Below are 115,343 nucleotides of genomic sequence, written 5' to 3'. Positions count from 1 at the left end.
AACGCGGCAACCTGATTGTTTTCACAACCCAGACCAATGACCAACACTGCGCCTGCGTTCGGATGACGCACCATGTTTTGCAGCATGGTGCGGGTATTAATGTGATCGTCGCCCAGCTGCGAGCAGCCGTAGGTGTGGCTGAAGAGGAACACGCCGTCAGTACCTTCAGCGTTGTTCGTCTCTTTTAGAAAACGATTCTGGATCTGTCGCGCGATGCCGTTGACGCAGCCCACGGTCGGCAGGATCCACAACTCGTTACGCACCCCAACATCGCCATTCGCGCGACGATAGATCTGCACTTCACGATCTGCCGCTTGCGCAGGCAGATCGTGAAAATCAGGTTGATAGCGATACTGATCCAGATCGCTCAGATTCGTGCGCGTATTGTGGGCATGAACGTGTTCACCTGCGGCAATATCCGCCAATGCATAACCAATCGGCAGGCCATATTTAATGACGTTGGCCCCTTTTTCGATATCCGTTAACGCAAATTTATGTCCACGAGCGACATCCTGGCGCAGCGTAACGGTCTGGTTATCGACACTGATTTCTGTGCCTTCAGCCAAATCCGCTAAAGCGACCGCGACGTTATCCAGCGCATGGATCTTGATGTATTGCATATCAACCCCAGACCTTAGTTCAGTTCAATGGCGAAGTAGTCACGCGCATTGTTAAAGCAAATATTTTTCACCATCTCGCCCAGCAGGTTGATATCCGCCGGTGCTTCGCCCGCTTCCACCCAGCGACCGATCATCTGGCACAGAATGCGGCGGAAGTATTCGTGACGGGTGTATGACAGGAAGCTACGGCTGTCAGTCAGCATACCGACAAAACGACTCAACAGACCAAGCTGTGCCAGTTGGGTCATCTGACGCTCCATACCGTCTTTCTGATCGTTAAACCACCAGCCGGAACCGAACTGCATTTTGCCTGGCATACCTTCGCCCTGGAAGTTGCCGATCATGGTACCCAGCACTTCGTTATCGCGTGGGTTCAGGCAGTAGAGAATGGTTTTCGGCAGCAGGTTTTCTTCGTTCTGTTTGCTCAGAAGCTTAGACAGTTCTTCCGCCATCGGACGGTCGTTGATGGAGTCAAAACCTACATCCGGCCCCAGCAGTTTGAACTGGCGCAGGTTGTTATTACGCAGCGCGCCGATATGGTACTGCTGTACCCAGCCGCGGCGTGCGTATTCGGCGCCCAGGAATACCAGCACCGCAGTTTTGAACTGTGCTACTTCATGCTCGCTCAGAGTTTCACCTGCCAGACGACGTGCCAGGATGCTGTCCAGTTCTGCTTCGTTTGCTTCAGCAAACATCACCACATCCAGCGCGTGGTCAGACACTTTACAACCGTGAGCGGCGAAGTGATCCAGACGTTTGGTCAGCGCAGTTTGCAGATCAGCAAAGCGGCGAATGTCGGTATCGGAGACTTCACCCAGCTTCGCCATATAGTCGTTAAAGGTCGCCTGTTCAATGTTGAAGGCTTTATCCGGACGCCAGCTCGGCAGCACTTTAATGGTGAAAGAGCCGTCTTTGGCGATCTCAGCGTGATGCTCCAGAGAATCGATCGGGTCATCGGTGGTGCCGACCATTTTCACGTTCATCTGCTGCATGATGCCGCGCGCAGAGAAGTTATCCTGCGCCAGCAGTTCGTTACATTCGTTCCAGATTTCATCCGCAGTTGACGGAGACAGCAGTTTGCCAGTGATACCGAATGGACGACGCAGTTCGAGGTGCGTCCAGTGATATAACGGGTTGCCGATAGTGTGCGGAACGGTCGCCGCCCATGCGTCAAATTTTTCGCGGTCAGAGGCATCACCGGTACACAGGCGTTCAGCTACGCCATTGGTGCGCATTGCACGCCATTTGTAGTGATCGCCTTTTAGCCAGATGTCATACAAATTCTTAAAGCGATAGTCTTCTGCGATCTGCTGCGGCGGCAAATGGCAGTGGTAGTCGAAAATCGGCTGGTCTTTTGCGTAGTCGTGATACAGACGGCGGGCAAATTCAGTATCTAACAGGAAATCTTCAGTCATAAACGGAGTCATTATCGTCTTCCTCTCAACGAGTGAGCTAGCTTGCTTAAGGTGCGATGCTGACAAAGTTATCACACCAATTTCCAGAGCCAGAGGATATTTTCGTGAGTTAGATCAATAAACGTAGTTAAAAAAATTACTCTCAAAGTGGTAAATCCCTCTGCAAGCCGCGCCAGTTCTGGCTTCGCTCTCATCCAGTAATGCCCCTACAAATATTCCCACATTTGTGATGGCTCTCACCTTTTAAAGTTGTATGACAAGTTATCTTTCTGCCGTCGCGAATCATAAGTCGACGGAATGCAAATTACCGATTCATTCATTTGTTAGATGAATTGGGTTGACCGGTACGGAAGCCGAATTAGCACGAAACTTTCATGGCAGCGTTCGGGGTGTACCGGTTTTTTTTTCGGTCATCCGGTCGTAATTAGCATCCTCTGCCCCAGGCAGGATGATGACCGCGCTTATTGCGGATATAACAAAACGATGAGGTTTTACATGCGTAAAATTAAAGGGTTACGTTGGTACATGATCGCACTGGTGACGCTCGGTACCGTGCTCGGTTACCTGACGCGTAACACTGTGGCGGCAGCTGCGCCAACTCTGATGGAAGAGTTAAACATCTCCACCCAACAGTATTCCTACATCATCGCAGCCTATTCTGCTGCATATACGGTCATGCAACCTGTAGCGGGTTATGTACTGGATGTTCTGGGGACGAAAATCGGTTACGCAATGTTTGCCGTGTTGTGGGCAGTATTCTGTGGCGCAACCGCACTGGCTGGTAGCTGGGGCGGTCTGGCGATTGCCCGTGGTGCGGTAGGTGCAGCGGAAGCAGCGATGATCCCGGCGGGTCTGAAAGCCAGCTCCGAATGGTTCCCGGCGAAAGAGCGTTCCATCGCGGTAGGTTACTTTAACGTAGGTTCTTCTATTGGTGCGATGATTGCGCCGCCGCTGGTGGTATGGGCAATCGTGATGCACAGCTGGCAGATGGCATTTATCATCTCCGGTGCACTGAGCTTTATCTGGGCGATGGCATGGCTGATTTTCTATAAACATCCACGCGACCAGAAGCATCTGACCGATGAAGAACGCGACTACATTATTAATGGTCAGGAAGCCCAGCACCAGGTTGGCACGGCGAAGAAAATGTCCGTTGGTCAGATCCTGCGTAACCGTCAGTTCTGGGGTATCGCGCTGCCGCGTTTCCTGGCAGAACCGGCCTGGGGTACTTTCAACGCGTGGATCCCGCTGTTCATGTTTAAAGTTTACGGCTTTAACCTGAAAGAGATCGCGATGTTCGCCTGGATGCCAATGCTGTTTGCTGACCTTGGTTGTATCCTCGGTGGTTACCTGCCGCCGCTGTTCCAGCGTTGGTTTGGTGTGAACCTGATCGTTTCCCGTAAGATGGTGGTAACACTGGGTGCGGTACTGATGATTGGCCCGGGTATGATCGGTCTGTTCACCAACCCGTATGTCGCGATTATGCTGCTGTGTATCGGTGGTTTTGCTCACCAGGCACTGTCTGGCGCACTGATTACGCTCTCTTCTGACGTGTTCGGTCGTAACGAAGTGGCAACGGCAAACGGTCTGACCGGGATGTCAGCATGGCTGGCAAGTACGCTGTTTGCGCTGGTTGTTGGTGCTCTGGCTGACACCATCGGCTTCAGCCCGCTGTTCGCAGTACTGGCAGTGTTCGACCTGCTGGGCGCACTGGTTATCTGGACTGTATTGCAGAACAAACCGGCGATTGAGGTGGCGCAGGAAACACATAACGATCCCGCCCCGCAACATTAACGCTTAGTGTAAGTTTTAGTTTCCCTTCAAAGCCGCCTTCTCAGGCGGCTTTTTCACCACTGCGAGTAGAGCTAAACTCGCAAAAGTGGTATAACAAATATAGTCTGCCGTATCATGCCTGGAGCGCATATGGAAATCACTGAACCACGCCGTTTGTACCAACAGCTCGCCGCTGACCTGAAAGAGCGCATTGAGCAGGGCGTCTATCTGGTGGGTGATAAACTGCCCGCCGAACGTTTTATTTCTGATGAAAAAAACGTCAGCCGTACTGTGGTTCGTGAAGCCATCATCATGCTTGAAGTCGAGGGCTATGTAGAAGTGCGCAAAGGCTCGGGAATTCATGTGGTTTCCAACCAGCCTCGCCATCAGCAGGCGGCGGACGCGAATATGGAATTTGCTAATTACGGTCCGTTTGAACTGCTACAGGCACGTCAACTTATCGAAAGCAATATTGCCGAGTTTGCTGCAACCCAGGTAACGAAACAGGACATCATGAAACTGATGGCCATCCAGGAACAGGCACGCGGCGAACAATGCTTCCGTGATTCCGAGTGGGATTTGCAGTTTCATATTCAGGTCGCATTAGCGACGCAAAACTCAGCACTGGCTGCCATCGTTGAGAAAATGTGGACTCAGCGTAGTCATAACCCGTACTGGAAAAAATTGCACGAGCACATTGATTCCCGCACCGTCGATAACTGGTGCGACGACCACGATCAGATTCTCAAAGCGTTGATACGTAAAGATCCTCATGCCGCCAAACTTGCAATGTGGCAGCATCTGGAAAATACCAAAATTATGTTGTTTAACGAAACCAGTGACGATTTCGAGTTCAATGCCGACCGCTATTTGTTCGCCGAGAATCCTGTCGTACATCTGGATACTGTGGCCAACAGCAGCAAATAAACTTCCGCTTCTGACAGGCGCAGCAACGCGCCTGTTCGCTTCATCGGTAAGCAAAAAGTATAAAGTGTCAGCCTGTGTAAATCCTCTCGCCACCCTCCTCCGCAATCAGCAAAATCAGACTCCACGGACATGTAATTTTGATAACGAACAACGTTGACCTTTGTTACAATTAGATTCAATTTGAATTTATGCTATTAGATGTTTTCTTATCTCACGTTTTAACAGGGAATAGTTCAGGCCGTATTGGTGTCTCGACCCGCAATACATACAACAACAGCAATAACCTGACGGGTGTGCATCATTTAAAACCGGCGTGGCGTTAACCGATTCACCAGGAATAATGAATGGAACTTTTGACCCAATTGCTGCAAGCCCTGTGGGCGCAGGATTTTGAAACCCTGGCCAATCCATCGATGATTGGCATGTTGTATTTTGTCTTGTTTGTGATTTTGTTCCTCGAAAACGGCTTGCTTCCAGCGGCCTTTTTACCAGGCGACAGCTTGCTGGTGTTGGTCGGTGTATTGATTGCCAAAGGCGCAATGGGTTACCCGCAAACCATTATGCTGCTAACTGTTGCTGCCAGCCTCGGTTGTTGGGTCAGCTACATACAGGGGCGATGGCTGGGCAATACCCGCACCGTACAAAACTGGCTATCCCATTTACCCGCGCACTACCACCAACGCGCGCACCATCTTTTTCATAAACACGGTTTATCTGCGCTGTTAATTGGTCGCTTTATCGCATTTGTCAGAACATTACTGCCGACCATTGCCGGACTGTCAGGGCTGAATAACGCCCGTTTTCAGTTCTTCAACTGGATGAGCGGTTTGCTGTGGGTATTGATCCTGACAACCTTAGGTTACATGCTCGGCAAGACGCCGGTATTTTTGAAGTATGAGGACCAGCTGATGTCATGCCTGATGCTGCTCCCGGTGGTGCTGCTGGTGTTCGGCCTGGCAGGTTCTCTGGTTGTGTTATGGAAAAAGAAATATGGAAATCGGGGGTAAAGGATGCAAATACCTCGCATGTCGCTTCGCCAGCTAACCTGGTTCGGCGCTGCTATACTGCTGGCTGGCACGCTGCTGCTGGCCTGGTCTGCGGTTCGTCAACAAGAATCCACGCTGGCGATCCGTGCCGTTCATCAAGGAACGACGATGCCGGACGGCTTTTCCATCTGGCATCACCTTGACGCTCATGGCATTCCTTTCAAAAGCATCACCCCTAAGAATGACACTCTGTTGATTACGTTTGATTCCAGCGATCAAAGTGCCGCCGCCAAAGCGGTCCTCGACAGAACATTGCCTCATGGCTACATCATTGCGCAGCAGGACGATAATAATCAGGCCATGCAATGGCTGACCCGGCTGCGAGACAACTCTCATCGTTTCGGATAACTTCCTGTTATCCGAAACATATCACTCACTTTGGTGATTTCACTGTTACTGTCTATGATTAATAAGGCGGTGGTTAATACCACCGCCTCGTTGTCTGGACAATCGTTCCTCTGTAATGGGTCCGAGTCACAATGGAAGGTTCAAGAATGAAATACCGCATCGCTTTAGCTGTTTCTCTTTTTGCTCTTAGTGTCAGTAGTTATGCCACTACCCTTTGTCAGGAAAAGGAGCAAAATATCCTTAAGGAGATCAGCTATGCCGAAAAACATCAAAACCAGAATCGTATCAACGGCCTGAACAAAGCCCTTAGTGAAGTGCGGGCGAATTGTTCAGATAACCAGTTGCGTGCCGATCATCAAAAGAAAATCGCGAAGCAGAAAGATGAAGTGGCGGAACGCAAACATGATTTAGCCGAGGCGAAACAAAAAGGCGATGCGGATAAGATTGCTAAACGCGAACAGAAACTGGCAGAAGCGCAGGAAGAGCTGAAAAAGCTGGAAGCGCGCGACTACTAACTCACAATAGTCACTACTTACTCACCTGGAGAAAACTATGTCGAAAGAACACACTACGGAACATCTGCGTGCTGAGTTGAAATCCCTGTCCGATACGCTGGAAGAGGTGCTCAGTTCATCTGGCGAGAAGTCGAAAGAAGAGTTGAGTAAGATTCGTAGTAAAGCGGAGCAAGCACTGAAACAGAGTCGCTATCGTCTGGGTGAAACCGGTGATGCGATTGCCAAACAAACCCGTGTAGCGGCGGCGCGTGCCGATGAGTATGTGCGTGAAAATCCGTGGGCGGGGGTTGGTATTGGCGCAGCCATCGGCGTGGTGCTGGGCGTTCTGCTGTCGCGTCGTTAATTATGGCGGACACTCATCACGCACAAGGGCCCGGTAAAAGCGTTCTGGGCATCGGGCAGCGAATTGTCACCATCATAGTCGAAATGGTGGAGACGCGTCTGCGGCTGGCGGTGGTTGAGCTGGAAGAAGAAAAAGCCAATATCTTTCAGCTTTTACTGATGCTCGGCCTGACGATGCTTTTCGCTGCATTTGGTCTTATGAGCCTGATGGTGCTGATTATCTGGGCAGTTGATCCGCAATATCGTCTGAATGCAATGATTGCCACCACTGTGGTGTTGCTGCTTCTGGCACTCATCGGCGGTATCTGGACGTTACGCAAGTCGCGCAAATCCACCTTGCTGCGCCACACGCGCCATGAGCTGGCAAACGATCGACAACTTCTCGAGGAGGAGTCCCGTGAGCGGTAAAGTCGAACGTGAACGACGTAAGGCGCAACTGCTTAGTCAGATCCAGCAACAGCGGCTGAATCTTTCCGCCAGCCGTCGTGACTGGCTGGAGGCAACTGGTGCCTATGATCGCCGCTGGAATATACTGTTAAGCCTGCGCTCCTGGGCGCTGGTTGGCAGCAGCGTGATGGCTATCTGGACTATTCGTCATCCGAATATGCTGGTTCGCTGGGCCAGGCGCGGTTTTGGTGTATGGAGTGCATGGCGTCTGGTTAAAACCACCATCAATCAGCAACAGCTTCGCGGTTAACTTCCTCTCTGGCCGGAACTCTTCCGGCCTTATCTCTCAAATTTTTTGAAGATTTTTGACAGTTTTCCTTGCTAACAATCACCACTCACCACGTTTATCATTCTCTCCATCGACAGCAATGACGCTAATACCGCGCTCTTGCAGAAAAAAACAATCAGCAGCCTGAGTGGCGCAGTGGAGAGTAAGATGAAAAAATTAGAAGATGTTGGTGTACTGGTAGCGCGTATTTTAATGCCGATTCTGTTTATTTCTGCAGGCTGGGGAAAAATTACTGGCTATGCAGGAACTCAACAATATATGGAAGCAATGGGCGTCCCGGGCTTTATGCTGCCGCTGGTGATTCTACTTGAGTTTGGTGGTGGCCTGGCAATTCTGTTTGGTTTCCTGACTCGCACCACGGCGCTGTTTACCGCAGGCTTTACACTGCTGACGGCGTTTTTATTTCACAGCAACTTTGCCGAAGGCATGAACTCACTGATGTTTATGAAAAACCTGACCATTTCAGGAGGATTCCTGCTGCTGGCAATTACCGGACCGGGCGCGTATAGCATCGACCGTCTGCTGAATAAAAAGTGGTAAGCACACGCTATACTTAACAATTAACAAACGAGGGGGAAACTCCTCGTTTGACTGATGGCAAACGTGGAATTGCCCGATGCGCAAGCTTATCGGGCCTACATTTTGAGCGCGACTGGCTGTATCTGTATTGTTTTGTAGGTCGGGTAAGATGCGTCAGCATCGCGTCCGACAATCAAAAATATGCACTTTGCCAGCAATCTGAAACGAGGAGAAACACTCCTCGTTTTTGCTATTGGAGGAGAGAAAAATGGGTCAACTGATTGACGGCGTCTGGCATGACACCTGGTACGACACCAAATCCACTGGCGGTAAATTTCAACGTTCAGCTTCCGCATTTCGTAACTGGCTGACTGCCGATGGCGCGCCAGGCCCAACCGGCAAAGGTGGTTTTGCCGCAGAGAAAGATCGCTATCATCTCTATGTTTCACTCGCCTGCCCGTGGGCGCACCGCACTCTGATCATGCGTAAACTCAAAGGACTGGAACCGTTTATTTCCGTATCCGTGGTGAACCCGCTGATGCTGGAAAACGGCTGGACCTTTGATGACAGTTTCCCAGGGGCAACCGGCGATACGCTCTACCAACATGAATTCCTGTACCAGCTTTATCTCCATGCCGATCCACACTACAGCGGGCGTGTTACTGTCCCCGTGCTATGGGACAAAAAGAATCACACCATTGTCAGCAACGAATCAGCGGAAATCATCCGCATGTTCAATACCGCGTTTGATGCGCTGGGCGCAAAAGCGGGGGACTATTACCCTCCAACTCTGCAAACTAAAATTGACGAACTTAACGGCTGGATATACGACACCGTAAATAATGGCGTCTATAAAGCTGGTTTTGCCACCAGCCAGGAAGCCTACGACGAGGCGGTGGTAAAAGTGTTTGAATCGCTGGCGCGACTGGAACAGATTTTAGGGCAGCATCGTTATCTGACAGGTAACCAGCTAACCGAAGCCGATATTCGCCTTTGGACCACACTGGTCCGTTTTGATCCGGTGTATGTCACCCACTTCAAGTGCGATAAGCACCGTATCAGCGATTACCTGAACCTGTATGGCTTCCTGCGCGATATCTATCAGATGCCGGGAATTGCCGAAACCGTCAATTTCGACCACATCCGTAATCACTACTTCCGCAGCCATAAGACCATCAACCCAACGGGAATTATTTCGATTGGTCCGTGGCAGGATCTCGATGAACCACACGGGCGAGATGTTCGCTTCGGTTAAACAAAGGCACCCTACGTGGTGCCTCTGGTTGTTGGCTATGTGCGTGTTGTTATGTCGGATGTAGCGTAAACGCCTTATCCGTTCCTCAAAACATAGTATATTCAATATATTGCAGAGGCTGCGTAGGTCAGAGAAGCGTAGCGCATCTGGCGATTTTGCGCTTGCCATCAGTCTGAAGTTCCGTTCATTGCGCCTTATTAATTCACCACAGTGATATTTACTGTAATTTCATTCATGTCTATTCTTAATTTGCTGCTTTAAAAACAAGTGATTGAGCAAAATTGAGGCAAAAATGGACTGGTATCTGAAAGTACTAAAAAATTATGTCGGTTTCCGGGGGCGTGCGCGGCGCAAAGAGTACTGGATGTTTATTCTGGTCAACATCATCTTTACGTTCGTGCTGGGACTACTGGATAAAATGTTAGGCTGGCAACGCGCCGGTGGCGAAGGCATCCTGACGACTATCTATGGCATTCTGGTGTTTTTACCGTGGTGGGCAGTTCAGTTTCGTCGCCTGCACGACACCGACCGTTCGGCGTGGTGGGTGCTACTGTTCTTAATTCCGTTTATCGGTTGGCTGATTATCATCATCTTTAACTGCCAGCCGGGGACGCCAGGCGAAAACCGCTTTGGACCCGATCCAAAACTGGAACAGGAATAATAATTAAGCACCTTGTATAAAGGTGCTTCAGATTGTTGACAAAGTGCGCTTTGTTTATGCCGGATGCGGCGTAAACGCCTTATCCGGCCTACAAAATCGTCCAAATTCAATATATTGCAGTGACTGCGTAGGCCTGATAAGCGTAGCGCATCAGGCAGTTTTGCGTTTGTCTGCAGCCAGAAGTACCTTGTAAAAGGTGCTTAATCGTTTATTTTCCGGCGAATAATTTTGGAATTTCCCGCAAACACCAGGATTTCGCTTCCCCCATACTGTCGCGACGCCAGGCCATAATAATATCGATTTCGCTGGTCGATTCCGGACTGACGACACGCAACCGCCCTTCAGCAATATCTTTTTCGACCATCGGGTACGGCATTGTCGCGACACCAAGCCCCGCCAGTAACGCCTGGCGTTTATCTTCAATAGTGCTCACCGTTAAGCGTGGCTGTTTGTCCAGTAGCTGTACGGTCAATACCGGGCGCTCACGAGCGGTATCCGCCACCGCAATACCACGATATTTCACGCGCGTCACTTCAGAGAGCGGTTCCGGCTCCTGATGAATCGGGTGATCCGGCGCAGCCACGTAGACGTTCATCAAGGTGTAAAGCTTACGAGAGTTGATTTCCGACGAAGAACGAAAATGCATATCCGGCGCGATAACAATATCTGCTCGCCCCTGTTCCAGCCGCTCCCACGCCCCCGCCAGCACCTCAGTAATGATTGCCAGTTGGGTATTGGCTTTCGCCGCCAGTTTGTCGATCAACGGGAAAAAGGCAGGCGTAGGCACCAGCGCCTCGGTCACAATAGTAAGATGTGTTTCCCAACCACGCGCGAGGGCTTCGGCGTCGGTGGTCAGTTTATCTGCCGCCTCCAGCAGAACGCGTCCCCGCTCCAGCAACATTCTCCCGACATTAGTGAATTTGGTGCGATGGCCCGAGCGGTCAAACAGCACCACATCCAGCTCTTCTTCCAGTTTTTGCATGGTGTAACTAAGCGCAGAAGGCACGCGTCCCAGCTCATCGGCCGCCGCCGCAAAACTACCGCGGCGATCAATAGCATCCATAACCCTTAGTGCTTCCAGCGTTAACGCCCTTTCTTTGGCCATTTCGTTCTCATTCAGGAAATTTGAACATACCGGGCAGAATATCTGGCTAACAATGTAGCGTCCAGCCCCTTACCATAAAAGGAAGTAAAGAGAGGTCAAGAATTATGATTACTACCCGAACTGCCAGGCAGTGTGGACAAGCAGACTACGGATGGTTGCAGGCCCGGTATACTTTTTCCTTTGGACACTACTTCGACCCTACATTGTTAGGCTATGCCTCCCTGCGTGTACTTAACCAGGAAGTGCTGGCTCCAGGTGCCGCCTTTCAGCCGCGAACCTACCCAAAAGTCGATATTTTGAATGTGATTCTGGATGGAGAAGCGGAATACCGCGACAGTGAAGGCAATCATGTTCATGCCCGCGCCGGTGAAGCCTTATTGCTTTCTACTCAGCCGGGCGTGAGTTATAGCGAACATAATATCAGCAAGGACAAGCCGTTAACGCGGATGCAGCTTTGGCTGGATGCCTGCCCGCAACAGGAGAATCCGCTGATTCAAAAAGTGGCGCTTAATATGGGCAAGCAGCAATTAATCGCCTCGCCGGATGGCGCGAACGGTAGTCTGCAACTGCGCCAGCAGGTGTGGCTGCATCATATTGAGCTCGACAAAGGCGAAAGTGCGAATTTCCAGTTGCATGGGCCACGCGCGTATTTGCAGTCTATTCACGGTCAATTTCATGCGATTACGCATCACGAAGAGAAAGCAGCGCTGACCTGCGGTGATGGGGCGTTTATTCGTGACGAGGCTAACATTACGCTGGTTGCTGATTCCCCACTGCGCGCTTTGCTGATAGATTTACCTGTCTAGTTTTTTTACAGGGAGAAGATGATGAGTAAAAAATCGGCGAAGAAACGTCAACCAGTGAAGTCCGTTGCAGCGAAAGAAACCACCCGCGCTACCAAAAATTTTGGTTATGAAGAGATGTTGAGTGAGCTGGAGGCGATAGTAGCCGACGCCGAAATACGGTTAGCCGAGGATGAAGCTACCGCGTAAAAACAGGTTGCCGGATGCGGCGTAAACGCCTTATCCGGCCTACAAAACCCAGCAACATCAACAAATTGCACAACCCGTAGGCCGGATAAGATGCGCCAGCATCGCATCCGGCATCAGGTACAAAACCCAACAACATCAACAAATTGCACAATTCGTAGGCCGGATAAGATGCGCCAGCATCGCATCCGGCATCAGGTACGATATCCGAAACCCAGCGCTTACCTGGCCTTGCTCGCCATAATCTCGATAATCTGCCGATCCGTTTGCTGCATTGAATGACTTGCCAGCGCGCACAAGTTGGCAATCGACTGCTCAACATCATGCGCCACAATCCCTTCATTGCCGGTCACGGCGGTATCATCCAGCGCCATTAACACTGCTTTCCACGCTGCCGAGGCACTGGTCGAAACCTTCATCGCGCAACTGTTCGACGCGCCATCGCAAATCATACCGCTAACATCACCAATCATACTGCTGATCGCCATCGAGATCGTTTCATAACGACCATCCACCAGCCATGCCATCCCGGCCGCTGCCCCCATTGCTGCCGTTGTTGCAGCACACAGCGCAGACAAACGCGGCAACTGGTTATGGATGTAAATCGCGCTCAAATGCGAAAGCATCAGCGCACGCGCCAGCCGTTCATCATCCGCCCCGAAGTGTTCTGCGACCACCACCACGGGCATTGTTGCGGTGATCCCCTGGTTGCCAGAACCGGAGTTACTCATCGCCGGAAGCGTTGCGCCGCCCATACGCGCATCAGATGCCGCGCTGGTACGAATCACAATTGATGAGGAGAGATCTTTCGCCAGCAAACCGCGTGCACACTGTTTTTCCAGCGTCGCGCCAATATGCAGCCCCCAGTTTCCATTCAAGCCTTCCTGCGATAATGCGCAGTTTAGCTTCGCAGAATCGAGAATAAAGCGGATCGCCTCAAACGGGACTTCATTGACGAACTTCAGGATCTCGGCGAGCGTTGTTCTGGAGAGCACCGCCAGCGGTGACTCTTTCTCACCCTCTGCCACGCACGCCTGCTGGGTAAACACCACGCCATTGTGCGTCTCAATATGCACAATGTTGGTATGCCCACCGACGATGGTGACGCACGCCCACTGCTCGCCGTTCCAGACTTTAGCGCGGGAGAAGAGAATTTCATCGCAAGGTTCCTGGATCTTGACCGAGACTTTTCCCGCCGCCAACAACGCTTTAGCATCGTCAATCGCCTGCGCTGTTGCGTCTTTCAGCACTTCCAGCCCAGCGTTGGCATTCCCACCTAGCGCGCCCAGTGCTGCCGCAATCGGCAGCCCCACCATTCCCGTACCGGGAACGGTGACGCCCAGACCGTTCTTCATCAGATTTGGCGAAACCCAGGCTTCTACACGTTCAACCGGACCTTCCAGTTCTGCCGCAGCAACCGCCGCCGCCAGCGCCAGTGAAATCGGTTCAGTACATCCCAGCGCCGGTTTTACTTCCTCCTGAACTGCAAGGATGTAACGCTGCCATAACGGATTTAAAGTCGAATCAAACATAATAAAAACCTTAAAATTTCAGGTAAATCATGAAAATGCCAGGAACGGAGAAACGCAAAGCAACAAACCGGTGACGATAATCAGGTACAGAGAGGCACCTTTGTATTTGTGCAACGCAGGGACTTTGTAAACCAACCACGCTGGGATCAAGCATCCTACCATGCCGAAAATCGGGCTACAGATAGAGGTAAAGCTCAACACTGGCGCATTCAGTACGATGGCGCTCCAGGCCAGTAAAATGGCGAAAATCATGATGCCGCGCTGAACGAGAGTCTCGTTAATCTTCTCGGCTGGCATCTTGCGGCGCAGGATGTTCATTACGATCCCTTGCGTTGCTTCGCGAAAGCCTAAATAGACGCCAAAGAACGCTGTCATTACGGCAAAGATATTGAGGATGACGCTGACCACTTTTACCCATGCTGCACCGTCGCCGCTAATAAACTGAGCCGCAATCGCCAGCGCAGAAATATTCTGCTCGTAGGCTTTTACTGCTTCGTCATGTCCCATCGCCAGAGTGAACGACACAGCGTAGAAAAAGACGGTGACAAACAGGATCCCAAACGCAATGTTCATCGCCCGCAACGCTTTATGTCGCGCTACTTCGATCGATTTTTCTCGCGAGCGGTAGGAAATCACCATCGGACTTAACGTCTGGATAAACAGAATCGAGGTCAGTGTAAACGGCAGCGTGATAATGGCGTTTTTCACCAGCAGCCCCAGCGGCGGCAGTGAACCGACGTTATACAGATGCCACATCCCGACCATCGATACCCCCAGCGCCGCGACCACCAGCAGTTTGGTCAGCACCATGCCGGTCGAAATTTTGAATAACAGTTTCTCGCCGCGTGAAGAGATCGCAACCAGAATACAAATCAGTACCAGGCCATAAAACGGACTATCAGACAGCAATCCTTCCGTCACGCCAAAAGTATGTAAATAGGAGGCGCTATCGTTAGTGATGGCGGTGGAGTAAACAAACATCCAAATAACCAGCATCACAAAGTAAAGTGCACCTAACAAAATGCCCCAGTTTTTACCCAAATAACCACTAATGACACTCGGGTAATCTTTACACTCTGGAGATTCCGCCAGCGTATTAATAAACAATCGCTGAAACAGATACATTGCCGGGTAGCCAATCACTGATGAGAGCAAAAATACCCACAATCCCATCAATCCGACCTGCACCGGGAGAAAAACAATCCCCGCGCCAATCGCCATCCCGATACTCATAATCACCCAGCCGGTGTCAGTACTGTCGAATTTGATTGCTTCACGCCATTCACTTTCGCTCATTCCAGCACGACCCGCCGGGGTCGAAGCGTCTACAATGACACCTTTATTCGTTGCAATTTCCATAATTTCTCGCTCAATATTTTGTAGGGCTTTTTATTTTTTTCGAGCCGCATCAAGGCGATACGCGGTCTACGTTTTTTGCAGGCGAGTTATTAGAATAAAGAAATAATACGCGTGAGGTCAGAGAAAATCTTCACAATCAAGACTTTGAAATAGCAGTTATGGATAATAATTTTCTATAAAATCCACAAAATAGAAATAGTTATTCTCTATTTGCGGCAGATCACAATAAAAAAGGGTGCACATTTTGTGCACCCAAGGATGAAAGCTGACAGCAATGTCAGCCGCAGACCACTTTAATAGCCAGTCCTCCGCGTGAAGTTTCGCGGTATTTATCGTTCATATCTTTGCCGGTTTCATACATCGTCTCGATCACTTTATCGAGCGAAACACGCGGTGCAGAGGTACGCCGCATCGCCATCCGCGCAGCGTTCACGGCTTTAACAGCATTAATAGCATTGCGTTCAATACACGGAATTTGCACCTGCCCGGCAACCGGATCGCAGGTCAATCCCAGGTTGTGTTCCATAGCGATTTCCGCCGCATTACACACCTGCGCCGGGCTGCCACCCAGCAGTTCGGTTAACCCTGCCGCCGCCATTGAACAGGCCACGCCAATTTCACCCTGACAGCCCACTTCCGCACCGGAAATGGAGGCATTCATTTTATACAGTGCGCCGATAGCACCAGCCGCCAGCAAAAAACGGGCGATGGAGCGCTCATTGAGCGGGCGGCGGAATTTATCGTAATAGGCCAGCACCGCAGGAATAATGCCGCAAGCGCCGTTAGTTGGCGCGGTCACAACACGTCCGCCAGCGGCGTTTTCTTCGCTGACTGCCAGAGCAAACATATTGATCCAGTCGATGACGTTCATCGGATCGTTAGAGATATTGTCGCTGGAAACCAGTAAACGCCGCAGCGCCACCGCCCGCCGTGGCACATTGAGCGGGCCTGGCAGCACACCTTCGGTATTCATACCGCGTTCAATACCGTCATGCATCACCTGCCAGATCTGCGAAAAACCAGCATCAATTTCGGCTTTGCTACGTAGCGCCAACTCGTTTTGCAGCATCAAACCGGAAATAGATAACCCATTGTAATCACACATTTTTAGCAGTTCGCCTGCCGAATGGAAATCGTAAGGGACGAGCGTTTCAACATCCAGTGACAGGCCAAATTGTTCTTCTTCGACAATAAACCCGCCACCGACTGAATAATAGGTTTTGCTTAACAGTTCTTCCTGCTCTTTCCACGCGGTAATACGCATCCCATTCTCATGACGGGGCAACATTTCCGCATGGAAAATAATGTTCTTTGCCACAGGGAAATCAACGACATGCGCGCCCGATGCCACCGGCAACCTTCCACTGCGCGTCACTAATTCAATGAATGCAGGAATCTCATCAATAACAACGTTCTGCGGACTATTTCCTGCCAGTCCCATGATGATAGCGATATCCGTGGCGTGACCTTTGCCCGTCAGTGACAACGATCCATAAAGATCGACCACAATGTGGCTCGTCGCGGTTAATAAGCCGCTCTTCTCCAGTCGATCAATAAAACTTTTTCCGGCATTCATTGGCCCCACGGTATGAGAACTGGAGGGACCAATCCCAATTTTGAAAATATCGAATGCACTAATCATATCCACACCCTCGGATTGCCGTTCGTGAAGAGGAGCGGAGCGACCCTGCGATCGCCCCGCTCAGGAGCTTTATGCGTTGCGTACCGCAATAGCTTCAATTTCCAGCTTCACATCTTTCGGCAAACGCGCTACCTGCACGCAGCTGCGTGTCGGGTAGGTCGCCTGATGCTCGTCAAAAAACTGCTTGTAGACTTCATTGATGGTGCCAAAGTCATTAAGGTCGGTAATGAACACCGTCATCTTCACGATATCGCCAACGGTCAGCCCGGCAGCAACCACAATCGCTTTGACGTTTTCCAGACTTAAACGCGCCTGATCTTTTACGTCCGCAGGGATCTCCCCGGTCTGCGGGCAAACCGGAATTTGTCCGGAGGTGAAGACCATGCTGCCTAAATCAACGCCCTGAACATACGGGCCGATTGCGCCTGGCGCACGTTGCGTTTCGATAATCTTTTTCATACATCCTCCGGCATCAAAGCGCCTGGGTAAAGGTACGTGAAATCACATCCTGCTGCTGTTCACGGGTTAGTGCGTTGAAGCGCACGGCGTAGCCAGAGACACGGATTGTCAGGTTGGGGTATTTTTCCGGGTGCTCAATGGCATCCAGCAACATTTCCCGATTCATAACGTTAACGTTGAGATGTTGACCGCCTTCGATATCCGCTTCGTGATGGAAATATCCATCCAGCAGACCAACAAGGTTGGTTTTGCGTACCGGATCTTCTTTACCCAGCGCCGCCGGGACGATCGAGAAAGTGTACGAAATACCGTCTTTGGCGTAGGTGAACGGTAACTTAGCAACGGAGGTCAGCGAAGCTACGGCCCCTTTGCGGTCACGACCGTGCATTGGGTTAGCGCCCGGCGCAAACGGCATACCCGCGCGGCGACCGTCCGGTGTGTTCCCGGTTTTCTGACCGTACACCACGTTAGAGGTGATAGTCAGGATCGACTGAGTAGGCACGGCGTTACGATAGGTTGGCAGGGCTTTAATTTTCTTCATAAAGCGTTCAACCAGGTCGCAGGCAATGCTGTCGACGCGTTCGTCGTTGTTGCCGTACTGCGGATATTCGCCGTCGATTTCAAAGTCGACCGCCAGGCCGTTTTCGTCACGAATCGGTTTCACGCGAGCATATTTAATTGCCGAAAGTGAATCCGTCGCCACCGACAGGCCCGCAATACCACATGCCATCGTGCGATAAACATCACGATCGTGCAGCGCCATCAGTGAGGCTTCGTAGCTGTACTTGTCATGCATGTAGTGGATGATGTTCAGCGCGCTGATGTACTGCACTGCCAGCCAGTCCATGAAATGGTCGAGGCTGTTCATGACTTTGTCGTAGTCCAGAACGTCGTCCATCAGTGGTGCTGTTTTCGGGCCGACCTGAATCTTCAGCTTCTCATCCACCCCGCCGTTGATTGCGTACAGCAATGTTTTCGCCAGGTTGGCACGCGCGCCGAAGAACTGCATCTGCTTACCAATCACCATTGGGCTGACGCAGCAGGCAATCGCGTAATCGTCGCTGTTGAAGTCAGTACGCATCAGATCGTCGTTTTCATACTGCAATGAAGAAGTGACGATGGAGACTTGTGCCGCATATTTTTTGAAGGCAATCGGCAATGCTTCCGACCACAGAATGGTCAGGTTAGGTTCCGGTGCTGGCCCCATAGTGTGCAGTGTATGCAGATAGCGGAAGGAGTTTTTGGTCACCAATGTACGACCGTCCAGCCCCATCCCGCCGATGACTTCTGTTGCCCAGATAGGGTCGCCGGAGAACAGCGAATCAAATTCCGGCGTACGCAGGAAGCGCACCATGCGGATCTTCATGATGAAGTGGTCGATCAGTTCCTGCGCCTGCTGCTCGTTGAGCACACCGGCTTTGAAGTCACGTTCAATGTAGATATCGAGGAACGATGCCGTACGGCCCAGCGACATCGCGCCGCCGTTTTGCGATTTCACCGCCGCCAGGTAAGCGAAGTAGAGCCACTGCACCGCTTCCTGCGCATTCTGTGCCGGACGAGAGATGTCGAAGCCGTATTTCGCCGCCATCTCCTGAATCTGCAACAGCGCATGACGATGTTCTGCCAGCTCTTCACGCAGACGGATGGTGGCTTCCAGATCTTGCCCTTTTTCCAGACGAGACTGGAGATCGGCAAATTGCAGTTCGCGTTCGCGGACCAGATAACTGATGCCGTACAACGCCACGCGGCGATAGTCACCGATAATACGTCCACGACCATAACCGTCAGGCAGACCAGTCAGTACGCCAGATTTACGGCAGCGCAGCATATCCGGTGAGTAAACATCAAATACGCCCTGGTTATGGGTTTTACGCAGATCGGTAAAGATGTACTCAAATTCGCTGTCCATTTCACGGCCATAGGCGTGGAATGAACTTTTGATCATGTTGACGCCGCCGAACGGATGCAGCGCACGCTTCAGTGGCGCATCTGTTTGCAGGCCAACGATTTTTTCCAGCGGCTGGTTGATATAACCTGCATCATGGGCAGTAATAGTGGTGGCAATATTGGTATCGAAATCAACCGGCGCGTGGGTCGCATTTTCGATACGAATACCTTCCATCACCTTTTCCCACAATGCCGTGGTGGCTGGCGTGGCTTCGGCAAGGAAAGATTCATCCCCTTCATACGGTGTATAGTTATGTTGAATAAAATCGCGGACATTAATTTCGTTTTTCCAGTCCGTACCTTTAAAGCCAAGCCATGCGTCGGCGTACAGCTTATCGCTGGTATCAATATCTACCTTCATGAAAAATAATCTCTCTACAATACTTCAACTAAATTATGCAAATTCTGCGGGTGCTTTAACTTTGCCTAAATGAATCGCATCTAGCGCAATCATTTTTTCTTCATTAGTCGGAATAACGGCGCAAATTACACGCGCATTTTCACTGGACACAATTCTTTCACCGTAAGAGTTAGAGCGATTATTCATTTCTGCATCAATCTCTACGCCTAATACAGTCAAATGCTCCATGACCAGACGACGAATTAAACTTGAATTTTCACCTATTCCGCCGGTGAATATAATTCCATCCAGGCGATGTAATGAGGCAGCGTGTCCGGCAATATGACGGGCAATTCGGTGAACAAAGGTTTTAATTGCCAGTTGCGCTCGTTCATGACCTTCATGCCAGGCTTTTTCCAGTACACGCAGGTCGGAAGAAAGACCGGAAATCCCCAATAATCCCGATTCTTTATTCACCACACGTTCCAGATCACCAAGACTCTGGTTGGTTTGACTGGCCACCCAGGACATCGCGCCAAAGTCGACATCGCCACTGCGCGTCCCCATCATTAGCCCTTCCAGCGGCGTCATCCCCATTGAGGTGTCCACGCTCTGGCCATTACGAACCGCGCAAATAGACGCGCCATTGCCAAGATGCGCCACCACCAGGCCTGAGTCATCTTCCGCAAGATTAAGCAGAGAATGCGCACGCTGGGAAACATAGCGGTGAGACGTGCCGTGGAAACCATAGCGGCGCACGCCAAGCTCTTCGTAATATTTCCACGGCAGGCCGTATAAAAACGCTTCCGGGGCCATTGTCTGGTGGAAACTGGTATCAAATACCGCTACCTGAGTTACGCCAGGAAATAATTGCTGGGCAGATTCTATACCACTTAAATTGGCGTAATTATGCAGCGGCGCCAGTGGAGAAACGCGACGGATATTATCAATGACTTCATCGGTAATAATAGCAGACTCGGTAAAAATACTGCCGCCGTGGGCGATGCGGTGGCCAATTAAGGCCACGCTGTCATTTAAATTCCGTTTTTCCAGTTCAAATGCAATTGCCTTCAATGCACCTTCGTAGCTGTGGTGAGCCAGCGGTGCTGGCTCTCCTCCATTTACGGATAAGAATGCATTTTCCGAATTAATACCGTCGGCAATACCTGACATTAATACTTCACAGTTCGAGGCATCCAACACGGAAAACTTAATTGAAGACGAACCGCAGTTAATAACCAAAACAACCGGAAACTCATTCATCTCTTTTCTCATCCTGAGTTACGGATTAAAACAGTTTGTATACGATGTTCAGGATGGTCAGCAGACCAATCACGGTAACAAACACGTTATCCAGACGACCACGGTATTTCGCCAGCGACGGCGCTTTACGGATGGCATACATCGGCAACAGGCACAGCAGTGAAGCGATAATCGGCGCGCCCATGGCTTCAATCAGGTCCAGAATGTTCGGGTTGGCGTAAGCAACTACCCAGGTGGAACCCATGATGAAGATCATGCTGATGGTGTTCAGTTTGCCCAAAGAAACTTTCGTCTTATCGCCTTTGTAGCCGAACTTCAGTACCAGACCGTTCAGACCTTCTAGCGTCCCCAGATAGTGACCGAAGAAAGATTTGAAGATAGCAACCAGTGCGATGATAGAAGCGGAATATTCCAGTACGGTGGCGAAAGTCGATTTCTCACCGGACATGGAAGCAAAGTGGTTAGCCAGATAAGAAAGCACCGGAATGTTCTGCGCTTTTGCTTCCGCCATGTTTGCCGGAGACAGCGTAAACAGGCAGCTGAAGGCAAAGAACATGACCACGGCAACCATCAGCATACTGGCACGGGAGATGATCTGTGAGCATTTCTGCTCAGTGAAGTCGCGTCCGAAGTCTTTCTCATACTCTTCACGCTTAGAAACCACAAAGGAAGAGACGATTGGCGAGAAGTTAAAGGAGAAGACCATGATAGAAATCCCCAGCCAGACGGTGATCAAGATACCGTCATGACCGGTTAACGTCAGCGCACTGAGGTCAACTTGATCAATAACAGCAGAGTTCCAGTAAGGGATCAGCGACAGAGAAATCAGTACCAGGCTGGCGATAAATGGCCATACCAGGTAGCTCATCACTTTAACCATCAGATCCTTACCAAACCAAATGACGAACGCCATCAACAGCAGCAGGAACAGCGCCACGAAGCCGCGGTTCAACGCCGCAAAGCCAAGCTGGTTTTCCCAGAACGTCATAAAGGTATTGGTAATAGTGACGCCATAAATCCACAACAGTGGGCAAATCGCGAAGAAGTACAGGAACGTGATGACCACGCCACCTGTTTTACCAAAATGCTCTTCCACCGTTTCCGTAATGTTGCCGGAAGGGTTAGAGCCAGAAAGACACAGACGCGCCAGCGCCCGGTGGCAATAAAACGCGATTGGGTATGCCAATACCAACATCAGAAGAATCGGGATCAGTCCGCCAAAACCTGCGCGGATAGGGAAGAACAGCACGCCGGCACCAATGGCAGTACCGAACAAACCCAACGTCCATGTGGTATCTGATTTACGCCAGGACGATTGTTTTGTCTGGCTGGATACAATGCTATCTGAAGTACTCATATCCTATCCTCAACGAGATGATTAAGCGTCAACGAAACCGGTAATTTGAGAGACGCGAGAAAGATCGATATTACCGCCGGAAATAATGCTAACGGTTTTTCTGTTTTGAATATATTGGTCTAATTTACCGCTTAACAAAGCAGCACATGCCAGAGCGCCTGCGCCTTCGGTGACGACTTTATTGCGCTGAATTAAGGCAATCATGCTATTTCTGATTTCGTCTTCGCTAACCAGCACGATGTCATCGACTAATTCACGAACGATTTCATAAGTTAAATTACCCGGGCGGGCGACATCACAACCATCCGCCAGGGTGCCGGTAGTTCGGTGCGTGGTTATTTCTCCCGAGTGGAAAGAAGCCGCCATGCCGTGAACGTTTTCTGATTGCACACCAATAACACGAATTGTCGGGTTAATAGATTTAATCGCTACCGCAATACCAGCAATTAAACCGCCTCCGCCAATTGGCACAATCACATTATCGACATCATAGAGATCTTCCATAATTTCCAGGCCAATCGTTCCCTGACCGGCAATAACTTTCGGATCATCATAAGGTGGGATAAAAATACGGCCTTCAGTTTCGACAATTTCGCTAACTTTGGCGATGGTGTCGTTAAAGTTGTCGCCGTGCAGAACAACTTCAGCGGAGTAGTCACATGTCGCCGCGACTTTAGATTTTGGCGCGCCTTTCGGCATGACCACTTTCCCGTCGATACCCAGCATTGCGCAGGAGAGCGAAACCCCTTGCGCATGGTTGCCCGCAGAACAGGCCACCACACCTTTGCGTCTTTCAGCATCGGTTAAGGAGCTTAATTTATTAAATGCGCCACGAATTTTAAATGAACCAGTACGCTGCATGTTTTCAAACTTAAGGAATATTTCACCTTTGCAACGCTCACTAAAATAATTGGATCGAGGCATGCCTGTTTTATAAATTCGCCCAGCCAGTCGTTGTTTTGCTTCGATAATGTCATTAATAGCAACCGGGAGATCGTATGTAATATGCATTATAAACCTCTTAACCTGAATTAAATATGTAGGTAACCGTAACCGACACCCGCAAAAAGACAGGTGGATTATTTATGTTTGAGAAAAAACAAATAACTAACCAACTTCTATTAATTGCCTTCGTCTACACCCATTATAAGATGAATACTCTTTGGCTAATTCCACCAAAACCGATGCTGCTTTTTTAATACGATAATTTTTTGACCATACCGCGGCATATCGCGCCACGGGCAACGTTTCTTCAACCGGAATAGTAATAAATTGATTAGAACCAAAAGGTGAAGTCATATCACAAGGAATCACGGTTAAGAAATCAGCATTGAGAACAAGATTATAAATTGTCACGACTGAGTCGGTTTTAACGATGTTTTCAATACTGATGCCATTTCTTTGTAACGTGGTGAGAAGTTCGCTGTAGTATCCCATATTAGTTTGCGGCAACACCCACTGTTCGTTTTTCAACGACTCCAGCGTGGTAGTGCCGGTGCATGTTCGGGACTTGCTGGCCACCAGCACAAACTCGGACTCGAACAGCGGCTCAACATGCAAATCCTGAAGCTTCATTTCTGCGCTTAACGTACCAATCGCAAAATCAAGTCGTCCGTCGCGGATAGCAGGTAAGAACGAGGACAACTGTGCTTCATACATTGAGACTTGCGCTCTCGGGAACACCTCTTTGAACTTGTTGATCATCCCGGACATAAAGGTAAAGCCAATTAGTGAAGGAAAACCAAATGAGACTTCCACAACAGCTTCAGAGGACATACCGCTTATCTCATTAACCATATTTTTCATTTCACGGGTAATGGATTCGGAACGTGAGAGCAACAATTGACCGGCAGGCGTCAGCGTTACACCGGTATTTTTCCGTACCACTAATTCCACGCCAAAATAATCTTCAATATCGTTAATGATTTTACTTACAGCAGGTTGAGTCAAACCTAATTCTTTTGCAGCCGAGCCAATAGAGCCACTTCTGATGACTTCCTGAAAGACTACCAGGTGCTGCGTTTTAGGAAGAAGAATAGTACTCATATCAGCCTGCATTAATTACCTCATTGACGGTATGAAGTGTATCAAAATGGACTGAATGGGATATGTGCGACCACTCACAAATTAACTTCCAATTGCTTTCCAGGCATCTACTTAAACCAATATAAACCTTTAATATCAATGAGTTAACATAATAAAATCAGCATAAAGCCTGACTTTTATCAAAAAACAAAGGGGGGGATAACCATATTTTATGGCGATAACAACACGCTTTATATGGCTTATTAAAAAATGTCCTGCGACGATATTTCAAGCAAATATCGTGTATTTCTCAGGCGAATTTTAAGTTAAATTTAATGAGCAAGTTATCAAATTTTATTATAAACAAATCATATTTACAGGTAAAAAATGCGCCGCGTCACATTTTTTCGCGGAGTTTGTTGGTTGCAAAACATTTATTTTATCAATATTTTAAAAAATCGAATACAGATATTGATCATCTCGAACAATTGATTAACGTAAATTTTTACCATCATAACAGGACGTCATTTTGTGAATGCAATCGTTTCCCATGATTTCTGCTGGCCTCATAATGCACGGATAGCATTTTGTGTTGATGATCACAAAACTAATAATTCATATTTGAAGGTAAGTAATCTGGGGAGAAAACAAGGCTGACGAAAAAAGAGTATTTATACTGAAAAAAGGAAACTGACCGATGAGCCGCTTTCTTTTGGGTATAGCGTCGTGGACAGTCATTCATCTTACCGCTCGCTCCAAAAGCAAAAACCTGCCAATTTGCACTGGTGGGTTTTCGTTAAATCAGGTGAAACTGACCGATAAGCCGCTTTCTTTTGGGTATAGCGTCGTGGACAGTCATTCATCTTACTGCTCGCTCCAAAAGCAAAAACCTGCCAATTTGCACTGGCAGGTTTCTGTTAAATCAGGTGAAACTGACCGATAAGCCGGGTTCTGTCGTGGACAGTCATTCATCTAGGCCAGCAATCGCTCACTGGCTCAAGCAGCCTACCCGGGTTCAGTACGGGCCGTACCTTATGAACCCCTATTTGGCCTTGCTCCGGGTGGAGTTTACCGTGCCACGGACTGTTACCAGCCGCGCGGTGCGCTCTTACCGCACCCTTTCACCCTTACCTGATCCCACTCGCGTGGGCCATCGGCGGTTTGCTCTCTGTTGCACTGGTCGTGGGTTTCCCCCCCAGGCGTTACCTGGCACCCTGCCCTATGGAGCCCGGACTTTCCTCCCCTCCGCCCGTCTCCCCCGAAGAGGACGACGACGAAGCGGCGACTGTCTGGTCAGCTTCGGCGCGCAGTATAGAGGGTTTACACGCCCTTGTCACCCCGAGTTGCGCATTCCAATCGCCAGTGTTGCAGCAATATTGCGCGAAGCTCGGTAAATATTGTCATAAGCCCCGCGGAAAGCTTCATCCAGCGTAACAATACTGTTTAACACGCTGAATACGGCATCGATACCATGCTGGTGCACAACGCCGACATCCTTCGTAAGGCTACCCGCAATACCAATTACCGGTTTATTGTATTTCTTCGCCACATTAGCCACCCCAATCGGTACTTTGCCATGGATGCTCTGGCTATCAATACGCCCTTCGCCGGTGATAACCAGCGTGCAATCATGAATATGTTCTTCCAGATTGAGCGCCGTAGTCACAATCTCAATGCCGCTCTTTAGCTCCGCGCCAAGAAAAGCCATCAGCGCCGCGCCCATTCCGCCCGCCGCACCAGCACCGGGGACGTCTTTCACATCAACATGCAGCGATTTTTTGATGACATCAGCATAGTGAGAGAGATTCTTGTCCAGCTCGGCAATCGTGGCTTCATTCGCCCCTTTTTGCGGGCCAAAGATCCGCGAAGCGCCACTGTCGCCCACCAGCGGATTGGTGACATCGCAGGCAACGCGAATCGTACAATTCTTTAAACGTGGATCGAGTCCAGTGATATCAATGGTATTCAGCGTATTAAGACTGCCGCCACCAAAGCCGATTTCATTGCCATTGGCATCGCTTAACTTCGCTCCCAGCGCCTGCATCATCCCTGCACCACCATCGTTGGTGGCGCTGCCGCCAATACCGATAATGATACTTGTTGCACCGCTCTCCAGCGCCTGCAGAATTAACTCCCCTGTGCCGCGTGAAGTGGTTACCAGCGGATCACGCTTTTCCGGTGACACCAGCGCCAGCCCACTGGCTGCTGCCATTTCGATAAACGCGGTTTTGCCGTCGCCGGAGATCCCCCAACTGGCATTCACTTTCTCGCCCAGCGGCCCTGTGACCAGGGCGTGACGTTCAGCCCCCTGGGTGGCAGCAATCATTGCTTCCACCGTTCCTTCGCCACCGTCGGCAACAGGAACAGAAACGTACTGTGCATCAGGAAAAATTTCCCGAAATCCTTTTTCTATCGCCTGCGCAACCTCGCTGGCTGATAAACTTTCTTTATAAGAGTCTGGGGCGATTACGATTTTCATACCTTTGCCTGTTACCACATGACGCCGGGGGGCGTTTCTCTTATTCGGCCTGGATTCCAGGCCCGGATAACAATAAGCCATCCGGGCACGACGTCATTAGCGAGTAACTTCGACTTTCGCCAGTTTTTCGTAGTAGCACGCAAGGGCGCTATGGTCTGCTGTTCCCAGACCATCGGCACGCAGCGCTTGCATCATCTCCATAACCGCAGCAGTCAGCGGCAGTTGCGCACCAACGCCGTGGGAGGTATCCAGTGCATTTGCCAGATCCTTAATATGCAGATCAATACGGAAACCTGGCTTGAAGTTGCGGTCCATCACCATTGGTGCTTTCGCGTCCAGTACGGTACTGCCCGCCAGTCCACCACGAATTGCCTGATAAACCAGATCCGGGTTAACGCCCGCTTTGGTTGCCAGCGTCAACGCTTCTGACATCGCGGCAATATTCAGCGCCACAATGACCTGATTTGCCAGTTTGGTGACATTGCCTGCGCCGATCTCCCCGGTATGTACCACAGACCCCGCCATCGCTTTCATTAAGTCATAGTATTTGTCGAAAATAGCCTTATCGCCACCCACCATCACTGACAGAGTGCCATCAATCGCTTTCGGCTCACCACCGCTAACCGGAGCATCCAGCATATCAATGCCTTTCGCTTTCAGCGCTTCGCTGATTTCACGGCTTGCCAACGGTGCGATAGAACTCATATCGATCAATACCGTGCCTGGCTTCGCGCCTTCAATAATGCCATTTTCACCCAGCGCCACCTCTTTCACATGAGGAGAGTTTGGCAGCATGGTGATGATGACGTCGCACTGTTCAGCGATCGCTTTAGCCGTAGAAGCTGTTTCTGCACCTGCAGCAATCACGTCAGCAATAGCTTCTGGGTTACGGTCAGCAACCACCAGCGAGTAACCTGCTTTCAGAAGGTTTTTACTCATTGGTTTACCCATAATCCCCAGGCCAATAAAACCAACTTTCATAGTCATATCAATCATCTCTCTTGTTGCGGTGGTGGTTATTTTTTAAAGGTATCGGCCAGTTTCTGGGTGGCAGAGCGGAACACGCCGAGATCGCTACCAACGGCCACAAACGTAGCGCCCCATTCCAGATAACGACGCGCATCGGCTTCGACCGGTGCGAGGATACCGCTGGGTTTGCCGTGCGCTTTGGCACGGTTAAAAATATGCTGAATCGCTTTTTGTACATCCGGGTGCGAGGCATTGCCGAGATGGCCTAATGCCGCAGCCAGATCGCTGGGGCCGACGAAGATGCCGTCTACGCCTTCGGTAGCGGCAATGGCATCGACGTTATCTACGCCCTGCTGACTTTCAATCTGGACCAGAATGGTGATGTTCTTGTTCGACTGAGCGAAATAATCCGCCACGGTGCCAAACATATTGGCACGGTGAGAAACGGAGACGCCGCGAATACCTTCTGGTGGATAACGAGTAGATACCACCGCCTGCACCGCTTCCTCTTCTGTTTCGACAAACGGGATCAGGAAGTTATAGAAACCGATATCCAGAAGACGCTTAATAATCACAGGCTCGTTGGTCGGCACTCGCACCACTGGCGCACTGGCACTGCCTTTCAGGGCCATTAACTGCGGAATGAACGTGGAAATATCGTTTGGCGCATGTTCGCCATCCAGCACCAGCCAGTCAAACCCAGCCAAACCAAGAACTTCAGTGCTAATCGGGTTAGAGAGTGCTGACCAGCAACCAATTTGTACCTGTTTCGCGGCCAAAGCGGCTTTGAACTTATTGGGGAAAATATCGTTATTCATCGCTTATACCTTTGCTTATTTCTGCAATTCCATACGTTTAATGTCGCCAACCACGAAGAGGTAGCAGACCATCGCCATCAGCGCCGAACATCCCACGAAGACCAGTGCCGCATTGAAGGAGTGCAGTTCACTTACCAGGTAGCCAATCACCAGTGGAGTAACAATGGAGGCAACATTGCCAAAGACGTTAAATACGCCGCCGCAGAGGCCAACAATCTCTTTCGGCGCAGTGTCAGAAATCACCGGCCAGCCCAGCGCGCCAAATCCTTTGCCAAAGAAGGCCAGCGCCATCAGCATGACCACCAGCGTGGTGTTGTTGGTGTAGTTACATAAGATGATGGTGGAAGCCAGCAACATTCCGAGCACAATCGGTAACTTACGTGCCAGGGTCAGTGACAAACCGCGTTTGATCAGATAATCCGAGAAGACGCCACCGAGCACGCCGCCAGCAAAACCACACAGTGCCGGAATCGAGGCGACCAGGCCCACTTTCAGAATCGACATGCCTTTTTCCTGCACCAGATAAATCGGGAACCAGGTAAGGAAGAACCAGGTGATGGTGTTGATAAAATATTGTCCGAAAAATACACCCAGCATCATGCGGCTGGAGAGCAATTGCTTGATGTAATGCAGTTTGGGACCGCTTGCCACCGCACTGCCCGGCTTTTTGTGGTCCATATCAACCACCGCGCCATTTTCCGAGATAAACTTCAGCTCTTCCGCAGACATACGTGGATGGTCTGTCGGGTTATGAATCAACTTGATCCACAGCGCCGTCAGCACAAAACCAATCACCCCCATAACGGTAAAGACATGCTCCCAGCCCCAGGCGAACGTCAGCCAGCCAAGTAGCGGCGAAAAGAGCGCCAGCGAGAAATATTGCGCCGAATTAAAGATGGCGGAGGCAGTGCCACGTTCTTTCGTCGGGAACCAGGCAGCGACAATACGGGCGTTCGCCGGGAATGACGGCGCTTCCGAAAACCCCAGCATAAAGCGCATAAAGAACATGGAGATCCCTGCCCAGGCCAGCGGAAACATATCGACAAAGCCTTGCAGGAAGGTGAACAGCGACCAGAAAAAGAGGCTGTATGTGTAAACTTTCTTCGAGCCAAACTTATCAAGCAGCCAGCCGCCGGGGATTTGCATCAGCAGGTAGGCCCAGCCAAAAGCGGAGAAGATGTACCCCATCGAAACCGCACTCAATTGCAACTCTTTTGCCACTTCAGTACCAGCAATCGACAGCGTTGCACGATCGGCGTAGTTAACGGCGGTAACAATAAAAATAATCAGTAATATTAAATAGCGGGTATGCACGCCTTTCTTTTTTTCGTCAACGGTGTCCAGAATCATTTTATTAACCTCGGGTACTTATGCTGATTTTTATTATTATGCGGAAGGTATTATTTATGAGTTTCATTTATGCCGTAATGACAATGAACTCGGGAATCAGTATAAGCAGCGCGAGAATAATAATCATTGTGCAAATGCTAATTTAATTAATTCAATTTAAATATTATTTTGAGCATATGCACATAAGGCTGCGCGCTAAAGCACAGATTTACGCTTTGCCTTACCGGGCGGCACTGCAATCCCTGAAATGATTGACATTGATCACATTTCTGCATTTAAACTCCTGACATCTTTATTTCACCCAATGAAGTCATTTATTTTTAAATGAGATTGAATTCTCATTTTTATATCCCCCTGGCTGGAGAATATTGCACAATGGCCAACATCGAAATCAGACAAGAAACGCCGACTGCGTTTTATATAAAAGTACACAACACAGATAATGTGGCAATTATTGTTAATGATAATGGCCTGAAAGCAGGAACGCGTTTTCCGGACGGACTGGAATTAATTGAACATATTCCCCAGGGGCATAAAGTTGCATTGGTGGACATCCCCGCTCATGGTGAAATTATCCGTTATGGCGAAGTGATTGGTTACGCCGTGCGCGCGATCCCTCGCGGAAGCTGGATCGACGAATCAATGGTAGTACTGCCGGAAGCACCGCCGTTACATACTCTGCCCCTGGCAACCAAAGTCCCAGCCCCCTTACCGCCGCTGGAAGGTTATACCTTTGAAGGCTATCGCAATGCCGATGGCAGTGTGGGTACCAAAAACCTGCTCGGCATTACCACCAGCGTCCACTGTGTGGCAGGCGTGGTGGATTACGTAGTAAAAATCATTGAGCGCGACCTGCTACCGAGATACCCGAACGTCGATGGCGTAGTGGGGCTGAATCACCTGTACGGTTGTGGCGTGGCGATTAACGCACCGGCGGCTGTGGTGCCAATACGTACCATTCACAATATTTCGCTCAATCCGAATTTTGGCGGCGAGGTGATGGTAATTGGCCTGGGCTGTGAAAAGTTACAGCCTGAACGTTTACTGACTGGAACGGATGATGTGCAAGCTATTCCAGTAGAAAGCGCCAGCGTTGTCAGCTTGCAGGATGAAAAACATGTCGGCTTTCAATCAATGGTCGAGGATATATTGCAGGTCGCCGAACGCCATCTAAAAAAACTGAATCAACGTCAGCGAGAAACCTGTCCGGCTTCAGAACTGGTTGTCGGCATGCAATGCGGCGGCAGCGATGCATTTTCTGGCGTAACGGCAAACCCGGCAGTTGGATATGCGTCGGATCTACTGGTACGCTGCGGTGCAACGGTGATGTTCTCGGAAGTAACGGAAGTGCGTGACGCGATCCATCTGCTAACACCACGCGCCGTTAACGAAGAGGTCGGCAAACGACTGCTGGAAGAAATGGAGTGGTACGATAACTATCTCAATATGGGGAAAACCGACCGCAGCGCCAACCCTTCTCCCGGCAATAAAAAAGGCGGTCTGGCAAATGTGGTGGAAAAAGCGCTCGGCTCCATTGCGAAATCAGGTAAAAGCGCAATTGTTGAAGTATTGTCACCCGGCCAACGCCCAACAAAACGTGGATTAATTTACGCCGCTACGCCTGCCAGCGATTTTGTCTGCGGCACGCAGCAGGTGGCTTCAGGTATTACCGTGCAAGTGTTTACGACAGGTCGCGGTACGCCGTACGGTCTGATGGCGGTACCGGTCATTAAGATGGCGACGCGTACCGAACTGGCGAATCGCTGGTACGACTTAATGGATATCAACGCAGGCACTATTGCCACTGGCGAAGAAACCATTGAAGAGGTGGGCTGGAAGCTGTTCCAGTTTATTCTCGACGTCGCCAGCGGGAAGAAGAAGACATTCTCGGATCAGTGGGGGCTGCATAATCAACTGGCGGTGTTTAACCCGGCACCAGTGACTTGATATACTCGTCATACTTCAGGTTGTACTATGCCCGATAACGCTTGTTTATCGGGCATAGTGAATCACAGCGAAGACGCGTGCTCCCCGACCAGAATCACTTCAACCCCAGCTTTTCGCAGCCCTTCCAGACTATCCGCAGGAATGCCTTCATCGACAATGATCATGTCGATCCGCTGAGTATCAATGATCTTATGCAAGCTGGAGCGGTTGAACTTACTGGAATCAGTGACCACGATGATCCGCTCCGCAACTTCGCACATCCGACGATTTAAACGAGCTTCATCTTCATTATGCGTGCTGACGCCGCGCTCCAGATCAATAGCATCTACGCCGAGAAACAGCATGTCGAAGTGGTAATTTTGCAGTGATTGTTCAGCCTGATCGCCGTAAAAAGATTGCGACTGGCGGCGCAGATGCCCGCCGGTCATCAGGAGTTCAACGCCTTCCGCTTCCAGCAAGGCATTGGCCACGTTCATACCGTTGGTCATTGCAATCACGTCGGTGTGCTTGCGCATCAGACGGGCAATCTCAAAGGTGGTGGTTCCGGAGTCGAGGATCACGCGATGTCCCGGCTGAATCAACTCAACGGCAGCTTTCGCAACGCTTCGCTTCATCGCCGTGTTGAGCGCACTTTTATCTTCCACCGATGGTTCGACTGACGGCGTCGTACTATCGCAGATCAATGCGCCACCATAGGCACGCACAGCGATCCCCTGTTTTTCAAGAAACGCCAGATCGTTGCGGATGGTCACAGTAGATACACCATATAATGCCGATAGATCATTAACTTGCACACTTCCTTGTTGGCGCAGGCGTTGAATGATCTGCTCTCGTCGCTCACTGGTGCCTGTCACTCGCTTCTCGCCTGAAGCGTCGGTATTACTCATAGTAAGTCCTTTCGTAAAACTTTCGTTTCATTTCGTTTTGCCTATTAACGCCTTTCTATTAAGCAAATGCAAGCCCACATTGCCCCCTGTCGCAAGCTACTCTCGCTCCAGAACCTTTCATTATGTTTCTTTTGTGAATCAGATCAGAAAACCATTATCTTTCGTTTTATTTTTATCTCACCATGTCGCAGTATCAATTGAAACAAAACGAAAGATTAAAGTTGCAGTAATCTGAACTGGAGAGGAAAGTGAAACATCTGACAGAAATGGTGAGACAGCACAAAGAGGGCAAAACAAATGGGATTTATGCCGTTTGTTCCGCGCATCCGCTGGTGTTGGAAGCCGCAATCCGCTACGCCTGCGCTAACCAAACGCCATTATTGATTGAAGCAACGTCCAATCAGGTGGACCAGTTCGGCGGTTATACCGGAATGACGCCCGCCGATTTTCGCGGCTTTGTTTGCCGGCTTGCCGACTCGTTGAATTTCCCGCAGGACGCGTTGATTCTGGGTGGCGACCATCTGGGGCCAAACCGCTGGCAAAACCTGCCTGCCGTTCGGGCGATGGCCAATGCTGATGATTTGATTAAAAGCTACGTCGCTGCAGGATTCAAAAAAATACATCTCGATTGCAGCATGTCCTGTCAGGACGATCCGGTTCCCTTAACCGATGGCATTGTTGCCGAACGCGCCGCCCGCCTGGCGAAAGTGGCGGAAGAAACCTGTCGTGAACATTTTGGCGAGGCTGATCTGGTGTATGTCATTGGCACCGAAGTTCCGGTGCCTGGCGGCGCACATGAAACCTTAAGCGAACTGGCGGTTACCACGCCGGATGCCGCCCGCGCCACGCTGGAAGCCCATCGTCACGCCTTTGAAAAACAAGGTCTGAACGCCATCTGGCCGCGCATTATTGCGCTGGTAGTTCAGCCAGGCGTCGAATTCGATCACACCAACGTTATTGATTATCAGCCCGCCAAAGCGACCGCCTTAAGCCAGATGGTCGAAAGCTACGAAACGCTGATTTTCGAAGCTCACTCTACGGATTATCAAACGCCGCAATCGTTACGTCAGTTGGTTATTGACCACTTTGCCATTCTGAAAGTCGGCCCGGCGCTGACCTTCGCCCTGCGTGAAGCCCTGTTCTCTCTGGCAGCGATTGAAGAAGAACTGGTGCCAGCGAAAGCCTGTTCCGGTCTACGTCAGGTACTGGAAAACGTGATGCTCGACCGCCCGGAATACTGGCAAAGCCACTACCACGGTGACGGCAACGCGCGGCGCCTGGCACGTGGTTACAGCTACTCGGATCGCGTGCGCTACTACTGGCCGGACAGCCAGATTGATGACGCTTTCGCCCATCTGGTCCGGAACCTGGCGGACGCGCCAATTCCGCTGCCGCTCATCAGCCAGTATCTGCCGCTGCAGTACGTGAAAGTTCGCTCCGGTGAGTTACAGCCCACGCCACGGGCGTTAATTATCAACCACATTCAGGACATCCTGGCGCAGTACCACGCAGCCTGTGAAGGCCAATAACCAAAACAAAGAGGATCACGCTATGCCAAATATTGTTTTAAGCCGGATTGATGAACGCTTGATTCACGGTCAGGTCGGCGTTCAGTGGGTGGGATTTGCGGGGGCAAATCTGGTGCTGGTAGCCAATGCTGAAGTTGCCGAAGATCCAGTACAACAAAACCTGATGGAAATGGTGCTGGCAGAAGGGATCGCCGTACGTTTCTGGTCGCTGCAAAAAGTCATCGACAACATCCACCGCGCCGCCGATCGGCAGAAAATCCTGCTGGTTTGTAAAACACCTGCCGATTTCCTGACGCTGGTTAAAGGTGGCGTCCCGGTTAGCCGCATTAACGTTGGCAATATGCACTATGTCAATGGCAAGCAGCAAATCGCCAAAACAGTTTCTGTAGATGCAGGCGATATCGCAGCATTTAACGACCTGAAAGCCGCTGGGGTGGAATGCTTCGTTCAGGGCGTCCCGACAGAACCTGCTGTGGACCTCTTTAAATTACTTTGAGGGATTCATCATGGAAATCAGTCTGTTGCAGGCATTCGCGTTGGGCATTATCGCCTTTATCGCTGGCCTGGATATGTTTAACGGCTTAACTCATATGCACCGCCCGGTCGTTCTCGGCCCGTTGGTTGGGCTGGTACTTGGCGATTTGCATACCGGTATTTTAACCGGCGGTACTCTGGAACTGGTGTGGATGGGACTGGCTCCGCTGGCGGGCGCACAGCCGCCTAACGTGATTATCGGTACTATCGTCGGCACGGCGTTTGCTATTACCACCGGTGTGAAACCCGATGTCGCGGTCGGCGTCGCCGTACCTTTCGCGGTTGCGGTACAGATGGGGATTACGTTCCTGTTCTCAGTGATGTCTGGCGTGATGTCGCGATGCGATCGAATGGCGGAGAACGCCGATACGCGCGGCATTGAGCGCGTGAACTATCTGGCGCTGTTGGCGCTCGGCATCTTCTATTTTCTCTGCGCTTTCCTGCCTATCTACTTCGGCGCGGAACATGCAAAAACCATCATTGATGTCCTGCCACAACGGTTAATCGACGGCCTCGGCGTCGCGGGCGGCATCATGCCAGCAATCGGTTTTGCCGTGCTGCTGAAAATCATGATGAAAAACGTCTACATCCCCTACTTCATCCTGGGTTTCGTTGCCGCCGCCTGGCTCAAGCTGCCGGTGCTGGCTATTGCTGCCGCCGCGCTGGCAATGGCGCTGATCGACCTGCTGCGTAAATCTCCTGAACCGACTCAACCTGCGGCACAGAAAGAGGAATTTGAAGATGGCATCTAATCAAACGACCCTGCCGAACGTCAGTGAAAACGAAGAAACATTGCTGACGGGCGTCAATGAAAACGTATATGAAGATCAGAGCATTGGCGCAGAGCTGACGAAAAAAGATATCAACCGCGTCGCCTGGCGTTCCATGCTGTTACAGGCTTCTTTCAACTACGAACGTATGCAGGCTTCCGGCTGGCTGTACGGTCTGCTGCCTGCACTGAAAAAGATCCATACCAATAAACGCGACCTGGCGCGCGCCATGAAAGGCCATATGGGCTTCTTCAATACCCATCCGTTTCTGGTGACGTTTGTTATCGGCATTATCCTCGCGATGGAACGCTCAAAACAGGACGTGAACAGTATTCAGAGCACCAAGATTGCCGTTGGTGCGCCGCTCGGCGGGATTGGCGATGCGATGTTCTGGCTGACGCTGCTGCCGATTTGTGGCGGGATTGGCGCAAGCCTCGCGCTACAAGGCTCTATTCTCGGCGCAGTCGTATTTATTGTTTTGTTCAACGTGGTGCATCTCGGTCTGCGTTTTGGTCTTGCGCATTACGCGTATCGAATGGGCGTCGCAGCAATTCCGTTGATTAAAGCGAATACCAAAAAAGTCGGTCATGCGGCGTCTATCGTTGGGATGACGGTGATCGGCGCGCTGGTGGCAACCTATGTTCGCTTAAGCACCACGCTGGAAATCACGGCGGGCGACGCAGTGGTTAAGCTACAGACTGACGTTATCGACAAACTGATGCCTGCCTTCTTACCGCTGGTCTATACCCTGACCATGTTCTGGTTAGTTCGTCGCGGCTGGAGTCCGCTGCGCCTGATAGCGGTTACCGTGGTTCTCGGCATCGTCGGTAAATTCTGCCATTTCCTTTAAATACAATGAGGTATTAGATGTTAAGTATTATTTTGACAGGGCATGGCGGATTTGCCAGCGGCATGGAAAAAGCAATGAAGCAAATCCTCGGTGAGCAATCGCAGTTTATCGCCATCGATTTTCCAGAAACCTCAAGCACCGCACTGCTTACATCGCAGCTTGAAGAGGCCATCGCCCAACTGGATTGTGAAGACGGCATTGTTTTTCTGACGGATTTGCTGGGCGGTACACCGTTTCGCGTGGCCTCAACGCTGGCAATGCAAAAACCGGGCTGTGAAGTGATCACGGGGACTAATTTGCAACTGTTACTGGAGATGGTGCTGGAGCGCGAAGGGTTGAGTAGCGAAGAATTCCGTGTGCAGGCGCTGGAGTGCGGGCATCGCGGGCTGACCAGTCTGGTGGACGAGCTGGGCCGCTGCCATGAAGAATGCCCGGTCGAGGAAGGAATATGACGCAAGTTCTGCGCGCCAGAAGGCTGCTGACCGAAGAGGGCTGGCTGGACGACCACCAGTTGCGCATGACTGATGGGGTGATCACGGCAATCGAACCGATTCCACCAGGCGTGACTGAACGCGATGCGGAACTGCTCTGCCCCGCTTACATCGACGCCCATGTGCACGGTGGCGCAGGCGTTGATGTGATGGATGACGCGCCAGATGCGCTCGACAAGCTGGCAATGTACAAAGCACGTGAAGGTGTCGGCAGTTGGTTGCCGACCACCGTAACTGCGCCGCTTAATGCCATTCATGCGGCACTGGCGCGCATTGCTCAACGTTGCCAACGCGGCGAACCTGGTGCGCAGGTGCTGGGGAGTTATCTCGAAGGACCGTACTTCACGCCGCAGAATAAAGGCGCACATCCGCCGGATCTGTTCCGAGAACTGGAAATTGCCGAGCTGGATCAATTGATTGCCGTTTCACAACACACCTTGCGCGTGGTAGCGCTGGCACCGGAAAAAGCGGGTGCGTTACCGGCCATTCGTCATCTTAAACAGCAGAACGTACGGGTAATGCTGGGACATAGCGCTGCAACCTGGCAACAAACCTGCGCCGCGTTTGATGCTGGAGCAGACGGCCTGGTGCATTGCTATAACGGGATGACAGGTTTACATCACCGCGAACCGGGAATGGTTGGCGCAGGATTAACGGACAAGCGCGCCTGGCTGGAACTGATAGCCGATGGTCATCATGTTCATCCGGCGGCGATGTCGCTGTGTTGTTGCTGTGCAAAAGAGAGAATCGTGCTGATAACTGACGCTATGCAGGCTGCCGGGATGCCGGATGGTCGCTATACGTTATGTGGTGAAGAAGTGCAGATGCACGGCGGTATTGTGCGTACCGCGTCCGGTGGGCTGGCGGGCAGTACACTGTCTGTCGATGCAGCAGTGCGTAATATGGTCGAGCTGACGGGCGTTTTGCCAGAAGAGGCGATTCATATGGCATCGCTGCATCCGGCGCGAATGCTGGGGATAGATGATGTTTTAGGCTCGCTTAAAGCGGGGAAACGCGCCAGCGTGCTGGCGCTGGATAGTGGGCTACATGTGCAACAAGTTTGGGTTCAGGGTCAATTAGCTTCGTTTTGATGGTTTGCTCCTTTATTGGGCCTTCACTTCCCCCGTAAGGCCTTTCTTTTTCTTTCGTTTTGATCTGTGCAGCGGTGTCGGATGCGACGCTAACGCGTCTTATCCGACCTACGGTACGCCGCATCCGGCAATCGGTGCACATAGCGACGTCATCACGCAATCCTTTAATCTTCCCTTATCTTTTCTTTCAACGATCGCAAATTTCGTTTTATTTCTTTTTTCTCCATTGAACTTTCAGTTTCTTTTCTATAAATTTTAATCAACGAAACAAATCATCAAATGAAATGAAACGAAAGGCAAGAGAAAGCTACCACGCCAGACGTCAAGTTCATCAGACTAAGGATTGAGTCATGTCAGAAAATTACACCCCTGCTGCCGCGAACACCGGCACATGGACTGAAGAAGAGATCCGTCATCAGCCTCGCGCGTGGATCCGTTCGCTTACCAACATCGACGCGTTACGTTCCGCTCTCGATAACTTTCTTGAACCGTTACTGCGCAAAGAGAATCTGCAGCTCATCCTGACCGGAGCTGGAACCTCGGCATTTATCGGTGACATCATCGCGTCGTGGCTTGCCAGCCATACCGGCAAAAACTTCAGCGCCGTACCAACCACCGATCTGGTCACCAATCCGATGGACTACCTGAATCCAGCCCATCCTCTACTGCTGATCTCCTTCGGGCGTTCCGGCAACAGTCCGGAGAGCGTTGCCGCCGTGGAACTGGCGAATCAGTTTGTACCAGAGTGCTATCACCTGCCGATCACCTGCAACGAAGCGGGCGCTCTCTATCAAAACGCGATCAACAGCGACAACGCGTTTGCCCTGCTGATGCCCGCAGAAACGCACGATCGCGGCTTTGCGATGACCAGCAGTATTACTACCATGATGGCCAGCTGCCTCGCGGTTTTCGCACCTGAGACGATCAACAGCCAGAGCTTCCGCGATGTGGCGGATCGTTGCCAGGCGATCCTGACCTCGCTGGGCGATTTCAGTGAAGATGTGTTTGGTTACGCGCCGTGGAAACGGATCGTTTATCTCGGCAGCGGTGGCTTACAGGGCGCGGCACGCGAGTCGGCGCTGAAAGTGCTGGAACTGACGGCAGGTAAACTGGCCGCCTTTTATGATTCCCCGACCGGATTCCGTCATGGCCCGAAATCGCTGGTCGACGACGAAACGCTGGTAGTGGTGTTTGTCTCCAGCCACCCTTACACCCGTCAGTACGATCTTGACCTGCTGGCAGAACTCCGCCGTGACAACCAGGCAATGCGCGTAATCGCCATCGCTGCGGAAAGCAACGACGTTATCGCCGCTGGCCCACATATTATCCTGCCGCCGTCCCGTCACTTTATCGACGTTGAACAGGCATTTTGCTTCCTGATGTACGCCCAGACGTTCGCACTGATGCAGTCGCTGCACCTGGGCAATACGCCGGACTCCCCATCCGCCAGCGGCACGGTTAACCGCGTGGTGCAAGGCGTTGTTATTCACCCGTGGCAGGCATAAGAGGATCGCACAATGAGCATTATCTCCACCAAATATCTGTTACTGGACGCCCAGGCCAATGGCTACGCGGTACCTGCATTTAACATCCATAACGCTGAGACTATCCAGGCGATCCTCGAAGTGTGCAGTGAAATGCGATCGCCGGTGATCCTCGCCGGGACGCCGGGGACTTTTAAACATATCGCCCTGGAAGAGATCTACGCCCTGTGTAGCGCCTATTCCACGACCTACAACATGCCGCTGGCGCTACATCTCGACCATCACGAATCACTCGATGATATTCGCCGTAAAGTACACGCAGGTGTGCGCAGTGCGATGATCGACGGCAGCCACTTCCCGTTTGCTGAAAATGTGAAGCTGGTGAAATCGGTTGTCGACTTCTGCCACTCGCAGGATTGCAGCGTGGAAGCGGAACTGGGCCGTCTGGGCGGCGTGGAAGATGACATGAGCGTTGACGCCGAAAGCGCGTTCCTGACCGATCCACAAGAAGCCAGACGCTTTGTTGAACTAACCGGCGTCGACAGCCTGGCAGTGGCGATTGGAACGGCGCACGGGTTATACAGCAAAACGCCGAAGATTGATTTTCAACGGCTGGCGGAAATTCGTGAAGTGGTGGATGTTCCTCTGGTGCTGCATGGTGCCAGCGATGTTCCTGATGAATTTGTCCGCCGCACTATTGAGCTTGGTGTAACAAAAGTGAACGTTGCCACGGAATTAAAAATAGCTTTCGCTGGCGCGGTTAAAACCTGGTTTGTGGAAAATCCGCAGGGTAATGATCCTCGTTATTATATGCGCGTCGGTATGGACGCCATGAAAGAAGTTGTCAGAAATAAAATTAATGTCTGTGGTTCAGCGAATCGAATTTCCGCGTAATCATTAATTTTATACGATTTTTCAGAATGCACTGCCCAATTAATATTGGGTTGTGCCTTAATGGCAAAGGAGATAACTAAACATTAATAAATACATCAGTACAATGTCTCAACAATAATATATTTAAAAAAATTATATTATTCAACTTTTATGGTGAGGATTACACAATGAGCAGTCCAAATATTCTCTTAACCCGTATTGATAACCGTCTGGTTCACGGCCAGGTTGGCGTGACCTGGACATCTACTATTGGCGCGAACCTGCTGGTGGTCGTGGACGATGTTGTCGCTAATGATGATATTCAACAAAAATTGATGGGCATTACTGCGGAAACTTACGGCTTTGGCATTCGTTTCTTTACTATCGAAAAAACCATTAACGTCATCGCCAAAGCTGCGCCACACCAGAAAATCTTCCTGATTTGCCGTACGCCGCAAACGGTACGTAAATTGGTAGAAGGTGGCATTGACCTTAAAGAGGTTAACGTCGGCAATATGCATTTCTCGGATGGGAAAAAGCAAATCAGCAGTAAAGTTTATGTCGACGATCAGGATCTCGCGGACTTACGTTTTATTAAACAACGCGGCGTAAATGTTTTTATTCAGGACGTCCCCGGCGATCAAAAAGAACAAATCCCTGACTAAATCTAAAATCGCCTTAATATTGGTTTGAGGTAATAAAAATGCATGAAATAACCCTAATTCAGGGGCTATCCCTGGCGGCGTTAGTTTTCGTTCTGGGGATTGATTTTTGGCTGGAAGCCTTATTTTTATTCCGCCCGATAATCGTTTGTACCCTTACTGGCGCTATTCTCGGTGATATTCAGACTGGCTTAATTACCGGTGGTCTGACTGAGCTGGCTTTCGCCGGATTAACCCCTGCCGGTGGCGTTCAGCCGCCTAACCCTATTATGGCAGGCCTGATGACTACCGTCATTGCGTGGTCTACCGGTGTGGATGCCAAAACGGCGATTGGTCTGGGCCTGCCGTTTAGTTTGTTAATGCAGTACGTCATTCTGTTCTTCTATTCGGCATTCTCATTATTTATGACCAAAGCCGATAAATGCGCGAAAGAGGCGGATACGGCGGCGTTTTCCCGACTTAACTGGACAACGATGCTAATTGTCGCTTTAGCGTATGCGGTGATTGCTTTCCTCTGTACTTACCTGGCGCAAGGCGCGATGCAGACGCTGGTGAAAGCGATGCCCACCTGGTTGACCCACGGCTTTGAAGTGGCTGGCGGGATTCTGCCTGCCGTCGGTTTTGGCTTGCTGCTGCGCGTGATGTTCAAAGCGCAATATATCCCTTATCTGATCGCCGGTTTCCTGTTTGTTTGCTACATCCAGGTTAGCAACCTGTTGCCGGTTGCCGTACTGGGCGCAGGCTTTGCGGTTTATGAGTTTTTCAATGCGAAATCCCGGCAGCAAGCGCAACCACAGCCCGTTGCCAGTAAAAATGAAGAAGAGGACTACAGCAATGGGATCTGAAATCAGTAAAAAAGATATCACCCGTCTGGGCTTTCGTTCGTCGCTGCTACAAGCGAGCTTTAACTACGAAAGGATGCAGGCGGGCGGCTTTACCTGGGCAATGCTGCCGCTCCTGAAAAAGATTTATAAGGACGACAAACCGGGCTTAAGCGCGGCGATGAAAGATAACCTCGAATTTATTAACACTCACCCAAATCTGGTCGGATTCCTGATGGGATTGTTAATTTCGATGGAGGAGAAAGGCGAAAACCGCGACACCATTAAAGGTCTGAAAGTGGCTCTGTTTGGCCCAATCGCCGGGATTGGCGATGCGATTTTCTGGTTTACCTTGTTGCCGATTATGGCGGGGATCTGTTCTTCATTCGCCAGTCAGGGGAATTTGCTGGGGCCGATTCTGTTCTTCGCCGTTTATCTGCTTATCTTTTTCCTGCGCGTCGGCTGGACCCACGTCGGTTATTCGGTCGGCGTGAAGGCGATCGATAAAGTGCGAGAGAACTCGCAGATGATCGCCCGTTCGGCAACCATACTCGGGATTACGGTAATTGGCGGGCTGATCGCTTCGTATGTGCATATTAACGTGGTGACGTCGTTTGCTATAGACAGTACCCACAGCGTCGCCCTGCAACAGGATTTCTTCGATAAAGTCTTCCCGAATATTTTGCCGATGGCTTATACCCTGCTGATGTATTACTTCCTGCGGGTGAAAAAAGCGCATCCGGTGCTGTTAATCGGTGTGACTTTTGTGCTTTCCATCGTTTGTTCCGCCTTCGGCATTTTATAAATAAAACGAGGCACTGCATTTGACGGTGCCTCTGTATTCAAGGAGTTTCTTCCTGTGCAAATCCTTCAGCAAGTTGAAAACTATACGGCGTTAAGTGAACGCGCCAGCGAATATTTATTGGACGTGATCCGCAACAAACCGAATGCCGTGATCTGCCTGGCGACCGGAGCCACGCCATTACTGACGTATCGATATCTGGTAGAAAAAATCCACCAGCAGCGCGTTGATGTCAGCCAACTCACCTTCGTGAAGCTCGACGAATGGGTGGATCTCCCTTTAACCATGCCCGGTACCTGCGAAACCTTCCTTCAGCAGCATATCGTGCAACCGCTGGGGCTACGCGAAGACCAGCTCATCAGCTTTCGCTCCGAAGATATTAACGAGACAGAGTGTGAGCGGGTGACGAATCTGATTGCTCGCAAAGGCGGCCTGGATTTGTGCGTTCTCGGACTGGGGAAAAACGGTCATCTGGGGCTAAACGAACCGTGGGAAAGCCTGCAACCGGCCTGTCACATCAGCCAACTTGATGCCAAAACACAGCAACATGAGATGTTAAGAACCGCTGGCCGCCCCGTTACCCGCGGGATCACCTTAGGTCTGAAAGATATTCTCAATGCCCGCGAAGTTTTGCTTCTGGTAACTGGCGAAGGAAAGCAGGATGCGACAAAACGCTTTCTTACTGCCACTGTCTCTACCGCGATTCCTGCTTCGTTTTTGTGGCTGCATCGTAACTTTATTTGCTTAATAGATAGAAACAAAGCATAGCCCCTTTCTTTATCAGGAAATAACGACTGACACGCCAAAACCAATACTTAAATTTAACTTATGTAGCTGAATTATTTGCATTTAATTAACTTTAACATAATTTCACTCAAAAAAATGAGATTGTGTTCAATGTTTAATTTATTAGATAAACACGTTACGTCGTTCAATAATCAGAACGAAAACCGCCAATAAAAACAGCCAAATTATCAAATTCATATAGCCACACACGAATAAAAATATCATTAATTTCCATGTATAATATAGAAACATTAATTATTTGAATATAAATATTATCTTAAATATGTTCATAAATAATGTTTAACAAAATGCTTCTGGCTGTATAATCTTTTAGATGCTGAACATATATTCACATTAAATATCATTAAGTACTTATTACAAGGATACGGTAATAAATGAACAAATTAGCAAAATCGGCTGTTGCGGGCCTGCTTGCGCTTTGCGCAGGAAACGCCATGGCAACGGACGGCGAGATCGTTTTTGACGGCGAGATTTTAAAATCCGTTTGTGAAATCAATGATTCCGACAAAACAATCGAAGTTGCTCTCGGCCACTACAGTGCTGAACAGTTCCGTTCTATTGGCGATAATAGCCCCAAAATTCCTTTCACCATTCCCCTGATGAATTGCCCGACCACGGGTTGGGAACATGAAAACGGAAAAACGGAAGCTTCTTTCCGTTTGTGGCTTGAAACACGAGACAATGGCACCGTCGCGGGTTACCCGAACCTGGCAAAAGTTGGCTCCTTTGCGGGAACTGCGGCAACAGGTGTGGGTATCCGAATTGACGATGCGCAAAGCGGAGCCATTATGCCTCTGAATGCCATGGGGAGTAGTAACACGGTTTATCAGATTCCTGCGGACTCCAATGGTGTCGTCAATGTTGACCTGCTCGCCTACTACGTCTCCACAGTTGATCATGCGGATATCACACCGGGGGAAGCAGACGCTGTCGTCAACGTAACACTGGATTACCGTTAATACGCCGCGGCGTTGTCTGTACCTCCTTTCAGATAACGCCTTTTTCCTTCCTCTCTTGTCGTCTCAGGTTGAAAAATGACTATGTCGAAACGAATCTTCGCGGTGATATCTACCTTACTGTGTAGCCTCTGGATTGGTCAGGCGCTGGCTGGTGGTATTGTTTTACAGCGAACACGAGTCATTTATGACGCCAGCCGCAAAGAGGCCGCGTTACCTGTCGCGAATAAAGGCGCGGAAATACCTTACTTACTGCAATCATGGGTAGATAATATCGAAGGTACAAGCCGCGCTCCCTTTATCGTTACTCCACCGCTGTTTCGTCTTGAAGCTGGCGATGACTCATCACTTCGGATTATTAAAACAGTTGACAACCTGCCTGATAATAAAGAGTCGCTGTTCTATATTAATGTCCGCGCCATCCCGGCAAAGAAGAAATCAGATACCGCTAATGCTAACGAACTGACGCTGGTATTTAAAACACGGATCAAACTATTTTATCGCCCCGCACACCTTAAGGGGTTGGTCAACAATGCGTGGAAATCGCTGGAATTTAAACGCAGTGGTCATTCACTCAATATATATAACCCCACTGAATATTACGTCGTGTTTGCCGGGCTAGCGGTCGGTAAAACCGATCTCACTGACAAGATTGAATATATTGCCCCTGGCGAGCATAAACAGTTGCCTCTCCCTTCAGATGCTGGGAATAACGTAAAATGGGCCGCCATTAATGATTATGGCGGCAATTCCGGGACGGAAACCCGTCCTCTTTAATAATAAATATAAAAGTACGGGTTAGCAGGGAATGCCAAAACAACAATATCAGGATCGTAGACCAACGCCGAAACGATTGGCTCTCATTATTCAACGCATTTTATCTGTGGTACTCGCTGGCAGCGGTGTGCTTTGCGCTACGGCTAACGCCGAAGAGTATTATTTCGAACCCAGTATGCTGGAAACAACAAAAAGCGGCATGCAGACAACAGACCTGTCACGCTTTTCAAAAAAATACGCTCAACTGCCTGGCACTTACCTGGTTGATATCTGGCTGAATAAAAAGAAAGTTTCACAGAAAAAAATGACGTTTGTCGCCAATGCAGAGCAACGGCTGGAACCCCAATTTACGGTGGGGCAACTGCGCGAGCTCGGCGTTAAGGTGGATGAAATTCCAGAGCTGGCCGAAAAAGAGGATGAGAGCGTAATCACTTCGCTCAAACAGATTATACCCGGTACAGTCGCTGATTTTGATTTCAATCATCAGCGCCTCAATTTAAGCATTCCCCAAATAGCGATTTACCGCGATGCCAGGGGTTACGTGCCCCCTTCCCGTTGGGACGATGGAATGCCCACGTTGTTTAGCAGCTACTCCTTTACCGGCTCCGAAAATCGTTATCGCCAGGGTAATCGAAACCAACGACAATATCTGAACATGCAAAACGGTGCCAATTTTGGCCCCTGGCGGCTACGCAACTACTCGACCTGGACGCGCAACGAACAGACATCAAACTGGAATACCATCAGTAGCTACTTACAACGTGATATCAAGGCACTGAAGTCCCAATTAATTCTGGGAGAAAGCGCCACCAGCGGCAGTATATTTTCCAGCTACACCTTTACCGGCGTACAACTCGCTTCCGACGATAATATGCTGCCAAACAGTCAGCGTGGGTTTGCTCCAACGGTACGCGGTATCGCGAACAGCAGTGCAATCGTTACCATCAGGCAAAACGGTTATGTTATTTATCAAAGCAACGTTCCTGCGGGTGCCTTTGAAATCAACGATCTCTACCCGTCTTCTAACAGCGGCGATTTAGAAGTCACCATTGAGGAAAGCGACGGTACGCAGCGGCGTTTTATCCAGCCTTACTCTTCGTTGCCCATGATGCAGCGGCCTGGGCGATTAAAATATAGCGTCACTGCCGGGCGCTTTCGCGATGATGCAAACAGCGACAGTAAAGAACCAGAATTTACAGAAGCCACGGCAATCTACGGCCTCAATAACACCCTCACACTGTATGGCGGCCTGCTCGGTTCTGAAGATTATTATGCGCTGGGGGTCGGTATTGGCAGCACCCTCGGCGTTCTGGGCGCGTTGTCGATGGATATCAACAGGGCTGATACACAATTTGATAACCAGCATACTTTTCGTGGTTATCAATGGCGTACGCAGTACATCAAAGATATCCCGGAAACCAGCACCAATATTGCCGTCAGCTACTATCGCTATACCAGCGATGGCTACTTTAGTTTTGATGAAGCCAATTCCCGCAATTGGGATTACAGCGGTCGTCAAAAAAGTGAAATTCAGTTCAGTATCAGCCAGACGATATTTGACGGGATGAGCCTGTACGCTACGGGTTCACAACAAGACTACTGGGGCAATAACGAGAAAAACAGAAATGTTTCTGTCGGGGTCTCCGGCCAGCAATGGGGAATTGGCTACAGCCTGAATTATCAATACAGCCGCTACACAGATGAAGACAATGACCGCGCGCTCTCCCTGAATCTGAGTATTCCACTGGAACAGTGGTTATCGCGCAGCCGGGTTTCATATCAGATGACCAGCCAGAAAGATCGTCCAACACAGCATGAAATGCGCCTTGATGGCTCACTGCTGGATGATGGTCGCCTGAGCTATAGCGTGCAACAAAGTCTCGATGACGATAACAACCATAACAGTAGCCTGAACGCCAGTTACCGCTCCCCTTATGGAACCTTCAGTGCTGGCTACGATTACGGGAATGAGAGTAGCCAATACAACTATGGCGTCACCGGCGGCCTGGTTGTCCATTCTCATGGCGTGACACTTTCGCAATATCTGGGCAACGCTTTCGCTCTTATTGATGCTAACGGTGCTTCTGGTGTGCGGATGCAAAACTATCCGGGAATTGCTACCGATCCCTTCGGTTATGCCGTCGTTCCCTATCTCACCACGTATCAGGAAAACCGCCTCTCGGTCGATACCACACAATTGCCCGATAACGTCGATCTTGAGCAAACAACCCAGGTTGTGGTGCCCAACAGGGGGGCAATGGTAGCGGCACATTTCAGCGCTAATATAGGTTATCGGGTACTGGTGACCGTCAACGATCGAAGCGGCAAGCCGTTACCTTTTGGCGCACTGGCCAGCAACGATGAGACGGGGCAACAAAGCATCGTGGATGAGGGCGGCGTATTGTATCTGTCAGGAGTGTCAAGCAAATCACAAAACTGGACCGTACGCTGGGGAAATCAGGCTAGTCAGCAGTGCCAGTTTACGTTTAGTACGCCAGATTTAGACAAACCAACATCCTCCGTTTTACAAGGCACAGCACAGTGCAATTAAGGATAAAAAAATGAAAAGATGGACTGTGATTGCCGGGCTTATGTTACTCCCCGCCACCGGCGCTTATGCCGCTTCCGGGCCTTGTGGTGCTGACAGTACCAGCGGTACGGTGAATTATTCCAGTATGGTTGATGACGTTACCGTGAATCAGGCGGATAACGTGACTGGACAAGAGTTCGACTCTTCGTCGCTTAGTAGCACTAGCTGGCAATACGCCTGTTCCTGCCCGGCGGGAAAGGCCGTTAAACTCGTCTATATGGTCAGTCCAGTACTCGCCACCAATGGTCATCAGACAGGTTATTACAAACTCAATGACAGTCTGGATATTAAAACCACATTAAAGGCAAATGATATTCCCGGACTGGCAAGCGACCAAATAGTCTCAGTTAACAATTGGTCTACGCAGATAAAAGATCCAGCATTATATTCAGCCTCAACGGGCACGGGTGTTTGCCAGGGTGACACGTCTCGCAATGGGCCGATTAATATCGGGGCAAATACAACCTTTACCCTGTACGTAACCAAACCCTTTCTCGGCTCAATAACCATTCCGAAAACCGATATCGCCGTGATTAAAGGCGCATGGCTCGATGGTATGGGATCGCCCACTTCAGGCAACTTTCATGATTTAGTCACGTTGTCTATTCAGGGTAACCTCACCGCGCCGCAGTCGTGCAAAATTAACCAGGGAGACGTCATAAAGGTTAATTTGGGATTCATTAATGGTCAGAAATTTACGACCCGCAATACCATGCCAGACGGTTTTACTCCGGTAAACTTTGATATCTCCTATGACTGTGGCGATACATCGACCATTAAAAATACATTGCAGATGCGAATTGACGGCACATCTGGCGTAGTAGACCAGTACAACCTGGTCGCCAGACGCAGAAGTTCAGACAATGTGCCTGATGTCGGTATTCGTATTGAACACATCGGCAGTGGGGCGACGAATATTCCCTTCCAGAACGGAATTCTTCCTGTTGATGCCTCCGGGCGTGGCAGCGTCAATATGCGCGCCTGGCCGGTGAATCTGGTGGGGGGGGAACTTGAAACGGGAAAATTTCAGGGCACGGCAACCATTACCGTAATTGTGCGATAAAGCAACGCGTTGCGGCTTCATTAGCGCAACGCGTTAGTACACTTACTCCTGCTGCTCCAGCGCATACTTATACAGCGCATTTTTCTTCACGCCGTGGATTTCTGCCGCCAGGGCTGCCGCTTTCTTCAACGGCAGTTCTTTTTGCAGCAACGCCAGTGTGCGCAATGCTTCAGCGGGGAGATCATCTTCCTGCGCTTTATGTCCTTCGACAATCAGCACCATTTCGCCTTTGCGACGGTTTTCATCTTCCTTCACCCACGCCAGCAGTTCACCCACCGGCGCGCCGTGAATAGATTCCCAGGTTTTGGTCAGCTCGCGCGCCAGCACCACGTAGCGAGATTCGCCCAATACCGCGACGATATCTTCCAGGCTATCTAACAAACGGTGTGTTGATTCATAAAAAATCAGCGTGCGCGGCTCGGCTTCGATGGCTTTTAGCGCGTCGCGACGGCCTTTTGATTTGGCAGGCAGGAAGCCTTCATAGCAGAAACGGTCCGAAGGCAGACCGGCGGCGCTCAGTGCGGCGATAGCGGCACACGGCCCCGGCAGCGGGACAACGCGGATACCCGCTTCACGACAGGTGCGCACCAGATGGTAGCCAGGGTCGTTAATTAGTGGCGTTCCGGCATCGGACACCAACGCAATGTTTTGCCCCTCTTTTAGCTTTGCCACCAGCGTTTCGGCTTTTTGTTGTTCATTATGGTCGTGCAAAGCGAACAACCGGGCGTTAATCCCAAAATGTTGCAACAGTAAACCGGTATGACGGGTATCCTCGGCAGCAATCAGATCAACGGCCTGCAATATCTCAAGCGCACGCTGGGTGATATCCGCCAGATTACCGATTGGCGTAGGTACAATATAGAGCTGGCCTTGAGAATTATCCGCCGATTGGTGTTGTTTCATTGTGTCGTCCGTATTGCCGATTTAATATTGAGCATTGCGTAAAAAAAATATCACTGGATACATTATGGTACCCTCAACATTTTCTCGTTTGAAAGCCGCGCGTTGTCTGCCTGTTGTTCTGGCAGCCCTGATTTTCGCCGGTTGTGGCACCCATGCCCCCGATCAGTCCACTGCCTACATGCAGGGAACGGCGCAGGCCGATTCTGCCTTTTATCTACAACAGATGCAGCAAAGCTCTGATGATACCAGGATCAACTGGCAATTACTCGCCATTCGTGCACTAGTGAAAGAAGGCAAAACCGGGCAAGCGGTGGAGTTGTTTAATCAGCTGCCGCAAGAACTAAACGATACCCAGCGTCGCGAGAAAACGCTGCTGGCGGTAGAAATCAAGCTGGCGCAAAAAGATTTTACTGGCGCACAGACCTTGTTGGCAAAAATCACGCCGACCGATTTAGAACAAAACCAGCAAGCGCGCTACTGGCAGGCGAGAATCGATGCCAGCCAGGGACGTCCTTCCATTGAATTACTGCGTGCATTAGTCGCCCAGGAACCTCTGCTCGGTGCGAAGGAAAAGCAACAGAATATTGACGCTACCTGGCAGGCGCTATCGTCCATGACCCAACAGCAGGCGAATACGCTGGTAATCAACGCCGACGAAAATATCCTGCAAGGCTGGCTGGATCTGCAGCGCGTCTGGTTTGATAACCGTAACGATCCCAACATGATGAAAGCAGGGATCGCCGACTGGCAGAAACGTTACCCGAACAATCCGGGCGCGAAAATGCTGCCAACGCAGTTGGTAAACGTAAAAGCGTTCAAACCAGCGTCAACCAATAAAATCGCCCTGCTACTGCCGTTGAATGGTCAGGCCGCAGTGTTTGGTCGCACTATTCAGCAAGGCTTTGAAGCAGCGAAAAACATTGGCACTCAGCCAGTAGCGGCTCAGGTAGCTACCGCGCCTGCCGCTGACGTAACAGAGCAACCCCAGCCACAAACTGTGGATGGCGTTGCCAGCCCGGCACAAGCCTCGGTTAGCGATCTGACAGGTGAAGAAACCGCAGCACAGCCGGTACCTGTAAGCGCCCCAGCGGCAAGCACTGCAGCGGTAAGCGCGCCAGCGAATCCATCCGCAGAGCTGAAAATCTACGATACCTCATCACAACCACTTAGCCAGATCCTCAATCAGGTTCAGCAGGATGGCGCGAGCATTGTGGTCGGTCCGCTGCTGAAAAATAACGTTGAGGAGTTGCTGAAGAGCAACACTCCACTGAACGTACTGGCGCTGAATCAGCCGGAAAATATCGAAAACCGCGCTAATATCTGTTACTTCGCACTATCGCCGGAAGATGAAGCACGCGATGCGGCTCGTCATATTCGTGACCAGGGGAAACAGGCGCCGCTGGTGCTGATCCCACGCAGTTCGCTTGGCGATCGCATAGCAAACGCCTTCGCACAAGAGTGGCAGAAACTGGGTGGCGGCACCGTTCTGCAACAAAAATTTGGCTCCACCAGCGAATTACGTGCGGGCGTGAACGGCGGTTCCGGCATCGCCTTAACGGGTAGCCCAATTACCCCCAGAGCGACAACCGATTCTGGCATGACCACAAACAATCCGACGCTGCAAACCGCGCCAACCGATGACCAGTTCACTAATAATGGTGGTCGTGTCGATGCGGTCTATATTGTGGCAACGCCGGGTGAAATCGCTTTCGTCAAACCGATGATCGCCATGCGTAACGGCAGCCATAGCGGCGCAACGCTGTACGCCAGTTCCCGCAGTGCACAAGGCTCCGCTGGCCCTGATTTCCGACTTGAGATGGAAGGATTACAGTACAGCGAGATCCCGATGCTGGCAGGCGCTAATCTACCGTTAATGCAGCAGGCACTAAGCGCAGTGAATAACGATTATTCGCTGGCTCGCATGTATGCAATGGGTGTTGATGCATGGTCGCTGGCAAATCATTTCTCACAAATGCGCCAGGTTCAGGGTTTTGAAATCAACGGTAATACCGGAAGTCTGACGGCTAACCCGGATTGCGTGATTAACAGGAAGTTATCATGGCTACAGTACCAACAAGGTCAGGTAGTCCCCGCCAGTTAACCACCAAACAGACCGGCGATGCGTGGGAAGCACAAGCGCGTCGCTGGCTGGAAGGCAAAGGACTACGGTTTGTCGCCGCTAACGTGAACGAGCGTGGCGGCGAGATCGATCTGATAATGCGTGAAGGCCAGACCACCGTTTTTGTCGAAGTGCGCTACCGCCGCTCTGCCCTTTACGGCGGCGCAGCAGCCAGTGTGACCCGCAGCAAACAACACAAATTATTACAGACTGCCCGCTTGTGGCTTGCGCGTCATAATGGGAGTTTTGATACTGTGGATTGCCGGTTCGATGTGGTAGCCTTCACCGGGAATGAGGTTGAGTGGATTAAGGATGCCTTTAATGACCACTCATAATTAAGGTTTAAGGATTAGCGTGCAAGAAAGAATTAAAGCTTGCTTCACTGAAAGCATTCAAACTCAAATTGCGGCGGCAGAGGCGCTTCCGGATGCCATCTCCCGTGCAGCCATGACGCTGGTTCAGTCTCTGCTCAATGGCAACAAAATCCTCTGTTGTGGTAATGGAACCTCCGCTGCCAACGCACAGCATTTTGCTGCCAGCATGATCAACCGTTTCGAAACGGAGCGGCCCAGCTTACCTGCCATTGCACTAAATACTGATAATGTTGTCTTAACGGCGATTGCCAACGATCGCTTGCATGATGAAGTGTATGCAAAACAGGTACGGGCGCTGGGGCATGCGGGAGACGTGTTGTTAGCCATTTCTACTCGCGGTAACAGCCGCGATATCGTTAAAGCTGTTGAAGCCGCCGTTACGCGTGATATGACCATTGTGGCATTGACCGGCTATGATGGCGGTGAACTTGCTGGTTTGTTAGGGCCACAGGATGTAGAAATTCGCATCCCCTCGCATCGCAGTGCTCGCATTCAGGAAATGCATATGCTGACGGTAAATTGCTTGTGCGATCTGATCGATAACACGCTTTTCCCTCACCAGGATGATTAAGGAGAATACATGAAGGCATTATCGCCAATCGCAGTCCTTATTTCCGCGCTGCTGTTGCAAGGTTGCGTTGCTGCGGCTGTAGTCGGCACCGCTGCTGTCGGCACCAAAGCCGCGACCGACCCTCGCAGTGTCGGCACCCAGGTGGACGATGGTACCCTGGAAGTGCGCGTGAACAGCGCATTGTCGAAAGACGAACAGATTAAGAAAGAAGCGCGCATTAATGTAACGGCCTATCAGGGCAAAGTGCTGCTGGTTGGGCAGTCACCAAACGCTGAACTTTCGGCTCGCGCCAAACAGATTGCTATGGGCGTAGACGGTGCCAACGAAGTGTATAACGAGATTCGTCAGGGCCAGCCGATTGGTCTGGGCGAAGCATCTAATGATACGTGGATCACCACCAAAGTACGTTCGCAGCTTTTAACCAGCGACCTGGTGAAATCGTCCAACGTGAAAGTGACCACCGAAAACGGTGAAGTATTCCTGATGGGGCTGGTGACTGAACGTGAAGCGAAAGCAGCGGCAGATATTGCCAGCCGGGTGAGCGGCGTGAAGCGTGTGACCACGGCGTTTACGTTTATTAAATAGCTGTCACTTGTAATGCCTGATGCGACGCTTGTCGCGTCTTATCAGGCCCACAACGATGCAAACCGTAGGTCGGATAAGGTGTTTACGCCGCATCCGACTGCCGTTGCCTGATGCGACGCTTGCTGTGTCTTATCAGGCCTACAACGATGCAAACCGTAGGTCGGATAAGGCGCTCGCGCCGCATCCGACATGTTTTCCCTCGAATCAGACCAACAGCGCCAGCCCACCGACAATCACACCAGACACCACTACCATCGCCCCTGTCAGCCATAAGGCTTTCGCCGGAAACGCTTTGCGCAGCATAATCAGCGACGGCAAACTTACTGCCGGAAGCGTCATCAACAATGCCAGCGCCGGAGCGGTTCCCATGCCTGCCAGCATCATCGTTTGTACAATCGGAATTTCTGCTGCCGTGGGAATGACAAACAAGCATCCCGCAACCGCCATCGCCACTACCCACATCAGGTTGTTATCGACAGCACCATCGGCATGGGGGAATAACCAGACGCGAGCAGCACCCAACACCAGTACTGCAAGGATATAAACCGGGATCGTACTCCAGAAAAGCGTCCATAGCGCCCTGCCCCAGCGAGTAAAAAATCCGCCCTGCACTTCCGGCATGTCAATTTCGACCGGCGCCTGCGTTTGTGGTGTCTCACGTACCCATTTTTGTACTAGTGTCGCAATCAGCAACACCATCGCCAGCCCAGCAACCAGACGAATCGCGGCAAAGCCCCAGCCAAGGACAAACCCCATAAACACCAGCGTCGCCGGGTTTAACAACGGATTCCCCATCCAGAATGCCAGCGCGCCACCCATCGACACCTGCTGGCGCCGCATCCCCGCCGCGACCGGAGCCGCACAGCAGGTACACATCATACCCGGCAGCGAAAACAGCGTTCCCAACAATGTACCGCGAAAACGCGATTGCCCCAACGTACGCAGCAGCCAGTTACGAGGGATTAGCACCTGAATCAACGAACCGAGGATCACACCCAGCACCGCCGCTTTCCATACCGCGATGAAATAGATCACCGCGTAATCCCATGCCGCCTGCCACGGATTAGCATCCGCCTGTGAGAGGATAGATTTACCGATGCTGTGAGTTTCGGCGGCGGTAAACGCCTTGCCATAGTAAGGTTGCCATTTCACATACCAAAGTCCGGCAATGACAACGAGAAAGAAAAGCGCGGGTTTCCACCACTGAATGGGCGTTGCCGCCTGAGATGAAGACTGACCAGCCATAGCATTCCCCAGGAATAAGTCATGATAATTGAGCGCGTGAATATTACGCTCACTATCAATTCTTGGGAATAATTATTCAGCTCTTTTGCGTAGTTCTGAAGAGGTTAAAATAGTCACCCCTTCATGTTCAGGCCGCATCGCTTCTGCCAGCATTACCCGCGCCACATCCCGTGCATCAATGGATTTCCAGTTACCGGGTAGCAAACGGAACAGCGGCGCAAAAAGCGTTTCGTTCATCCGCTGTTTGCTACGATCGCCCAACAACATCGACGGACGCGCAATGGTCAGTTTCGGCCAGTTCTGAGCAATTAAGGCTTCTTCCATCTCCCCTTTGACGCGGTTATAGAAAAACGGCGAGTGGGCATTTGCCCCCATGGCACTGACCACCAGCATATGCTGTGCGCCCAGTCGCCGCCCGGTTAATGCGGTGTCCACGACCAGCGTGTAATCGGCATGAATAAACGCCTCTTTGCTCCCCGCCTCCCGTCGTGTAGTGCCGAGACAACAAAAAACAATGTCGATGGGATCGGTGACCTGCGCCAGCGCGTCGGTCAGTTGCGGATCATGGGGATTAAACACCCCTGGCATATCGCCCAACGGGCGTCGCGTCGGCGCGGCAATGGCGTTAACTTCCGGTTCGTTAATCAACATCCGCAGCAGGTGACCGCCCACTAGCCCCGTTGCGCCTGTAATTAAAACCTGACTCATATTGCCTCCGGCCCTGTATATGTACTCATGTTTAACTATAGGTTACCGTTGCCAGACCAGTTTTTTACCAAAGCCCAGCGTGTTGTCGGTGAATTTTATTTCATCGAGTCGAATTTCCCATACCGGCGCCGACAGCATTCTGGCAACCGGAAAACGACGGTTATATGCCTTGCGTGCGAGGTCGCTTTCCTCACCTTCCAGCCTGCGGATCTCGCCTTTAAACTGCACGCCACGGATTAATGCCACCGTTTTCGGCTGACCGTTTACCGTTCCGGCAACTGCCGCCTGCGGCCCGCTCATCTGCGCATGGCGCGTTTTTTCTTCCGTCAAAATGTAGAAGGCGACTTTCTGCGCATCAAAAAGATAAAAGGCATTGGCGCACCAGAGTTCCCCTTCCTGCTGCACACACCAGGTGACAACATGTTGTTTTGCCAACCAACGGCTGATGGCGGTGAGTGTTTCCATTTCTGTTCTCTTTTATACTGTTGGCCTGACCATAACATGTGACACAGACGATGACACCCTGGTTCCTCTATTTGATCCGCACCGCTGACAATAAGCTTTATACCGGGATCACCACGGATGTCGAACGCCGCTATCAGCAACATCAGAGCGGCAAAGGGGCGAAGGCACTGCGTGGGAAAGGTGAACTGACGCTGGCGTTTTCCGCGCCAGTGGGCGACCGTTCGCTGGCACTACGGGCGGAATATCGCGTTAAGCAACTGACCAAACGACAGAAAGAGTGTCTGGTAGCGGACGGCGCAGGGTTTGCAGAGTTGTTAAAGAGTCTGCAAACCCCGGAGATTAAAAGCGATTGAAGTGATCGTGATACTCAACCAGCCCGGTTACGCCGTTCAGCGCATCATCCGCTAAACGATGTACCTGGAAGGCGCTTTCAGTGCCCGGCCAGCGGCAACGCAAATCATGATGTGCCGCCAGCTCAAAGCCGAAACGACTGTACAGCGCCGGATCGCCCAGCGTCACCACTGCGGCATAGCCGAACTCGTTGAGCGAATCGAGTCCTTCATAGACCAACTGGCGTGCCAGCCCCTGTCCACGGTATTTTTCATCTACCGCCAGCGGTGCCATGCCGACCCATTGCAGGTCTTCGCCCTGCACATCAACCGGACTAAATGCCACATAGCCAATGACCTGACCTTCGTCATCTGTCGCCACCAGCCCCAGCGTCAGAAAGCCATCTTCACGCAGATCGTGAACCAGCTTCGCTTCCGCATCGCTTTCGAATGAACGACGCAGCAGGGCATCAATACCCGGCGCATCAATGGGAATTTCTACTCGAATTAGCATGGTTCACCTACCGATGTCTGTTTGGTTTCAGGCGTGGTTTTCATTCCTGCCTCAACAAAATCCGCCAGTTGCAGCAGCATCATGCGTAAGGCTTTCGGCATCTGCTCCAGTTCAATGGCGTCCATCAGGTTTTTCACATACAGCCCCAGCTCCGTATCGCCTTCAATCATCAGCCGACGCTGGAAGAAGAGCGTGTCTGGATCCTGTTTACGCGCCGCAATCATCAGCAGATCGCTGGCGTCGGCACTAAAACTCACATCAGCTTGCGCGTTCTGGCTAACGACCAGTTTGCCATTCACCACTGAGGTAAACCATTGCAGGTCAATATCACGCACATGAATACTTAACCAGCGGCCTTCAAGGAACTCCAGCTCGCCATCGTCCAGCGCCTGACGGAATTGCCAGCTTAAGACCTGCTCAAGAACCTGGCGTTTTAGCGCAAATGGCGTCAGTTTTACCGGTACACTCAACAGAGATGGCCCCAAATGCACAATGCGGGAACGCAGTTTATCCAACACGAGTTTTACTCCCTGCTTCAACAATCATCCTATTTTGCCATATTGGAAAAATAACATAGCGGTATAAATCAACAATTCCATATGAAATTGCTGCTACCACCAATACAACTTTAACTGCCTTAAATCAAAAATTGTCGCAGCAAGGTTAACTAAAATCCCAGTTCGTTAACATTTTTGCGCTTTGATAGCGCAACCTTCAGGAAAAATTATGGAGCTGCTCTGCCCTGCCGGAAATCTCCCGGCGCTTAAGGCGGCCATCGAAAACGGCGCAGATGCTGTTTATATCGGGCTAAAAGATGATACTAATGCCCGTCACTTCGCCGGCCTTAACTTTACCGAAAAAAAATTGCAGGAAGCGGTGAGTTTTGTCCATCAACATCGCCGCAAACTTCACATCGCGATTAATACTTTTGCGCATCCGGACGGTTACGCCCGTTGGCAGCGCGCCGTGGATATGGCGGCGCAGCTGGGTGCCGACGCACTGATCCTCGCCGACCTCGCCATGCTGGAGTACGCCGCCGAGCGTTATCCACATATTGAGCGTCACGTATCGGTGCAGGCTTCGGCGACCAATGAAGAGGCGATCAACTTTTATCATCGCCATTTTGACGTTGCCCGCGTGGTGCTGCCACGCGTGTTGTCGATTCATCAGGTGAAACAACTGGCCCGGGTTACCCCTGTACCGCTGGAAGTGTTCGCTTTCGGCAGCCTGTGCATTATGTCGGAAGGCCGTTGCTATCTGTCGTCGTATCTGACGGGCGAATCACCCAACACCGTAGGTGCATGTTCTCCGGCTCGCTTCGTGCGCTGGCAGCAAACGCAGCAGGGGCTGGAATCCCGTCTTAATGAAGTGCTGATCGACCGTTATCAGGATGGCGAAAACGCAGGTTATCCAACGCTGTGTAAAGGGCGTTATCTGGTGGACGGCGCTCGCTATCACGCGCTGGAAGAACCAACCAGTCTCAATACCCTGGAACTGCTGCCTGAGCTAATGGCGGCGAATATTGCTTCGGTGAAAATTGAAGGCCGCCAGCGTAGCCCGGCGTATGTCAGCCAGGTGGCGAAAGTCTGGCGTCAGGCTATCGACCGTTGTAAGGCCGATCCGCAAAACTTCGTACCGCAAAGCGCGTGGATGGAGACGCTCGGATCGATGTCCGAAGGCACGCAAACCACGCTTGGCGCGTATCACCGTAAATGGCAGTGAGAAAAGCAATGAAATATTCCTTAGGGCCGGTGCTGTGGTACTGGCCAAAAGAAACGCTGGAAGAATTTTATCAGCAGGCCGCCGCCAGCAGCGCCGACGTGATTTATCTTGGTGAAGCGGTATGCAGCAAGCGCCGGGCAACCAAAGTTGGCGACTGGCTGGAGATGGCAAAATCGCTCGCAGGGAGTGGCAAGCAGATTGTGCTCTCCACGCTGGCGCTGGTGCAGGCGTCCTCTGAACTGGGCGAACTGAAACGCTATGTTGAGAACGGTGAGTTTCTGATTGAAGCCAGCGATCTCGGCGTGGTGAATATGTGCGCTGAACGCAAACTGCCGTTCGTCGCCGGGCATGCGCTGAACTGCTACAACGCAGTGACGCTAAAAATATTGCTCAAACAGGGCATGATGCGCTGGTGTATGCCGGTGGAACTTTCCCGCGACTGGCTGGTGAATCTGCTTAATCAGTGTGATGAACTGGGCATTCGCAACCAGTTTGAAGTGGAAGTATTGAGCTACGGTCATCTGCCGCTGGCCTACTCCGCTCGCTGCTTCACCGCGCGTTCGGAAGACCGCCCGAAAGATGAGTGTGAAACCTGCTGCATTAAGTATCCGAACGGGCGCAACGTGCTGTCGCAGGAGAACCAGCAAGTGTTTGTTCTCAACGGTATTCAGACCATGAGCGGCTACGTGTACAACCTCGGTAACGAGCTGACGTCAATGCAGGGACTGGTTGATGTGGTCCGCCTGTCACCACAGGGTACTGAAACTTTCGCTATGCTCGACGCCTTCCGCGCCAATGAAAATGGCGCTTCGCCACTGCCATTGACGGCAAACAGCGATTGTAACGGCTACTGGCGGCGACTGGCTGGGCTGGAGCTGCAAGCGTAAGTAAATATGCTCGTCATAATTCGAGTTGCATGTGCTGCGTCTGCGGGTTATTCGGCCCATCCATGGGCCTCACCCCTTACGGGGCCGCTGCAAGCAGCGTTCAAATCCGCTCCATGCGGATTTGTCGTTCACCCCAGTCACTTACTTATGTAAGCTCCTGGGGATTCACTCTCTTGTCGCATTACTCGGCCTGAGGCCTCGCCCTTTCAGGGCCAACGCAAGCGTTGTTCAAAACGACCCTGCCGTTTTGTCCTGCAACTCGAATTCTTTAGAGCATAGCTCACTTTGTTAACAACTTTAACTACTCTTTAATGCAGTATTAAAGATTAATCGGTAACAAAGTGAGCTGTTATGACTGATAAAACCATTCCGTTTTCGCTACTCGATCTGGCCCCCATCCCCGAAGGTTCATCGGCGCGAGAAGCATTCTCCCACTCTCTCGATCTTGCCCGTCTGGCTGAAAAACGCGGCTATCATCGCTACTGGCTGGCAGAACACCACAATATGACCGGCATTGCCAGTGCTGCAACATCAGTATTGATTGGCTATCTGGCGGCGAATACTACCACGCTGCATCTGGGTTCCGGCGGCGTGATGTTACCAAACCACTCACCGTTGGTGATCGCCGAACAATTCGGCACGCTCAATACGCTCTATCCGGGGCGAATCGATTTGGGGCTGGGTCGCGCGCCAGGTAGCGATCAGCGAACCATGATGGCGCTACGTCGTCATATGAGCGGCGATATTGACAATTTCCCGCGCGATGTCGAAGAGCTGGTGGACTGGTTTGACGCCCGCGATCCCAATCCGCATGTGCGCCCTGTACCGGGTTATGGCGAGAAAATCCCGGTGTGGTTGTTAGGCTCCAGCCTTTACAGCGCACAACTGGCGGCGCAGCTCGGCCTGCCGTTTGCCTTCGCCTCACACTTCGCACCGGATATGCTGTTCCAGGCGCTACATCTTTATCGCAGCAACTTCAAACCATCGGCACGGCTGGAGAAACCGTACGCGATGGTGTGCATCAATATTATCGCCGCCGACAGCAACCGCGACGCTGAATTCCTGTTTACCTCGATGCAGCAAGCCTTTGTGAAGCTGCGCCGCGGCGAAACCGGACAACTGCCTCCGCCGATTCAGAATATGGATCAGTTCTGGTCACCGTCCGAGCAGTATGGCGTGCAACAAGCGCTGAGTATGTCGTTGGTAGGTGATAAAGCGAAAGTGCGTCATGGCTTGCAGTCGATCCTGCGCGAAACCGACGCCGATGAGATTATGGTTAACGGGCAGATTTTCGATCACCAGGCGCGACTGCATTCGTTTGAGCTGGCGATGGATGTGAAGGAAGAGTTGTTGGGATAGTGTGTTTTAACGCGGGAAGCCTTATCCGAGCTGGCAACGCTGTCCTACGTAGGCCTGATAAGCGAAGCGCATCAGGCATTGTGTAGGCAGCAGAAATGTCGGATAAGGCACCGCTGATTACTGATACACCGGCAGCAAATTAAAGCTCGATAAAATATGGATCAATGCGTTGCCAACGCCAAACACCAGAATCAGCACGATCATCGGCTTGCCGCCCCAGACGCGGAATTTCGGACTACCAAAGCGTTTACGTGATGCGCGGGCCAGCAGCGCCGGAACAATTGCCGCCCAGATGGTAGCCGCTAAACCGGCATAACCAATGGCGTACAGGAATCCGTTCGGGAACAGCAGGCCACCAACGACAGGCGGGGCAAAGGTCAACAGGGCTGTTTTAAAGCGGCCCAGAGCCGAGTCGTCGAAACCAAACAAATCCGCCAGATAGTCGAACAGACCCAGCGTTACACCGAGGAACGAACTCGCTACCGCAAAGTTTGAGAACACCACCAGCAGCAGATCCAGACTACGGCTGTTCAGTACACCGCTTAACGCCTGTACCAGCACATCAATATTGCCGCCCTTCTCTGCAATGCCGATAAATTCCGGACGCGGGATGTTACCCATCGTCGCCAGCAACCAGATGGTATACAGCGCCAGCGCCATCAGCGTACCGTACACCAGGCATTTCACGATGGTTTTCGGATCTTTGCCGTAATACTTCATCAGGCTCGGCACGTTACCATGATAGCCAAACGACGCCAGGCAGAACGGCAGAGTCATCAGCAGATACGGTGCATAGGACGCATTGCTTTCCGCGACGTTGAACAAGGTAGCGGGCTGCACATGTCCCAGCAGGCTACCAAAAGTGAGGAAGAAGGTAATGACTTTCGCCCCCAGCACAATCGCTGTCATGCGGCTGACGGCTTTGGTGCTCAACCACACCACAAACGCCACCAACAGTGCAAAACCAAATCCCGCCGCCCGTGCCGGAACATTCAGCGACATCTCCGCGAAGGTGTGATGCAGAATCGAACCACTAGCAGAAATATAGGCGTAGGTCAGGATATAGAGCACAAAGGCAATGGAAATACCGTTGACCACATTCCAGCCTTTACCGAGCAAGTCTTTAGTGATGGTGTCAAAGCTCGAACCGATTCGATAATTCAGGTTAGCTTCCAGAATCATCAAGCCGGAATGCAGCATACAGAACCAGGTGAAGATCAGCGCCGCCATTGACCAGAAAAACCACGCGCCGGACATGACCACAGGCAGAGAAAACATCCCTGCGCCAATAATGGTGCCGCCGATAATCACCACGCCGCCAAGCAGCGACGGTGACGTTTGGGTGGTGGTTAGTGTTGCCATGAGGGCTTCTCTCCAGTGAAAAATAGTGCGACTGCGTTGTTATGCACTGCACTGTACCAGTACATGAGTACAAAAGACAGAAAAAAAGCCCCGATTGTTAAAATCGGGGCTGTATATATTATTTTACAGATTGTGTTCGCTAATCAGCGATGATTACGCATCACCACCGAAACGGCGACGACCGGTAGAATCATCACGACGCGGTGCGCGGCCTTCACGACGTTCGCCGCTGAAACGACGACCATCACCACGGCCACCTTCACGGCGTTCACCGCTGAAGCTACGACCGCCTTCACGGCGCTCACCACCGGCACCACGACCACCGCCACGACGCTCACCGCCAGTATGCGGCTGTGCATCGCCCAGCAACTGCATGTTCATCGGCTTGTTAAGGATGCGGGTACGCGTAAAGTGTTGCAGCACTTCACCCGGCATACCTTTCGGCAGTTCGATGGTGGAGTGAGAAGCAAACAGCTTGATGTTACCGATGTAACGGCTGCTGATGTCGCCTTCGTTAGCAATCGCGCCAACGATATGACGAACTTCAACACCATCATCACGACCCACTTCAATGCGGTACAGCTGCATATCGCCAACATCACGACGTTCACGACGCGGACGATCTTCACGGTCGCCACGCGGGCCACGGTCGTTACGATCGCGCGGACCACGGTCATCACGGTCACGGAATTCACGTTTCGGACGCATCGGCGCATCTGGCGGCACGATCAGGGTACGTTCGCCCTGTGCCATTTTCAGCAGTGCGGCTGCCAGAGTTTCGAGATCCAGCTCTTCACCTTCTGCAATCGGCTGAATTTTACTCAGCAGTGCACGGTATTGATCCAGATCGCTGCTTTCCAGCTGCTGCTGTACTTTAGCGGCAAATTTTTCCAGACGACGTTTGCCCAGCAGTTCTGCGTTCGGCAGTTCTACTTCCGGAATGGTCAGCTTCATGGTGCGTTCAATGTTGCGCAGCAGACGACGCTCGCGGTTCTCAACGAACAGCAGCGCGCGGCCAGCACGCCCCGCACGACCAGTACGACCGATACGGTGAACGTAAGACTCAGAATCCATCGGGATATCGTAGTTTACTACCAGGCTGATACGCTCAACGTCCAGGCCACGGGCCGCAACGTCGGTCGCAATCAGGATGTCCAGACGACCATCTTTCAGGCGTTCCAGTGTCTGCTCACGCAGCGCCTGGTTCATGTCACCGTTCAGCGCGGCGCTGTTGTAGCCGTTACGCTCAAGGGCTTCAGCCACTTCCAGAGTCGCGTTTTTGGTACGAACGAAGATAATCGCCGCATCAAAATCTTCCGCTTCCAGGAAACGTACCAGCGCTTCGTTTTTACGCATGCCCCACACAGTCCAGTAGCTCTGGCTGATGTCAGGACGGGTAGTCACGCTGGACTGAATGCGCACTTCCTGCGGCTCTTTCATAAAGCGGCGGGTAATGCGACGAATCGCTTCTGGCATGGTTGCAGAGAACAGAGCGGTCTGATGACCTTCCGGGATCTGCGCCATAATGGTTTCAACGTCTTCGATGAAGCCCATGCGCAGCATTTCGTCAGCTTCATCCAGAACCAGACCGCTCAGTTTAGAGAGATCCAGAGTGCCACGTTTCAGGTGGTCCAGCAGACGGCCCGGAGTACCGACAACAATCTGCGGCCCCTGACGCAGGGCGCGTAATTGCACGTCATAACGCTGGCCGCCGTACAGGGCAACTACGTTTACGCCGCGCATGTGTTTAGAGAAATCCGTCATTGCTTCAGCAACCTGTACCGCCAGTTCGCGGGTCGGTGCCAGCACCAGAATCTGTGGTGCTTTCAGCTCAGGATCAAGATTTTGCAGCAGAGGTAAAGAGAATGCTGCAGTTTTTCCGCTCCCCGTCTGGGCCATACCCAGAACGTCGCGGCCATTCAGCAGATGTGGAATACACTCCGCCTGAATTGGAGATGGTTTTTCGTAACCCAGATCGTTAAGGGCTTCAAGGATAGGAGCCTTCAGGCCCAGATCTGCAAAAGTGGTTTCGAATTCAGCCATGTAGTACGTGTGCCTCAAAATTAATGGCGGCCAGTCTACATAACTCATCATGAAATTGATCAGCAATTTTCATTGAAAAGTGTGAACCGGCTCAAAGTAGGTGTATTAACGAACAACAACGCCCTCACCCGTTAAGGTGATGGCAATCAAATAAGATTACGGGCTGATGTGTACGTCAGCTATTGCTGGTCCGATTCTGCCAGGTCATCTTGGTCCTGGCCCAGGAGCGATAATTCCAACAATGCGTATCGGTGCTCAACAAAGTTATGAACGTTGTTGGCAACCGCCAGTTTGAACAGTGCCGTAGCGCTGTCCAAATCCCCCAGACTTAGGTAGTACTTACCTAAATAGAAGTTGGTTTCACTGAGATGCTCAGCGAGCGAGGTGTTATCCGTTGCGTCCGCCTTGAGCCTATCCATTAACGTTTGTTCGCTAATGTTGCCCAGGTAGAACTCGACAATGTTCCATCCCCACTGTTCCTTGTCCGATTTTTCGAAGTGCTGTTTCAACACTTCTTTAGCCTGCTTCTCATCGAGCTTCTGCTCGGCGAGATAAAGCCACAGACTACGGAAAGGATCATTAGGATCGTCTTGATAAAACGCCAGCAGATCATCTTGCGCTAACTTGTCACGACCGCCGTAATATAATGCGATCCCGCGATTCAAGTGCGCGTAGTTGTAAGTTGGATCAAGCTCAAGTACAGAATCAAACGCTTCATAGGCAGCATCAAAATTGCCTGCCTGCGTTAAATATATGCCTAAGTAATTGAATACTTCAGGCATATCCGGTCGGATTGCCAGCGCTTGCGAAAAATCGTTACGCGCTAATGCCCTCAGACCGAGACTATCATACAACACTCCGCGCTCATATAAAAGCTGTGCGCGTTCGTCATCGGTTAAAGCCCGACTGGCAAGGATTTGTTCCATACGTGCCAGAATCACTTCCTGCTGTAAAGTCGGTTGCAATGGTACCGCGAGGACTTCACTTTTACGCCAGGAAATATTACTGCATCCTGCAAGCGTAAGTGCTGTCGCAACGAAACACCAGCGCAAAAAAGGCTTCATTTCCCACTCCCGAAGACCACGGTTGAATGAACGTCCTGTTCCCGGTTGCTAACAAGGCGTCCTGCCCGGTTAAAAGCCCCCCGCCGCAGCGGAGGGCAAATGGCAACCTTACTCGCCCTGTTCAGCAGCCGGAGCTTCCGGTGCTGCAGCAGGTTGAGACTGCTCAGTCGCTTCTTTAATGCTCAGACGGATACGGCCCTGGCGATCAACTTCCAGAACTTTCACCGGTACTTCCTGACCCATCTGCAGGTAATCGGTCACTTTCTCAACACGCTTATCGGCGATTTGAGATATATGGACCAGACCTTCTTTACCGCCACCAATGGCAACAAATGCGCCAAAGTCAACGATACGGGTCACTTTACCATTGTAGACGCGGCCCACTTCGATTTCTGCAGTGATCTCTTCGATACGACGAATAGCGTGTTTCGCTTTCTCGCCATCGGTAGCTGCAATCTTCACAGTACCGTCATCTTCGATTTCGATGGTGGTGCCAGTTTCTTCGGTCAGAGCACGGATTACAGAACCACCTTTACCGATAACGTCTTTGATCTTGTCCGGGTTGATCTTGATGGTATGGATACGCGGTGCGAACTCAGAGATATCGCCGCGCGGCGCGTTGATCGCCTGTTCCATTACGCCCAGGATGTGCAGACGTGCACCTTTAGCCTGATTCAGCGCAACCTGCATGATCTCTTTGGTGATACCTTCAATTTTGATATCCATCTGCAGTGCAGAGATACCGTCGCGAGAACCCGCAACTTTGAAGTCCATATCGCCCAGGTGATCTTCGTCGCCCAGAATGTCAGACAGTACAACGTAGTTGTCGCCTTCTTTCACCAGACCCATTGCGATACCCGCAACAGCGGCTTTGATCGGCACACCTGCGTCCATCAGCGCCAGAGACGCGCCGCACACGGAAGCCATAGACGAAGAACCGTTGGATTCGGTGATTTCAGACACGACACGTACGGTGTACGGGAATTTGTCCATATCCGGCATTACTGCCAGCACGCCGCGCTTCGCCAGACGACCGTGACCAATTTCACGACGCTTCGGAGAACCGACCATGCCGGTTTCTCCTACGGAGTACGGAGGGAAGTTGTAGTGGAACAAGAAGGTGTCAGTACGTTCGCCCATCAGTTCATCAAGAACCTGCGCGTCACGTGCAGTGCCCAGCGTTGCGGTAACCAGCGCCTGCGTTTCACCACGGGTGAACAGCGCAGAACCGTGAGTACGCGGCAGCACGCCAGTACGCACATCCAGACCACGGATCATATCTTTTTCACGACCGTCGATACGCGGTTCGCCTGCCAGTACGCGGCTACGAACAACGTTTTTCTCGATAGCGTGCAGAATTTCACCCAGTTCGTTTTCGTCCAGGGTTTCATCTTCAGCAAGCAGCGTAGCGATGGTTTCAGATTTGATGACATCAACCTGCGCATAACGCTCTTGCTTGTCGGTGATGCGATATGCATCGCTCAGACGAGCTTCAGCCAGCGCAGCAACGCGCGCGTTCAGCGCTTCGTTTACCGGCTCCGGCTGCCAGTCCCAACGCGGTTTACCGGCTTCTTTCACCAGTTCATTGATGTTCTGAATAACAACCTGCTGCTGTTCATGGCCGAACACCACTGCGCCCAACATGACGTCTTCGCTCAACAGTTCTGCTTCAGATTCAACCATCAGCACGGCAGCTTCAGTACCGGCAACAACCAGATCCAGTTTGCTCTCTTTCAGTTCGTCCTGAGTCGGGTTCAGTACGTACTGGTCATTGATGTAACCTACGCGGGCAGCACCAATCGGACCATTGAACGGAATACCAGACAGAGACAGCGCCGCAGAAGCACCAATCATCGCAACGATATCCGGGTTAACCTGCGGGTTAACAGAAACCACGGTGGCGATAACCTGAACTTCGTTGACAAAACCTTCCGGGAACAGCGGGCGAATCGGGCGGTCAATCAGACGCGCGATCAGCGTTTCGCCTTCGCTTGGGCGGCCTTCACGGCGGAAGAAGCTACCCGGGATACGACCAGCAGCGTAGGTACGCTCCTGATAGTTAACGGTCAGCGGGAAGAAGTCCTGACCTGGTTTGGCTTTTTTCTGGCCGACAACGGTAACGAATACCGCGGTGTCATCCATGCTAACCATAACAGCGGCAGTGGCTTGACGCGCCATCATGCCGGTTTCCAGAGTCACGGTGTGTTGACCGTACTGGAATTTACGAACGATCGGATTAAGCAATGTAATACCCTTTTCTTTCTTAGACAGCACCTTACGGTACTGGTGTTAATACCCGATCTTCTGCGCATCCTCGCGACTAATGACAACCCTAACCCAGCCAAATGTGGGTAAAGCCTCTCATTAGCCGCGCGAACCTCTGCAACGGAAGATCATTCATAGCAACAATACATTAGTTTCCAGTGAATTGCTGCCGTCAGTTTGAAAAAAGGGGCCACTCAGGCCCCTTTTCTGAAACTCGCAAGAATTAGCGACGCAGACCCAGGCGCTCGATGAGCTGGGTGTAACGTGCTACGTCTTTACGTTTCAGGTAGTCGAGCAGTTTACGACGCTGAGAAACCATGCGCAGCAGACCACGACGGCTGTGGTGATCTTTTTTGTGCTCTGCAAAGTGACCCTGCAGGTGGTTGATCTGGGCAGTCAGCAGTGCTACCTGAACTTCGGTAGAACCGGTGTCGTTTTCACCACGACCAAACTCAGAAACGATTTTAGCTGTTGCTTCAGTACTTAGAGACATTTTAAAACTCCAAAGTATAAAAAAATGAAAGGACGCCGATCTCTAATTCAGCGATCCCAGTGTACGCTACGCAAAGTGTTAAACAATTTACGCGACGTTAAGCGGCAGTATTCTACTCGTAGCGACCTGTTATCGCAAGATGGTTAACATTACGCCGGGTATTCAACCACCAGCCGACGAGGCGCGACGCGGCCTTCATCGTCAATTTCGCCCATACCGATAAACTTGCCGTTTTCACCTTCGGTAACACGAACCAGTCCTTCCAGCGGCGCACCGGATGTACGAACCGGGTTACCATTTTTGAAGTAAACAGAAGATGTTAGCGGAAGATTCACCACCGGATAGTCCGAAGCTGGACTGTCCATTGGCATCAGTAAGGGATCAAGTAACTCCGCAGCCGGAATATCCTGCTGTTCGGCTTGCTCAACAAGTTCACGCAGGTGCTCCAGGGTAACCATCCGTTCAACCGGATATTTACTTACCGCCAGACGGCGCAGATAAATCACATGCGCGCCACAGCCGAGTTTTTCACCCAGGTCATCAATGATGGTACGGATATAAGTGCCTTTTGAGCAGTGAATTTCCAGCTCCAGCTCATTGCCTTCATGGCGAATAAACAGCAATTCATAAACGGTAATCGGACGCGCTTCACGCGGAACTTCAATGCCCTGACGCGCGTATTCGTACAGTTTTTTACCCTGGTATTTCAGTGCTGAATACATCGATGGGATCTGTTCGATGTCGCCACGGAAGGTATCCAGTGCCGCCGCCAGTTGCTCTGCGCTAAAGGTTACCGGACGCTCCTCAACGATTTGTCCGTCGGCGTCAGAAGTATCAGTACGCTGCCCAAGCCGCGCAATGACCCGATAGCGTTTGTCGGAGTCCAGCAGATACTGGGAAAACTTCGTCGCTTCCCCGAGGCAAATCGGCAACATGCCGGTCGCCAGCGGGTCCAGTGCACCGGTATGTCCGGCACGGTTAGCGTTATAAATGCGTTTCACTTTTTGCAGCGCATCGTTGCTGGACATGCCCTGCGGTTTATCCAGCAACAAAACGCCATTAATGTCGCGACCGCGACGACGAGGACGACTCATTAGTCCTCCTTGCTGTCGTCCGGGTTAACACGACGCTCTTCGTCATGTTTGACCACGCTGGTCACCAGGTTTGACATACGCATCCCTTCAACCAGTGAGTTGTCGTAGAAGAAGGTCAGTTCCGGCACGATACGCAGGCGCATCGCTTTACCCAGCAGGCTGCGGATGAAACCAGAAGCTTCCTGCAACGCTTTGATGCCCGCTTTAACCGCGTCTTCATCTTTGTCGTTGAGGAACGTCACATATACTTTGGCATACGCCAGGTCGCGAGACATTTCGACACCAGAAACGGTGGTCATCATGCCCAGACGAGGGTCTTTAATTTCGCGCTGCAGGATGAGAGCGATCTCTTTTTGCATTTCCTGCGCTACGCGCTGTGGGCGACCAAATTCTTTCGCCATAATAAATTCTCCTGACAAAAAAGGGGCCATAAGCCCCTTTTTAAAATTAATTTCAGGTGGAAGGGCTGTTCACGTAGGCCTGATAAGACGCGCCAGCGTCGCATCAGGCAACGGCTGCCGGATGTGGCGCAAACGCCTTATCCGGCCTACACCCAATCAACCTTAGGCAATCGTACGCTGAATCTCGATGATTTCGAACACTTCGATCACATCGCCTGTGCGGACGTCGTTGTAGTTCTTAACGCCGATACCACATTCCATACCGTTACGGACTTCGTTGACGTCATCTTTGAAGCGGCGCAGGGACTCCAGCTCGCCTTCGTAGATAACCACGTTGTCGCGCAGAACGCGGATCGGGTTGTGACGTTTAACCACACCTTCGGTAACCATACAGCCTGCGATAGCACCAAATTTCGGTGATTTAAACACGTCACGAACTTCTGCCAGACCGATAATCTGTTGTTTCAGTTCCGGAGAGAGCATACCGCTCATCGCCGCTTTCACTTCATCGATCAGGTTATAGATGACGGAGTAGTAACGCAGATCCAGGCTTTCCGCTTCAATCACTTTACGCGCAGAGGCATCAGCACGAACGTTAAAGCCAACCAGAATAGCGTTGGATGCCGCTGCCAGGGTCGCGTCGGTTTCGGTAATACCACCTACGCCAGAACCGATGATCTTCACTTTAACTTCGTCAGTAGACAGTTTCAGCAAGGAGTCGGAGATCGCTTCCACAGAGCCCTGAACGTCTGCCTTCAGTACGATGTTCACTTCATGAACTTCGCCTTCAGTCATGTTGGCAAACATGTTCTCGAGTTTAGATTTCTGCTGACGCGCCAGTTTAACTTCGCGGAATTTGCCCTGACGGTACAGTGCAACTTCACGTGCTTTCTTCTCGTCACGTACAACGGTAACTTCATCACCCGCAGCTGGAACACCGGACAAGCCGAGGATTTCCACCGGAATAGACGGACCTGCTTCCAGCACTTCCTGACCCAGTTCGTTACGCATCGCACGAACACGGCCGTATTCGAAGCCACACAGAACGATATCGCCCTTGTGCAGAGTGCCTTCGCGTACCAGTACAGTAGCAACCGGACCACGACCTTTATCGAGGAAGGATTCGATAACCGCACCGCTCGCCATCCCGTTACGTACGGCTTTCAGTTCCAGGACTTCAGCCTGCAGCAGGATAGCATCCAGCAGTTCATCAATACCGGTACCCGCTTTTGCAGATACGTGTACAAACTGGCTTTCACCGCCCCACTCTTCTGGCAGGATGCCGTACTGAGAGAGTTCGTTCTTAACGCGATCCGGATCGGCTTCTGGCTTATCGATTTTGTTCACAGCAACCACTACCGGAACACCCGCCGCTTTCGCGTGCTGGATAGCTTCGATAGTCTGCGGCATTACGCCGTCGTCTGCTGCAACAACCAGGACTACGATGTCCGTTGCCTGCGCACCACGTGCACGCATTGAAGTAAACGCGGCGTGCCCCGGGGTATCCAGGAAGGTGATCATGCCGTTTTCAGTTTCAACGTGGTATGCACCGATGTGCTGGGTAATGCCGCCCGCTTCGCCAGAGGCCACTTTCGTTGAACGAATGTAGTCCAGCAGAGAGGTTTTACCGTGGTCAACGTGACCCATGATGGTCACAACCGGCGCACGCGGTTCAGCCGCAGCGCCAGTATCACGGTCGCTCATTACCGCTTCTTCCAGTTCGTTTTCACGACGCAGGATAACTTTGTGGCCCATCTCTTCGGCTACCAGCTGTGCGGTTTCCTGGTCGATAACCTGGTTGATGGTTGCCATTGCGCCCAGTTTCATCATCGCTTTGATGACCTGAGAGCCTTTAACCGCCATCTTGTTCGCCAGTTCGCCTACAGTAATGGTTTCGCCAATCACTACATCACGGTTAACAGCCTGAGCTGGTTTCTGGAAGCTCTGCTGCAGCGAAGAACCTTTACGTTTTCCGCCTTTACCGCCACGTACTGCTGCACGCGCTTCTTCGCGGTCAGCTTTTGATTCAGCGTGTTTATTGCCTTTCTTCGGACGAGCTGCTTTCGCGTTACGACCACGGCCGCGGCCGCCTTCGACTTCACGATCGCTTTCGTCTTCTGCCTGGCGAGCATGTTGAGAGGTAGTAACGTGATAATCGCTGGAATCTTCAGTTGGTTCCGCGTTATCAGTCCATTTATTTTCTTCCGCCATACGACGTGCTTCTTCAGCAACGCGACGTGCTTCTTCTTCGAGTTTACGACGCGCTTCTTCTTCTGCTTTACGCTTGAGCTCTGCAGCTTCCTGCTCACGGCGGGCTTTTTCAGCCTGGGCGGTTTTAGTCATATCGTCTTGTTGATTGCTCACTTTGTCTTTTTCCGCAGCTTCACGTTTCGCTTGTTCAGCGGCTTCACGTTTAGCTTGTTCTGCGGCCTCACGTTCAGCTTTTTGTTGCGCCTCGCGTTTGGCCGATTCTTCTGCCTCACGACGGGCTTGCTCTTCCGCTTCACGCTGCGCTTGCTCTTCCGCCGCAAGGCGTTCGGCCTCTTGCGGGTCACGTTTCACAAAGGTGCGTTTCTTGCGGACTTCGATTTGTACCGATTTGCTTTTTCCACCGGTACCTGGAATGTTAAGGGTGCTGCGTGTTTTACGCTGCAGCGTTAATTTGTCCGGCCCTGAATTTTTCTGGTTCAGGTGGTCAATTAAAGCCTGTTTCTCTTGTGCGGACACAGAGTCGTCAGCAGACTTCCGGATACCTGCATCAGCAAATTGCTGTACCAGGCGTTCCACGGAGGTCTGTCGCTCTGCGGCCAGCGTTTTAATCGTTACATCTGTCATGCTGTTCCTTCCTGCTACAGTTTATTACGCTTCGTCACCGAACCAGCAAATATTACGGGCAGCCATAATCAGTGCTCCGGCTTTTTCGTCGGTCAACCCTTCGATATCAGCCAGATCATCAATGCCCTGTTCGGCGAGATCTTCCAGCGTACAAACGCCACGGGCGGCCAGTTTGAATGCCAAATCACGATCCATCCCTTCAAGGTTCAGCAGATCGTCAGCCGGTTTGTTATCACCGAGGCTTTCTTCCTGGGCCTGTGCAATGGTGGCCAGTGCATTTTTAGCACGCTCACGCAGTGCTTCAACGGTAGGCTCATCAAGGCCTTCGATTTCCAACAGCTCTTTCATCGGCACATAGGCCAGTTCTTCCAGCGTTGAGAAACCTTCTTCTACCAGGACAGTAGCGAAGTCTTCGTCAATGTCGAGATAACGGGTGAAGGTGTCAATCGCTGCGTGCGCTTCCGCCTGATGCTTAGCCTGCAGGTCGTCAACGGTCATCACGTTGAGTTCCCAACCACTGAGCTGCGAAGCCAGACGCACGTTCTGACCGTTACGACCAATAGCCTGCGCCAGGTTACCGGCTTCAACGGCGATATCCATGGTGTGTTTATCTTCATCCACCACGATAGAAGCAACGTCTGCCGGTGCCATTGCGTTAATCACGAACTGCGCCGGGTTATCATCCCACAGGACGATATCGATACGCTCGCCGCCCAGTTCGGTAGAAACCGCCTGAACACGCGCGCCACGCATACCTACGCAAGCACCTACCGGATCGATACGTTTATCGTTGGTTTTCACTGCGATTTTCGCACGAGAACCCGGATCGCGAGCCGCTGCTTTAATTTCAATCACTTCTTCGCCGATTTCCGGTACTTCAATACGGAACAGTTCGATCAGCATTTCCGGCTTGGAACGAGTCACGAACAGTTGCGCGCCACGCGCTTCCGGGCGAACAGAATAGAGCACGCCACGAACGCGGTCGCCAGGGCGGAAGTTTTCACGCGGCAGCATATCTTCACGCAGGATCACAGCTTCAGCATTATTGCCCAGATCCAGAGAAATGTTATCGCGGTTTACTTTTTTCACCACGCCGGTGATGATTTCACCTTCGTGTTCACGGAACTGATCAACCACCATCGCACGTTCGGCTTCACGCACTTTCTGCACGATAACCTGTTTTGCCGTCTGGGTGGTGATACGGTCAAAGGTAACAGACTCAATCTGATCTTCAACGTAATCACCCAGGTTCAGGCTTTCATCTTCATAACGTGCGGCTTCAAGGGTGATTTCCTTGGTCGGCTGGGTGACTTCATCAACAACTAACCAGCGACGGAAGGTGTCAAAATCACCGCTTTTGCGATCGATCTGTACGCGGACGTCGATCTCTTGTTCGTATTTTTTCTTGGTTGCTGTAGCCAGCGCGCTTTCCAACGCTTCGAAAATTTTCTCGCGAGGTAGCGCCTTTTCATTGGAGACGGCTTCAACTACAGCCAAAATTTCTTTGTTCATCGCGGGCTTTTCACCTCATCCAGACTATTAAAAGTGGGGAACCAGGTTCGCCTTCTGGATATTACTCAGCGCGAACACTTCATCTTTACCTTCGACGGTAACTGTGATCATTTCACCGTCTACCGCTTTGATAACGCCCTGCCATTTACGACGATTTTGTACCGCCATACGGAGAACCAGAGTCACCTCTTCTCCGGCAAAACGGGCGTAGTGTTCAGCCGTGAACAGTGGGCGATCGAGCCCCGGTGAGGAGACTTCCAGGTTATAAGCAACGGTGATGGGATCTTCAACATCCAGCACAGCACTTACCTGGTGGCTCACATCAGCACAATCATCAACATTGATGCCATCTTCACTATCAATATAGATGCGCAGTGTGGATGTGCGACCGCGAATAAACTCGATGCCAACCAGTTCAAAACCCAAGGCCTCAACTGGCGCAGTAATCATCTCTGTTAATTTTTGCTCTAATGTGGACAAGCCCACCCCCAAGACATAAAAAAAGGGCCTAAAGCCCAGTTATTCTGTAGTCAGATAACAAAAAACCCCGATAAATCGGGGCTTTATATAACTGAACCCTATAACCGCAACTGCGGTCTGGAGCACTTTCCAGAAGGATTTTTTCAAATCCCACTACGAAGGCCGAAGTCTTCACAGTATATTTGAAAAAGAACTCTAAGGGAAAGTGGTTGCGGGGGCCGGATTTGAACCGACGACCTTCGGGTTATGAGCCCGACGAGCTACCAGGCTGCTCCACCCCGCGCCTGAAACGTGGCAAATTCTACTCGTTTTGGGTAAAAAATGCAAATACTGCTGGGATTTGGTGTACCGAGACGGGACGTAAAATCTGCGTGCATTATAGTGATCCACGCCACATTTTGTCAACATTTATTGCTACCCACGTGAATGGATATCCAGTTAATTTCCATCTGTTGAATACTTTCCCCCTCCACTTACCTTTCTTAAGCGCATTATTTTACAAAAAACACACTAAACTCTTCCTGTCTCAGATAAAAGATGATTAAATGAAAACTCATTTATTTTGCATAAAAATTCAATTAGAGCGGAAATCCAGGCTCATCATCAGTTAATCAAGCAGGGTGTTATTTTATGACGACGATTCTCAAGCATCTCCCGGTAGGTCAACGTATTGGTATCGCGTTTTCTGGCGGTCTGGACACCAGTGCCGCACTGCTGTGGATGCGAAAAAAGGGAGCGGTTCCTTATGCATATACTGCAAACCTGGGCCAGCCAGACGAAGAGGATTATGATGCGATCCCTCGTCGTGCCATGGAATACGGCGCGGAGAACGCACGTCTGATCGACTGCCGCAAGCAGTTGGTCGCCGAAGGTATTGCCGCGATTCAGTGTGGCGCTTTCCATAACACCACCGGCGGTCTGACCTATTTCAACACCACTCCGCTGGGTCGCGCCGTAACCGGCACCATGCTGGTTGCTGCCATGAAAGAAGATGGCGTAAACATTTGGGGAGATGGCAGCACCTATAAAGGCAACGATATCGAGCGTTTCTATCGCTACGGCCTGTTGACCAATGCGGAACTACAGATTTATAAACCGTGGCTCGATACCAACTTTATTGATGAGTTAGGCGGCCGTCATGAAATGTCTGAATTTATGATTGCCTGCGGTTTCGACTATAAAATGTCGGTTGAAAAAGCCTACTCCACCGACTCCAATATGCTCGGCGCAACGCACGAAGCGAAAGATCTGGAATACCTCAACTCCAGCGTAAAAATCGTCAACCCGATTATGGGCGTGAAATTCTGGGATGAGAGCGTGAAGATCCCGGCAGAAGAAGTCACGGTGCGTTTTGAGCAAGGTCATCCGGTGGCGCTTAACGGCAAGACATTTAGCGACGATGTCGAAATGATGCTGGAAGCTAACCGCATCGGTGGCCGCCATGGCCTGGGCATGAGCGACCAGATCGAAAACCGTATCATCGAAGCGAAAAGCCGCGGCATCTATGAAGCCCCGGGGATGGCACTCCTGCACATTGCGTATGAACGTCTGCTGACCGGTATTCACAACGAAGACACCATCGAGCAGTATCACGCGCATGGTCGTCAGTTGGGTCGTTTGTTGTACCAGGGGCGCTGGTTTGACTCCCAGGCTCTGATGTTACGTGACTCCCTGCAACGCTGGGTTGCCAGCCAGATAACTGGTGAAGTGACGCTGGAACTGCGTCGCGGTAACGACTACTCGATCCTCAACACCGTCTCTGACAACCTGACCTATAAAGCAGAGCGTTTGACCATGGAGAAAGGCGACTCTATGTTTACGGCTGAAGATCGTATTGGTCAACTGACCATGCGTAACCTGGATATTACCGATACCCGCGAGAAGTTGTTCGGTTATGCCAAAACAGGCCTGCTCTCATCTTCTGCCACTTCAGGTGTGCCGCAGGTTGAGAATCTGGAAAATAAAGGGAAGTAATTACTTTTCTGTTCCCTGCAAGAAGCCGCGTTAGCGGCTTGAGACTGAGGACAAACGCAAAACTGCCTGATGCGCTACGCTTATCAGGCCTACGTGAGTTATGCAATATATTGAATTTGCATGATTTTCTAGGCCGGATAAGGCGTTCACGCCGCATCCGGCATGAACAAAGCGCACTTTGTCAACAATCTGAAGCCGCGTTAGCGGCTTTTTGTGTATAAAAATCAGGCCTAATAAGGTGTGATTGCATTTTGAGTTCTGGTTATTCGCGTCCCTGTAAAGGCAAGGAGGCACGCATCCTGCTCAATTGCTTTCTACAGACGAAAAAAAAGACGCTTTTTAGCGTCTTTCTTTCGGAATATTGGTACTGAGGATGGGACTCGAACCCACAAGCCCGTTAGGGCACTACCACCTCAAGGTAGCGTGTCTACCAATTCCACCACCTCAGCACGGATACTACTTTTTAGTTCGGGATATCGCTGGTCGGCTTAGCCGGAGCAGCTGGCTGAGTTTGTTCGGTTTTCGCCGGAGCACTCAGGTTTTCCCACTCGCTACCTTTATTGGTTTTATTGCTGTTGATGTTACCCAGCACCAGACTGATGATGAAGAACAACGTTGCCAGCACAGCCGTCATACGGGTCATGAAGTTGCCAGAACCACTTGAACCAAACAGCGTAGCGGAAGCGCCTGCTCCGAAGGAGGCTCCCATATCAGCGCCTTTACCTTGCTGCAGCATAATAAGACCTACAAGGCCAATTGCTACAATAAGGAAAACTACCAAAAGAGCTTCGTACATAATCAACCTGTTCCTTGCGGAGTTGCCGCGTACCAATGCTTCAACCAATAAAGCGGGAGAATTTAATCTTTCCCACTGAAGCGGGTGTGAATACTAACCAAAGCGAATGACCTTCGCAAGGGCAATTTTATCGCATTGTATCAACTGCGGAAAAAAACAGCAAAACCGATGTGCTTAAGAAGAACAAAGGCGACAATCGCCGCCTTTTTAGCCAGTTAGCTATCAAATCAAACCGCTTTTACCGCGTCAGCGATGCGATGCGCAAATTCGGTTACCTGCGTTTCGTCTTCACCTTCTACCATCACGCGAATTAACGGCTCGGTGCCAGATTTACGCAGCAACACGCGTCCACGGTTGCCCAGCGCCGCTTCAACTTCGGCTGTCACGGCTTTGACTGACTCATGCTCAAGCGGATCGCCGCTACCTGCGGTGTAACGCACGTTAACCAGAATCTGCGGGAACATTTTCATGCCGCTGCAAAGGTCGTGCAGGCTCATATGGTTACGCGCCATCGCCGCCAGGACCTGCAAACCAGCAACAATGCCATCACCGGTGGTGGTTTTATCCAGTAGGATCACGTGGCCAGAGTTCTCGGCACCGATGCGCCAGCCTTTCTCCTGCATTTTTTCCAGTACGTAGCGATCGCCCACTTTTGCACGAGCAAATGGAATGCCTAACTGTTTCAGCGCCAGTTCCAGCCCCATGTTGCTCATCAATGTACCCACCACGCCACCACGCAGCTGGCCCTGACGCAGACCTTCGCGCGCGATGATATACATAATCTGGTCGCCATCGACTTTATTGCCTTCATGGTCAACCATAATCACGCGATCCCCGTCGCCGTCGAGAGCAATACCGAGATCCGCTTTCTCCGCCAGTACACGTGCCTGTAGCGCGCGAACGTCGGTAGCCCCCACTTCGGCATTGATGTTTACACCGTTCGGCTCACAACCGATGGCGATAACGTTCGCTCCCAGTTCGCGCAGCACGTTCGGCGCAATGTGATAAGTCGCACCGTTTGCGCAATCCACCACAATCTTCAGTTCACTGAGGCTAAGTTCGTTCGGAAATGTGGCTTTGCAAAATTCGATATAGCGACCCGCAGCATCAACGATACGGCTGGCTTTACCCAGTTCTGCCGAATCAACGCAGCTGATCTCTTTCTCCATTTCCGCTTCGATGGCCTCTTCTACCGCATCCGGTAGTTTGGTACCGTCGATAGAGAAGAATTTAATGCCATTATCGTAGAACGGGTTATGCGATGCAGATATCACAATCCCAGCCTCTGCGCGGAAAGTCCGCGTCAGATAAGCCACGGCCGGTGTTGGCATTGGGCCGGTAAAGAGCGCAGAAAGACCGGCAGCCGCCAGACCTGCTTCCAGTGCTGACTCCAGCATATAACCAGAAATACGCGTGTCTTTACCAATAATGATCTTACGGGAGCCGTGGCGCGCCAGCACTTTACCCGCAGCCCACCCCAGCTTAAGCACAAAATCAGGCGTGATCGGCGCATCCCCAACACGACCACGAATCCCATCGGTACCGAAATATTTACGATTACTCATAGCGTTTGTTTTCCTTTGCAGACAGAGTGGCTTCCACCACTCGCATCGCTTCTACGGTTTCTTTGACGTCATGAACACGAATAATGTGCGCGCCTTGCATTGCGGCAATTACCGCACAGGCCAGACTACCGCTCAGGCGCTCGGACGGTCCCACGTTCAACAGCTGTCCAATCATCGATTTTCGTGACATACCCACCAACAGCGGCAGGTTGAAATGATGAAATTCAGCCAGACGCGCCAGTAATGCATAGTTGTGATGGAGATTTTTACCGAAACCGAATCCGGGGTCGAGCAACAATTTCTCTTTTGCGATACCAGCCTGTTCGCAGCGTGCTATTTGCTCAACAAAGTAGCGATTTACCTCGGCAAAGACATCGTCATACTTCGGTGCTTCCTGCATGGTCTTTGGATTTCCCTGCATATGCATCAGGCAAACTGGCAAACCAGTTTCAGCAGCAGCTTCCAGGGCGCCGGGTTCGGAAAGGGAGCGGATATCATTAATGATGTGAGCGCCTGCTTTCGCTGACTCACGGATAACTTCCGGTTTGGATGTATCCACTGAGATCCAAACTTCAAATCGTTGTGCAATTGCCTCAACGACTGGAATAACACGCTGCAACTCTTCTTCAACGCTCACTTCCGCAGCCCCTGGACGTGTGGACTCGCCGCCAACGTCAATGATCGTTGCGCCAGCATTGATCATCAGATTCGCATGTTTCACCGCATCAATCAGCGAGTTATGCGTGCCGCCATCGGAGAAGGAATCAGGCGTGACGTTGAGGATCCCCATTACGTGAGGATGGCTAAGGTCCAGTGAAGTGCCCTGGGCAAAGAGTTTCATGGTGTTATCCCTGGTATGAATTGATAAGAAAAAACCCCGGAGCACGCCCCGGGGTTTTCGTTACAAATACAGTCATCTAATGCGGGAACTTACTTGTCGCCTAACTGCTCTGACATGGTGTTACCCGGGTTCGGCGTACGCGGTTCATCAACCGGACGCGGAGCCTTTGGGCTACCATTGTCGCCAGAGTTGTTAGAAGCGCCAGGTTCTTCCCAGCCAGCTGGCGGACGTACATCGCGACGAGCCATCAGGTCGTCAATCTGTGGTGCGTCGATGGTTTCATATTTCATGAGCGCATCTTTCATCGCATGCAGAATATCCAGGTTGTCGTTCAACAACTGACGCGCACGATTGTAATTACGCTCAATCAGTAACTTCACTTCCTGGTCGATGATACGCGCAGTTTCATCGGACATATGTTTCGCTTTCGCCACGCTACGACCGAGGAACACTTCACCTTCTTCTTCCGCATACAGCAGCGGACCAAGTTTTTCGGAGAAGCCCCACTGGGTCACCATGTTACGCGCCAGGTTGGTCGCAACTTTAATATCGTTGGACGCCCCGGTAGAAACATGTTCCGGCCCGTAGATGATCTCTTCCGCCAGACGGCCGCCGTAGAGAGTACTGATCTGGCTTTCCAGCTTCTGACGGCTGGCGCTAATTGCGTCGCCTTCAGGCAGGAAGAAGGTCACACCCAACGCACGTCCGCGCGGGATAATCGTCACTTTATGTACCGGATCGTGTTCTGGCACCAGTCGACCGATAATCGCATGGCCTGCTTCGTGGTATGCGGTCGATTCTTTCTGCGCTTCCGTCATCACCATGGAGCGACGTTCCGCACCCATCATGATTTTGTCTTTCGCTTTTTCGAACTCAACCATCGATACAACGCGTTTATTGCCACGGGCAGCGAACAGTGCAGCTTCGTTCACCAGGTTTGCCAGATCAGCACCGGAGAAGCCAGGTGTACCACGGGCAATGATTGCCGCGTCGATATCTGGCGCCAAGGGTACGCGACGCATGTGAACTTTCAGGATCTGCTCACGACCGCGAACATCAGGCAGACCAACCACAACCTGACGGTCGAAACGGCCAGGACGCAGCAGCGCCGGGTCCAGAACGTCCGGACGGTTAGTCGCAGCGATAACAATGATACCTTCGTTACCTTCGAAGCCATCCATCTCAACCAGCATCTGGTTCAGGGTCTGTTCACGTTCATCGTGACCACCGCCCAAACCTGCACCACGCTGGCGGCCTACGGCGTCGATTTCATCAATAAAGATGATACAAGGTGCCGCTTTCTTCGCCTGTTCGAACATGTCACGTACACGGGATGCACCAACACCGACGAACATTTCTACGAAGTCAGAACCGGAGATAGTAAAGAACGGAACTTTCGCTTCGCCTGCAATCGCTTTCGCCAGCAGCGTTTTACCGGTACCCGGAGGACCGACCATCAGGACGCCTTTCGGGATCTTACCGCCAAGTTTCTGGAAGCGGCTCGGCTCACGCAGATACTCAACCAGTTCGGCAACTTCTTCTTTTGCTTCGTCGCAACCCGCAACGTCAGCAAAGGTCGTTTTGATCTGATCTTCCGTCAGCATGCGCGCTTTGCTCTTACCGAACGACATGGCACCTTTGCCACCGCCGCCCTGCATTTGACGCATGAAGAAGATCCAGACACCAATCAGCAACAGCATCGGGAACCAGGAGATGAAGATAGAAGCCAGCAGGCTTGGCTCTTCAGGCGGTTCACCGACAACCTTGACGTTCTTGGTCAGCAGGTTATCCAGTAACTTCGGATCCTGAACAGGAATGTAAGTGGTATAACGGTTACTATCTTTCTTGGTAACGTTGATTTCACGTCCGTTGATACGCGCTTCACGAACCTGGTCGTTATTGACCTCTTGTAGGAAGGTAGAGTAATCCACCTTACGTCCATTAGACTCGCTGGGCCCAAAGCTCTGGAATACTGACATCAGCACAACGGCAATGACCAGCCAGAGTATTAGGTTTTTCGCCATGTCACTCAAGGGATTAACCTCTTATTACAACTGTGTTAAAAACAGCGTCAGGATACTCTATATCCAGCAGCTTTCAAACTTTCGTCTGAAATCTCCTGGTTAGGGTTTACGCCCGGTCGCTACAATATACACTTCCCGCGAACGTGCACGAGAAGAGTCCGGCTTACGAACTTTGACCTTCGTAAACAGGGAGCGAATTTCCCTTAGATACTCATCGAAACCTTCGCCCTGGAACACCTTCACTACAAAACTGCCACCTGGCGCCAACACATCACGACACATTTCTAGCGCCAGTTCCACCAGATACATGGCACGGGGGATATCCACCGCCGGTGTTCCGCTCATGTTTGGTGCCATATCGGACATGACAACCTGGACTTTACTGTCGCCTACGCGTTCCAGCAGTGCTTTCATCACCAGTTCATCACGAAAATCGCCCTGAAGAAAGTCCACACCAACGATAGGATCCATAGGTAAAAGATCGCAAGCGATGATGCGTCCTTTGCCGCCAATTTGGGTGACCACATATTGTGACCAACCGCCAGGCGCGGCGCCAAGGTCGACAACCGTCATTCCCGGTTTAAAGAGTTTGTCACTTTGCTGTATTTCATCAAGTTTAAACCAGGCACGGGAACGTAACCCCTTTTTCTGTGCCTGTTGAACATATTTATCGCTAAAGTGTTCCTGAAGCCAGCGACTGGAGCTGGCAGAACGCTTCTTACCTGTCATTTAACTTTCCCATTGGGATAACTCATCGTAACCAATTGCGTAAATTTTTACGCGCCTATTTGGTGATATATGGGAGATGGCGGTAGAATGACCCGTTTTCAATCCCAACGTAAGCAAAAAATACGATGAATCTGAGTACTAAACAAAAACAGCACCTGAAAGGTCTGGCACATCCGCTCAAGCCAGTTGTTCTGCTTGGCAGTAATGGTTTGACCGAAGGGGTGCTGGCCGAGATTGAACAAGCGTTAGAGCACCATGAACTCATCAAGGTGAAAATCGCCACTGAAGATCGCGAAACTAAAACCTTGATCGTGGAAGCTATCGTGCGCGAAACCGGCGCCTGTAATGTACAGGTCATCGGTAAAACGCTGGTGCTTTATCGTCCAACTAAAGAACGTAAAATCTCGCTGCCACGCTAAGATTATCCTAAAGTTACACACATTTGCTGTGTAAAACGAGGGATTTTCCGCAAGCAGGAGAGCAAAATGCCACGCTCTGTTCGTTGATAAAAGGCCGCATAGCGGCCTTTTTCCTTTCTTTACAATACATCAACATTTTGAGTATTGGGTAATTCTTACAGGTATTCCACCTTAATTACTTCAAATTCTACATCGCCGCCCGGCGTTTTGATGACCACTACATCATCTTCTTCTTTGCCAATCAGTCCACGAGCGATTGGCGAGTTAACAGAAATCAGGTTCTGTTTAAAGTCAGCTTCGTCATCGCCTACGATGCGATAGGTCTGTTCTTCATCAGAATCCAGATTCAACACCGTTACGGTGGCGCCAAAAATCACGCGACCATTGTTTGGCATTTTGGTGACATCAATTACCTGCGCGTTCGACAGCTTGGCTTCGATATCTTTGATACGGCCTTCGCAAAAACCCTGTTGCTCACGCGCAGCGTGGTATTCGGCGTTTTCTTTCAGGTCGCCATGTTCACGCGCTTCCGCGATAGCAGCAATGATTTCAGGACGGCGCACAGATTTCAGAAAATCCAGCTCTTCGCGTAATTTTTCAGCGCCGCGTAAGGTCATCGGAATAGCTTGCATTTGTTATACCTCTTGAATATTCCTGATGGGGCGAGTCTCCACTCGCCCCGGCTGTTCGGCATGCCCGGCACAACTCCTCGTCGGGACCAGAAGCAAAAAAATACCGACCCGGGAACAGGTCCCAGGCCAGCAATAATTCACATTTTGATAGTCATTTTACCCTGAAGTTCCCGAAGGGTCATCGTTTACTTTATAGGGCGTTGCGCCGTAGTATGACGGCTCGATTCCAGGTTGTTAGCGCGAGATTATGCGATTTTCCAGATTTATCATCGGATTGACCAGCTGTATAGCGTTCAGTGTTCAGGCCGCGAATGTAGATGAGTACATTACTCAACTTCCCGCTGGCGCCAACCTTGCCCTGATGGTGCAAAGGGTCGGCGCGTCTGCCCCCACGATTGATTACCACAGTCAGCAGATGGCGCTACCCGCCAGTACGCAAAAAGTAATCACTGCGCTGGCGGCGTTGATTCAACTCGGCCCCGATTTTCGTTTTACCACTACGCTTGAAACCAAAGGCAATGTGGAAAACGGAGTGCTTAAAGGCGATTTAGTGGCGCGATTTGGTGCCGATCCGACGCTAAAACGTCAGGATATTCGCAATATGGTCGCGACTCTGAAAAAATCTGGTGTCACACAAATCGATGGCAATGTACTCATAGACACGTCCATTTTTGCCAGCCATGATAAAGCCCCTGGCTGGCCCTGGAATGATATGACACAATGCTTTAGCGCCCCGCCTGCCGCCGCCATTGTTGACCGCAATTGCTTCTCCGTCTCGCTCTACAGTGCTCCAAAACCTGGTGATATGGCTTTTATACGCGTGGCCTCTTATTACCCCGTTACAATGTTCAGCCAGGTACGCACTCTCCCCCGTGGCTCTGCCGAAGCGCAATATTGCGAGCTGGATGTGGTACCAGGCGACCTTAACCGCTTTACGTTAACCGGATGCCTGCCACAACGTTCAGAGCCGCTACCTTTGGCTTTTGCCGTACAGGATGGTGCCAGCTACGCCGGAGCGATTCTGAAAGATGAGTTAAAACAGGCAGGCATTACCTATTCCGGCACGCTACTACGACAAACGCAGGTTAACGCCCCTGGAACCGTGGTTGCCAGTAAACAGTCGGCCCCTTTGCACGATCTGCTTAAGATTATGCTGAAAAAGTCCGACAACATGATCGCCGATACCGTCTTTCGCATGATTGGTCATGCGCGCTTTAATGTTCCGGGGACATGGCGGGCAGGCTCCGATGCCGTACGCCAGATCCTGCGCAAGCAAGCGGGTGTCGATATTGGCAACACGATTATTGCCGACGGCTCAGGGCTTTCACGGCATAACCTGATTGCGCCAGCCACCATGATGCAGGTGCTGCAATACATTGCCCAACACGACCACGAGCTTAACTTTATCTCAATGCTACCTTTGGCAGGCTACGATGGTTCGTTGCAGTACCGTGCAGGTCTGCATCAGGCGGGCGTAGATGGTAAAGTTTCAGCGAAAACAGGTTCGTTGCAGGGCGTGTATAACCTGGCGGGATTCATCACCACAGCAAGTGGGCAACGAATGGCGTTCGTACAATATCTTTCTGGTTATGCAGTTGAACCAGCAGATCAGCGTAATCGCCGTATTCCGTTAGTGCGTTTTGAAAGCCGTTTGTATAAAGATATTTACCAGAACAATTAGTCTAAAGAGAAACCCCGGCGAAGTGCCGGGGTTTCAGATTATTGACAAAGTGCGCTTTGTTTATGCCGGATGCGGCGTAAGCGTCTTATCCAGCCGACAAAATTGTGCGAATTCAATACATTGCAATTCTCTTATAGGCCTGATAAGCGTAGCGCAACCGGCAATTTGGCATTTGTCATCATCCCAAACCACGGCGCAGTGCCGTGGTTTTACTGATTAACGCTTGTAAATGAACTCAACGCCTTCTTCGTCGTCTTCGTCCCAGTCGTCATCCCAGTCTTCATCATCCTCTTCAGCAATCTCTTCAAGCTGCTGACGGTGATAATCATCCCACATGAATTCGACTTTCTCTGGCTGTTTCGCTTCTTCGGCCTGCACGACTGGGTTTTCAATGATAAAGGTCATCACATCCCAGCAGAGATCTTTCACGCCCAGTCCGCTCGCCGCAGAGATCAGATAATATTTATCTTCCCAGCCCAGCGCCTCAGCGATCGCTTTCGCTTTCTCTTCGGCTTCTGCTTTATCCAGCAGGTCGATCTTGTTGAAGACTAACCAGCGTGGTTTCGCCGCCAGATCCTGACTGTATTTTTCCAGCTCACTGATAATAATGCGCGCGTTCTCAACCGGATCGGTGCCATCAATCGGATCGATATCGATGAGGTGCAACAATACGCGACAACGTTCCAGGTGCTTAAGGAAGCGAATGCCCAGACCTGCGCCTTCAGCTGCGCCTTCAATCAGCCCAGGGATATCAGCAACAACGAAGCTCTTCTCATTGTCCATACGTACCACACCCAGGCTTGGTACGAGCGTGGTAAACGGATAGTCTGCCACTTTCGGTTTTGCCGCAGACACCGCGCGAATAAAGGTCGATTTACCAGCGTTTGGCATCCCCAGCATCCCGACATCTGCCAGCAGCATCAGCTCCAAAAGCAGCTCGCGCTTATCGCCCGGTGTACCGTTAGTTTTCTGCCGTGGTGTACGGTTAACTGAAGATTTGAAACGGGTATTGCCCAGACCGTGCCAGCCGCCCTTGGCAACCAGCAGGCGCTGACCGTGTTTGGTCATATCGCCCATGGTTTCGCCAGTACCCTGATCGATAACGCGCGTACCTACCGGCACTTTAATCGTTACGTCTTTACCGCGCTTACCGGTACAATCGCGGCTTGCGCCGTTCTGACCGCGCTCTGCACGGAAAGATTTTTCAAAACGATAATCGATAAGCGTGTTCAGGTTCTCGTCGGCTTCCATCCATACGTCACCACCGTCACCACCGTCGCCGCCATCCGGGCCGCCTTTCGGAATATATTTTTCGCGGCGGAAGCTCACACAACCATTACCGCCATCACCTGCAACGACCAGAATCGATGCTTCATCAACAAACTTCATTTTATTCTCCGTAAATCATTCGCCTGCGCGGGGTTGCGATACCACCGTTGTATGCTTACGTAATCCGCCCCAAATACGATGACCAATGGCGGAATACATCGCGCCCGCAACCACGACAAACGCACCGAGATAACCCAAAAGGTTTAACTTCGGTCTGGCGAAGAAATCGGGCCAGGCCAGTGATAAAAGATCTGAAAAAAACAGCGTAAACAGTGGAGTAAGCGTGATGATCGCGCTCACCTGCGCTGCCTGCCAGCGTGCCATCGCTTCCGCCAGGGCGCCATATCCTACCAAGGTATTCAGTCCGCAAAAAATTAAACATGCGATCTGCCAATGGCTAAGCTGCGCTATTACCCCAGGCTTCGCCAGCGGGAAGAGCGCTATTGTACACAAAGTGTACAGTAAAAACAGGATCTGCGGTGAAGCCAGTCGACGCAATAAAACCTTTTGCGCCACGCCATAACTTACCCAGACCGTCGCCGCTCCGACACCAAAGATAACTCCCCAGGTGTAATCAGTGAGCTTGGTGAAAATCTCGACCAGACTGTTATTAAAAAACATCACCAGCCCGCTCAGGAGCATCAATGCTCCCACCACCTGGGTGCTGCGCATTTTCTCTTTCAGGATAAATACGCTGGCAACCATCATGCCAACCGGCGAGAGTTGCCCAATCACCTGCGAGGCGGTCGGAGTCAGGTATTGTAAGGATGAGCTGAACAGGATGAAGTTCCCAAACAGCCCGGCAGTTGCTACAGCCAGCAAAATCAGCCAACGCGGCTTACGAAACACGCGTAATGGCGGCAGCCTCTTCTTCACCGCAAGAATGGCGCCAAGACCTATACTCGCCATTAAGAAACGGTAAAACACGATCGTCGGAGGCTCCATCACCTCCAGCACCTGCTTCATTGCAATCGGCAATGCACCCCAGCAAATTGCTGTAGTGAGTGCCAAAAGAATACCAATGCCTGCCTGCTGCTTCATACCGTATTCCCTACAAAGCACATTTGCGGATTAACGCCGCACCATGCGCATTTTTACCGGTTATCGAATGTAAAAAGCCCCGCAACACGTTGCGGGGCTTTCATCCGTTACCGGGACGCGAAAAACTTATTCAGCTTCGATGCTGATAAACTTACGGTTTTTCGGGCCTTTAACTTCGAATTTCACTTTACCGTCTGCTTTAGCAAACAGAGTGTGGTCGCGACCGCAACCTACGTTAGTACCAGCGTGGAATTTGGTACCACGTTGACGAACGATGATGCTACCCGCCAGAACGGATTCGCCACCGAAACGCTTAACGCCCAGGCGTTTAGCTTCTGAATCGCGACCGTTACGTGTGGAGCCGCCAGCCTTTTTATGTGCCATTTGAAATCTCTCCTCAGGTCTTAGGCGCTGATGCCAGTAATTTTCACATCAGTGAACCACTGACGATGGCCCTGCTGCTTACGATAGTGTTTACGACGGCGAAACTTAACGATTTTAACTTTCTCGCCACGACCGTGAGCAACAACTTCAGCTTTGATTACGCCGCCATCAACGAAAGGAACGCCGATTTTGACTTCTTCACCGTTTGCGATCATCAGCACTTCAGCGAACTCAACAGTTTCGCCAGTTGCGATGTCCAGCTTTTCCAGGCGAACGGTCTGACCTTCGCTTACTCGGTGTTGTTTACCACCACTTTGGAAAACCGCGTACATATAAAACTCCGCTTCCGCGCACACCTTTTCAATGATTCAGAGTGCGCTATAAATATTCACAATAGGGCGCGAATATTACGCAAAACGCACGCCTTTGACAAGTGCTACAGTCAATACACGAAGAAAAAAAACACAACTTGTACGGTAACGTTTATCTGTGCCATTTTTTCAGTACAATCACTCTATATTCCTAACCATAAACCCTAAGTTGCCTCTGTTCACAGTAAGGTAATCGGGGCGAAAAGCCCGGCTTTTGCGATGAATTTAGAAAAAATCAATGAGTTAACCGCGCAAGATATGGCGGGTGTTAATGCAGCAATTCTCGAGCAGCTTAATTCCGACGTCCAACTGATCAATCAGTTAGGCTATTACATCGTCAGCGGCGGCGGTAAACGTATTCGTCCGATGATTGCTGTACTGGCTGCACGAGCTGTTGGCTATGAGGGGAATGCACATGTCACCATTGCTGCCCTAATTGAGTTTATCCACACGGCGACCCTGCTACACGACGACGTTGTGGATGAATCAGATATGCGTCGAGGTAAAGCTACCGCCAACGCCGCCTTTGGTAACGCTGCCAGCGTGCTGGTAGGCGATTTTATTTATACCCGTGCGTTCCAGATGATGACCAGCCTCGGCTCACTCAAAGTGCTGGAAGTGATGTCAGAAGCCGTAAACGTCATCGCGGAAGGTGAAGTTCTGCAACTGATGAACGTTAATGATCCGGACATCACCGAAGAGAACTACATGCGCGTTATTTACAGCAAAACCGCACGTCTGTTCGAGGCTGCTGCTCAGTGTTCCGGTATTCTGGCAGGCTGTACGCCTGAAGAGGAAAAAGGCCTGCAGGATTATGGTCGTTATCTTGGCACGGCCTTCCAGCTAATCGACGATCTACTTGATTACAATGCTGATGGCGAACAGTTGGGTAAAAACGTTGGGGATGACCTGAACGAAGGAAAACCAACGCTGCCGCTGTTGCATGCGATGCATCATGGCACACCAGAACAGGCACAGATGATCCGTAACGCCATCGAACAAGGGAACGGCCGACATCTGCTGGAACCGGTTCTGGAAGCAATGAACGCTTGCGGCTCTCTGGAATGGACGCGTCAGCGTGCAGAAGAAGAAGCAGACAAAGCCATTGCTGCATTGCAAGTGTTACCAGATACCCCGTGGCGAGAGGCGTTAATCGGCCTCGCACACATCGCTGTTCAACGCGATCGTTAATCTCCCCTGTTATCCCGCGCACCGCGCGGGATAATTCCAGTAAACTCCAAAAAAACTTCATTACGCGAAAATTCTCCTCAAATACAGACGTCTCATCTTGATATATTCTGAATATTCACACTTCTTACAGGAACTTTTTAGAACAATGCGCCATCAGGAGTATAGTGATACTCGACAGAACGCATGTTCTGAATGAAAGCGACTAACTTAAGGAGTGAGGAAAGATGGAGAATAATTTCATTGACTGGCATCCCGCCGATATCATTGCGGGTTTGCGGAAAAGAGGAACGTCAATGGCGGCGGAATCTCGCAGAAATGGTTTGAGCTCCTCGACACTGGCGAATGCATTATCGCGTCCCTGGCCGAAAGGAGAGATGATTATTGCGAAAGCATTAGGAACTGATCCCTGGGTTATCTGGCCATCACGCTATCATGACCCGCTGACCCATGAGTTTATCGACAGATCGCAGTTGATGCGCAGCTACACCAAACCGCAAAAATGAGTAGCCTGGCGGTAGCCCCGCGAACGGGGCTGCCGGCTATCAGACGATTACTCGCCTTTCACACGCTCAATGTTAGCACCAAGCGCGCGAAGTTTGTCTTCAATGCGTTCGTAGCCACGATCGATGTGATAAATACGATCAACAACCGTTGTACCTTCTGCAATGCAGCCAGCCAGCACCAGACTTGCTGAAGCACGCAGATCGGTTGCCATTACCTGGGCGCCAGAAAGTTTTTCAACACCGTGACAAATAACGGTATTGCTTTCAATTTCGGCATGCGCGCCCATACGACTCAGCTCAGGGACATGCATAAAGCGGTTTTCAAAGACCGTTTCGGTGATAAATCCGGTTCCTTCTGCCACCAGGTTCAGCAGCGTGAACTGGGCCTGCATATCGGTAGGAAACGCCGGATGCGGCGCGGTACGTACGTTAACGGCCTTTGGACGTTTGCCGTGCATATCCAGGCTAATCCAGTCTTCACCCACTTCAATGTCCGCCCCGGCGTCACGCAGTTTCGCCAGCACAGCGTCAAGGGTATCTGGTTGGGCATTACGGCAGATGATTTTGCCGCGAGAGATTGCCGCAGCAACCAGGAAAGTACCGGTTTCAATTCGATCCGGCAGGACGCGGTAGACGCCGCCACCTAAGCGATCCACCCCTTCGATAACAATACGATCGGTACCCTGGCCGCTAATTTTCGCGCCCAGCGTAACCAGGAAGTTCGCAGTATCGACGATTTCCGGTTCACGCGCCGCGTTTTCAATAATCGTGGTGCCTTCTGCCAGGGTTGCTGCACACATGATGGTCACGGTTGCACCAACACTGACTTTATCCATCACGATGTGCGCGCCTTTCAGACGGCCATCGACGGAAGCTTTAACATAACCTTCTTCCAGTTTGATGGTCGCGCCTAATTGCTCAAGGCCGGAAATATGTAAATCAACCGGACGAGCACCAATCGTACAACCACCAGGCAGAGAAACCTGTCCCTGACCAAAACGAGCCACCAGTGGCCCAAGCGCCCAGATAGAGGCACGCATGGTTTTAACCAGATCGTAAGGCGCGCAGAAGACATTAACGTCGCGGGCATCAATATGCACAGAACCATTACGTTCTACTTTGGCGCCAAGCTGACTAAGCAGCTTCATTGATGTATCGACGTCTTTCAGTTTCGGGACGTTCTGGATCTCCACCGGTTCTTCCGCCAGCAGTGCAGCGAAAAGGATAGGCAGAGCAGCATTTTTAGCGCCGGAAATTGTGACTTCGCCCTGGAGCTTCGTTGGCCCCTGAACACGAAATTTATCCATTTAGTATGTTCTCAGTTAACAATTCATATCCGCTACCGGCGTATCGCCCATAGCTCAAAAGCCGTTCAGTTTGCGATCGCGCGCCCACTCCGCAGGGGTATACGCTTTGATCGACACAGCATGAATGCGGTTATCCGCAATATACTCCATCAGCGGACCGTAAACCGTCTGCTGTTTTTTAACCCGGCTCATGCCATCAAACATCTCACCCACGGCAATAACCTGAAAGTGGCTGCCATCGCCGGAAACGTGGACTTCCTGGAGGGAAAGAGCGTTCATCAGCACGCTCTGAATTTCATTATTTTCCATGGGATCTTCATTCATCAGTTAATAAACCAGCGAAACATCTTAGAGCAAAGTTGCGCTGTCATAAATAAGCAAAAAGCCTTGCTGATTAATCAGACAAGGCTCGGCTTACTGGTAGGTTTGCCGGACAGGCGGGTAACGCCTTATCCAGCCTGAAAAAAATTAACGAGGCAGGACATCAGACGGCAAATTATACAATTTTGCCAGGGTATACACCTTGTCGTTTACCCCCTGAAGCGTCACGCTATTGCCCTGCTTTTTCGCCAAATCGATCAGATGGAGCAGCAGCGCCAGTCCACCTGTATCAACGCGGGATACGCGACTAAGATCGATGCGGGTAATCCCCCTCACCACTTCGTCACGCATTTCCCAAAGCGGCAGCAGTACGTCCTGATCCAACTCTCCGGTTAATACCAGAGTGTCGTCCGTCTGCATCCAGCTCAGTGACTCGCTCATTATTTTTTCTCTTCCAGCGTAATTTTCTGCTGAGAAATCGATTTCAGTTGCGCGGTCAGACCGTCAATGCCTTTGGTACGAAGCAGCGTTCCCCACTCATTTTGTTTCGTGGTGATCATGCTGACGCCTTCGGCAATCATGTCGTAAGCCTGCCACTTGCCAGTCTGAGAGTTTTTACGCCACTGGAAATCCAGGCGTACTGGCGGACGACCATTCGGGTCAATAATGGTGACGCGGATAGGTACAATGGTTTTATCACCCAACGGCTGTTCCGGCGCAATCTGATAGGTCTGACCGTGATACATCGCCAGTGCCTGACCGTAAGCCTGCTTCAGATACTCATGGAAAGCGGCAAAGTAGGCTTCACGCTGGGCTGGGGTCGCGCTTTTGTAGTACTGACCCAGTACCAGCGCACCGGCGTATTTTATCTGTACGTACGGTAGCAGCTCTTGATCGACGATGGTACGCAGATAATCCGGGTTAGCCCGAATTTGCGATTGTTCATTCTTCAGGCGATCGAACGTTTTCTGCGCCGCCTCGTCCATCAGTTTATACGGATTGGTCTGATCTGCCGCGGTTGCCGCACTCAGCGATGCAATCATTAGCAAAGCGACCATCATTAGACGTTTAAACATGCGTCGGTTCTCCTGAAATTATTTCGTTGTACCCACAGGTTCAGTGGTTTCATTATTACCTGGCGCAGCGGCTGGCGCATCGCCACTATTCTTATTGTCATCACCTTTACTGCCGTAAAGGAACTGACCAATGAGATCTTCCAGAACCATCGCAGATTTGGTGTCCTGAATCGTATCGCCATCCTTCAGGATAGCAGTACCCAGCTCAGGGTCTTCAAAACCGACGTTTAATGCCAGATATTGTTCCCCAAGCAGACCGGAAGTACGAATGCTCAACGAACTGGTATCAGGAATGTGGTTATAACGTTGTTCAATTTCCAGCGTCACGCGCGGTAGATAGGTTTTTGGGTCCAGCGTAATATCCGCAACCCGGCCTACAACAACACCACCAATACTAACCGGAGAGCGCGCTTTCAGGCCGCCGATATTATCGAACGTCGCATAAAGCGTGTAGGTCGGTTCAGTTCGCATTGACGTCACGTTTGCCGCCTTCAGGCAAACAAACAGCGCCGCCAACAGTGCTGCTAATAAAAAGATACCCACCCAAATTTCATTTTTTTTCGTTTGCATGAACTCAATTCCCAAACATCAATGCGGTCAGCACAAAATCCAGCCCCAGTACGGCCAGAGACGAGTGGACAACGGTACGAGTGGTTGCCCGGCTAATCCCGGCAGAGGTCGGGATGGCGTCATAACCGTTAAACAGCGAAATCCACGTCACCGTAATGGCGAACACCACGCTCTTAATCAGACAGTTGACCAGATCCATACGCCAGTCGACGGCGTTTTGCATTGCCGACCAGAAGAACCCACTATCAATGCCTTTCCAACTGACACCAACCAGCGATCCGCCCCAGATCCCCACGGCGACGAAAATTACCGTCAGCAGCGGTAGTGAAATTACCCCGGCCCAGAAACGCGGGGAAATGACGCGGCGCAGTGGATCCACCGCCATCATCTCCATGCTGGAGAGCTGTTCTGTGGCACGCATCAAACCGATTTCTGCGGTTAACGCCGAACCAGCACGTCCGGCAAACAGCAGTGCTGCAACCACCGGCCCCAGTTCGCGCAGCAGCGACAAGGCCACCAGCATCCCCAAACTGGTTTCCGCACTATAAGTGGTTAGCACCAGATAACCTTGCAGACCCAGCACCATTCCAATGAACACGCCAGAAACCACAATAATCAGCATCGACAGGACGCCGACATTATAGAGCTGACGCACCAACAGCGGCGCATGTTTGCGAAATTCCGGTTTGCCGACCAGCGCATTGAATAACATTAACCCGGCCCGCCCGAACGTTCTCAGGGTTTTAATCCCTTTATGTCCGAGCGACGCCAGCGCATTTAACAGCATGAGTGGCTTAACTCCCTGGTAAAAGATCAGCGTGATAATCGCCGGCAGGATAGCGGAACGGAACTGGCCCGTCAGCAATCCCGTCCAGAAACTGACGTACGCGAGGATCAGGATTCGCCTGCAACGCCTGGGCGCTACCATGAGCGACAATTTTTTTGTCCGCCAGGATCCAGGCGTGATCCGCAATACTTAAGACTTCCGGCACATCGTGAGAAACCACCACACAGGTTACGCCCAGCGCGCTGTTCAGCTCGGAAATCAGCTTCACCAGTACGCCCATAGTGATGGGATCTTGCCCAACAAACGGTTCATCAAACATGATGAGATCCGGCTCCAGCGCAATTGCACGCGCCAGCGCCGCACGACGCGCCATCCCGCCTGAAAGCTCCGATGGCATAAGTTTAGCCGCTCCGCGTAGCCCCACGGCTTCCAGCTTCATCATCACAGTGCTATGCAGCAACGGCGCAGGAAGGTGAGTATGCTCGCGCAGTGGATAAGCGACGTTGTCAAAAACGTTCATATCGGTGAACAGCGCTCCGGACTGAAACAACATGCTCATCCGTTTACGCACGGTATACAGGCGCGAACGAGACATCGCCGGAATATTCTCACCATCAAAAAGGATCTCGCCGTGATCTGGCGCGATTTGCCCCCCAATCAGACGGAGTAGCGTCGTTTTACCGATGCCCGATGGCCCCATGATTGCCGTGATCTTTCCTCGCGGCACGGTCAGGGAAATATTATCGAAGATGCAGCGATTGCCACGCGTAAAACTGACATCGCGCATATCGACTAAATTCGCCACAGACTGCTCCATAATTCACCCTTCGTCTTGCGTTGATTTTCTAAGCATGGCGCTCAATTTAACCTTGAACCCAACATATTTACAGAATATTACCCGCGGTGGTTAGCGAAAGCTGGCATTTGTTTTACTTTTTAGCTGCATAAAGTCAAAATTAAGAATCCGTCTCGGCTTTCTGAAAATCTTCAGCGACCGGCGAGTATACCTGAAGAAAGGACGTTAGATGCTTTTAGCTACGGCACTGTTAATTGTTGGTTTACTTTTGGTCGTTTACAGTGCCGACCGTCTGGTATTTGCCGCCTCTATACTTTGCCGCTCTTTTGGCATCCAGCCACTGATCATTGGCATGACCGTAGTCAGTATTGGCACGTCACTTCCAGAAATAATCGTTTCGCTTGCCGCGTCGCTGCATGAACAACGAGATCTAGCCGTCGGCACAGCACTCGGCTCAAACATAATCAATATTTTACTGATCCTCGGTCTGGCTGCGCTGGTGCGCCCTTTTACCGTCCATTCCGATGTTCTGCGCCGTGAATTACCATTAATGTTATTAGTCAGTGTGGTGGCCGGTTCCGTACTCTATGACGGACAACTTGGTCGCAGCGATGGTATCTTTCTCCTCTTTCTGGCTGTGCTATGGCTGCTGTTCATTGTTAAACTTGCACGTCAGGCAGAACGTCAGGGAACTGACAGCCTGACCAGAGAACAGCTTGCAGAGTTACCGCGCGAAGGTGGTTTGCCTGTCGCGTTTTTATGGCTCGGCATTGCATTGATTATCATGCCGGTAGCAACGCGGATGGTGATTGATAACGCCACTGTACTGGCGAATTACTTTGCCATCAGCGAGTTGACTATTGGTCTGACGGCAATCGCTATCGGCACTAGTTTGCCGGAACTGGCAACCGCGATAGCCGGTTTTCGCAAAGGTGAAAACGACATCGCTGTCGGTAATATCATTGGCGCAAACATTTTTAATATTGTCATCGTGCTGGGTTTACCCGCGCTGATAACGCCCGGGGAGGTTAACCCACTAGCATACAGTCGTGACTGCAGCGTGATGCTGTTGGTCAGCATTATTTTTGCGTTGCTATGCTGGCGGCGCACCCCGCAACCAGGCCGTGGCATTGGGGTATTATTAACAGGCGGATTTGTCGTATGGCTGGCGATGTTGTACTGGTTATCGCCAATACTCGTTGAATAACTGGAAACGCATTATGTCGCACGTAGAGTTGCAACCGGGTTTTGACTTTCAGCAAGCAGGTAAAGAAGTCCTGGCGATTGAACGTGAATGCCTGGCAGAGCTTGATCAATACATCAATCAGAATTTCACGCTCGCCTGTGAAAAGATGTTCTGGTGTAAAGGTAAAGTCGTGGTCATGGGAATGGGTAAATCGGGACACATTGGGCGCAAAATGGCAGCAACCTTTGCCAGCACCGGTACTCCGTCATTTTTCGTCCATCCCGGTGAGGCCGCACATGGCGATTTAGGCATGGTCACCCCGCAGGACGTGGTTATTGCGATTTCTAACTCAGGTGAATCCAGCGAAATCACGGCCTTAATCCCGGTACTCAAACGCCTGCATGTGCCGTTAATTTGCATCACCGGTCGTCCGGAGAGCAGCATGGCACGCGCAGCAGACGTGCATCTGTGTGTTAAAGTAGCGAAGGAAGCCTGTCCGTTAGGGCTGGCGCCAACCAGCAGCACTACCGCGACGCTGGTCATGGGAGATGCGCTCGCCGTCGCCTTGTTGAAAGCGCGCGGCTTTACCGCCGAGGATTTTGCACTTTCGCATCCAGGCGGCGCACTAGGTCGTAAACTTCTGCTGCGCGTCAGCGATATTATGCATACGGGCGACGAGATCCCGCATGTCAAGAAAACGGCCAGCCTGCGCGATGCGCTGCTGGAAGTCACCCGCAAAAATCTTGGTATGACCGTCATTTGCGATGACAATATGATGATTGAAGGCATCTTTACCGACGGTGATTTACGCCGTGTCTTCGATATGGGCGTGGATGTCCGTCAGTTAGGTATTGCCGATGTGATGACGCCGGGGGGAATTCGTGTACGTCCTGGCATTCTGGCCGTTGAGGCGCTGAACTTAATGCAATCCCGCCATATCACTTCCGTAATGGTTGCCGATGGCGACTATTTACTCGGTGTGTTACATATGCACGATTTATTGCGTGCTGGCGTAGTGTAAAGATTCAAGGATAAACAACAATGAGTAAAGCAGGTGCGTCGCTTGCGACCTGTTACGGCCCTGTTAGCGCCGATGTGATGGCAAAAGCAGAGAACATTCGTCTGCTGATCCTCGACGTTGATGGCGTATTGTCAGATGGCCTGATTTATATGGGTAACAATGGCGAAGAGCTGAAAGCGTTCAACGTTCGTGACGGTTATGGTATCCGCTGTGCGCTCACCTCTGATATTGAAGTCGCCATCATTACTGGACGAAAGGCTAAACTGGTAGAAGATCGGTGTGCAACATTAGGGATCACCCATCTGTATCAGGGGCAATCAAACAAGCTTATCGCCTTTGGCGATCTGCTGGAAAAACTGGCGATCGCGCCAGAAAACGTGGCTTACGTTGGTGATGATCTTATCGACTGGCCAGTAATGGAAAAAGTGGGCTTAAGCGTGGCCGTAGCCGACGCGCATCCGCTATTGATTCCGCGCGCTGATTACGTGACGCGCATTGCTGGCGGTCGCGGCGCGGTTCGTGAAGTTTGCGACTTATTACTTCTGGCGCAGGGCAAACTGGATGAAGCCAAAGGGCAATCGATATGAGTAAAGCCAGACGTTGGGTTATCATTGTGCTATCACTGGCGGTTCTGGTGATGATCGGCGTTAACATGACCGAGAAAGACGATACCGCCCAGGTGGTCGTCAACAACAATGATCCCACCTATAAAAGCGAGCATACGGACACGCTCGTCTATAACCCAGAAGGAGCCTTAAGCTATCGATTGATTGCTCAACACGTTGAATATTATTCCGATCAGGCCGTTTCGTGGTTTACGCAACCAGTACTTACCACGTTTGATAAGGATAAAATCCCGACATGGTCGGTTAAAGCAGATAAAGCCAAGCTAACCAATGACCGGATGCTCTATTTATATGGACACGTTGAAGTCAACGCACTCGTGCCAGACTCTCAACTTCGCAGAATCACGACGGATAACGCGCAGATCAATCTGGTGACGCAGGATGTTACCTCTGAAGACCTCGTCACGTTATACGGAACAACATTTAACTCCAGCGGTCTGAAAATGCGCGGCAACTTACGCAGCAAGAATGCCGAGCTGATTGAAAAGGTTAGAACATCTTATGAAATTCAAAACAAACAAACTCAGCCTTAATCTTGTGCTTGCCAGCTCACTTCTGGCCGCCAGCATTCCGGCATTTGCCGTTACCGGAGATACTGACCAACCGATCCACATTGAGTCGGACCAGCAATCTCTTGATATGCAAGGCAATGTGGTCACCTTCACCGGTAATGTCGTCGTGACTCAAGGCACCATTAAAATTAATGCCGATAAAGTGGTCGTTACCCGTCCGGGTGGTGAACAAGGCAAGGAAGTGATCGACGGTTACGGCAACCCGGCCACCTTCTATCAAATGCAGGATAACGGCAAGCCAGTCGAAGGCCATGCATCCCAGATGCATTACGAACTGGCGAAAGATTTCGTCGTGCTCACCGGTAATGCTTATCTGCAACAGGTCGATAGCAATATTAAGGGCGATAAGATCACTTACCTGGTGAAAGAGCAGAAAATGCAGGCTTTCAGTGACAAAGGTAAGCGTGTGACCACCGTTCTGGTGCCGTCACAGTTGCAGGACAAAAACAACAAAGGCCAGACCCCGGCGCAGAAGAAGGGTAATTAATTCGTTATGGCAACTTTAACTGCAAAGAACCTTGCAAAAGCCTATAAAGGCCGCCGCGTGGTGGAAGACGTCAGCCTGACCGTCAACTCCGGGGAGATTGTCGGTTTGCTGGGGCCAAACGGTGCCGGTAAGACGACGACTTTCTACATGGTCGTTGGCATTGTGCCGCGCGATGCGGGCAACATTATTATTGATGACGACGATATCAGCCTGCTGCCACTGCATGCGCGCGCGCGTCGTGGTATCGGCTATTTGCCGCAGGAAGCCTCTATTTTCCGTCGCCTCAGCGTTTACGATAACCTGATGGCGGTACTGCAAATTCGTGATGACTTATCCGCTGAACAGCGTGAAGATCGCGCGAACGAGTTGATGGAAGAGTTCCACATTGAGCATTTACGCGACAGCATGGGGCAATCACTCTCCGGTGGTGAACGCCGTCGTGTAGAAATTGCGCGCGCACTGGCTGCGAATCCGAAATTTATCCTCCTCGATGAACCGTTTGCTGGGGTTGACCCGATCTCGGTTATCGACATCAAACGTATCATTGAACACCTGCGCGATAGCGGCCTGGGCGTGCTTATCACCGACCATAACGTGCGTGAAACGCTAGCTGTTTGTGAACGCGCTTATATCGTCAGTCAGGGGCATTTAATCGCTCATGGCACGCCGACAGAAATCTTACAAGACGAACACGTTAAGCGTGTATACCTTGGGGAAGACTTCAGACTCTGATAGGGTAGAAGCTCGCGACGTTTTAGCAGGAGAGTACGATTCTGAACATGAAGCAAGGTTTGCAACTCAGGCTTAGTCAGCAACTGGCGATGACGCCTCAGCTACAACAGGCAATTCGTCTGTTGCAGCTGTCCACGCTGGAACTTCAACAAGAGTTGCAGCAGGCGCTGGAGAGTAATCCACTGCTTGAGCAAATCGACACTCATGATGAAATCGATACTCGTGAAACGCCGGACAGCGAAACGCTGGACACCGCCGACGCGCTCGAGCAAAAAGAGATGCCGGAAGAACTGCCGCTCGATGCCAGTTGGGACACCATCTACACCGCCGGTACGCCCTCTGGCACCAGCGGTGACTACATCGACGATGAATTGCCGGTCTATCAGGGCGAAACAACGCAGACCTTGCAAGATTACCTGATGTGGCAGGTTGAGCTGACACCGTTTTCTGACACCGATCGCGCTATCGCCACCTCCATCGTCGATGCCGTTGATGACACCGGTTATCTGACCGTCCCGCTGGAAGATATTCTCGAAAGCATGGGCGATGAAGAGATCGACATCGATGAAATTGAAGCTGTCCTCAAACGAATCCAACGCTTTGACCCGGTCGGCGTGGCGGCAAAAGATCTGCGCGACTGCCTGTTGATCCAACTCTCCCAATTCGACAAAAACACGCCGTGGCTGGAAGAGGCCCGACTGATCATTAGCGATCATCTTGATCTGCTGGCGAATCACGACTTCCGTACGTTAATGCGCGTCACACGTCTGAAAGAAGATGTGCTGAAAGAAGCCGTCAATCTGATCCAGTCACTCGATCCACGTCCCGGTCAGTCGATCCAGACCGGTGAACCGGAATATGTCATCCCTGATGTGCTGGTGCGTAAGCATAACGGCCACTGGACGGTTGAACTCAACAGCGACAGTATTCCACGTCTGCAAATCAACCAGCATTATGCCTCGATGTGTAACAGCACACGCAACGATGGTGACAACCAGTTTATCCGCAGCAATCTGCAGGATGCCAAATGGTTGATAAAAAGTCTGGAGAGCCGTAACGATACACTGCTGCGCGTCAGTCGCTGTATTGTTGAACAACAGCAAGCCTTCTTTGAGCAAGGCGAAGAATATATGAAACCGATGGTGCTGGCTGATATCGCCCAGGCCGTCGAAATGCATGAATCGACGATATCTCGCGTGACCACGCAAAAATACCTGCATAGTCCACGAGGCATTTTTGAACTGAAGTATTTCTTTTCCAGCCACGTCAATACCGAAGGGGGTGGCGAAGCATCTTCCACGGCGATTCGTGCGCTGGTGAAGAAATTAATCGCGGCGGAAAACCCAGCGAAACCGTTGAGCGACAGCAAGTTAACCTCTTTGTTGTCGGAACAAGGTATCATGGTGGCACGCCGCACTGTTGCGAAGTACCGAGAGTCTTTATCCATTCCGCCGTCAAACCAGCGTAAACAGCTCGTTTGACCCAACCGATAAGGAAGACACTATGCAGCTCAACATTACCGGAAATAACGTCGAGATCACCGAGGCCCTGCGCGAATTTGTCACCTCAAAGTTTGCCAAACTTGAGCAATATTTTGACCGAATCAACCAGGTTTATGTTGTTCTGAAAGTGGAGAAAGTCACCCACACCTCAGATGCAACACTGCATGTTAACGGTGGCGAAATTCATGCCAGCGCGGAAGGTCAGGACATGTACGCCGCCATTGATGGCTTAATTGATAAGTTGGCACGTCAGCTAACCAAGCATAAAGACAAATTGAAACAACACTAATTGTCCGGGCAATTAGCAAGTGCATGGCGGCCTGTTGTATGGCACAACAGGCCATTTGTACGGTTAATGCTCCGAATCTGTCCCACTGTTTGAGTGGGCAGATTCTTAGGTGAAATTATGACAAATAATGATACAACTCTACAGCTTAACAGTGTTCTTAACAGGGAATGTACGCGAAGTCGCGTCCACTGTCAGAGCAAAAAACGCGCCCTGGAAATCATCAGCGAACTGGCGGCAAAACAACTTAGCCTGCCGCCACAGGTGGTTTTTGAAGCTATTCTGACGCGGGAAAAAATGGGCAGTACCGGTATTGGTAATGGCATTGCCATTCCGCACGGCAAACTGGAAGAAGATACCCTACGCGCTGTTGGCGTTTTCGTTCAGCTAGAAACACCCATTGCTTTCGATGCCATCGACAACCAGCCGGTAGATTTACTTTTTGCCCTGTTGGTACCCGCAGACCAAACCAAAACGCACCTGCATACTCTTTCGCTGGTCGCGAAACGTCTGGCGGACAAAACTATCTGCCGCCGTTTACGTGCAGCCCAGAGCGATGAAGAGCTGTATCAAATCATTACGGATACCGAAGGTACTCCGGATGAAACGTAGTTATTCTGTAATGTCTCTTTTAGACGTTGTGAGGAGAAACAGTACATGGTACTGATGATCGTCAGCGGACGTTCAGGGTCAGGCAAATCTGTCGCCCTGCGTGCGCTGGAAGATATGGGTTTTTACTGCGTGGATAACCTTCCCGTGGTGCTGTTACCCGATCTGGCTCGGACTCTGGCCGATCGCGAAATTTCTGCCGCCGTCAGCATTGATGTTCGCAATATGCCAGAGTCGCCAGAAATATTCGAACAGGCGATGAGCAATCTGCCTGATGCTTTCTCACCGCAACTCCTGTTTCTCGATGCCGATCGTAACACGCTGATTCGTCGTTACAGCGATACGCGTCGCCTGCATCCGCTTTCCAGCAAAAACCTGTCGCTGGAAAGTGCTATCGACAAAGAAAGCGATCTTCTGGAGCCGCTGCGTTCGCGCGCTGATCTGATTGTCGATACGTCTGAAATGTCCGTTCACGAACTGGCAGAAATGTTGCGTACCCGTCTGCTGGGTAAACGCGAGCGTGAACTGACAATGGTCTTTGAGTCCTTCGGTTTCAAGCACGGTATTCCTATCGACGCGGATTACGTCTTTGACGTACGTTTCCTGCCGAACCCGCACTGGGATCCGAAACTGCGTCCGATGACGGGCCTTGATAAACCTGTCGCCGCGTTCCTCGACAGACACACAGAAGTACACAATTTTATCTACCAGACGCGTAGCTATCTTGAGCTATGGTTACCTATGCTGGAAACCAACAACCGTAGCTACCTGACGGTCGCCATTGGTTGTACTGGCGGGAAACACCGTTCGGTGTATATTGCAGAACAGTTGGCAGACTACTTCCGCTCACGCGGTAAAAACGTCCAGTCACGCCATCGCACGCTGGAAAAACGTAAACCATGACCGTCAAACAAACCGTTGAAATCACTAACAAGCTGGGCATGCATGCCCGGCCTGCTATGAAACTGTTTGAATTAATGCAGGGTTTTGACGCCGAAGTGCTTTTACGTAATGATGAAGGCACCGAGGCTGAAGCCAACAGCGTTATTGCGCTGTTGATGCTGGATTCTGCCAAAGGACGACAGATAGAAGTCGAAGCGACCGGCCCGCAGGAAGTCGAGGCGCTGGCCGCCGTCATCGCTCTCTTTAACTCAGGTTTTGACGAAGATTAATCTTCGTCATTCTGACGCCTGATTCCCTCAGACATGCACCTTCCGCCCTGACGGGCGAAAAAAGCACAAGCCCCAAATGTCTCCATTTCTCGCAAATTGTACATTTCGTGCGCTTTCCTGTACGCATAAAACCTTAAGAAAACCTTAAAAAGTGTTGTTTAGGTTTTGTTTAAGTTAAGTCCTCATACTGGAGGCAGTCAGAAAAAACCTCCAGGAGATGGCATGATTCGCTTATCTGAACAAAGTCCCCTGGGCACCGGAAGACATCGGAAATGTTATGCGCATCCGGAAGATGCCCAACGCTGTATTAAGATTGTCCACCACCGTGGCGACGGTGGTGATAAAGAGATCCGCCGTGAGTTAAAGTACTATGCGCATCTTGGCCGTCGTTTGAAAGACTGGAGCGGTATTCCGCGCTATCACGGTACAGTTGAGACTGATTGCGGAACCGGTTATGTCTACGATGTCATTGCCGATTTCGATGGCAAACCGTCTATTACACTGAGCGAATTTGCTAAACAGTGCCATTACGAAGAAGATATCGCGCAACTGCGTCAGTTGCTGAAACAGTTAAAGCGTTATTTGCAGGATAACCACATCGTGACGATGTCGCTGAAGCCGCAGAATATCCTCTGCCACCGCATCAGTGAGTCAGAAATTATCCCCGTCGTCTGTGACAACATTGGTGAAAGCACGTTGATTCCACTGGCGACGTGGTCGAAGTGGTGTTGTTTGCGTAAACAACAGCGGCTGTGGCGACGTTTTATCGCTCAACCAGCGTTATCTGTTGCTCTGCAAAAAGAGGCGCAATCTCGAGAAAGCAAAAAGCTCGCCCTCTCCTCGCGCGAAGCTTAATACAACTGGTATTGCTGCATAAACGACTCACCGCCCAACTGATGCATCTGCCGTAAAATCCACGCCTGACGGCTACGCACGTAGCCTGACGGTGCGGAAGCTTTAAAGCGTAGTGGGCTCGGTAACACTGCCGCCAGTAACGCCGCTTCCGACTGAGTGAGTTTACTGGCTGGTTTATGAAAATAACGTTGTGCCGCAGCTTCAACACCAAACACACCGTCGCCAAATTCAGCGATATTCAGGTAAACCGTCAGGATGCGCTTTTTGCTCCAGACCGTTTCTATCCCCAGTGTTAATCCGGCTTCCAGCCCTTTTCGTACCCAGCTACGCCCATCCCACAAAAAGAGATTTTTGGCTGTCTGCTGCGAAATTGTTGATGCGCCGCGAATGCGGTTTTCATTGCGCTCGTTGTGCGCCAGGGCTTTCTCAATGGAAGCGACATCAAAACCCCAGTGCTCGGGGAATTTCTGATCTTCTGCGGCAATCACCGCCAGCCCCATCCACGGCGAGATTTGATCCATACTGACCCAATCAGAATGCGCCATGTAACGGAAGTTACCGTGCAGCCAGGCACTTAGCTGTCGCTCGACCATCACCGCAGAAAACGGGACCGGCGCTATGCTAAACAGCGCTATCCCCCCGCCCCAAAACACAACGAGGACACTCAATAACCGCAGAATGAAACGGCGAACGAAACCGAACGCCGTTACGCGGCGTTTGCTCATTCCGCCAGAACCAGCACGCGGGAAACCAGCTTATCAATGCCGCCTGCTGCTTCCGCAATGTTCTGTGCCAACATATACGCAGGCGTGGTGACAATCTTATTGTCTTCATCAACGACAATATCATCTACCGGACATGGCACATGTTCTGCGCCCATTTCTTCCAGTACTTCAGCGGTATCAATATCTGTACCGATGGTCAAACGCAGCGGGAAATTGAAAATTTTCGGCAACATTGCCGGGGCAATGCACATAAAGCCAAGCGGTTTTCCGGCCTGATGCATTGCTTGCGCCAGCGCTTTTAACTCACGGTCTACGCTGCATTCACTGCCAAGACTAGCAAAATTACTTAAATTCTTTGCCGCGCCAAATCCGCCCGGCACAATTAACGCATCCAGTTCGGCGGCATCAGCCTGGGCCAGAGGACGGATCTCACCACGCGTAATACGCGCCGCTTCAATCAACACATTGCGCGTTTCCGCCATTGCTTCACCGGTTAAATGGTTGATGACATCAACCTGCTGCTTATCTGGAGCAAAACAAACTGCCTGCGCGCCGCTGCGAGATATCGCTAATAACGTCAATACCGCTTCATGAATTTCAGAGCCGTCATAGACGCCGCATCCGCTCAGAACTACACCAATTTTCTTCATTGTGATCATCCTTTCGCAATTGACTGAAACACATTAATTTTTTTAATAAAAACGCTACGCATCACACATTTAACTGATTCATGTAACAAATCATTTAAGATTTGCTATCTTAACTGCATACGGCCTGAAAAACAGTGCTGTGCCTTTGTTACTTATCATAAAAATTTACGGCGCAGCCAAGATTTCCCTGGTGTTGGCGCAGTATTCGCGCACCCCGGTTTAGCCGGGGTCATTTTTTAGCAGCTTTTGCCACCCACGCTTTCAGCACTTCTACGTCGTGACGCCACTCTTCTTTCATCTCTTCAATCCATTCACCAACATTATCTTCCCACGCAGGAAGGTCTGGTGACTGAATTTGCTGGCCAAGCTGTTGTAGATGGCGTAATCCCACTGAACCCGCTGCGCCTTTGATTTTATGCCCTTCCTCAACGATGCCTTTTTTGTCCTGTGCCGTCAGATTCGACTCCAGTACGCTGACATAGCCCGGCATCATCTTCTCAAACACGGCCAACCCGTCAGTAATCAGCTTCGGTCCTACAAGTTCGAGATACTGTTCCAGCATGGGAATATCGAGCAATGCTTCTGATTTACCACTCTCTTCTGTCGTCACCGTGCTCTCCTCATCATCCTGGGTATCCCAGAATTTCTTGATCATCGCGGTTAGTGCCGGTACTGAAAGTGGCTTACTCAGCACATCATCCATTCCAGCATTAAGGTACTCTTGTTTATCTTTCAGCACGTTGGCGGTTAAGGCCACCAGCGGTGGTAAATCTTCACGCGGATAACGCTTCGTCAGTTCGCGTGATATATCCAGCCCGGTCATATCTGGTAACTGAATATCCAGCAATACAAGGTCGTATTCGCCTGGCTTAAACATCTCCAGTGCTGCCTTACCAGACATCGCCACATCAACGCTGTTGCCCAGTTTTTCCAGCACAGAACGGGCAACGATGACGTTCAGCTCAATGTCTTCTACCAACAGCACGTTCAACGCAGGTAAAGGCATATCATCTTCGTCAAATGCGTCATCCACTTCTTCCGCTACCGACGGCGCGTGGATCGTCAGGGTAAAGGTCGAGCCTTTACCTTGTTCGCTGGTAACAGTGATATCACCGCCCATATTTTTCGCCAGCCGACGAGAAACCGCCAGACCAATACCAGTACCGGTTGCAGGTTTGCCACCATGGCTGTCTTTCACCTGGTAATACATGGCGAAAATTTTATCCAGTTCATTCTGTGGAATACCGATACCGGAGTCTTCCACTTCAAAATGCAGCATGTCGCCGTCGTCATAACGTACGCGAACAGTCACCTGGCCCTTCTGGGTGAATTTCACAGCGTTACTGATTAAGTTCCACAGGATCTGGCGCAAGCGAGTCCCGTCGGTAATGACCTGATGCGGCAACGGCAGTGTTGGTTCAAGAACAAAACGCAAACCTTTTTGTTGCGCCTGCAGTGCGGAGAGATTTTCCAGATCGGCCAGGAAGCTGGTGAAATCAACCGGCTGGTTATCGAGCTGAACTTTACGTCGCTCCATCTTATCCATATCAATAATATCGTTGAAGATATTGCCCAGAGTGATGGCGGAAACATGGATAGTTTTGAGATATTTTTCCTGCTCGGCGGTGAGTTCTGTATCCAGCAGAATTCGGCTCAGGCCGACGATACCGTTCAGCGGGGTACGCAACTCATGACTGATGGTGGAGATAAAAGTTGTTTTATCGCGGCTGGCGCGTTCGAGTGCATCCTGATAACGCTTACGCTCGGTAATGTCGCGGCCAAACCCCATTAAGCCGTGGCGTTTACCCACGCGGTCGTAGTACGGCACTTTACGGATTTCAAAGCAGGCTTTGCGTCCGTCCGGATAATCCAGCCACTGTTCATAGGTCAGTGACACATTATGACGGAACACTTTCTCGTCGGTTTCAATGACTTTCGCTGCGGCTTCCGGCGAGTAAACGTCCGCAGGTTTCAAATGCACCAGCTGTTTTTCGCTTTTTCCGGTCAGCAGTTCCATCGCACGGTTACAACCGGAAAACTCTTTATCTTCGTTACGGTAAAAAACCAGATCGGGTGAAGCATCAAGGAAGGAACGTAAGAACGAGGATTGTTGCTCGAGCTGAATTCGCGTCTCTTCGCGCTCTTTGATTTCAATTTTCAGCTGACCGAAGGTTTCCTGCAATTCGGCTTCTGCTTTTTCGCGAACGGCAATTTCCTGATTAAGCTGGGTAATATTATCTTTCAGCTGTACGTTGAGGCTTAGATCGCGCTCGCGCATCTCCTCCAGCTTTTGCACCAGGCGTGACAGGCGTTGCCGCGACTCCTCGAGTTGCTCAACGACTACCGAAAGAAAGTAGACCGCCCATGGCGTAATCAACAAACCAAAGAAAATTGAGCGGATAACATCAATACTTTCGACCTGGCCATGCAGCACCATGGTCACCGCCATTTGTACCACGATGGCAAGTACGACGAGGGCCAATGCCAGCAGCATTGAGAAGCGCACCAGACCTAACTTCATCATCAGGTCAACATAGTACTGCGCCAGCAGACGAATTTGCTTCATTAGGGGATTCCTTCACATCAATCTGCCACAATAATACCCAATTCTGACAGTTACGTTATAAATTGTGTAAGAAATGCGGATTCCCCCTCATCGGCCTACGCCGTTGGAGGTAGCCACGGACGCCCCAGCGCCGATCCCTGTACGCCATGTTCCGTAAGATAACGATCCAACTCGACCATTCCCGTCCAGCGATTTTCACACCACAGAGGGGCCAGCAGCGTCGGGCGACGGGCGCTGGCGGAAATGCGATGGTAGATAACTTCCGGTGGCGTATGGCGAATCATTTCTCCGGCAGTGAGCGTGTAATCCTCCAGTTCAATACCGTTCAAACGCCCCGCTTCCCAGGCTTTCGCCATAATGCTGCCTTTCACAATATGCAACGGATGCAGCTTTATACCGTCTACGCCGGTTTCAACCACTCGCTCCAGCGTTTGCAAACATTCAGCCTGCCCTTCACCAGGCAGGCCGACAATTAAGTGAGAGCACACCTTCAGCCCGCGCTGACGTGCCAGCTGGGTCGTACGCTGATAACAGGCAAAATCATGGCCACGATTGATGCGATGCAGCGTTTTGTCGTGCGCGGTTTGCAGCCCCAGCTCCAGCCACACTTCGTAGCCCTGGTCCTTATATTCGCAAAGCAGATCCAGCACCGCATCCGGCACGCAGTCCGGGCGCGTACCCACACACAAACCGACAATATTGGCCTGGCTCACCGCCTGTTGATACATAGATCGCAGCACCTGAACTTCCGCAAAAGTGCTGGTATACGCCTGAAAGTAGGCAAGATAGCGTTTCGCACGGTTAACCAGATTCGCCTGATGCGCCAGCTGTTCGGCAATGGAGCGGTGTTGCTGCGCTTCGTCGGCAAACGAAGCAACATTACAGAATGTGCATCCACCGCGCCCGATGGTTCCGTCACGATTCGGGCAGCTAAAACCGCCATGCAGCGTCAGTTTATGCACCTTTTGCCCGTAACGACGGGTAAGATCCCCACCAAACATATTGACTAATTTCTGTAACTGCATAATCTGATAGACCGCGCCTTGAAAAGAGGCCAAAGCCTGCCATTTTTAGCTCAATTCGGCGATGACCTGGATCAATCGTCCCGGCCCACCCACACCAACTGCATAATAAATCACAATTACTGAAATTTAATGCAATAACACATAAATTACTTTTGCTTATCTTGCGTCGGATTTTTTTATCCGCTGATGGATTTTAAACAAAAACAGTAGCATGAAATGCCTTTCCCTCTAAAGGCAGTATAAAACACTGGCTCAAGCGTCAATTCAAGGCAGGATAAGGGCTAACACGCCACTATAGTAGTCAGGCACTCAACGTTTTCCTTTTTCCCCTTCCATTAATTAAGAATGATAAATTTATTTTAATTTCAACCAATTAACAAAGAATTTTGCGCTAAAGCACATTTCTATACCAATAAGCTTGCCATTTGACCTGTATCCGCTTTCCCGATAAGTTGGAAATCCGCTGGAAGCTTTCTGGATGAGCAGCCTGCTCATCATATTTATGCAGTAATTGAGATCCCCTCTTCACCGTATTAACCGATGCGAAAAGGACAAAAAAGGGGGCGAATGCGAGGTAAGCGTATGAAACGCAAACCCCGTCGCCACGCTCTTTCTGTGCCCGTGCGCAGCGGTTCGGTAGTGGGGTTCCCGCAGAGCCTGGGGGAGGTTCACGATATGTTGTACGATAAATCCCTTGAGAGGGATAACTGTGGTTTCGGCCTGATCGCCCACATAGAAGGCGAACCTAGCCACAAGGTAGTGCGTACTGCAATACACGCACTGGCCCGTATGCAGCACCGTGGCGCGATTCTCGCTGATGGTAAAACCGGTGACGGTTGCGGCCTGCTGTTACAAAAACCGGATCGCTTTTTTCGCATCGTTGCGCAGGAGCGCGGCTGGCGTTTAGCCAAAAACTACGCCGTCGGGATGATCTTCCTGAATAAAGATCCTGAACTCGCCGCCGCCGCACGCCGCATCGTTGAAGAAGAGCTACAACGCGAAACCTTGTCGATTGTCGGCTGGCGTGATGTCCCTACCAACGAAGGCGTGCTGGGTGAAATCGCCCTCTCCTCTCTGCCACGTATTGAGCAAATTTTCGTTAACGCCCCGGCAGGCTGGCGTCCGCGCGATATGGAGCGCCGTCTGTTTATCGCCCGCCGCCGCATTGAAAAGCGCCTCGAAGCCGATAAAGACTTCTACGTCTGTAGCCTGTCGAATCTGGTGAACATCTATAAGGGTCTGTGTATGCCGGCGGATCTGCCGCGCTTCTACCTGGATCTTGCGGACCTGCGCCTGGAATCAGCCATCTGCCTGTTCCACCAGCGCTTCTCCACTAACACCGTACCGCGCTGGCCGCTGGCGCAACCGTTCCGCTACCTGGCGCATAACGGCGAAATTAACACCATTACCGGTAACCGCCAGTGGGCGCGCGCCCGTACTTATAAATTCCAGACGCCGCTGATCCCTGATTTGCACGACGCTGCGCCGTTCGTCAACGAAACTGGTTCTGACTCCAGTTCCATGGATAACATGCTGGAACTGTTGCTGGCTGGCGGGATGGATATCATCCGCGCTATGCGTCTGTTAGTGCCACCAGCCTGGCAGAACAACCCGGATATGGACCCGGAACTGCGCGCGTTCTTCGATTTTAACTCCATGCATATGGAACCGTGGGATGGCCCGGCGGGCATCGTGATGTCCGATGGTCGTTTCGCTGCCTGTAACCTCGACCGTAACGGTCTGCGTCCGGCGCGCTACGTCATCACCAAAGATAAGCTGATCACCTGCGCCTCGGAAGTGGGTATCTGGGATTACCAGCCTGACGAAGTGGTCGAAAAAGGCCGCGTTGGCCCAGGCGAACTGATGGTGATCGACACCCGCGGTGGGCGCATTCTGCACTCGGCAGAAACCGACGACGATCTGAAAAGCCGCCACCCTTATAAAGAGTGGATGGAGAAAAACGTCCGCCGCCTGGTGCCGTTTGAAGATTTACCCGATGAAGAAGTGGGTAGCCGTGAACTGGACGATGACACGCTTGCCAGCTACCAGAAACAGTTTAACTACAGCGCGGAAGAACTGGACTCCGTAATCCGTGTGCTGGGCGAAAACGGCCAGGAAGCAGTAGGTTCGATGGGCGATGACACCCCATTCGCCGTGCTCTCCAGCCAGCCGCGCATTATTTACGACTACTTCCGTCAGCAGTTTGCCCAGGTAACAAACCCGCCAATCGACCCGTTGCGTGAAGCGCATGTTATGTCACTCGCCACCAGCATCGGTCGTGAAATGAACGTCTTCTGCGAAGCAGAAGGCCAGGCGCACCGTTTAAGCTTTAAATCGCCGATCCTGCTCTATTCCGATTTCAAACAGCTCACGACCATGAAAGAGGAGCACTACCGCGCAGATACGCTGGACATCACCTTTGATGTAACCAAAACCACGCTCGAAGCGACGGTCAAAGAGCTGTGCGACAAAGCCGAAAAAATGGTACGTAGCGGCACCGTATTGCTGGTGCTTTCCGACCGGAATATCGCTAAAGACCGCCTGCCGGTTCCGGCCCCGATGGCGGTTGGCGCAATCCAGACCCGTCTGGTCGATCAAAGCCTGCGTTGCGATGCCAACATCATCGTCGAAACCGCCAGCGCCCGCGATCCGCACCACTTCGCCGTACTGCTGGGCTTCGGCGCGACGGCTATATATCCGTATCTTGCCTATGAAACGCTGGGCCGCTTGATCGACACTCAGGCGATTGCCAAAAATTATCGTACCGTGATGCTGAACTACCGTAATGGCATCAACAAAGGCTTGTACAAAATCATGTCCAAAATGGGCATCTCCACCATCGCCTCTTACCGCTGCTCGAAACTGTTTGAAGCGGTCGGTCTGCACGATGATGTAGTGGGCCTGTGCTTCCAGGGCGCGGTTAGCCGCATTGGCGGGGCGAGCTTTGAAGACTTCCAGCAGGACCTGCTGAACCTTTCGAAACGAGCCTGGCTGGCGCGTAAGCCCATCAGTCAGGGCGGCCTGCTGAAATACGTCCACGGCGGCGAATATCACGCCTACAACCCGGACGTAGTGCGCACGCTGCAACAGGCGGTCCAGAGCGGCGAGTACAGCGACTATCAGGAATACGCAAAGCTGGTTAACGAACGTCCGGCAACGACGCTGCGCGACTTGCTGGCGATTACTCCGGGTGAAAACACGGTCAGCATTGATAACGTTGAACCTGCAAGCGAACTGTTTAAACGCTTCGATACCGCTGCAATGTCTATCGGCGCATTAAGCCCGGAAGCCCACGAGGCGCTGGCGGAAGCAATGAACAGCATTGGCGGCAACTCTAACTCCGGTGAAGGTGGTGAAGATCCGGCGCGCTACGGCACCAACAAAGTCTCGCGCATCAAGCAGGTCGCTTCTGGTCGCTTCGGCGTCACTCCGGCGTACCTGGTCAATGCCGACGTCATTCAGATTAAAGTCGCTCAGGGTGCGAAGCCCGGCGAAGGCGGTCAGTTGCCGGGTGATAAAGTCACTCCTTACATCGCCAAACTGCGCTATTCGGTGCCGGGCGTGACGTTGATCTCCCCGCCGCCGCACCACGATATCTACTCTATCGAGGACTTAGCGCAGTTGATTTTCGACCTGAAACAGGTCAACCCGAAAGCGATGATCTCCGTAAAACTGGTGTCCGAACCGGGCGTCGGCACCATCGCGACTGGCGTGGCAAAAGCCTATGCAGATTTAATTACCATCGCAGGCTATGACGGTGGCACCGGCGCAAGCCCGCTGTCGTCAGTGAAATATGCAGGCTGCCCGTGGGAACTCGGTCTGGTGGAAACCCAGCAGGCGCTGGTTGCCAACGGTCTACGTCATAAAATTCGTTTGCAGGTTGATGGCGGTCTGAAAACGGGCGTTGATATCATTAAAGCAGCAATTCTTGGCGCGGAAAGCTTTGGCTTCGGTACCGGTCCGATGGTCGCGCTCGGTTGTAAATACCTGCGAATTTGCCACCTGAACAACTGCGCAACGGGTGTGGCAACTCAGGACGACAAACTGCGTAAGAACCACTATCACGGCCTGCCGTTCAAGGTGACCAATTACTTTGAGTTTATCGCCCGTGAAACCCGCGAGCTGATGGCACAACTGGGCGTAACACGTCTGGTGGATCTGATTGGTCGCACCGACCTGCTGAAAGAGCTGGACGGTTTCACCGCCAAACAGCAGAAACTGGCGCTGTCGAAGCTGCTGGAGACCGCCGAGCCGCATCCAGGTAAGGCGCTCTACTGTACTGAAAACAACCCACCGTTTGATAACGGTCTGCTGAACGCGCAGTTGCTGCAACAGGCGAAACCTTTTGTCGATGAGCGCCAGAGCAAAACCTTCTGGTTCGATATTCGCAACACCGACCGTTCCGTGGGCGCATCGCTCTCAGGCTATATCGCCCAGACGCACGGCGATCAGGGGCTGGCTGCCGATCCTATCAAAGCGTACTTCAATGGCACCGCAGGCCAGAGCTTCGGTGTGTGGAACGCGGGCGGCGTGGAGTTGTATCTGACGGGCGATGCTAACGACTATGTCGGTAAAGGCATGGCGGGCGGCTTAATCGCCATTCGTCCACCGGTGGGTTCAGCATTCCGCAGCCATGAAGCGAGCATTATCGGCAACACCTGCCTGTACGGCGCCACTGGCGGTCGTCTGTATGCTGCAGGCCGCGCGGGTGAACGTTTCGGCGTGCGTAACTCCGGTGCGATTACCGTGGTAGAAGGTATTGGCGACAACGGTTGTGAATATATGACGGGCGGTATCGTCTGCATTCTGGGTAAAACCGGCGTTAACTTTGGCGCGGGCATGACCGGCGGCTTCGCTTACGTTCTCGACGAAAGTGGCGATTTCCGCAAACGCGTTAACCCGGAACTGGTGGAGGTCCTAAGCGTTGATGATTTAGCTATCCATGAAGAGCATCTGCGTGGTCTTATCACCGAGCATGTGCAGCATACCGGTTCTCAGCGTGGTGAAGAGATTCTGGCAAACTGGTCAACCTTCGCCACTAAATTCGCGCTGGTTAAACCGAAGTCCAGTGATGTAAAAGCACTGCTGGGTCACCGTAGTCGTAGCGCAGCAGAGTTGCGCGTGCAGGCGCAGTAAGGGGTAGCAACAATGAGTCAGAATGTTTATCAATTTATCGACCTGCAGCGCGTTGATCCGCCAAAGAAACCGCTGAAGATCCGCAAAATTGAGTTTGTTGAAATTTACGAGCCGTTTTCCGAAGGCCAGGCCAAAGCGCAGGCTGACCGCTGCCTGTCATGCGGCAACCCATACTGCGAGTGGAAATGCCCGGTACATAACTACATCCCAAACTGGCTGAAGCTCGCCAACGAGGGGCGGATTTTTGAAGCGGCAGAACTGTCGCACCAGACCAACACCCTGCCGGAAGTGTGTGGGCGCGTCTGCCCGCAGGATCGTCTGTGCGAAGGTTCCTGTACTCTGAACGATGAATTCGGCGCGGTGACTATCGGCAACATCGAACGCTATATCAATGATAAAGCGTTCGAAATGGGCTGGCGTCCGGATATGTCCGGCGTGAAACAGACCGGTAAAAAAGTGGCGATTATCGGCGCAGGTCCGGCTGGTCTGGCGTGTGCGGATGTACTGACACGCAACGGAGTGAAAGCCGTTGTCTTCGACCGCCATCCAGAAATTGGCGGCCTGTTGACCTTCGGTATTCCGGCCTTCAAGCTGGAAAAAGAGGTGATGACGCGCCGCCGTGAAATCTTCACTGGCATGGGTATTGAGTTCAAACTCAATACCGAAGTGGGCCGAGACGTACAACTGGACGATCTACTGAATGATTACGATGCCGTATTCCTCGGCGTTGGGACTTATCAGTCAATGCGTGGCGGGCTGGAGAATGAAGACGCCGACGGCGTATACGCGGCACTGCCGTTCCTCATCGCCAACACCAAACAGTTAATGGGCTTTGGCGAAACCAGCGACGAACCGTTCGTCAGCATGGAAGGCAAACGCGTGGTGGTACTTGGCGGTGGCGACACTGCGATGGACTGCGTGCGCACGTCTGTACGCCAGGGAGCGAAGCACGTCACCTGCGCTTATCGTCGTGACGAAGAGAACATGCCAGGTTCCCGCCGCGAAGTAAAAAATGCGCGGGAAGAAGGTGTTGAGTTCAAGTTTAACGTCCAGCCGCTGGGCATTGAAGTAAATGGCAACGGCAAAGTCAGCGGCGTAAAAATGGTGCGTACCGAAATGGGCGAACCAGACGCTAAAGGCCGTCGCCGCGCGGAGATCGTTGCAGGTTCTGAACATATCGTTCCAGCAGATGCGGTAATCATGGCGTTTGGTTTCCGCCCACATAGCATGGAATGGCTGGCAGAACACAGCGTCGAGCTGGACTCTCAAGGGCGCATTATCGCTCCGGAAGGCAGCGATAATGCCTTCCAGACCAGCAACCCGAAAATCTTTGCTGGCGGCGATATCGTCCGTGGTTCCGACCTGGTGGTGACCGCCATTGCCGAAGGCCGTAAGGCGGCTGACGGCATTATGAACTGGCTGGAAGTTTAATCCCTGCCCCAGCGCCGTCTCCTAAGAAAAGAGTACGGCGCTGAAATCCTCCTTTCTTGCTGGAAAGTGCCTCGCATAATCTGAAGAAAACCAATGTAATACGCATATCTGGATTGTTACCGACAGATGCCCGGCGTATAGCTGATTCCATTATTCAACACAGCGCCATATAAAGGGAAAGATAATGGAATCGCTCTCATTTCAAACCACAGCAGGCTACCAGCAAATCCACGACGGCATTATTCATCTGGTCGATAGCGCCCGGACAGAAACGATACGTAGCGTAAACGCGTTAATGACCGCTACATACTGGGAAATTGGCAGACGAATTGTCGAATTTGAACAAGGTGGTGAGGCACGGGCCGCGTAT

The 115,343-nt window shown here is 51.3% G+C and carries 115 protein-coding genes, 2 tRNA genes and 1 other RNA gene (2 of these 118 cut by a window edge); 60 read left to right on the top strand and 58 right to left on the bottom strand.

Annotation, left to right across the window (positions count from 1 at the left end):
• Together uxaA and uxaC are read right to left on the bottom strand one after the other, a co-directional pair.
• Nucleotides 1-620, bottom strand: partial view of an altronate dehydratase gene (uxaA, locus tag H9644_RS14135; protein ID WP_064529589.1) — the 5' portion only. The gene continues 868 nt to the left of window position 1, outside the view; only the first 620 of its 1,488 coding nucleotides appear in the window; it begins with the start codon at nt 618-620; its stop codon lies off the left edge, out of view.
• A gap of 14 nt (nt 621-634) precedes the next feature.
• Complete coding sequence (gene uxaC, locus H9644_RS14130) at nt 635-2,047, bottom strand: glucuronate isomerase (RefSeq protein ID WP_000187442.1); 1,413 nt, start codon at nt 2,045-2,047, stop codon at nt 635-637.
• 483 nt (nt 2,048-2,530) lie between these two features.
• Between uxaC and exuT the strand changes: the two genes are divergently transcribed.
• The 12 genes from exuT (at nt 2,531) to H9644_RS14075 (ending at nt 10,157) form a co-directional block, all read left to right on the top strand.
• Nucleotides 2,531-3,829, top strand: coding sequence for a hexuronate transporter ExuT (gene exuT / locus H9644_RS14125; protein ID WP_064529588.1), 1,299 nt, complete (start codon nt 2,531-2,533; stop codon nt 3,827-3,829).
• A gap of 129 nt (nt 3,830-3,958) precedes the next feature.
• Nucleotides 3,959-4,735, top strand: a complete 777-nt coding sequence (gene exuR, locus H9644_RS14120) for a transcriptional regulator ExuR (RefSeq protein ID WP_064529587.1) — start codon at nt 3,959-3,961, stop codon at nt 4,733-4,735.
• 188 nt (nt 4,736-4,923) lie between these two features.
• A complete protein-coding gene (locus tag H9644_RS22065; RefSeq protein WP_446719063.1) occupies nt 4,924-5,058 on the top strand; it encodes a hypothetical protein in 135 nt (44 codons plus the stop codon).
• 21 nt (nt 5,059-5,079) lie between these two features.
• On the top strand, nt 5,080-5,742 hold the full coding sequence (yqjA, locus tag H9644_RS14115; protein ID WP_064529586.1) for a DedA family general envelope maintenance protein YqjA: 663 nt from the start codon (nt 5,080-5,082) through the stop codon (nt 5,740-5,742).
• Between the two features lie 3 nt (nt 5,743-5,745).
• Entirely contained in the window at nt 5,746-6,129 is a 384-nt protein-coding gene (gene mzrA, locus H9644_RS14110; protein WP_064529585.1) for an EnvZ/OmpR regulon moderator MzrA, read from the top strand.
• 146 nt (nt 6,130-6,275) lie between these two features.
• On the top strand, nt 6,276-6,644 hold the full coding sequence (gene yqjC, locus H9644_RS14105) for a DUF1090 family protein YqjC (protein ID WP_064529584.1): 369 nt from the start codon (nt 6,276-6,278) through the stop codon (nt 6,642-6,644).
• Nucleotides 6,645-6,681: 37 nt separating this feature from the next.
• A complete protein-coding gene (locus tag H9644_RS14100; protein WP_064529583.1) occupies nt 6,682-6,987 on the top strand; it encodes a DUF883 family protein in 306 nt (101 codons plus the stop codon).
• Between the two features lie 2 nt (nt 6,988-6,989).
• On the top strand, nt 6,990-7,394 hold the full coding sequence (locus H9644_RS14095) for a phage holin family protein (protein WP_064529582.1): 405 nt from the start codon (nt 6,990-6,992) through the stop codon (nt 7,392-7,394).
• The gene (locus tag H9644_RS14090; RefSeq protein WP_191775011.1) at nt 7,384-7,683 is read left to right on the top strand and encodes a YqjK-like family protein; all 300 of its coding nucleotides are present in this window, start codon (nt 7,384-7,386) and stop codon (nt 7,681-7,683) included. Before H9644_RS14095 ends, H9644_RS14090 begins: the two co-directional genes overlap by 11 nt.
• A 186-nt stretch (nt 7,684-7,869) precedes the next feature.
• Nucleotides 7,870-8,262, top strand: a complete 393-nt coding sequence (locus H9644_RS14085; RefSeq protein ID WP_191775009.1) for a DoxX family protein — start codon at nt 7,870-7,872, stop codon at nt 8,260-8,262.
• A 247-nt stretch (nt 8,263-8,509) separates the two neighbouring features.
• A complete protein-coding gene (gene yqjG, locus H9644_RS14080; RefSeq protein WP_064529579.1) occupies nt 8,510-9,496 on the top strand; it encodes a glutathionyl-hydroquinone reductase YqjG in 987 nt (328 codons plus the stop codon).
• Between the two features lie 292 nt (nt 9,497-9,788).
• On the top strand, nt 9,789-10,157 hold the full coding sequence (locus H9644_RS14075; protein ID WP_130237068.1) for a DUF805 domain-containing protein: 369 nt from the start codon (nt 9,789-9,791) through the stop codon (nt 10,155-10,157).
• Nucleotides 10,158-10,365: 208 nt separating this feature from the next.
• Here H9644_RS14075 and yhaJ read toward each other — a convergent pair whose 3' ends face one another.
• Nucleotides 10,366-11,262, bottom strand: coding sequence for a DNA-binding transcriptional regulator YhaJ (gene yhaJ / locus H9644_RS14070; protein ID WP_001041008.1), 897 nt, complete (start codon nt 11,260-11,262; stop codon nt 10,366-10,368).
• Between the two features lie 104 nt (nt 11,263-11,366).
• Here yhaJ and H9644_RS14065 point away from each other — a divergent pair, with 104 nt between their 5' ends.
• Together H9644_RS14065 and yhaL are read left to right on the top strand one after the other, a co-directional pair.
• Nucleotides 11,367-12,068 carry a pirin family protein gene (locus H9644_RS14065; protein WP_191775007.1) on the top strand — a complete coding sequence of 234 codons (702 nt, stop codon included), beginning with the start codon at nt 11,367-11,369 and terminating at the stop codon, nt 12,066-12,068.
• Between the two features lie 21 nt (nt 12,069-12,089).
• A complete protein-coding gene (gene yhaL / locus H9644_RS14060; RefSeq protein WP_074399591.1) occupies nt 12,090-12,254 on the top strand; it encodes a protein YhaL in 165 nt (54 codons plus the stop codon).
• Between the two features lie 218 nt (nt 12,255-12,472).
• On the opposite strand, the gene cyuA is transcribed toward yhaL, so the two are convergent.
• From cyuA to tdcA, 9 genes are all read right to left on the bottom strand, one after another.
• On the bottom strand, nt 12,473-13,783 hold the full coding sequence (gene cyuA / locus H9644_RS14055) for a cysteine desulfidase (protein WP_191775005.1): 1,311 nt from the start codon (nt 13,781-13,783) through the stop codon (nt 12,473-12,475).
• Nucleotides 13,784-13,810: 27 nt separating this feature from the next.
• Nucleotides 13,811-15,142, bottom strand: coding sequence for an SLC5/6 family protein (locus H9644_RS14050; RefSeq protein WP_064529574.1), 1,332 nt, complete (start codon nt 15,140-15,142; stop codon nt 13,811-13,813).
• A gap of 277 nt (nt 15,143-15,419) precedes the next feature.
• On the bottom strand, nt 15,420-16,784 hold the full coding sequence (gene tdcG, locus H9644_RS14045; protein WP_064529573.1) for an L-serine ammonia-lyase: 1,365 nt from the start codon (nt 16,782-16,784) through the stop codon (nt 15,420-15,422).
• A 69-nt stretch (nt 16,785-16,853) separates the two neighbouring features.
• Entirely contained in the window at nt 16,854-17,243 is a 390-nt protein-coding gene (locus tag H9644_RS14040) for an enamine/imine deaminase (protein WP_064529572.1), read from the bottom strand.
• 13 nt (nt 17,244-17,256) lie between these two features.
• Entirely contained in the window at nt 17,257-19,551 is a 2,295-nt protein-coding gene (gene tdcE / locus H9644_RS14035; RefSeq protein ID WP_191775003.1) for a 2-ketobutyrate formate-lyase/pyruvate formate-lyase, read from the bottom strand.
• 33 nt (nt 19,552-19,584) lie between these two features.
• Nucleotides 19,585-20,793, bottom strand: coding sequence for a propionate kinase (gene tdcD, locus H9644_RS14030; protein ID WP_105289245.1), 1,209 nt, complete (start codon nt 20,791-20,793; stop codon nt 19,585-19,587).
• A gap of 25 nt (nt 20,794-20,818) precedes the next feature.
• Entirely contained in the window at nt 20,819-22,150 is a 1,332-nt protein-coding gene (gene tdcC / locus H9644_RS14025; protein WP_191775001.1) for a threonine/serine transporter TdcC, read from the bottom strand.
• 21 nt (nt 22,151-22,171) lie between these two features.
• Nucleotides 22,172-23,161 (bottom strand): bifunctional threonine ammonia-lyase/L-serine ammonia-lyase TdcB, encoded by a 990-nt coding sequence (tdcB, locus tag H9644_RS14020; RefSeq protein ID WP_105289244.1) that lies wholly within the window; start codon nt 23,159-23,161, stop codon nt 22,172-22,174.
• A gap of 96 nt (nt 23,162-23,257) precedes the next feature.
• Nucleotides 23,258-24,196, bottom strand: a complete 939-nt coding sequence (gene tdcA / locus H9644_RS14015) for a transcriptional regulator TdcA (protein WP_064529857.1) — start codon at nt 24,194-24,196, stop codon at nt 23,258-23,260.
• Between the two features lie 314 nt (nt 24,197-24,510).
• On the opposite strand from tdcA, the gene tdcR reads away from it, so the two are divergent.
• Nucleotides 24,511-24,729: a transcriptional activator TdcR gene (gene tdcR, locus H9644_RS14010; protein ID WP_064529567.1), complete on the top strand. Its 219-nt coding sequence runs from the start codon at nt 24,511-24,513 to the stop codon at nt 24,727-24,729.
• A gap of 370 nt (nt 24,730-25,099) precedes the next feature.
• On the opposite strand, the gene rnpB is transcribed toward tdcR, so the two are convergent.
• The 5 genes from rnpB to garP form a co-directional block, all read right to left on the bottom strand.
• Nucleotides 25,100-25,476: RNase P RNA component class A (gene rnpB / locus H9644_RS14005), an RNA gene on the bottom strand.
• Between the two features lie 32 nt (nt 25,477-25,508).
• Entirely contained in the window at nt 25,509-26,654 is a 1,146-nt protein-coding gene (garK, locus tag H9644_RS14000; protein WP_191774998.1) for a glycerate 2-kinase, read from the bottom strand.
• 96 nt (nt 26,655-26,750) lie between these two features.
• Nucleotides 26,751-27,641: a 2-hydroxy-3-oxopropionate reductase gene (gene garR, locus H9644_RS13995; RefSeq protein WP_001303675.1), complete on the bottom strand. Its 891-nt coding sequence runs from the start codon at nt 27,639-27,641 to the stop codon at nt 26,751-26,753.
• A 29-nt stretch (nt 27,642-27,670) separates the two neighbouring features.
• On the bottom strand, nt 27,671-28,441 hold the full coding sequence (gene garL, locus H9644_RS13990; protein WP_191774996.1) for a 2-dehydro-3-deoxyglucarate aldolase: 771 nt from the start codon (nt 28,439-28,441) through the stop codon (nt 27,671-27,673).
• 15 nt (nt 28,442-28,456) lie between these two features.
• Entirely contained in the window at nt 28,457-29,791 is a 1,335-nt protein-coding gene (gene garP, locus H9644_RS13985) for a galactarate/glucarate/glycerate transporter GarP (protein ID WP_064529564.1), read from the bottom strand.
• A gap of 375 nt (nt 29,792-30,166) precedes the next feature.
• Between garP and garD the strand changes: the two genes are divergently transcribed.
• Nucleotides 30,167-31,738 carry a galactarate dehydratase gene (gene garD, locus H9644_RS13980; RefSeq protein WP_191774995.1) on the top strand — a complete coding sequence of 524 codons (1,572 nt, stop codon included), beginning with the start codon at nt 30,167-30,169 and terminating at the stop codon, nt 31,736-31,738.
• Between the two features lie 62 nt (nt 31,739-31,800).
• Here garD and agaR read toward each other — a convergent pair whose 3' ends face one another.
• Entirely contained in the window at nt 31,801-32,625 is an 825-nt protein-coding gene (gene agaR, locus H9644_RS13975; protein WP_064529562.1) for an aga operon transcriptional regulator AgaR, read from the bottom strand.
• Nucleotides 32,626-32,873: 248 nt separating this feature from the next.
• Here agaR and kbaZ point away from each other — a divergent pair, with 248 nt between their 5' ends.
• The 16 genes from kbaZ (at nt 32,874) to H9644_RS13895 (ending at nt 48,725) form a co-directional block, all read left to right on the top strand.
• Entirely contained in the window at nt 32,874-34,154 is a 1,281-nt protein-coding gene (gene kbaZ, locus H9644_RS13970) for a tagatose-bisphosphate aldolase subunit KbaZ (protein ID WP_191774993.1), read from the top strand.
• A 22-nt stretch (nt 34,155-34,176) separates the two neighbouring features.
• Nucleotides 34,177-34,650, top strand: a complete 474-nt coding sequence (gene agaV, locus H9644_RS13965; protein ID WP_191774991.1) for a PTS N-acetylgalactosamine transporter subunit IIB — start codon at nt 34,177-34,179, stop codon at nt 34,648-34,650.
• Nucleotides 34,651-34,660: 10 nt separating this feature from the next.
• Nucleotides 34,661-35,440, top strand: coding sequence for a PTS N-acetylgalactosamine transporter subunit IIC (gene agaW, locus H9644_RS13960; RefSeq protein ID WP_000406209.1), 780 nt, complete (start codon nt 34,661-34,663; stop codon nt 35,438-35,440).
• Nucleotides 35,430-36,308, top strand: coding sequence for a PTS N-acetylgalactosamine transporter subunit IID (gene agaE / locus H9644_RS13955; RefSeq protein WP_001298758.1), 879 nt, complete (start codon nt 35,430-35,432; stop codon nt 36,306-36,308). Before agaW ends, agaE begins: the two co-directional genes overlap by 11 nt.
• 17 nt (nt 36,309-36,325) lie before the next feature.
• Nucleotides 36,326-36,760, top strand: a complete 435-nt coding sequence (gene agaF / locus H9644_RS13950; protein ID WP_000948829.1) for a PTS galactosamine/N-acetylgalactosamine transporter subunit IIA — start codon at nt 36,326-36,328, stop codon at nt 36,758-36,760.
• Nucleotides 36,757-37,890: an N-acetylglucosamine-6-phosphate deacetylase gene (nagA, locus tag H9644_RS13945; RefSeq protein WP_191774989.1), complete on the top strand. Its 1,134-nt coding sequence runs from the start codon at nt 36,757-36,759 to the stop codon at nt 37,888-37,890. The genes agaF and nagA overlap by 4 nt, the downstream gene beginning before the upstream one ends.
• Before the next feature lie 350 nt (nt 37,891-38,240).
• Nucleotides 38,241-39,395 carry an AgaS family sugar isomerase gene (locus H9644_RS13940; protein WP_191774987.1) on the top strand — a complete coding sequence of 385 codons (1,155 nt, stop codon included), beginning with the start codon at nt 38,241-38,243 and terminating at the stop codon, nt 39,393-39,395.
• 12 nt (nt 39,396-39,407) lie between these two features.
• Nucleotides 39,408-40,268 carry a tagatose-bisphosphate aldolase subunit KbaY gene (gene kbaY / locus H9644_RS13935; RefSeq protein WP_064529557.1) on the top strand — a complete coding sequence of 287 codons (861 nt, stop codon included), beginning with the start codon at nt 39,408-39,410 and terminating at the stop codon, nt 40,266-40,268.
• A gap of 167 nt (nt 40,269-40,435) precedes the next feature.
• The gene (gene agaB / locus H9644_RS13930; protein WP_191774985.1) at nt 40,436-40,912 is read left to right on the top strand and encodes a PTS galactosamine transporter subunit IIB; all 477 of its coding nucleotides are present in this window, start codon (nt 40,436-40,438) and stop codon (nt 40,910-40,912) included.
• Nucleotides 40,913-40,950: 38 nt separating this feature from the next.
• Complete coding sequence (agaC, locus tag H9644_RS13925) at nt 40,951-41,754, top strand: PTS galactosamine transporter subunit IIC (RefSeq protein ID WP_105289238.1); 804 nt, start codon at nt 40,951-40,953, stop codon at nt 41,752-41,754.
• Nucleotides 41,744-42,535 carry a PTS galactosamine transporter subunit IID gene (gene agaD, locus H9644_RS13920; protein WP_000534360.1) on the top strand — a complete coding sequence of 264 codons (792 nt, stop codon included), beginning with the start codon at nt 41,744-41,746 and terminating at the stop codon, nt 42,533-42,535. Before agaC ends, agaD begins: the two co-directional genes overlap by 11 nt.
• Nucleotides 42,536-43,300, top strand: coding sequence for a galactosamine-6-phosphate isomerase (locus tag H9644_RS13915; protein WP_191775070.1), 765 nt, complete (start codon nt 42,536-42,538; stop codon nt 43,298-43,300).
• Between the two features lie 413 nt (nt 43,301-43,713).
• Nucleotides 43,714-44,298 carry a fimbrial protein gene (locus tag H9644_RS13910; protein ID WP_064529553.1) on the top strand — a complete coding sequence of 195 codons (585 nt, stop codon included), beginning with the start codon at nt 43,714-43,716 and terminating at the stop codon, nt 44,296-44,298.
• Nucleotides 44,299-44,379: 81 nt separating this feature from the next.
• Nucleotides 44,380-45,072, top strand: a complete 693-nt coding sequence (locus H9644_RS13905; RefSeq protein ID WP_064529856.1) for a fimbrial biogenesis chaperone — start codon at nt 44,380-44,382, stop codon at nt 45,070-45,072.
• 31 nt (nt 45,073-45,103) lie between these two features.
• Entirely contained in the window at nt 45,104-47,623 is a 2,520-nt protein-coding gene (locus tag H9644_RS13900; protein WP_191774983.1) for a fimbria/pilus outer membrane usher protein, read from the top strand.
• A gap of 10 nt (nt 47,624-47,633) precedes the next feature.
• A complete protein-coding gene (locus H9644_RS13895) occupies nt 47,634-48,725 on the top strand; it encodes a fimbrial protein (RefSeq protein ID WP_191774981.1) in 1,092 nt (363 codons plus the stop codon).
• A 42-nt stretch (nt 48,726-48,767) separates the two neighbouring features.
• Here the strand turns inward: H9644_RS13895 and rsmI are convergent, their stop codons facing one another.
• A complete protein-coding gene (rsmI, locus tag H9644_RS13890; RefSeq protein WP_064529551.1) occupies nt 48,768-49,628 on the bottom strand; it encodes a 16S rRNA (cytidine(1402)-2'-O)-methyltransferase in 861 nt (286 codons plus the stop codon).
• Between the two features lie 64 nt (nt 49,629-49,692).
• On the opposite strand from rsmI, the gene lpoA reads away from it, so the two are divergent.
• The 4 genes from lpoA to dolP are packed head-to-tail and all read left to right on the top strand — an operon-like array spanning nt 49,693 to nt 53,277.
• A complete protein-coding gene (gene lpoA / locus H9644_RS13885; RefSeq protein ID WP_064529550.1) occupies nt 49,693-51,729 on the top strand; it encodes a penicillin-binding protein activator LpoA in 2,037 nt (678 codons plus the stop codon).
• Entirely contained in the window at nt 51,687-52,082 is a 396-nt protein-coding gene (locus H9644_RS13880; protein ID WP_064529549.1) for a YraN family protein, read from the top strand. The genes lpoA and H9644_RS13880 overlap by 43 nt, the downstream gene beginning before the upstream one ends.
• A gap of 19 nt (nt 52,083-52,101) precedes the next feature.
• A complete protein-coding gene (gene diaA, locus H9644_RS13875) occupies nt 52,102-52,692 on the top strand; it encodes a DnaA initiator-associating protein DiaA (protein ID WP_001158034.1) in 591 nt (196 codons plus the stop codon).
• Nucleotides 52,693-52,701: 9 nt separating this feature from the next.
• A complete protein-coding gene (gene dolP, locus H9644_RS13870; RefSeq protein ID WP_000646033.1) occupies nt 52,702-53,277 on the top strand; it encodes a division/outer membrane stress-associated lipid-binding lipoprotein in 576 nt (191 codons plus the stop codon).
• 204 nt (nt 53,278-53,481) lie between these two features.
• Here the strand turns inward: dolP and H9644_RS13865 are convergent, their stop codons facing one another.
• From H9644_RS13865 to H9644_RS13855, 3 genes are all read right to left on the bottom strand, one after another.
• Complete coding sequence (locus H9644_RS13865) at nt 53,482-54,522, bottom strand: permease (RefSeq protein ID WP_191774979.1); 1,041 nt, start codon at nt 54,520-54,522, stop codon at nt 53,482-53,484.
• A gap of 72 nt (nt 54,523-54,594) precedes the next feature.
• Nucleotides 54,595-55,230, bottom strand: coding sequence for an NAD(P)H-binding protein (locus tag H9644_RS13860; RefSeq protein ID WP_191774977.1), 636 nt, complete (start codon nt 55,228-55,230; stop codon nt 54,595-54,597).
• Between the two features lie 42 nt (nt 55,231-55,272).
• Nucleotides 55,273-55,695: a YhbP family protein gene (locus H9644_RS13855; RefSeq protein ID WP_064529546.1), complete on the bottom strand. Its 423-nt coding sequence runs from the start codon at nt 55,693-55,695 to the stop codon at nt 55,273-55,275.
• A 50-nt stretch (nt 55,696-55,745) separates the two neighbouring features.
• Here H9644_RS13855 and yhbQ point away from each other — a divergent pair, with 50 nt between their 5' ends.
• Nucleotides 55,746-56,048: a DNA damage response exodeoxyribonuclease YhbQ gene (gene yhbQ / locus H9644_RS13850; protein WP_191774975.1), complete on the top strand. Its 303-nt coding sequence runs from the start codon at nt 55,746-55,748 to the stop codon at nt 56,046-56,048.
• Here the strand turns inward: yhbQ and H9644_RS13845 are convergent.
• The gene (locus H9644_RS13845) at nt 56,035-56,538 is read right to left on the bottom strand and encodes a GNAT family N-acetyltransferase (RefSeq protein WP_000908553.1); all 504 of its coding nucleotides are present in this window, start codon (nt 56,536-56,538) and stop codon (nt 56,035-56,037) included. The genes yhbQ and H9644_RS13845 overlap by 14 nt on opposite strands.
• On the bottom strand, nt 56,532-57,056 hold the full coding sequence (ubiT, locus tag H9644_RS13840; protein WP_191774973.1) for a ubiquinone anaerobic biosynthesis accessory factor UbiT: 525 nt from the start codon (nt 57,054-57,056) through the stop codon (nt 56,532-56,534). The genes H9644_RS13845 and ubiT overlap by 7 nt, the downstream gene beginning before the upstream one ends.
• A 208-nt stretch (nt 57,057-57,264) precedes the next feature.
• Here ubiT and ubiU point away from each other — a divergent pair, with 208 nt between their 5' ends.
• The 3 genes from ubiU to H9644_RS13825 all read left to right on the top strand — a co-directional run bounded on the left by ubiU (nt 57,265) and on the right by H9644_RS13825 (nt 60,506).
• Nucleotides 57,265-58,260: a ubiquinone anaerobic biosynthesis protein UbiU gene (gene ubiU / locus H9644_RS13835; protein WP_064529543.1), complete on the top strand. Its 996-nt coding sequence runs from the start codon at nt 57,265-57,267 to the stop codon at nt 58,258-58,260.
• Between the two features lie 8 nt (nt 58,261-58,268).
• Nucleotides 58,269-59,147: a U32 family peptidase gene (locus H9644_RS13830; RefSeq protein ID WP_064529855.1), complete on the top strand. Its 879-nt coding sequence runs from the start codon at nt 58,269-58,271 to the stop codon at nt 59,145-59,147.
• 351 nt (nt 59,148-59,498) lie between these two features.
• Nucleotides 59,499-60,506 (top strand): luciferase-like monooxygenase, encoded by a 1,008-nt coding sequence (locus H9644_RS13825; protein WP_191774971.1) that lies wholly within the window; start codon nt 59,499-59,501, stop codon nt 60,504-60,506.
• Between the two features lie 117 nt (nt 60,507-60,623).
• On the opposite strand, the gene mtr is transcribed toward H9644_RS13825, so the two are convergent.
• The 12 genes from mtr to H9644_RS13765 all read right to left on the bottom strand — a co-directional run bounded on the left by mtr (nt 60,624) and on the right by H9644_RS13765 (nt 74,338).
• Nucleotides 60,624-61,868 (bottom strand): tryptophan permease, encoded by a 1,245-nt coding sequence (mtr, locus tag H9644_RS13820; protein WP_064529541.1) that lies wholly within the window; start codon nt 61,866-61,868, stop codon nt 60,624-60,626.
• 153 nt (nt 61,869-62,021) lie between these two features.
• Entirely contained in the window at nt 62,022-63,911 is a 1,890-nt protein-coding gene (gene deaD / locus H9644_RS13815) for an ATP-dependent RNA helicase DeaD (protein ID WP_064529539.1), read from the bottom strand.
• Nucleotides 63,904-63,984 carry a protein YrbN gene (gene yrbN / locus H9644_RS13810; RefSeq protein ID WP_010723222.1) on the bottom strand — a complete coding sequence of 27 codons (81 nt, stop codon included), beginning with the start codon at nt 63,982-63,984 and terminating at the stop codon, nt 63,904-63,906. Before yrbN ends, deaD begins: the two co-directional genes overlap by 8 nt.
• A gap of 106 nt (nt 63,985-64,090) precedes the next feature.
• Nucleotides 64,091-64,975, bottom strand: coding sequence for a lipoprotein NlpI (gene nlpI / locus H9644_RS13805; protein ID WP_064529538.1), 885 nt, complete (start codon nt 64,973-64,975; stop codon nt 64,091-64,093).
• Between the two features lie 108 nt (nt 64,976-65,083).
• Nucleotides 65,084-67,219: a polyribonucleotide nucleotidyltransferase gene (pnp, locus tag H9644_RS13800; RefSeq protein WP_064529854.1), complete on the bottom strand. Its 2,136-nt coding sequence runs from the start codon at nt 67,217-67,219 to the stop codon at nt 65,084-65,086.
• 244 nt (nt 67,220-67,463) lie between these two features.
• Nucleotides 67,464-67,733, bottom strand: a complete 270-nt coding sequence (gene rpsO, locus H9644_RS13795; protein WP_000059470.1) for a 30S ribosomal protein S15 — start codon at nt 67,731-67,733, stop codon at nt 67,464-67,466.
• 149 nt (nt 67,734-67,882) lie between these two features.
• Nucleotides 67,883-68,827 carry a tRNA pseudouridine(55) synthase TruB gene (gene truB, locus H9644_RS13790; RefSeq protein ID WP_000089698.1) on the bottom strand — a complete coding sequence of 315 codons (945 nt, stop codon included), beginning with the start codon at nt 68,825-68,827 and terminating at the stop codon, nt 67,883-67,885.
• The gene (rbfA, locus tag H9644_RS13785) at nt 68,827-69,228 is read right to left on the bottom strand and encodes a 30S ribosome-binding factor RbfA (RefSeq protein ID WP_001040205.1); all 402 of its coding nucleotides are present in this window, start codon (nt 69,226-69,228) and stop codon (nt 68,827-68,829) included. Before rbfA ends, truB begins: the two co-directional genes overlap by 1 nt.
• A gap of 162 nt (nt 69,229-69,390) precedes the next feature.
• A complete protein-coding gene (gene infB / locus H9644_RS13780; protein WP_064529537.1) occupies nt 69,391-72,063 on the bottom strand; it encodes a translation initiation factor IF-2 in 2,673 nt (890 codons plus the stop codon).
• 24 nt (nt 72,064-72,087) lie between these two features.
• Complete coding sequence (nusA, locus tag H9644_RS13775) at nt 72,088-73,575, bottom strand: transcription termination factor NusA (protein WP_064529536.1); 1,488 nt, start codon at nt 73,573-73,575, stop codon at nt 72,088-72,090.
• 27 nt (nt 73,576-73,602) lie between these two features.
• Entirely contained in the window at nt 73,603-74,055 is a 453-nt protein-coding gene (gene rimP / locus H9644_RS13770; protein WP_064529853.1) for a ribosome maturation factor RimP, read from the bottom strand.
• Between the two features lie 206 nt (nt 74,056-74,261).
• A tRNA-Met gene (locus H9644_RS13765) sits at nt 74,262-74,338 on the bottom strand.
• Nucleotides 74,339-74,685: 347 nt separating this feature from the next.
• Here H9644_RS13765 and argG point away from each other — a divergent pair.
• Nucleotides 74,686-76,029 carry an argininosuccinate synthase gene (gene argG, locus H9644_RS13760; protein WP_191774969.1) on the top strand — a complete coding sequence of 448 codons (1,344 nt, stop codon included), beginning with the start codon at nt 74,686-74,688 and terminating at the stop codon, nt 76,027-76,029.
• Nucleotides 76,030-76,391: 362 nt separating this feature from the next.
• Here the strand turns inward: argG and H9644_RS13755 are convergent.
• The 6 genes from H9644_RS13755 to rlmE all read right to left on the bottom strand — a co-directional run bounded on the left by H9644_RS13755 (nt 76,392) and on the right by rlmE (nt 81,984).
• Nucleotides 76,392-76,478 (bottom strand) — tRNA-Leu (locus H9644_RS13755).
• A gap of 14 nt (nt 76,479-76,492) precedes the next feature.
• Nucleotides 76,493-76,825 carry a preprotein translocase subunit SecG gene (gene secG / locus H9644_RS13750; RefSeq protein WP_001517162.1) on the bottom strand — a complete coding sequence of 111 codons (333 nt, stop codon included), beginning with the start codon at nt 76,823-76,825 and terminating at the stop codon, nt 76,493-76,495.
• Between the two features lie 227 nt (nt 76,826-77,052).
• Entirely contained in the window at nt 77,053-78,390 is a 1,338-nt protein-coding gene (gene glmM / locus H9644_RS13745; RefSeq protein ID WP_064529533.1) for a phosphoglucosamine mutase, read from the bottom strand.
• Nucleotides 78,383-79,231, bottom strand: a complete 849-nt coding sequence (gene folP / locus H9644_RS13740) for a dihydropteroate synthase (RefSeq protein WP_115204343.1) — start codon at nt 79,229-79,231, stop codon at nt 78,383-78,385. The genes glmM and folP overlap by 8 nt, the downstream gene beginning before the upstream one ends.
• An 89-nt stretch (nt 79,232-79,320) precedes the next feature.
• On the bottom strand, nt 79,321-81,255 hold the full coding sequence (gene ftsH / locus H9644_RS13735; protein ID WP_064529531.1) for an ATP-dependent zinc metalloprotease FtsH: 1,935 nt from the start codon (nt 81,253-81,255) through the stop codon (nt 79,321-79,323).
• Between the two features lie 99 nt (nt 81,256-81,354).
• Complete coding sequence (rlmE, locus tag H9644_RS13730; RefSeq protein WP_000145975.1) at nt 81,355-81,984, bottom strand: 23S rRNA (uridine(2552)-2'-O)-methyltransferase RlmE; 630 nt, start codon at nt 81,982-81,984, stop codon at nt 81,355-81,357.
• A gap of 125 nt (nt 81,985-82,109) precedes the next feature.
• On the opposite strand from rlmE, the gene yhbY reads away from it, so the two are divergent.
• Complete coding sequence (gene yhbY, locus H9644_RS13725) at nt 82,110-82,403, top strand: ribosome assembly RNA-binding protein YhbY (RefSeq protein ID WP_001054420.1); 294 nt, start codon at nt 82,110-82,112, stop codon at nt 82,401-82,403.
• 155 nt (nt 82,404-82,558) lie between these two features.
• Here yhbY and greA read toward each other — a convergent pair whose 3' ends face one another.
• Nucleotides 82,559-83,035 (bottom strand): transcription elongation factor GreA, encoded by a 477-nt coding sequence (gene greA, locus H9644_RS13720; protein ID WP_064529530.1) that lies wholly within the window; start codon nt 83,033-83,035, stop codon nt 82,559-82,561.
• Between the two features lie 247 nt (nt 83,036-83,282).
• On the opposite strand from greA, the gene dacB reads away from it, so the two are divergent.
• Nucleotides 83,283-84,716 carry a serine-type D-Ala-D-Ala carboxypeptidase gene (dacB, locus tag H9644_RS13715; RefSeq protein ID WP_105289236.1) on the top strand — a complete coding sequence of 478 codons (1,434 nt, stop codon included), beginning with the start codon at nt 83,283-83,285 and terminating at the stop codon, nt 84,714-84,716.
• Nucleotides 84,717-84,932: 216 nt separating this feature from the next.
• On the opposite strand, the gene cgtA is transcribed toward dacB, so the two are convergent.
• The 4 genes from cgtA to rplU all read right to left on the bottom strand — a co-directional run bounded on the left by cgtA (nt 84,933) and on the right by rplU (nt 87,802).
• Nucleotides 84,933-86,105 (bottom strand): Obg family GTPase CgtA, encoded by a 1,173-nt coding sequence (cgtA, locus tag H9644_RS13710; RefSeq protein ID WP_000673561.1) that lies wholly within the window; start codon nt 86,103-86,105, stop codon nt 84,933-84,935.
• Between the two features lie 15 nt (nt 86,106-86,120).
• Nucleotides 86,121-87,086: a DMT family transporter gene (locus H9644_RS13705; RefSeq protein ID WP_191774966.1), complete on the bottom strand. Its 966-nt coding sequence runs from the start codon at nt 87,084-87,086 to the stop codon at nt 86,121-86,123.
• Between the two features lie 126 nt (nt 87,087-87,212).
• A complete protein-coding gene (rpmA, locus tag H9644_RS13700) occupies nt 87,213-87,470 on the bottom strand; it encodes a 50S ribosomal protein L27 (RefSeq protein WP_000940596.1) in 258 nt (85 codons plus the stop codon).
• A 20-nt stretch (nt 87,471-87,490) separates the two neighbouring features.
• Nucleotides 87,491-87,802: a 50S ribosomal protein L21 gene (gene rplU / locus H9644_RS13695; protein ID WP_000271401.1), complete on the bottom strand. Its 312-nt coding sequence runs from the start codon at nt 87,800-87,802 to the stop codon at nt 87,491-87,493.
• Between the two features lie 258 nt (nt 87,803-88,060).
• Between rplU and ispB the strand changes: the two genes are divergently transcribed.
• Both ispB and sfsB read left to right on the top strand, forming a co-directional pair.
• Nucleotides 88,061-89,032, top strand: coding sequence for an octaprenyl diphosphate synthase (gene ispB / locus H9644_RS13690; RefSeq protein ID WP_064529527.1), 972 nt, complete (start codon nt 88,061-88,063; stop codon nt 89,030-89,032).
• 224 nt (nt 89,033-89,256) lie between these two features.
• Nucleotides 89,257-89,535, top strand: coding sequence for a DNA-binding transcriptional regulator SfsB (sfsB, locus tag H9644_RS13685; protein ID WP_064529526.1), 279 nt, complete (start codon nt 89,257-89,259; stop codon nt 89,533-89,535).
• A gap of 47 nt (nt 89,536-89,582) precedes the next feature.
• Here sfsB and murA read toward each other — a convergent pair whose 3' ends face one another.
• From murA to mlaF, 7 genes are all read right to left on the bottom strand, one after another.
• The gene (gene murA, locus H9644_RS13680) at nt 89,583-90,842 is read right to left on the bottom strand and encodes a UDP-N-acetylglucosamine 1-carboxyvinyltransferase (protein WP_064529525.1); all 1,260 of its coding nucleotides are present in this window, start codon (nt 90,840-90,842) and stop codon (nt 89,583-89,585) included.
• 54 nt (nt 90,843-90,896) lie between these two features.
• Entirely contained in the window at nt 90,897-91,151 is a 255-nt protein-coding gene (gene ibaG, locus H9644_RS13675; RefSeq protein WP_010379217.1) for a BolA family iron metabolism protein IbaG, read from the bottom strand.
• Nucleotides 91,152-91,310: 159 nt separating this feature from the next.
• Nucleotides 91,311-91,604, bottom strand: a complete 294-nt coding sequence (gene mlaB / locus H9644_RS13670; protein WP_064529524.1) for a lipid asymmetry maintenance protein MlaB — start codon at nt 91,602-91,604, stop codon at nt 91,311-91,313.
• A complete protein-coding gene (mlaC, locus tag H9644_RS13665) occupies nt 91,604-92,239 on the bottom strand; it encodes a phospholipid-binding protein MlaC (RefSeq protein ID WP_064529523.1) in 636 nt (211 codons plus the stop codon). Before mlaC ends, mlaB begins: the two co-directional genes overlap by 1 nt.
• A gap of 18 nt (nt 92,240-92,257) precedes the next feature.
• Nucleotides 92,258-92,809, bottom strand: a complete 552-nt coding sequence (gene mlaD / locus H9644_RS13660) for an outer membrane lipid asymmetry maintenance protein MlaD (RefSeq protein ID WP_032185236.1) — start codon at nt 92,807-92,809, stop codon at nt 92,258-92,260.
• A 4-nt stretch (nt 92,810-92,813) separates the two neighbouring features.
• Nucleotides 92,814-93,596: a lipid asymmetry maintenance ABC transporter permease subunit MlaE gene (gene mlaE / locus H9644_RS13655; protein ID WP_000925795.1), complete on the bottom strand. Its 783-nt coding sequence runs from the start codon at nt 93,594-93,596 to the stop codon at nt 92,814-92,816.
• A 7-nt stretch (nt 93,597-93,603) separates the two neighbouring features.
• Nucleotides 93,604-94,413, bottom strand: a complete 810-nt coding sequence (gene mlaF / locus H9644_RS13650) for a phospholipid ABC transporter ATP-binding protein MlaF (protein WP_064529522.1) — start codon at nt 94,411-94,413, stop codon at nt 93,604-93,606.
• Nucleotides 94,414-94,621: 208 nt separating this feature from the next.
• On the opposite strand from mlaF, the gene H9644_RS13645 reads away from it, so the two are divergent.
• From H9644_RS13645 to yrbL, 12 genes are all read left to right on the top strand, one after another.
• Nucleotides 94,622-95,599, top strand: coding sequence for a calcium/sodium antiporter (locus tag H9644_RS13645; protein ID WP_064529521.1), 978 nt, complete (start codon nt 94,622-94,624; stop codon nt 95,597-95,599).
• Nucleotides 95,600-95,612: 13 nt separating this feature from the next.
• The gene (gene kdsD / locus H9644_RS13640; RefSeq protein WP_064529520.1) at nt 95,613-96,599 is read left to right on the top strand and encodes an arabinose-5-phosphate isomerase KdsD; all 987 of its coding nucleotides are present in this window, start codon (nt 95,613-95,615) and stop codon (nt 96,597-96,599) included.
• A 20-nt stretch (nt 96,600-96,619) separates the two neighbouring features.
• The gene (gene kdsC, locus H9644_RS13635) at nt 96,620-97,186 is read left to right on the top strand and encodes a 3-deoxy-manno-octulosonate-8-phosphatase KdsC (protein WP_064529519.1); all 567 of its coding nucleotides are present in this window, start codon (nt 96,620-96,622) and stop codon (nt 97,184-97,186) included.
• On the top strand, nt 97,183-97,758 hold the full coding sequence (lptC, locus tag H9644_RS13630; RefSeq protein WP_064529518.1) for an LPS export ABC transporter periplasmic protein LptC: 576 nt from the start codon (nt 97,183-97,185) through the stop codon (nt 97,756-97,758). The genes kdsC and lptC overlap by 4 nt, the downstream gene beginning before the upstream one ends.
• Nucleotides 97,727-98,284, top strand: a complete 558-nt coding sequence (gene lptA / locus H9644_RS13625) for a lipopolysaccharide ABC transporter substrate-binding protein LptA (protein ID WP_064529517.1) — start codon at nt 97,727-97,729, stop codon at nt 98,282-98,284. The genes lptC and lptA overlap by 32 nt, the downstream gene beginning before the upstream one ends.
• A 6-nt stretch (nt 98,285-98,290) precedes the next feature.
• Nucleotides 98,291-99,016, top strand: coding sequence for an LPS export ABC transporter ATP-binding protein (gene lptB, locus H9644_RS13620; RefSeq protein WP_000224099.1), 726 nt, complete (start codon nt 98,291-98,293; stop codon nt 99,014-99,016).
• Between the two features lie 47 nt (nt 99,017-99,063).
• Nucleotides 99,064-100,497 (top strand): RNA polymerase factor sigma-54, encoded by a 1,434-nt coding sequence (rpoN, locus tag H9644_RS13615; RefSeq protein WP_064529516.1) that lies wholly within the window; start codon nt 99,064-99,066, stop codon nt 100,495-100,497.
• 22 nt (nt 100,498-100,519) lie between these two features.
• A complete protein-coding gene (hpf, locus tag H9644_RS13610; protein ID WP_001176602.1) occupies nt 100,520-100,807 on the top strand; it encodes a ribosome hibernation promoting factor in 288 nt (95 codons plus the stop codon).
• Between the two features lie 117 nt (nt 100,808-100,924).
• The gene (ptsN, locus tag H9644_RS13605) at nt 100,925-101,416 is read left to right on the top strand and encodes a PTS IIA-like nitrogen regulatory protein PtsN (RefSeq protein WP_064529515.1); all 492 of its coding nucleotides are present in this window, start codon (nt 100,925-100,927) and stop codon (nt 101,414-101,416) included.
• A gap of 45 nt (nt 101,417-101,461) precedes the next feature.
• Nucleotides 101,462-102,316, top strand: a complete 855-nt coding sequence (gene rapZ / locus H9644_RS13600; RefSeq protein ID WP_000243741.1) for an RNase adapter RapZ — start codon at nt 101,462-101,464, stop codon at nt 102,314-102,316.
• Nucleotides 102,313-102,585, top strand: a complete 273-nt coding sequence (npr, locus tag H9644_RS13595) for a PTS phosphocarrier protein NPr (RefSeq protein WP_000216792.1) — start codon at nt 102,313-102,315, stop codon at nt 102,583-102,585. The genes rapZ and npr overlap by 4 nt, the downstream gene beginning before the upstream one ends.
• A 222-nt stretch (nt 102,586-102,807) precedes the next feature.
• Nucleotides 102,808-103,440: a PhoP regulatory network protein YrbL gene (yrbL, locus tag H9644_RS13590; RefSeq protein WP_191774964.1), complete on the top strand. Its 633-nt coding sequence runs from the start codon at nt 102,808-102,810 to the stop codon at nt 103,438-103,440.
• Here the strand turns inward: yrbL and mtgA are convergent.
• The 4 genes from mtgA to H9644_RS13570 all read right to left on the bottom strand — a co-directional run bounded on the left by mtgA (nt 103,437) and on the right by H9644_RS13570 (nt 108,406).
• The gene (gene mtgA / locus H9644_RS13585) at nt 103,437-104,165 is read right to left on the bottom strand and encodes a monofunctional biosynthetic peptidoglycan transglycosylase (protein WP_064529513.1); all 729 of its coding nucleotides are present in this window, start codon (nt 104,163-104,165) and stop codon (nt 103,437-103,439) included. The genes yrbL and mtgA overlap by 4 nt on opposite strands.
• Nucleotides 104,162-104,815 carry an isoprenoid biosynthesis glyoxalase ElbB gene (gene elbB / locus H9644_RS13580; RefSeq protein ID WP_191774962.1) on the bottom strand — a complete coding sequence of 218 codons (654 nt, stop codon included), beginning with the start codon at nt 104,813-104,815 and terminating at the stop codon, nt 104,162-104,164. Before elbB ends, mtgA begins: the two co-directional genes overlap by 4 nt.
• 229 nt (nt 104,816-105,044) lie before the next feature.
• Nucleotides 105,045-107,381 (bottom strand): aerobic respiration two-component sensor histidine kinase ArcB, encoded by a 2,337-nt coding sequence (arcB, locus tag H9644_RS13575; RefSeq protein ID WP_191774960.1) that lies wholly within the window; start codon nt 107,379-107,381, stop codon nt 105,045-105,047.
• 95 nt (nt 107,382-107,476) lie between these two features.
• Nucleotides 107,477-108,406: a TIGR01212 family radical SAM protein gene (locus H9644_RS13570; RefSeq protein ID WP_064529852.1), complete on the bottom strand. Its 930-nt coding sequence runs from the start codon at nt 108,404-108,406 to the stop codon at nt 107,477-107,479.
• A gap of 675 nt (nt 108,407-109,081) precedes the next feature.
• Here H9644_RS13570 and gltB point away from each other — a divergent pair.
• The 3 genes from gltB to H9644_RS13555 form a co-directional block, all read left to right on the top strand.
• A complete protein-coding gene (gene gltB, locus H9644_RS13565) occupies nt 109,082-113,542 on the top strand; it encodes a glutamate synthase large subunit (protein WP_191775068.1) in 4,461 nt (1,486 codons plus the stop codon).
• Between the two features lie 12 nt (nt 113,543-113,554).
• Complete coding sequence (gene gltD, locus H9644_RS13560; RefSeq protein WP_064529510.1) at nt 113,555-114,973, top strand: glutamate synthase subunit GltD; 1,419 nt, start codon at nt 113,555-113,557, stop codon at nt 114,971-114,973.
• Between the two features lie 184 nt (nt 114,974-115,157).
• A protein-coding gene (locus H9644_RS13555) for a PDDEXK nuclease domain-containing protein (RefSeq protein ID WP_191774958.1) crosses the window boundary here: on the top strand, nt 115,158-115,343 show its beginning. Its footprint extends 927 nt past the window's final position; only the first 186 of its 1,113 coding nucleotides appear in the window; its start codon is at nt 115,158-115,160; its stop codon lies beyond the right edge, outside the window.

The sequence above is a fragment of the Escherichia whittamii genome (genome assembly GCF_014836715.1).
Lineage (GTDB): Bacteria > Pseudomonadota > Gammaproteobacteria > Enterobacterales > Enterobacteriaceae > Escherichia > Escherichia whittamii.
This window is presented reverse-complemented; position numbering and strand designations above follow the sequence as displayed.

Bases quoted from the DNA above. Each gene is read 5' to 3' on its own strand.
- uxaC (WP_000187442.1), bottom strand. From the start codon at position 2,047: ATGACTCCGTTTATGACTGAAGATTTCCTGTTAGATACTGAATTTGCC.
- exuT (WP_064529588.1), top strand. From the start codon at position 2,531: ATGCGTAAAATTAAAGGGTTACGTTGGTACATGATCGCACTGGTGACG.
- exuR (WP_064529587.1), top strand. From the start codon at position 3,959: ATGGAAATCACTGAACCACGCCGTTTGTACCAACAGCTCGCCGCTGAC.
- H9644_RS22065 (WP_446719063.1), top strand. From the start codon at position 4,924: ATGCTATTAGATGTTTTCTTATCTCACGTTTTAACAGGGAATAGTTCA.
- yqjA (WP_064529586.1), top strand. From the start codon at position 5,080: ATGGAACTTTTGACCCAATTGCTGCAAGCCCTGTGGGCGCAGGATTTT.
- mzrA (WP_064529585.1), top strand. From the start codon at position 5,746: ATGCAAATACCTCGCATGTCGCTTCGCCAGCTAACCTGGTTCGGCGCT.
- yqjC (WP_064529584.1), top strand. From the start codon at position 6,276: ATGAAATACCGCATCGCTTTAGCTGTTTCTCTTTTTGCTCTTAGTGTC.
- H9644_RS14100 (WP_064529583.1), top strand. From the start codon at position 6,682: ATGTCGAAAGAACACACTACGGAACATCTGCGTGCTGAGTTGAAATCC.
- H9644_RS14095 (WP_064529582.1), top strand. From the start codon at position 6,990: ATGGCGGACACTCATCACGCACAAGGGCCCGGTAAAAGCGTTCTGGGC.
- H9644_RS14085 (WP_191775009.1), top strand. From the start codon at position 7,870: ATGAAAAAATTAGAAGATGTTGGTGTACTGGTAGCGCGTATTTTAATG.
- yqjG (WP_064529579.1), top strand. From the start codon at position 8,510: ATGGGTCAACTGATTGACGGCGTCTGGCATGACACCTGGTACGACACC.
- H9644_RS14075 (WP_130237068.1), top strand. From the start codon at position 9,789: ATGGACTGGTATCTGAAAGTACTAAAAAATTATGTCGGTTTCCGGGGG.
- yhaJ (WP_001041008.1), bottom strand. From the start codon at position 11,262: ATGGCCAAAGAAAGGGCGTTAACGCTGGAAGCACTAAGGGTTATGGAT.
- H9644_RS14065 (WP_191775007.1), top strand. From the start codon at position 11,367: ATGATTACTACCCGAACTGCCAGGCAGTGTGGACAAGCAGACTACGGA.
- yhaL (WP_074399591.1), top strand. From the start codon at position 12,090: ATGAGTAAAAAATCGGCGAAGAAACGTCAACCAGTGAAGTCCGTTGCA.
- cyuA (WP_191775005.1), bottom strand. From the start codon at position 13,783: ATGTTTGATTCGACTTTAAATCCGTTATGGCAGCGTTACATCCTTGCA.
- H9644_RS14050 (WP_064529574.1), bottom strand. From the start codon at position 15,142: ATGGAAATTGCAACGAATAAAGGTGTCATTGTAGACGCTTCGACCCCG.
- tdcG (WP_064529573.1), bottom strand. From the start codon at position 16,784: ATGATTAGTGCATTCGATATTTTCAAAATTGGGATTGGTCCCTCCAGT.
- H9644_RS14040 (WP_064529572.1), bottom strand. From the start codon at position 17,243: ATGAAAAAGATTATCGAAACGCAACGTGCGCCAGGCGCAATCGGCCCG.
- tdcE (WP_191775003.1), bottom strand. From the start codon at position 19,551: ATGAAGGTAGATATTGATACCAGCGATAAGCTGTACGCCGACGCATGG.
- tdcD (WP_105289245.1), bottom strand. From the start codon at position 20,793: ATGAATGAGTTTCCGGTTGTTTTGGTTATTAACTGCGGTTCGTCTTCA.
- tdcC (WP_191775001.1), bottom strand. From the start codon at position 22,150: ATGAGTACTTCAGATAGCATTGTATCCAGCCAGACAAAACAATCGTCC.
- tdcB (WP_105289244.1), bottom strand. From the start codon at position 23,161: ATGCATATTACATACGATCTCCCGGTTGCTATTAATGACATTATCGAA.
- tdcA (WP_064529857.1), bottom strand. From the start codon at position 24,196: ATGAGTACTATTCTTCTTCCTAAAACGCAGCACCTGGTAGTCTTTCAG.
- tdcR (WP_064529567.1), top strand. From the start codon at position 24,511: ATGAGCAAGTTATCAAATTTTATTATAAACAAATCATATTTACAGGTA.
- garK (WP_191774998.1), bottom strand. From the start codon at position 26,654: ATGAAAATCGTAATCGCCCCAGACTCTTATAAAGAAAGTTTATCAGCC.
- garR (WP_001303675.1), bottom strand. From the start codon at position 27,641: ATGACTATGAAAGTTGGTTTTATTGGCCTGGGGATTATGGGTAAACCA.
- garL (WP_191774996.1), bottom strand. From the start codon at position 28,441: ATGAATAACGATATTTTCCCCAATAAGTTCAAAGCCGCTTTGGCCGCG.
- garP (WP_064529564.1), bottom strand. From the start codon at position 29,791: ATGATTCTGGACACCGTTGACGAAAAAAAGAAAGGCGTGCATACCCGC.
- garD (WP_191774995.1), top strand. From the start codon at position 30,167: ATGGCCAACATCGAAATCAGACAAGAAACGCCGACTGCGTTTTATATA.
- agaR (WP_064529562.1), bottom strand. From the start codon at position 32,625: ATGAGTAATACCGACGCTTCAGGCGAGAAGCGAGTGACAGGCACCAGT.
- agaV (WP_191774991.1), top strand. From the start codon at position 34,177: ATGCCAAATATTGTTTTAAGCCGGATTGATGAACGCTTGATTCACGGT.
- agaW (WP_000406209.1), top strand. From the start codon at position 34,661: ATGGAAATCAGTCTGTTGCAGGCATTCGCGTTGGGCATTATCGCCTTT.
- agaE (WP_001298758.1), top strand. From the start codon at position 35,430: ATGGCATCTAATCAAACGACCCTGCCGAACGTCAGTGAAAACGAAGAA.
- agaF (WP_000948829.1), top strand. From the start codon at position 36,326: ATGTTAAGTATTATTTTGACAGGGCATGGCGGATTTGCCAGCGGCATG.
- nagA (WP_191774989.1), top strand. From the start codon at position 36,757: ATGACGCAAGTTCTGCGCGCCAGAAGGCTGCTGACCGAAGAGGGCTGG.
- H9644_RS13940 (WP_191774987.1), top strand. From the start codon at position 38,241: ATGTCAGAAAATTACACCCCTGCTGCCGCGAACACCGGCACATGGACT.
- kbaY (WP_064529557.1), top strand. From the start codon at position 39,408: ATGAGCATTATCTCCACCAAATATCTGTTACTGGACGCCCAGGCCAAT.
- agaB (WP_191774985.1), top strand. From the start codon at position 40,436: ATGAGCAGTCCAAATATTCTCTTAACCCGTATTGATAACCGTCTGGTT.
- agaC (WP_105289238.1), top strand. From the start codon at position 40,951: ATGCATGAAATAACCCTAATTCAGGGGCTATCCCTGGCGGCGTTAGTT.
- agaD (WP_000534360.1), top strand. From the start codon at position 41,744: ATGGGATCTGAAATCAGTAAAAAAGATATCACCCGTCTGGGCTTTCGT.
- H9644_RS13910 (WP_064529553.1), top strand. From the start codon at position 43,714: ATGAACAAATTAGCAAAATCGGCTGTTGCGGGCCTGCTTGCGCTTTGC.
- H9644_RS13905 (WP_064529856.1), top strand. From the start codon at position 44,380: ATGTCGAAACGAATCTTCGCGGTGATATCTACCTTACTGTGTAGCCTC.
- H9644_RS13900 (WP_191774983.1), top strand. From the start codon at position 45,104: ATGCCAAAACAACAATATCAGGATCGTAGACCAACGCCGAAACGATTG.
- H9644_RS13895 (WP_191774981.1), top strand. From the start codon at position 47,634: ATGAAAAGATGGACTGTGATTGCCGGGCTTATGTTACTCCCCGCCACC.
- rsmI (WP_064529551.1), bottom strand. From the start codon at position 49,628: ATGAAACAACACCAATCGGCGGATAATTCTCAAGGCCAGCTCTATATT.
- lpoA (WP_064529550.1), top strand. From the start codon at position 49,693: ATGGTACCCTCAACATTTTCTCGTTTGAAAGCCGCGCGTTGTCTGCCT.
- H9644_RS13880 (WP_064529549.1), top strand. From the start codon at position 51,687: ATGGCTACAGTACCAACAAGGTCAGGTAGTCCCCGCCAGTTAACCACC.
- dolP (WP_000646033.1), top strand. From the start codon at position 52,702: ATGAAGGCATTATCGCCAATCGCAGTCCTTATTTCCGCGCTGCTGTTG.
- H9644_RS13865 (WP_191774979.1), bottom strand. From the start codon at position 54,522: ATGGCTGGTCAGTCTTCATCTCAGGCGGCAACGCCCATTCAGTGGTGG.
- H9644_RS13860 (WP_191774977.1), bottom strand. From the start codon at position 55,230: ATGAGTCAGGTTTTAATTACAGGCGCAACGGGGCTAGTGGGCGGTCAC.
- H9644_RS13855 (WP_064529546.1), bottom strand. From the start codon at position 55,695: ATGGAAACACTCACCGCCATCAGCCGTTGGTTGGCAAAACAACATGTT.
- yhbQ (WP_191774975.1), top strand. From the start codon at position 55,746: ATGACACCCTGGTTCCTCTATTTGATCCGCACCGCTGACAATAAGCTT.
- H9644_RS13845 (WP_000908553.1), bottom strand. From the start codon at position 56,538: ATGCTAATTCGAGTAGAAATTCCCATTGATGCGCCGGGTATTGATGCC.
- ubiU (WP_064529543.1), top strand. From the start codon at position 57,265: ATGGAGCTGCTCTGCCCTGCCGGAAATCTCCCGGCGCTTAAGGCGGCC.
- H9644_RS13830 (WP_064529855.1), top strand. From the start codon at position 58,269: ATGAAATATTCCTTAGGGCCGGTGCTGTGGTACTGGCCAAAAGAAACG.
- H9644_RS13825 (WP_191774971.1), top strand. From the start codon at position 59,499: ATGACTGATAAAACCATTCCGTTTTCGCTACTCGATCTGGCCCCCATC.
- mtr (WP_064529541.1), bottom strand. From the start codon at position 61,868: ATGGCAACACTAACCACCACCCAAACGTCACCGTCGCTGCTTGGCGGC.
- deaD (WP_064529539.1), bottom strand. From the start codon at position 63,911: ATGGCTGAATTCGAAACCACTTTTGCAGATCTGGGCCTGAAGGCTCCT.
- yrbN (WP_010723222.1), bottom strand. From the start codon at position 63,984: ATGAAAATTGCTGATCAATTTCATGATGAGTTATGTAGACTGGCCGCC.
- nlpI (WP_064529538.1), bottom strand. From the start codon at position 64,975: ATGAAGCCTTTTTTGCGCTGGTGTTTCGTTGCGACAGCACTTACGCTT.
- rpsO (WP_000059470.1), bottom strand. From the start codon at position 67,733: ATGTCTCTAAGTACTGAAGCAACAGCTAAAATCGTTTCTGAGTTTGGT.
- truB (WP_000089698.1), bottom strand. From the start codon at position 68,827: ATGAGTCGTCCTCGTCGTCGCGGTCGCGACATTAATGGCGTTTTGTTG.
- rbfA (WP_001040205.1), bottom strand. From the start codon at position 69,228: ATGGCGAAAGAATTTGGTCGCCCACAGCGCGTAGCGCAGGAAATGCAA.
- infB (WP_064529537.1), bottom strand. From the start codon at position 72,063: ATGACAGATGTAACGATTAAAACGCTGGCCGCAGAGCGACAGACCTCC.
- nusA (WP_064529536.1), bottom strand. From the start codon at position 73,575: ATGAACAAAGAAATTTTGGCTGTAGTTGAAGCCGTCTCCAATGAAAAG.
- argG (WP_191774969.1), top strand. From the start codon at position 74,686: ATGACGACGATTCTCAAGCATCTCCCGGTAGGTCAACGTATTGGTATC.
- secG (WP_001517162.1), bottom strand. From the start codon at position 76,825: ATGTACGAAGCTCTTTTGGTAGTTTTCCTTATTGTAGCAATTGGCCTT.
- glmM (WP_064529533.1), bottom strand. From the start codon at position 78,390: ATGAGTAATCGTAAATATTTCGGTACCGATGGGATTCGTGGTCGTGTT.
- folP (WP_115204343.1), bottom strand. From the start codon at position 79,231: ATGAAACTCTTTGCCCAGGGCACTTCACTGGACCTTAGCCATCCTCAC.
- ftsH (WP_064529531.1), bottom strand. From the start codon at position 81,255: ATGGCGAAAAACCTAATACTCTGGCTGGTCATTGCCGTTGTGCTGATG.
- rlmE (WP_000145975.1), bottom strand. From the start codon at position 81,984: ATGACAGGTAAGAAGCGTTCTGCCAGCTCCAGTCGCTGGCTTCAGGAA.
- yhbY (WP_001054420.1), top strand. From the start codon at position 82,110: ATGAATCTGAGTACTAAACAAAAACAGCACCTGAAAGGTCTGGCACAT.
- greA (WP_064529530.1), bottom strand. From the start codon at position 83,035: ATGCAAGCTATTCCGATGACCTTACGCGGCGCTGAAAAATTACGCGAA.
- dacB (WP_105289236.1), top strand. From the start codon at position 83,283: ATGCGATTTTCCAGATTTATCATCGGATTGACCAGCTGTATAGCGTTC.
- cgtA (WP_000673561.1), bottom strand. From the start codon at position 86,105: ATGAAGTTTGTTGATGAAGCATCGATTCTGGTCGTTGCAGGTGATGGC.
- H9644_RS13705 (WP_191774966.1), bottom strand. From the start codon at position 87,086: ATGAAGCAGCAGGCAGGCATTGGTATTCTTTTGGCACTCACTACAGCA.
- rpmA (WP_000940596.1), bottom strand. From the start codon at position 87,470: ATGGCACATAAAAAGGCTGGCGGCTCCACACGTAACGGTCGCGATTCA.
- rplU (WP_000271401.1), bottom strand. From the start codon at position 87,802: ATGTACGCGGTTTTCCAAAGTGGTGGTAAACAACACCGAGTAAGCGAA.
- ispB (WP_064529527.1), top strand. From the start codon at position 88,061: ATGAATTTAGAAAAAATCAATGAGTTAACCGCGCAAGATATGGCGGGT.
- sfsB (WP_064529526.1), top strand. From the start codon at position 89,257: ATGGAGAATAATTTCATTGACTGGCATCCCGCCGATATCATTGCGGGT.
- murA (WP_064529525.1), bottom strand. From the start codon at position 90,842: ATGGATAAATTTCGTGTTCAGGGGCCAACGAAGCTCCAGGGCGAAGTC.
- ibaG (WP_010379217.1), bottom strand. From the start codon at position 91,151: ATGGAAAATAATGAAATTCAGAGCGTGCTGATGAACGCTCTTTCCCTC.
- mlaB (WP_064529524.1), bottom strand. From the start codon at position 91,604: ATGAGCGAGTCACTGAGCTGGATGCAGACGGACGACACTCTGGTATTA.
- mlaC (WP_064529523.1), bottom strand. From the start codon at position 92,239: ATGTTTAAACGTCTAATGATGGTCGCTTTGCTAATGATTGCATCGCTG.
- mlaD (WP_032185236.1), bottom strand. From the start codon at position 92,809: ATGCAAACGAAAAAAAATGAAATTTGGGTGGGTATCTTTTTATTAGCA.
- mlaE (WP_000925795.1), bottom strand. From the start codon at position 93,596: ATGCTGTTAAATGCGCTGGCGTCGCTCGGACATAAAGGGATTAAAACC.
- mlaF (WP_064529522.1), bottom strand. From the start codon at position 94,413: ATGGAGCAGTCTGTGGCGAATTTAGTCGATATGCGCGATGTCAGTTTT.
- H9644_RS13645 (WP_064529521.1), top strand. From the start codon at position 94,622: ATGCTTTTAGCTACGGCACTGTTAATTGTTGGTTTACTTTTGGTCGTT.
- kdsD (WP_064529520.1), top strand. From the start codon at position 95,613: ATGTCGCACGTAGAGTTGCAACCGGGTTTTGACTTTCAGCAAGCAGGT.
- kdsC (WP_064529519.1), top strand. From the start codon at position 96,620: ATGAGTAAAGCAGGTGCGTCGCTTGCGACCTGTTACGGCCCTGTTAGC.
- lptC (WP_064529518.1), top strand. From the start codon at position 97,183: ATGAGTAAAGCCAGACGTTGGGTTATCATTGTGCTATCACTGGCGGTT.
- lptA (WP_064529517.1), top strand. From the start codon at position 97,727: ATGAAATTCAAAACAAACAAACTCAGCCTTAATCTTGTGCTTGCCAGC.
- lptB (WP_000224099.1), top strand. From the start codon at position 98,291: ATGGCAACTTTAACTGCAAAGAACCTTGCAAAAGCCTATAAAGGCCGC.
- rpoN (WP_064529516.1), top strand. From the start codon at position 99,064: ATGAAGCAAGGTTTGCAACTCAGGCTTAGTCAGCAACTGGCGATGACG.
- hpf (WP_001176602.1), top strand. From the start codon at position 100,520: ATGCAGCTCAACATTACCGGAAATAACGTCGAGATCACCGAGGCCCTG.
- ptsN (WP_064529515.1), top strand. From the start codon at position 100,925: ATGACAAATAATGATACAACTCTACAGCTTAACAGTGTTCTTAACAGG.
- rapZ (WP_000243741.1), top strand. From the start codon at position 101,462: ATGGTACTGATGATCGTCAGCGGACGTTCAGGGTCAGGCAAATCTGTC.
- npr (WP_000216792.1), top strand. From the start codon at position 102,313: ATGACCGTCAAACAAACCGTTGAAATCACTAACAAGCTGGGCATGCAT.
- yrbL (WP_191774964.1), top strand. From the start codon at position 102,808: ATGATTCGCTTATCTGAACAAAGTCCCCTGGGCACCGGAAGACATCGG.
- mtgA (WP_064529513.1), bottom strand. From the start codon at position 104,165: ATGAGCAAACGCCGCGTAACGGCGTTCGGTTTCGTTCGCCGTTTCATT.
- elbB (WP_191774962.1), bottom strand. From the start codon at position 104,815: ATGAAGAAAATTGGTGTAGTTCTGAGCGGATGCGGCGTCTATGACGGC.
- arcB (WP_191774960.1), bottom strand. From the start codon at position 107,381: ATGAAGCAAATTCGTCTGCTGGCGCAGTACTATGTTGACCTGATGATG.
- H9644_RS13570 (WP_064529852.1), bottom strand. From the start codon at position 108,406: ATGCAGTTACAGAAATTAGTCAATATGTTTGGTGGGGATCTTACCCGT.
- gltB (WP_191775068.1), top strand. From the start codon at position 109,082: ATGTTGTACGATAAATCCCTTGAGAGGGATAACTGTGGTTTCGGCCTG.
- gltD (WP_064529510.1), top strand. From the start codon at position 113,555: ATGAGTCAGAATGTTTATCAATTTATCGACCTGCAGCGCGTTGATCCG.